The 115343-nt window shown below is 71.4% G+C and carries 90 protein-coding genes, 2 tRNA genes, 2 pseudogenes and 1 riboswitch (2 of these 95 running past the window's edge); of the genes and pseudogenes, 41 read left to right on the top strand and 53 right to left on the bottom strand.

What is annotated here, in order from left to right:
* The 18 genes from C3V41_RS10460 to C3V41_RS14275 all read right to left on the bottom strand — a co-directional run.
* Window positions 1–604, bottom strand: partial view of a type I 3-dehydroquinate dehydratase gene (locus C3V41_RS10460; RefSeq protein WP_254423573.1) — the start only. 710 nt of this gene lie to the left of the window's left edge; 604 of the gene's 1314 nt are visible here — the first part of the coding sequence; its start codon is at window positions 602–604; its stop codon lies off the left edge, out of view.
* 16 nt (window positions 605–620) lie between these two features.
* A complete protein-coding gene (locus tag C3V41_RS10455) occupies window positions 621–1574 on the bottom strand; it encodes a Ppx/GppA phosphatase family protein (protein ID WP_106110203.1) in 954 nt (317 codons plus the stop codon).
* A gap of 79 nt (window positions 1575–1653) precedes the next feature.
* Window positions 1654–2190, bottom strand: coding sequence for a DUF501 domain-containing protein (locus C3V41_RS10450; RefSeq protein ID WP_106110202.1), 537 nt, complete (start codon window positions 2188–2190; stop codon window positions 1654–1656).
* Window positions 2187–3023 (bottom strand): FtsB family cell division protein, encoded by an 837-nt coding sequence (locus tag C3V41_RS10445; RefSeq protein ID WP_129591572.1) that lies wholly within the window; start codon window positions 3021–3023, stop codon window positions 2187–2189. Before C3V41_RS10445 ends, C3V41_RS10450 begins: the two co-directional genes overlap by 4 nt.
* Window positions 3024–3131: 108 nt before the next feature.
* Window positions 3132–4622, bottom strand: a complete 1491-nt coding sequence (locus C3V41_RS10440) for a hypothetical protein (protein WP_106110201.1) — start codon at window positions 4620–4622, stop codon at window positions 3132–3134.
* A gap of 3 nt (window positions 4623–4625) precedes the next feature.
* Entirely contained in the window at window positions 4626–5273 is a 648-nt protein-coding gene (locus tag C3V41_RS10435; RefSeq protein WP_106110200.1) for a WbqC family protein, read from the bottom strand.
* The gene (locus C3V41_RS10430) at window positions 5270–5890 is read right to left on the bottom strand and encodes a PIG-L deacetylase family protein (protein ID WP_106110199.1); all 621 of its coding nucleotides are present in this window, start codon (window positions 5888–5890) and stop codon (window positions 5270–5272) included. The genes C3V41_RS10435 and C3V41_RS10430 overlap by 4 nt, the downstream gene beginning before the upstream one ends.
* Before the next feature lie 39 nt (window positions 5891–5929).
* Window positions 5930–6895 carry a glycosyltransferase family 2 protein gene (locus C3V41_RS10425; protein ID WP_106110198.1) on the bottom strand — a complete coding sequence of 322 codons (966 nt, stop codon included), beginning with the start codon at window positions 6893–6895 and terminating at the stop codon, window positions 5930–5932.
* 458 nt (window positions 6896–7353) lie between these two features.
* The gene (eno, locus tag C3V41_RS10420) at window positions 7354–8640 is read right to left on the bottom strand and encodes a phosphopyruvate hydratase (RefSeq protein ID WP_106110197.1); all 1287 of its coding nucleotides are present in this window, start codon (window positions 8638–8640) and stop codon (window positions 7354–7356) included.
* 317 nt (window positions 8641–8957) lie between these two features.
* On the bottom strand, window positions 8958–9695 hold the full coding sequence (locus C3V41_RS10415) for a phosphoglyceromutase (protein ID WP_106110196.1): 738 nt from the start codon (window positions 9693–9695) through the stop codon (window positions 8958–8960).
* Window positions 9696–9782: 87 nt separating this feature from the next.
* Window positions 9783–9855: transfer RNA gene (locus tag C3V41_RS10410), tRNA-Arg, on the bottom strand.
* Between the two features lie 45 nt (window positions 9856–9900).
* Window positions 9901–10836, bottom strand: a complete 936-nt coding sequence (locus C3V41_RS10405) for a universal stress protein (RefSeq protein ID WP_106110195.1) — start codon at window positions 10834–10836, stop codon at window positions 9901–9903.
* A 173-nt stretch (window positions 10837–11009) separates the two neighbouring features.
* Window positions 11010–11804, bottom strand: coding sequence for a C40 family peptidase (locus C3V41_RS10400; protein WP_106110194.1), 795 nt, complete (start codon window positions 11802–11804; stop codon window positions 11010–11012).
* A riboswitch (cyclic di-AMP (ydaO/yuaA leader) is annotated at window positions 11804–11968 on the bottom strand. It overlaps the preceding gene by 1 nt.
* A gap of 192 nt (window positions 11969–12160) precedes the next feature.
* The gene (locus tag C3V41_RS10395; RefSeq protein WP_106110193.1) at window positions 12161–12838 is read right to left on the bottom strand and encodes a metal-dependent transcriptional regulator; all 678 of its coding nucleotides are present in this window, start codon (window positions 12836–12838) and stop codon (window positions 12161–12163) included.
* Window positions 12835–14142, bottom strand: coding sequence for an MFS transporter (locus C3V41_RS10390; RefSeq protein ID WP_106110192.1), 1308 nt, complete (start codon window positions 14140–14142; stop codon window positions 12835–12837). Before C3V41_RS10390 ends, C3V41_RS10395 begins: the two co-directional genes overlap by 4 nt.
* Window positions 14143–14592: 450 nt before the next feature.
* Window positions 14593–16065: an NCS2 family permease gene (locus C3V41_RS10385; RefSeq protein ID WP_106110191.1), complete on the bottom strand. Its 1473-nt coding sequence runs from the start codon at window positions 16063–16065 to the stop codon at window positions 14593–14595.
* 286 nt (window positions 16066–16351) lie between these two features.
* Window positions 16352–18097 carry a DUF3027 domain-containing protein gene (locus tag C3V41_RS10380; RefSeq protein ID WP_106110190.1) on the bottom strand — a complete coding sequence of 582 codons (1746 nt, stop codon included), beginning with the start codon at window positions 18095–18097 and terminating at the stop codon, window positions 16352–16354.
* A gap of 248 nt (window positions 18098–18345) precedes the next feature.
* Window positions 18346–20640 carry a helicase-associated domain-containing protein gene (locus C3V41_RS14275; RefSeq protein WP_302475973.1) on the bottom strand — a complete coding sequence of 765 codons (2295 nt, stop codon included), beginning with the start codon at window positions 20638–20640 and terminating at the stop codon, window positions 18346–18348.
* Between the two features lie 631 nt (window positions 20641–21271).
* Between C3V41_RS14275 and C3V41_RS10370 the strand changes: the two genes are divergently transcribed.
* Window positions 21272–22978, top strand: coding sequence for a DNA repair helicase XPB (locus tag C3V41_RS10370; RefSeq protein ID WP_106110189.1), 1707 nt, complete (start codon window positions 21272–21274; stop codon window positions 22976–22978).
* A gap of 457 nt (window positions 22979–23435) precedes the next feature.
* Here the strand turns inward: C3V41_RS10370 and C3V41_RS10365 are convergent, their stop codons facing one another.
* The 7 genes from C3V41_RS10365 to C3V41_RS10340 form a co-directional block, all read right to left on the bottom strand.
* Window positions 23436–24197, bottom strand: a complete 762-nt coding sequence (locus C3V41_RS10365; RefSeq protein ID WP_106110188.1) for a hypothetical protein — start codon at window positions 24195–24197, stop codon at window positions 23436–23438.
* Complete coding sequence (locus C3V41_RS10360; RefSeq protein ID WP_106110187.1) at window positions 24194–24667, bottom strand: hypothetical protein; 474 nt, start codon at window positions 24665–24667, stop codon at window positions 24194–24196. The genes C3V41_RS10365 and C3V41_RS10360 overlap by 4 nt, the downstream gene beginning before the upstream one ends.
* A gap of 215 nt (window positions 24668–24882) precedes the next feature.
* Complete coding sequence (locus C3V41_RS12920) at window positions 24883–25143, bottom strand: hypothetical protein (protein WP_129591571.1); 261 nt, start codon at window positions 25141–25143, stop codon at window positions 24883–24885.
* 408 nt (window positions 25144–25551) lie between these two features.
* Window positions 25552–26505: a hypothetical protein gene (locus tag C3V41_RS12915; protein WP_129591570.1), complete on the bottom strand. Its 954-nt coding sequence runs from the start codon at window positions 26503–26505 to the stop codon at window positions 25552–25554.
* Between the two features lie 403 nt (window positions 26506–26908).
* Window positions 26909–27748 (bottom strand): PspA/IM30 family protein, encoded by an 840-nt coding sequence (locus C3V41_RS10350; RefSeq protein ID WP_106110185.1) that lies wholly within the window; start codon window positions 27746–27748, stop codon window positions 26909–26911.
* A 142-nt stretch (window positions 27749–27890) separates the two neighbouring features.
* On the bottom strand, window positions 27891–30167 hold the full coding sequence (locus C3V41_RS10345) for a TPM domain-containing protein (protein WP_254423572.1): 2277 nt from the start codon (window positions 30165–30167) through the stop codon (window positions 27891–27893).
* A gap of 153 nt (window positions 30168–30320) precedes the next feature.
* The gene (locus C3V41_RS10340) at window positions 30321–31727 is read right to left on the bottom strand and encodes a hypothetical protein (protein WP_106110184.1); all 1407 of its coding nucleotides are present in this window, start codon (window positions 31725–31727) and stop codon (window positions 30321–30323) included.
* Window positions 31728–32022: 295 nt separating this feature from the next.
* On the opposite strand from C3V41_RS10340, the gene C3V41_RS14270 reads away from it, so the two are divergent.
* From C3V41_RS14270 to C3V41_RS10310, 6 genes are all read left to right on the top strand, one after another.
* Window positions 32023–32991, top strand: coding sequence for a type 1 glutamine amidotransferase (locus C3V41_RS14270; RefSeq protein ID WP_106110183.1), 969 nt, complete (start codon window positions 32023–32025; stop codon window positions 32989–32991).
* 49 nt (window positions 32992–33040) lie between these two features.
* On the top strand, window positions 33041–33640 hold the full coding sequence (locus C3V41_RS10330) for an NYN domain-containing protein (RefSeq protein ID WP_106110182.1): 600 nt from the start codon (window positions 33041–33043) through the stop codon (window positions 33638–33640).
* Window positions 33641–33943: 303 nt separating this feature from the next.
* Window positions 33944–34684, top strand: a complete 741-nt coding sequence (locus tag C3V41_RS10325; RefSeq protein WP_106110806.1) for a response regulator transcription factor — start codon at window positions 33944–33946, stop codon at window positions 34682–34684.
* Window positions 34684–36507, top strand: a complete 1824-nt coding sequence (locus C3V41_RS10320; protein ID WP_106110181.1) for a sensor histidine kinase — start codon at window positions 34684–34686, stop codon at window positions 36505–36507. Before C3V41_RS10325 ends, C3V41_RS10320 begins: the two co-directional genes overlap by 1 nt.
* Window positions 36508–36777: 270 nt before the next feature.
* Window positions 36778–38031 (top strand): HD domain-containing protein, encoded by a 1254-nt coding sequence (locus tag C3V41_RS10315; protein ID WP_106110180.1) that lies wholly within the window; start codon window positions 36778–36780, stop codon window positions 38029–38031.
* Between the two features lie 179 nt (window positions 38032–38210).
* Window positions 38211–38504 (top strand): WXG100 family type VII secretion target, encoded by a 294-nt coding sequence (locus tag C3V41_RS10310; protein ID WP_106110179.1) that lies wholly within the window; start codon window positions 38211–38213, stop codon window positions 38502–38504.
* A 340-nt stretch (window positions 38505–38844) separates the two neighbouring features.
* Here C3V41_RS10310 and groL read toward each other — a convergent pair whose 3' ends face one another.
* The 3 genes from groL to C3V41_RS10295 form a co-directional block, all read right to left on the bottom strand.
* Window positions 38845–40467, bottom strand: a complete 1623-nt coding sequence (gene groL, locus C3V41_RS10305; RefSeq protein ID WP_106110178.1) for a chaperonin GroEL — start codon at window positions 40465–40467, stop codon at window positions 38845–38847.
* Window positions 40468–40892: 425 nt separating this feature from the next.
* Window positions 40893–42359, bottom strand: coding sequence for a glycoside hydrolase family 15 (locus C3V41_RS10300; protein ID WP_106110177.1), 1467 nt, complete (start codon window positions 42357–42359; stop codon window positions 40893–40895).
* 176 nt (window positions 42360–42535) lie between these two features.
* A complete protein-coding gene (locus tag C3V41_RS10295) occupies window positions 42536–43168 on the bottom strand; it encodes a LytR C-terminal domain-containing protein (protein ID WP_106110176.1) in 633 nt (210 codons plus the stop codon).
* Window positions 43169–43228: 60 nt separating this feature from the next.
* Here C3V41_RS10295 and C3V41_RS10290 point away from each other — a divergent pair, with 60 nt between their 5' ends.
* The 5 genes from C3V41_RS10290 to C3V41_RS10270 all read left to right on the top strand — a co-directional run bounded on the left by C3V41_RS10290 (window position 43229) and on the right by C3V41_RS10270 (window position 47658).
* Window positions 43229–43906: a uracil-DNA glycosylase gene (locus C3V41_RS10290; protein WP_106110175.1), complete on the top strand. Its 678-nt coding sequence runs from the start codon at window positions 43229–43231 to the stop codon at window positions 43904–43906.
* Window positions 43903–44241, top strand: a complete 339-nt coding sequence (locus tag C3V41_RS10285) for an imidazolonepropionase (protein WP_106110174.1) — start codon at window positions 43903–43905, stop codon at window positions 44239–44241. The genes C3V41_RS10290 and C3V41_RS10285 overlap by 4 nt, the downstream gene beginning before the upstream one ends.
* 50 nt (window positions 44242–44291) lie before the next feature.
* Window positions 44292–45029 carry a glutamine amidotransferase-related protein gene (locus C3V41_RS10280; RefSeq protein ID WP_106110173.1) on the top strand — a complete coding sequence of 246 codons (738 nt, stop codon included), beginning with the start codon at window positions 44292–44294 and terminating at the stop codon, window positions 45027–45029.
* Between the two features lie 44 nt (window positions 45030–45073).
* Window positions 45074–45808, top strand: a complete 735-nt coding sequence (locus C3V41_RS10275) for a response regulator transcription factor (RefSeq protein WP_106110805.1) — start codon at window positions 45074–45076, stop codon at window positions 45806–45808.
* Window positions 45809–46059: 251 nt separating this feature from the next.
* Window positions 46060–47658: a sensor histidine kinase gene (locus tag C3V41_RS10270; protein WP_106110804.1), complete on the top strand. Its 1599-nt coding sequence runs from the start codon at window positions 46060–46062 to the stop codon at window positions 47656–47658.
* Between the two features lie 360 nt (window positions 47659–48018).
* Here the strand turns inward: C3V41_RS10270 and C3V41_RS10265 are convergent.
* The 3 genes from C3V41_RS10265 to C3V41_RS10255 all read right to left on the bottom strand — a co-directional run bounded on the left by C3V41_RS10265 (window position 48019) and on the right by C3V41_RS10255 (window position 51333).
* Window positions 48019–48091, bottom strand: a tRNA-Ala gene (locus tag C3V41_RS10265).
* 172 nt (window positions 48092–48263) lie between these two features.
* On the bottom strand, window positions 48264–49859 hold the full coding sequence (locus C3V41_RS10260; RefSeq protein ID WP_106110172.1) for a hypothetical protein: 1596 nt from the start codon (window positions 49857–49859) through the stop codon (window positions 48264–48266).
* Between the two features lie 262 nt (window positions 49860–50121).
* Window positions 50122–51333: a molybdopterin molybdotransferase MoeA gene (locus C3V41_RS10255; protein WP_106110171.1), complete on the bottom strand. Its 1212-nt coding sequence runs from the start codon at window positions 51331–51333 to the stop codon at window positions 50122–50124.
* A 195-nt stretch (window positions 51334–51528) separates the two neighbouring features.
* On the opposite strand from C3V41_RS10255, the gene C3V41_RS10250 reads away from it, so the two are divergent.
* The 3 genes from C3V41_RS10250 to mscL all read left to right on the top strand — a co-directional run bounded on the left by C3V41_RS10250 (window position 51529) and on the right by mscL (window position 53850).
* Entirely contained in the window at window positions 51529–52176 is a 648-nt protein-coding gene (locus tag C3V41_RS10250) for a 5-formyltetrahydrofolate cyclo-ligase (protein WP_106110170.1), read from the top strand.
* 422 nt (window positions 52177–52598) lie between these two features.
* On the top strand, window positions 52599–53354 hold the full coding sequence (gene cpaB, locus C3V41_RS10245; protein ID WP_246741971.1) for a Flp pilus assembly protein CpaB: 756 nt from the start codon (window positions 52599–52601) through the stop codon (window positions 53352–53354).
* 106 nt (window positions 53355–53460) lie between these two features.
* A complete protein-coding gene (gene mscL, locus C3V41_RS10240; RefSeq protein ID WP_106110168.1) occupies window positions 53461–53850 on the top strand; it encodes a large conductance mechanosensitive channel protein MscL in 390 nt (129 codons plus the stop codon).
* Between the two features lie 795 nt (window positions 53851–54645).
* Here the strand turns inward: mscL and C3V41_RS13935 are convergent.
* Both C3V41_RS13935 and C3V41_RS10230 read right to left on the bottom strand, forming a co-directional pair.
* Window positions 54646–54957, bottom strand: a complete 312-nt coding sequence (locus C3V41_RS13935) for a hypothetical protein (protein ID WP_246741970.1) — start codon at window positions 54955–54957, stop codon at window positions 54646–54648.
* A gap of 241 nt (window positions 54958–55198) precedes the next feature.
* Complete coding sequence (locus C3V41_RS10230) at window positions 55199–59803, bottom strand: DNA helicase (RefSeq protein ID WP_129591568.1); 4605 nt, start codon at window positions 59801–59803, stop codon at window positions 55199–55201.
* A 534-nt stretch (window positions 59804–60337) separates the two neighbouring features.
* Between C3V41_RS10230 and C3V41_RS10225 the strand changes: the two genes are divergently transcribed.
* From C3V41_RS10225 to C3V41_RS10210, 4 genes are all read left to right on the top strand, one after another.
* The gene (locus C3V41_RS10225) at window positions 60338–60886 is read left to right on the top strand and encodes a hypothetical protein (protein ID WP_106110166.1); all 549 of its coding nucleotides are present in this window, start codon (window positions 60338–60340) and stop codon (window positions 60884–60886) included.
* The gene (locus tag C3V41_RS10220; protein ID WP_106110165.1) at window positions 60883–62208 is read left to right on the top strand and encodes a C2 family cysteine protease; all 1326 of its coding nucleotides are present in this window, start codon (window positions 60883–60885) and stop codon (window positions 62206–62208) included. Before C3V41_RS10225 ends, C3V41_RS10220 begins: the two co-directional genes overlap by 4 nt.
* A 757-nt stretch (window positions 62209–62965) precedes the next feature.
* Window positions 62966–63400, top strand: a complete 435-nt coding sequence (locus tag C3V41_RS10215; RefSeq protein ID WP_129591567.1) for a hypothetical protein — start codon at window positions 62966–62968, stop codon at window positions 63398–63400.
* 96 nt (window positions 63401–63496) lie between these two features.
* Window positions 63497–64033 carry a hypothetical protein gene (locus C3V41_RS10210; RefSeq protein WP_106110163.1) on the top strand — a complete coding sequence of 179 codons (537 nt, stop codon included), beginning with the start codon at window positions 63497–63499 and terminating at the stop codon, window positions 64031–64033.
* Between the two features lie 73 nt (window positions 64034–64106).
* Here the strand turns inward: C3V41_RS10210 and C3V41_RS10205 are convergent, their stop codons facing one another.
* The 6 genes and pseudogenes from C3V41_RS10205 to C3V41_RS14525 form a co-directional block, all read right to left on the bottom strand.
* Window positions 64107–64541 (bottom strand): hypothetical protein, encoded by a 435-nt coding sequence (locus C3V41_RS10205; RefSeq protein WP_129591566.1) that lies wholly within the window; start codon window positions 64539–64541, stop codon window positions 64107–64109.
* A gap of 213 nt (window positions 64542–64754) precedes the next feature.
* Window positions 64755–65189: a hypothetical protein gene (locus C3V41_RS10200; RefSeq protein ID WP_129591565.1), complete on the bottom strand. Its 435-nt coding sequence runs from the start codon at window positions 65187–65189 to the stop codon at window positions 64755–64757.
* Between the two features lie 45 nt (window positions 65190–65234).
* Window positions 65235–65447 carry a hypothetical protein gene (locus C3V41_RS13930; RefSeq protein WP_254423571.1) on the bottom strand — a complete coding sequence of 71 codons (213 nt, stop codon included), beginning with the start codon at window positions 65445–65447 and terminating at the stop codon, window positions 65235–65237.
* 6 nt (window positions 65448–65453) lie between these two features.
* Window positions 65454–65585, bottom strand: a pseudogene (locus C3V41_RS14430) (hypothetical protein); the annotation flags it as partial.
* A 346-nt stretch (window positions 65586–65931) separates the two neighbouring features.
* Window positions 65932–67461: a hypothetical protein gene (locus C3V41_RS10190; protein ID WP_106110159.1), complete on the bottom strand. Its 1530-nt coding sequence runs from the start codon at window positions 67459–67461 to the stop codon at window positions 65932–65934.
* 384 nt (window positions 67462–67845) lie between these two features.
* Window positions 67846–68025: pseudogene (locus C3V41_RS14525) on the bottom strand (variant leucine-rich repeat-containing protein); the annotation flags it as partial.
* A gap of 432 nt (window positions 68026–68457) precedes the next feature.
* Between C3V41_RS14525 and C3V41_RS10185 the strand changes: the two are divergent.
* A complete protein-coding gene (locus tag C3V41_RS10185) occupies window positions 68458–69228 on the top strand; it encodes a Rossmann-like domain-containing protein (protein WP_106110158.1) in 771 nt (256 codons plus the stop codon).
* A 306-nt stretch (window positions 69229–69534) separates the two neighbouring features.
* Here C3V41_RS10185 and topA read toward each other — a convergent pair whose 3' ends face one another.
* Window positions 69535–72609 (bottom strand): type I DNA topoisomerase, encoded by a 3075-nt coding sequence (gene topA, locus C3V41_RS10180; RefSeq protein ID WP_106110157.1) that lies wholly within the window; start codon window positions 72607–72609, stop codon window positions 69535–69537.
* Window positions 72610–72783: 174 nt separating this feature from the next.
* A complete protein-coding gene (locus C3V41_RS10175; RefSeq protein ID WP_106110156.1) occupies window positions 72784–73509 on the bottom strand; it encodes a glutamine amidotransferase in 726 nt (241 codons plus the stop codon).
* Between the two features lie 413 nt (window positions 73510–73922).
* On the opposite strand from C3V41_RS10175, the gene C3V41_RS12910 reads away from it, so the two are divergent.
* Window positions 73923–74522, top strand: coding sequence for a hypothetical protein (locus tag C3V41_RS12910; protein ID WP_129591564.1), 600 nt, complete (start codon window positions 73923–73925; stop codon window positions 74520–74522).
* A gap of 517 nt (window positions 74523–75039) precedes the next feature.
* Here C3V41_RS12910 and C3V41_RS10160 read toward each other — a convergent pair.
* Together C3V41_RS10160 and C3V41_RS10155 are read right to left on the bottom strand one after the other, a co-directional pair.
* Window positions 75040–76023, bottom strand: a complete 984-nt coding sequence (locus tag C3V41_RS10160; RefSeq protein WP_106110153.1) for a glycosyltransferase family 2 protein — start codon at window positions 76021–76023, stop codon at window positions 75040–75042.
* Between the two features lie 23 nt (window positions 76024–76046).
* Window positions 76047–78047, bottom strand: coding sequence for an ABC transporter ATP-binding protein (locus C3V41_RS10155; RefSeq protein WP_129591563.1), 2001 nt, complete (start codon window positions 78045–78047; stop codon window positions 76047–76049).
* A 316-nt stretch (window positions 78048–78363) separates the two neighbouring features.
* Between C3V41_RS10155 and C3V41_RS10150 the strand changes: the two genes are divergently transcribed.
* Window positions 78364–79227 carry an alpha-1,2-fucosyltransferase gene (locus C3V41_RS10150; RefSeq protein ID WP_165271634.1) on the top strand — a complete coding sequence of 288 codons (864 nt, stop codon included), beginning with the start codon at window positions 78364–78366 and terminating at the stop codon, window positions 79225–79227.
* A gap of 87 nt (window positions 79228–79314) precedes the next feature.
* Here C3V41_RS10150 and C3V41_RS10145 read toward each other — a convergent pair whose 3' ends face one another.
* Complete coding sequence (locus tag C3V41_RS10145; RefSeq protein WP_129591562.1) at window positions 79315–80283, bottom strand: glycosyltransferase family 2 protein; 969 nt, start codon at window positions 80281–80283, stop codon at window positions 79315–79317.
* A 105-nt stretch (window positions 80284–80388) separates the two neighbouring features.
* Here C3V41_RS10145 and C3V41_RS10140 point away from each other — a divergent pair, with 105 nt between their 5' ends.
* The 12 genes from C3V41_RS10140 to C3V41_RS10085 all read left to right on the top strand — a co-directional run bounded on the left by C3V41_RS10140 (window position 80389) and on the right by C3V41_RS10085 (window position 94900).
* Window positions 80389–81351 (top strand): glycosyltransferase family 2 protein, encoded by a 963-nt coding sequence (locus C3V41_RS10140; RefSeq protein WP_106110149.1) that lies wholly within the window; start codon window positions 80389–80391, stop codon window positions 81349–81351.
* 290 nt (window positions 81352–81641) lie between these two features.
* Window positions 81642–82652: a glycosyltransferase family protein gene (locus C3V41_RS10135; protein WP_106110148.1), complete on the top strand. Its 1011-nt coding sequence runs from the start codon at window positions 81642–81644 to the stop codon at window positions 82650–82652.
* Entirely contained in the window at window positions 82649–83878 is a 1230-nt protein-coding gene (locus C3V41_RS10130) for an RNA-binding protein (protein ID WP_129591561.1), read from the top strand. Before C3V41_RS10135 ends, C3V41_RS10130 begins: the two co-directional genes overlap by 4 nt.
* 25 nt (window positions 83879–83903) lie before the next feature.
* The gene (locus tag C3V41_RS10125; protein WP_106110146.1) at window positions 83904–84599 is read left to right on the top strand and encodes an acylneuraminate cytidylyltransferase family protein; all 696 of its coding nucleotides are present in this window, start codon (window positions 83904–83906) and stop codon (window positions 84597–84599) included.
* 6 nt (window positions 84600–84605) lie between these two features.
* Window positions 84606–86864, top strand: coding sequence for an N-acetylneuraminate synthase family protein (locus C3V41_RS14265; protein ID WP_106110145.1), 2259 nt, complete (start codon window positions 84606–84608; stop codon window positions 86862–86864).
* Between the two features lie 5 nt (window positions 86865–86869).
* Window positions 86870–87991, top strand: a complete 1122-nt coding sequence (locus C3V41_RS10115) for a glycosyltransferase family 4 protein (RefSeq protein ID WP_106110144.1) — start codon at window positions 86870–86872, stop codon at window positions 87989–87991.
* Window positions 87988–89211, top strand: coding sequence for an O-antigen ligase family protein (locus C3V41_RS10110; RefSeq protein ID WP_129591559.1), 1224 nt, complete (start codon window positions 87988–87990; stop codon window positions 89209–89211). Before C3V41_RS10115 ends, C3V41_RS10110 begins: the two co-directional genes overlap by 4 nt.
* On the top strand, window positions 89208–90257 hold the full coding sequence (locus C3V41_RS10105; RefSeq protein WP_106110142.1) for a glycosyltransferase family 4 protein: 1050 nt from the start codon (window positions 89208–89210) through the stop codon (window positions 90255–90257). The genes C3V41_RS10110 and C3V41_RS10105 overlap by 4 nt, the downstream gene beginning before the upstream one ends.
* On the top strand, window positions 90254–91387 hold the full coding sequence (locus C3V41_RS10100) for a glycosyltransferase (protein WP_106110141.1): 1134 nt from the start codon (window positions 90254–90256) through the stop codon (window positions 91385–91387). The genes C3V41_RS10105 and C3V41_RS10100 overlap by 4 nt, the downstream gene beginning before the upstream one ends.
* Window positions 91388–92800, top strand: a complete 1413-nt coding sequence (locus C3V41_RS10095; RefSeq protein ID WP_106110140.1) for a sugar transferase — start codon at window positions 91388–91390, stop codon at window positions 92798–92800.
* A 131-nt stretch (window positions 92801–92931) separates the two neighbouring features.
* Entirely contained in the window at window positions 92932–94176 is a 1245-nt protein-coding gene (locus C3V41_RS10090) for a phosphatase PAP2 family protein (protein ID WP_129591558.1), read from the top strand.
* A gap of 355 nt (window positions 94177–94531) precedes the next feature.
* A complete protein-coding gene (locus C3V41_RS10085; RefSeq protein WP_106110138.1) occupies window positions 94532–94900 on the top strand; it encodes a hypothetical protein in 369 nt (122 codons plus the stop codon).
* Between the two features lie 139 nt (window positions 94901–95039).
* Here C3V41_RS10085 and C3V41_RS10080 read toward each other — a convergent pair whose 3' ends face one another.
* Both C3V41_RS10080 and C3V41_RS10075 read right to left on the bottom strand, forming a co-directional pair.
* Window positions 95040–95912: a hypothetical protein gene (locus tag C3V41_RS10080; protein WP_106110137.1), complete on the bottom strand. Its 873-nt coding sequence runs from the start codon at window positions 95910–95912 to the stop codon at window positions 95040–95042.
* Between the two features lie 92 nt (window positions 95913–96004).
* Entirely contained in the window at window positions 96005–96826 is an 822-nt protein-coding gene (locus tag C3V41_RS10075) for a shikimate 5-dehydrogenase (protein ID WP_106110136.1), read from the bottom strand.
* A 1001-nt stretch (window positions 96827–97827) separates the two neighbouring features.
* Between C3V41_RS10075 and C3V41_RS12905 the strand changes: the two genes are divergently transcribed.
* A complete protein-coding gene (locus C3V41_RS12905; RefSeq protein WP_129591557.1) occupies window positions 97828–98517 on the top strand; it encodes a hypothetical protein in 690 nt (229 codons plus the stop codon).
* A 113-nt stretch (window positions 98518–98630) separates the two neighbouring features.
* Here C3V41_RS12905 and C3V41_RS10070 read toward each other — a convergent pair whose 3' ends face one another.
* The 7 genes from C3V41_RS10070 to C3V41_RS10040 all read right to left on the bottom strand — a co-directional run bounded on the left by C3V41_RS10070 (window position 98631) and on the right by C3V41_RS10040 (window position 105299).
* The gene (locus C3V41_RS10070; protein ID WP_254423570.1) at window positions 98631–100073 is read right to left on the bottom strand and encodes a GuaB1 family IMP dehydrogenase-related protein; all 1443 of its coding nucleotides are present in this window, start codon (window positions 100071–100073) and stop codon (window positions 98631–98633) included.
* Between the two features lie 688 nt (window positions 100074–100761).
* Window positions 100762–101148 (bottom strand): superoxide dismutase, encoded by a 387-nt coding sequence (locus C3V41_RS10065; RefSeq protein ID WP_106110135.1) that lies wholly within the window; start codon window positions 101146–101148, stop codon window positions 100762–100764.
* Window positions 101145–102017 carry an ATP-binding cassette domain-containing protein gene (locus C3V41_RS10060; protein WP_106110134.1) on the bottom strand — a complete coding sequence of 291 codons (873 nt, stop codon included), beginning with the start codon at window positions 102015–102017 and terminating at the stop codon, window positions 101145–101147. The genes C3V41_RS10065 and C3V41_RS10060 overlap by 4 nt, the downstream gene beginning before the upstream one ends.
* 206 nt (window positions 102018–102223) lie before the next feature.
* Window positions 102224–103003 (bottom strand): murein hydrolase transporter LrgB, encoded by a 780-nt coding sequence (locus C3V41_RS10055; protein WP_129591556.1) that lies wholly within the window; start codon window positions 103001–103003, stop codon window positions 102224–102226.
* Window positions 103000–103623 carry a hypothetical protein gene (locus C3V41_RS10050; RefSeq protein ID WP_129591555.1) on the bottom strand — a complete coding sequence of 208 codons (624 nt, stop codon included), beginning with the start codon at window positions 103621–103623 and terminating at the stop codon, window positions 103000–103002. The genes C3V41_RS10055 and C3V41_RS10050 overlap by 4 nt, the downstream gene beginning before the upstream one ends.
* Window positions 103624–103942: 319 nt before the next feature.
* Complete coding sequence (locus tag C3V41_RS10045) at window positions 103943–104746, bottom strand: hypothetical protein (protein ID WP_106110131.1); 804 nt, start codon at window positions 104744–104746, stop codon at window positions 103943–103945.
* Entirely contained in the window at window positions 104739–105299 is a 561-nt protein-coding gene (locus C3V41_RS10040; RefSeq protein ID WP_217350934.1) for an RNA polymerase sigma factor, read from the bottom strand. Before C3V41_RS10040 ends, C3V41_RS10045 begins: the two co-directional genes overlap by 8 nt.
* A 450-nt stretch (window positions 105300–105749) precedes the next feature.
* Between C3V41_RS10040 and C3V41_RS10035 the strand changes: the two genes are divergently transcribed.
* The 6 genes from C3V41_RS10035 to C3V41_RS10010 all read left to right on the top strand — a co-directional run.
* The gene (locus C3V41_RS10035) at window positions 105750–107336 is read left to right on the top strand and encodes an aspartate:alanine exchanger family transporter (RefSeq protein ID WP_106110800.1); all 1587 of its coding nucleotides are present in this window, start codon (window positions 105750–105752) and stop codon (window positions 107334–107336) included.
* Between the two features lie 1569 nt (window positions 107337–108905).
* Window positions 108906–109586: a DUF3800 domain-containing protein gene (locus C3V41_RS10030; RefSeq protein WP_106110130.1), complete on the top strand. Its 681-nt coding sequence runs from the start codon at window positions 108906–108908 to the stop codon at window positions 109584–109586.
* A gap of 206 nt (window positions 109587–109792) precedes the next feature.
* Window positions 109793–110371 (top strand): phosphoribosyltransferase, encoded by a 579-nt coding sequence (locus tag C3V41_RS10025; protein WP_106110129.1) that lies wholly within the window; start codon window positions 109793–109795, stop codon window positions 110369–110371.
* 67 nt (window positions 110372–110438) lie between these two features.
* Entirely contained in the window at window positions 110439–110912 is a 474-nt protein-coding gene (locus tag C3V41_RS10020) for a VanZ family protein (protein WP_106110128.1), read from the top strand.
* Between the two features lie 371 nt (window positions 110913–111283).
* On the top strand, window positions 111284–114811 hold the full coding sequence (locus C3V41_RS12900; protein ID WP_129591554.1) for a DEAD/DEAH box helicase: 3528 nt from the start codon (window positions 111284–111286) through the stop codon (window positions 114809–114811).
* A 282-nt stretch (window positions 114812–115093) separates the two neighbouring features.
* A protein-coding gene (locus tag C3V41_RS10010; RefSeq protein WP_106110127.1) for a DUF4921 family protein crosses the window boundary here: on the top strand, window positions 115094–115343 show its beginning. It continues 1187 nt past the right edge of the window; only the first 250 of its 1437 coding nucleotides appear in the window; it begins with the start codon at window positions 115094–115096; its stop codon lies off the right edge, out of view.

Below are 115343 nucleotides of genomic sequence, written 5' to 3'. Positions count from 1 at the left end.
GCGCGGCACCTGGCACCGAACCAACCACGGCACCTGGCACCGGGCTCGCCGCGGCACCAGCGTCGGCGTCCTCCAGCGCCCGCACGACGGCGTCGGCGGCCCGGGCCAGGAGCCGGGCCAGGAGCCGGGGATCGCCGCCGCCAGCCTCCTGGACCTCCTGGAGCAGGTCCCCCCGCAGCTCGACGACATCGGCCCCGGCCCGCCGGGCGGCCAGCACCTGGTCCAGGCAGCCGGCGAGGGTGGGTGCGGTGGTGGAGACGGCGAGGAGGGGGACCTCACCGCCGACGAGCGCCCCGCCCCACCGGCGGACGCGCACCATCGGTCGGCCCTCGTCAGGGTCGCAGTCCTCCAGCGGGCTCACGGCGGAGCCGGAGGCACCACCCAGCGAGCCCCCGGCGGGGGAGGAGACACCACCCGGTGAGCCCCCGGCAGACTCCGACGTGCGGTCCGGCGGGCTCACGGTGTTGACGGAGGCACTGTCCAACGGGCTCGCAACGGGCTCGGACGTATAACCCAGCAGGCTCACGGCGCCACCCAGCGGGCTCGCGGCGCCCCGGTCGGGCTCGTCGTTCCCGCGCGCGGCGGGCAGGGGCTCACGGCTCATGGTCTTCCTGGACTCCTTAGATCTGTGACAGGGCGATACCGTCAAGGATGTCGTGGACGGAGGTGGAGACCACCGTCACCGGGTGGTCGGTGCGGGCGGTGTCGGCCACCACCCGTGCCACGACCTCGCTCCACACCAGGGCCCCGGCGGCAATGACGTCACGGCGCCCGGGGGCGAGGAAGCCCATGGCCTCACGCTGGGCGGGCGTGGAGTGCACCAGGGCGTCGCAGGAGGCCAGGACCGCCTCCACGTCCAGGCGGGCGGCGGCGATGGCGCTCGCGTCAAAGGCGTCCAGGCCCAGGGCGTGGGCGGTGACCGTGGTAATGGTGCCGGCCAGGCCCACCAGGGCCCCGGTGGCCCCCAGGTCGACGTCCCCGCCCGCCTCCTGGATGCGGGCGCGCACGTCGGCTCGGGCGGCCGCCTCCGCCTGGGGGGTGACGCCCCCGGCCAGGTAGCGCTCCGTGATCCTCACCGAGCCGGTCTGCATGGAGTGGAGGGCCTCGGGGCGTCGGCGGCCCAGGACGAGCTCGGTGGAGCCGCCCCCCAGGTCCACCACGAGGCGCGCGGAGCCGGCGGGGGCGGGGGCGGCACCCACCAGGGAGCCGAGGTAGGCGAGCTCGGCCTCCTCCTGACCGCTGACGACCTCGGGCTCCACCCCCAGGACCCGGCGCACCCCGGCGGTGAAGTCCTCCCGGTTGCGCGCGTCGCGGGTGGCGGACGTGGCGATAAAGCGCACGCGCTCCGCCCCCAGCTCCCCCACCACCCGGGCGAAGTCCGCCGTGGCCTCCAGGGTGCGCTCCAGGGCGGCCTGGTCCAGGTACCCGGTGCGGTCCACGCCCACCCCGAGCCGGACGATCCGCCCGCTGCGGGTGACGTCGCTCAGGGTCACGGCCTGCCCGGTGTGGACGAGGTCGGCGACCAGCAGCCGGATCGTGTTGGTACCGCAGTCAATGGCAGCGACGCGGGTCATGGTGTCCTCCGGTGGTTCCGCGGTGCGGGTGTACGGCAGGCCGCGGCGTCCCTCGTACCCGCCAGACAGTCCGACAGTATCAGCAGTAGCAGCGGGTGGCCTCCCACAGGCCCCGGGCGGCCAGCGCCGCCAGGGTGAGGTCACCGACAGGGTTGACGCCGGGCCCCACCGCCAGGGAGTGGCCCAGCAGCGCGTGGAGGCACTTGACGCGGGTGGGCATGCCGCCCGCGCTGACCCCCTCGATCTCCTCGGGCCTGCCCAGGACGGCCCTGCGGGCCAGGTAGTCCTCGTGGGCCGCGGCGTAGGCGGCGGCCAGGGACGGGTCGGCACCCAGGCGGGCGTTGTACTCCTCCATGAGGTGCTCGGCCTCCAGGGTGGAGCAGCCCCGCACGGCCGCCGGGTGGGTGAGGTAGTAGGTCGTGGGGAAGGGGGAGCCGTCAGGCAGGCGGGGGGCGGTGCGCGCCACCACCGGGCGGCCGCACACGCAGCGGGCGGCGACGCCCACCACGCCGCGCGGGACGCGCCCGAGCTGCTCCTCCAGGGCCGCCAGGTCCTGGAGGGTGACCTCCTGGGAGTCCGGGTCGGGGACCGGGGGCCCCACGGTGCCGGGGGTCACGGGACGTCGTCCTGCCCCTGGGGGGCCCCGGTGGCGGGGGCACGCCCTGCCCCGTCGTCCGACCGGTCCTCGTCCTGGGGGTCGGGGGCGGCCGGCTCGGAGCCGTCCTGGTCGGGCGTCCCCGGCTGGGGGGTGCTGGGGGCCGGTGAGCTGCTGGGGTCGGCGGTGGGGACCACCGGGACCTGCGTGGTCCACCCCTGGCGGGCCGGCTCGGAGGGCTGGGCAGGCTTCTGGGGCGTGACCTCCCCGGCGACCACGGCCGACTGGCGCAGGACCTCGTACCAGGGCACGGCGGTCTCCTGGGGGTCCGCGCCGCCCTGGCCCGGGGGCCTGGTCACGCTGTCGGCGCCCACGACGACGTAGCTCGTCTCCCCCGGCATGACGTAGGACAGGCGCTCACGGGCCTGGGCCTTGACATAGGCGTCGTCCTGCCACTGGGCGAGCTCGGACTCCAGGGCGGTGGCGGTGGCCTGGGCGGAGGCGACCTGGGAGACCACCAGGTCGTACTGGGCGCGCTGGTAGAGGTAGGCGGTGACGGTGCGGAACATGACGACGCCGGCGAAGACGAGGGTAATGCCCATGATCACCGTCTTGGTCGTACGCGACAGCCCCCCGTCACCGGCCAGGCGCACGTTCCGGGCGGCGGACGATGCTCCGGGGCGCTCACCCGGCTCCTGCTCCGGGGACGCCGTCGCCCGCTCGCCAGGGGCGGGGCGGGCCGCCGGCCGGGGCGTACCGGCCCGGGGGGCGTCGGGTGCGGGGTCGGCGGCGTCCTCCCTCCCCCGGGGTGCGACTGACCGAGGTCGGGCAGGGGCGGGTCGGCGCTGTCTCATGGCCCCGATCCTGCCTGAGAGCCGGGTACGAGGGCGTCCACCGGGGACGGCGGGTCGCTCACGTCGTGGCCCTGGGCCCGCCCAGGGCACCAGGACCTATGGCGTAGGTCACGGGTGCGTCGGGTACTGGCCGGGGTCCGGCGCCGCCGACCCCGCGGCGTCCTGGTGCCCCTGGACCCACTGGCACGTGAGGACAGCCGTCCAGGGCGTGGGCACCCCCTGGGGGGTCAGCGGGACGGTCACGGTCGTCACGCCCTCCTCCTGGCAGGTCCGGCGGGCCTGGGTGAGCGTGTCCGGCCAGGAGGGCCCGTGGGTGGCCCACTCGTCCCCCCGGGAGTCCGCCACGCACCCCAGGGCCATGACCAGCACCAGGCCGCCCGAGACCGCACGCGCCAGGCGCCCCGGCCCCGCCCGATCGGCCAGGAGGACCAGGGCGGGTCCTATGGTCAGGGAGGGGATGAGGGCGTACCGGGAGGCGTTGGCCAGGCCCTGGGACGGCAGGATGGTGGAGAGGTCGGCGAAGTTGACCGTCGCGGCCAGGAACGCGGTACCGGCCGCCAGGAGGAGGGCCACCAGCCACCGGGTCTGCGCCGGGGCGCCGGGCAGGAGCACCAGGAGCACCAGGGCGTAGCCGACGAGCACGAGCACCGAGAACACCCCCGTCCCCAGGAGGTTGGTGAGGGCCTGGCTGACGGACTCGCCCAGGGCCGCCTCGGCGGGCCCCCGGACCACGACCGTCCCGGCCAGCCCCGTGGGGTCGTCCCGCAGGGAGTCCAGGAGCGAGGAGGAGCGGGCCGTGGTGTCAATGAGGGCGCCGTGGAGCATCAGAGCCAGCAGCATGGCGGCGGGCACCAGGCGCTGGCGGCCGCTCAGGGCCGCCAGCCGCCACAGGGCGACCGGGGCCAGGGCGAAGGCCAGCGGGTCGGTCAGGGCCGCCCCGGTGACGAAGAGGACCCCCAGCAGGACGTGCCCCGGCCGCCTGAGGGCCCCCAGCAGCGCGAAGGTGGCGCCGACCACGAGGAACCACCGCAGGTTGGTGAGGTTGCCCAGCACCTCCTGCTGGCCGACCCCGCCGAACAGGGCCAGGGCGCCGCACGCCAGCGGGGCCCACCACGCTCGGGTGCAGGGCGTGACGACCACGATCACCAGCAGGGCCAGCAGGAGCCTGAGTGACGCGCTCGCGGAGGCCACGCACACCGGGTAGGCCTCAGCGGGTCCCTGCGCGCAGGCGTTGCTGATCAGCCGGGGGACCACGTGGAGGTAGCCGGTGTAGCGCTCCAGCAGGCTGGCGCCGGTGAGCGAGCCGTGGAGGAAGATCTCCCCGTCCTCCTTGTGGACGTGAGCGGTGAACGCACCGTAGAGCCGCGGCACCATGAGCCAGATAGTCCCGGCCAGGAGGACCGCCAGGTAGGTCAGCCGCTGCCGCCCGGTCAGGGACGGCCAGGCCGCCGGGGCGAGCGGCCCCCTCCAGACGCCACCGGTACGGGGCGCGGGACGGCGGTGGGGCGCGTCAGGACGCCGACGGGGCACGGGACGCTGGTCCCGCCTCCCGGGGACGGCGTTGCCCGACCGCCCGGAGGCCGTGGACGTGGTCCGCACCCACTACCCCTCGTGCTCGTGGAGGATGGCGGGCATGGGGTCCTCCTCGTCCAGCAGGAGGGTGACCACCGAGTCGCCGGTAAGGTGCTCGTGGCGGGACCAGGTCAGCTCGATACCGTGCTCACGGAACACCTGGGGGGCGTCCGGGCCCATGTAGGCCAGGCCGCCGGAGCCGGAGAGGTAGACGTCGCCGTCGACCATGGAGACCTGCTCAATGAGGCGGGCCACGTTGTGGCCCTGGGGCGGGGGCGTGGTGACCAGGGGGGTGGTGATCCCCAGCATGTCACGCACGATCTCGATCATGGCGGTGTTGACCTCGTCCAGGCTCCTGCCCTGGGCGGCCTCAATGCGCTCGCACAGCTCGCGCCCGCGGGTCTTAAAGTAGCGCGCGGCCGAGTACCGCCCCCGGATGACGTTGGTGAGGTGGCGCTGCCAGCCCTCGCGGACCACCACGTCCTCGATCGGGATGAGGGCGGGCTTGCCCTCCAGGATGTGGGAGGCCCAGCGCCCGCGCATGGTCACCCGGCGCTGGTAGCCGTGCTTCTGGAACTGGTCGTGCACGGCCAGGATGAAGACGTCGCTGTGGATCATCTTGTACCAGAAGCCGGAGTAGGGCAGGAGGTCTGGCTGGTGGATGGCGACGGTGGTCATCGGCGGATCTCCCTGACGAGGGCGTACTGCTCGGCGTAGTCCATCTGGTGGGTGCGGCCCACCGCGGCGGCGATCTGCTTAATGGAGGTCAGGGGGTGGGGGCCCTCCGGGGTCTCGGAGACGTAGCACTGGCAGGCCCGCTCCTTGGCCTCGGCCTGGGCGGCGGTGAGCTCCTCGAACACGTTCCAGCGCAGGTCGGTGGGGTAGAGGGAGAGGTCGTAGACGGCGACGTCGTAGACGTAGACCATGGGCGGGTACCAGTGCAGGTGGCTCATGGACATGCGGCAGGAGCGCATCCCGGCCTCGTAGGCGGCGATGTGGTCCTGGTGCAGGGAGGGGTAGGGAAGGTAGACCTCCTCGGGGTGGTGCTCGGCCATGACGGCGTCGACGTCGGCCACCAGCCGCGCCATGTGGTCGTGGACGTAGCCGTCGGGGTAGTCCAGGTTACGCACGTTGGTCACGCCCAGGATCTCCATGGCGGCGGCGTGCTCACGTTCACGCACCTGGCCCGAGCCCGCCACATTGAGGACCAGGCACTCCGGGCCGTACTTGGCCAGGAGGCCGCCGCAGCCCATGGACTCGTCATCCATGTGCGGGGATATCACAAGACGCTTCATCGGTTTCCTTAACACTCGGTGGTGGGGGTGGAAGGCGGGCTAGAAGCTGGCGGTGACGTCCTGGGCGTGCCGGTAGCCGGCCAGGGAGGCGGACTCCACGCACAGGGCCACGAGCTTCTCGGCCACGTACCGGGGCACGTAGGGCAGGAGGCGGTCCACGGCACGGGTGGCCCGCTCGTAGCGGGGCTCGTCCCCGGCCCGGGAGAGCCCGTCCACCAGGCGCCCCCAGGGGCCCGTGCCCGCCGACGGGAGTGACAGGGCCGAGCCGTGCCGGGCCTCGAAGGTGCGCCGGGAGGCCCCGGAGTGGAAGGCGCGCATGACCCGGTCGTGGGTGGACGTCGGGGCGCCCAGGTGGGCCACCTGCAGCTCGGGGGCGATGACCAGCGGGATCCCGGCCTGGTGGAGCCGGTAGCCGTAGTCGGTGTCCTCCATGCCGTAGTGGGCGTACTCCTGGGAGTACTCCCCCACCTGCTCCCAGGTGCCCCGGGTCAGGGAGCAGTTGGCCGACCACAGGCGCCAGGGCTCAATGTCCCCCGCGTAGGCCGAGGCGATGAGGTGGTCCATGGACCGCACCCCGTAGGCGCGCGCGTAGGGGGAGTCGGGCATGACGTCGTTGGCCAGGGCGACCACGCCGCGCGGCCCGTGGTGGGCGTGGCGGGCCACGTGCCCGCTGACGAAGTCGGGCGCGGGCAGCAGGTCGTCGTCGCAGCGTATGAGGACCTCCCCGCGGGCGGCGGCGTGCCCCGCGTTGAGGGCGGCCACGCGCCCCCGGTTGCGGGGGAAGACGATGACGTCCAGGTCCAGTCCGGTGGACTCCCCCAGGCCGGCCAGGACGGCGGCCGAGGCGTCGACCTCGCCGTCGATGACGACGACGACCTCGAAGTCCGTGGTGTCCTGCTGCGCGAGCCCGCCCAGCAGGACCGGTAGCCTGGCCTCGCCCCGGTAGCTGGGGACGATGACGGACGCGCTCGGTGTCAAGGCGGGGACCTCCTGGGGCTCGGGCATGCGGCGCACGGTACCTGACCAGGCCTGCCAGGGGTAAGTCTACATGGGGGCCGGTGGCGTGCCGTGGGCGGGCCCGGTGGTGACCGACACCAGGCCCCGGCACCGCCGGTGGGGCCGCTACCGGCGTGGGCCGCCCGCGGAGAGTGCGGTTCGCACGGTCGAGCCTCAAGCCCGCCCGTGCGTCTGCGGGGCCGGTGGGGCCGCTGGCTCCCTCCCTGCGCCAACCCTGCGCCCGGTTCCTCGCACCGGCTCCGCTCCCGGCGCCCGGAGCTGACGCCGGTGGGGCCGGGGCACGTGCCCCGGCCCCACCGGTGGAGGGCCAGCCTAAGGCGCAGGCCCCGGCTGGTGGCCCTACCCGCGCCCAGGGGCGCATTCCGGGAGGGCAACGGCCGCACCACCAAGGTGGGCGGCCCTACCCGCGTCCTCCAGGGGCGCAGGCCCCTGGAGGACGGACCGCCTCAGGCCTTGAAGCGGGGGAAGGCCTTGGCGCCGGCGTAGACGGCGTCGTCGCCCAGGGCCTCCTCGATGCGCAGGAGCTGGTTGTACTTGTTGACGCGCTCGCCGCGGGCGGGGGCGCCGGTCTTGATCTGGCCGGAGTTGGTGGCCACGGCCAGGTCGGCGATGGTGACGTCCTCGGTCTCGCCGGAGCGGTGGGAGGTCATGGTCTTGTAGCCGGCGCGGTGGGCCATCTCCACGGCCTCCAGGGTCTCGGTCAGGGAGCCGATCTGGTTGACCTTGACCAGCAGGGCGTTGGCGGCGCTCATGGCGATGCCCTTGGCGAGGCGCTCGGGGTTGGTCACGAAGAAGTCGTCACCGACGATCTGGACCCTGTCGCCGATCTCCTCGGTCAGGCGCTTCCAGTGCTCCCACTCGTCCTCGGAGAGCGGGTCCTCGATGGAGACGATCGGGAAGTCCCTGATGAGCTGCTCGTAGTAGGCGACCATGTAGTCGTTGTCGCGGGCCTCGCCCTCGAACAGGTAGGTCTTGGTCTCGTTGTCGAAGAACTCGCTGGAGGCCACGTCCATGGCCAGGGCGACGTCGTGGCCGGGCTTGTAGCCGGCCTTCTCGATCGCCTCGACAATGAGCTCCAGGGCCTCGCGGTTGGAGTCGAGGTTGGGGGCGAAGCCGCCCTCGTCGCCCAGGCCGGTGGACAGGCCCCGCTCCTTGACGACCTTCTTGAGGGAGTGGTAGACCTCGGCGCCCCAGCGCAGGGCCTCACGGAAGGTGGGGGCGCCGATGGGGGCGATCATGAACTCCTGGATGTCCACGTCGGAGTCGGCGTGGGCACCGCCGTTCATGATGTTCATCATGGGCACGGGCAGGACGTGGGCGTTAGGGCCGCCGATGTACTGGAAGAGCTCCAGGCCGGCGGACTCGGCGGAGGCCTTGGCGGCGGCCAGGGAGACGCCCAGGATGGCGTTGGCGCCCAGCTTGCCCTTGTTGGGGGTGCCGTCGAGGTCGATCATGAGGCGGTCGAGGCCGCGCTGGTCGGAGGCGTCGAAGCCGATGACCTCGGGGGCGATAATGTCGTTGACGTTGTCAACGGCCTTCTCCACGCCCTTGCCGTCGTAACGGCCCTTGTCGCCGTCGCGCAGCTCGACGGCCTCGAAGGCACCGGTGGAGGCACCGGAGGGGACGGCGGCACGGGCACTGGTGCCGTCCTCCAGGAGGATCTCGACCTCAAGGGTCGGGTTGCCACGGGAGTCCAGGATCTCGCGGGCGTGAACTGTCTCGATGAGGGCCACTTGGTGCTCCTAGGTGAGATTGACCAATTGCAGGGTCAGCCTACCGTTGACGTGGCCTACCTCGCAGGGGGCTGAGGTCCCGCCGTCAAGAGTTCACCGGGGGCGATCTTGGCGCCCGCCCCAAACGCGCCCCGTGCCCGCGCCGGGGACGCTCTGGTCCCCAGGGACGCACCAGCCCCCGGGCGCCCCGCCGCGGCCTGCGCGCCGCGGCCTGAGGGTGCAACGGCGCCGCCTGCTGCCCCACCGGAACGGTGGGGGCGTGGACGGCGCCCGGGGCTGCCCGCGCAGGCCCCGGACGCCGTCGCGCGGTCAGGAGGTCACTTGCCCTGGTTGGCCACCGCGGCGATCTTGGCCTCGGCCTCAGGGTCCAGGTAGCGCCCGCCCTTCTCGAGCGGCTTGAGGGTCTCCTCGTCGAGCTCGTAGACCAGCGGGATGCCGGTGGGGATGTTGACGCCGGCGATGTCGGCGTCGGAGATGTCGTCCAGGTGCTTGACGATGGCGCGCAGGGAGTTGCCGTGCGCGGCGATCATAATGACCTGGCCGGTCCTGATGGCCGGGACGATGGTGCCCTCCCAGTAGGGCAGGAGGCGCTCCAGGACGTCCTTGAGGCACTCGGTGACGGGGATGGGCTCCCCGGCGTAGCGGGGGTCGGTGTCCTGGGAGAACTCGCTGCCCAGCTCGATGGCCGGCGGCGGTACGTCGTAGGAGCGGCGCCAGAGCATGAACTGCTTCTCCCCGTACTCCTCACGGATCTCCTTCTTGTTCTTGCCCTGGAGCGCCCCGTAGTGGCGCTCGTTGAGGCGCCAGCTGCGCTCGACCGGGATCCAGTGCCGGTCGGCGGCGTCCAGGGAGAGGTTGGCGGTCATAATGGCCCGGCGCAGCATCGAGGTGAAGAGCTTCTCGGGCAGGACTCCTGCCTCCTTGAGCAGCTCGCCGCCGTGGACGGCCTCTGCGCAGCCCTTGTCGGACAGGGGGACGTCGACCCAGCCGGTAAAGAGGTTCTTTGCGTTCCAGTCGCTCTCGCCGTGGCGGAGCAGCACGAGGGTGTATGCCATGGGCCTCATTGTGCCAGGTGGATCACTTCTACGCGAGGCCTATGGGGCCCGAGATCCTTGCGGACCCCGGGAGCCCCGCTGGCGTCGTGCCCCCGAGACGATTCGAACGTCCGACACCCGCTTTAGGAGAGCGGTGCTCTATCCCCTGAGCTACGAGGGCTGTGCTGTGGGGCCCAGCCTAGCAGGGCCTGGGCCCCGTTCCCACTCAGGCGCGCCCCCACGGCGTGGACGTGCGCCGTGCCCGCTCCTCACCCTTGGAACGGTCGGGAACGACCAGCACCGGGCAGGAGGCGTGAGACAGGACACCCTGGCTGGTGGAGCCCAGCAGGAGGCCGGAGAACCCGCCCCGCCCGCGTGAGCCCACCACCACCAGGTCCACGGCGGTGGAGAACTCCGCCAGGAGCTCGGCGGCGTTGCCGTCCAGGGCGTGGCGCCGCACGGTGACCCCGGGGTGGCCGTCCAGGGCCTCGGCGATCGCCCGGTCCAGGCCGCTGCGCACGTCGGCCAGGACCTGCTCGCGGTCCACGGTGGCTGGCAGCCAGGCCAGCACCCCCGCCCCGGTGGCCATGGGGACGGCGGCGATGGCGGTGGCCTCGGCGTCCCAGGCCTCTGCCTCCTCCACGGCCCAGGCCAGGGCCTTGCGGGCGGAGGAGGAGCCGTCCACGCCCACCACAATGCGTCGTACCGGGGTGAACTCAGCCCCCTCGGTGTGCCGGGGCACCACCACGGTGGGGCAGTGGGAGTGGGCGGGCAGGGCGGAGGAGACGGTGCCCAGCAGCCGGTCGGCGAAGCCCCCGCCGCCTCGGGTGCCCACGACGGTCAGGACGGACTGCTTGGACAGGTCCACCAGGACCCCGGCCGGGTCCCCGGTCTCCAGGGAGCTGGTCACCCGCACGTCCTTGTCCCGGGCCCGGGCCACGGCCTCGTCGAGCACCGCCTGGGCGCCGGAGCGGATGGCGGTGTCGTCCAGGACGGCGTAGCCGCCGTCCAGGGAGGCCGTGGTGAACGAGGGCAGGGAGTAGGCGCATAGGAGGTGGACCCGCCACCCCTTGAGTGCGGCCCGGGCCACGGCCCAGTCCACGGCCCCGAAGGACTCCGGTGACCCGTCAACCCCGACGAGGACCACCTTGTCGTCTGTCATAGTTTCGTGCCCCTTTCTGTGAGCGTGGGGCGGTGCGGGCCAGGACCCCGCGTTCGCCTGTGGTGCAAAACACTATACAGACACGGAGGAGGGCACCCACCGCCTGGACGAGTGCCCTCCCTCTCAGCGAAAGCAGTTGTCGAGCTGGAGCCCGCAGGATCTAAAGCCGCAGGTCAGACCATCCGCAGGAAGGTCGCGCCACCGCGGACGGGCATGTAGCGCACGCCCACGCCCTCGCTCTCGGCGGAGACCATCATGCCGTCACCCACGTAGATGGCCACGTGACCGGGCCACCACATGACGTCGCCGGGCTGGGCGGAGGCTGCCGAGACCGGGGTCCCCATGCCGCGGATCGCCGAGGAGGAGTGGGGCAGGCTGACGCCGATCTGGGAGTACACGTACTGGACCAGGCCGGAGCAGTCGAAGGCACCCGGGCCGCCAGCACCGTAGACGTAGGCGGCGCCCACGTACTGCATGGCGATGGCGGCCACGGAGGAGTTCCCGGCAGCCAGGGCGGGGGCGGGGGCAGGGGTCGTGTCCTCCTCGGCCGCCGCCGGGGTGGTCGTGGGGGCAGAGGCCTCGGTCGTGGTGGTGGCAGCGGTAGTCGTCGTCTCGGCCGCCGGGGCGGCCTCCTCGACCGCGGGGGCGGGGGCAGGGGCAGGGGCCTCGGCGGTGGCCTGGGCGGCCCCCTCCGCGGTCCAGGTCGCGTCAGAGGCGACGGAGATCTCAGGGTTGTTGGTGACCGCCGCACGGGCGTCCGTGGTCAGCGCCCCCGCACCGAGGGAGCCGGCTGACTCACCGACCTCGGTGCTGCCAGCGGCCACGGCCGCGCCCTGGGCGAGGACGGTCAGGGCCAGGCCGGAGGCGGCGGCGACGCTCAGACCGCGGCGTGCGGTCGGAGCAACCCCGGAAAGCGCCGCCATCGGTCGCTTTGCCTTGCGGTGGCGGGCCACAGGTCGAGTCGTCATAGTTTCTCCTTGGTAGCCGCCGAGGTGAGCTGTCGGGTTCGAGCTGGAGACGCTCGGCCCGCTGTCGCGGGCTTCACCCCAAGACCAAGCAGCCTTGTGGGCCACCTGGCCGGAAGTTGGGTCCCCCGGACCTGCCGGATTGAAGAGTCAGGGTGACGAGAACACGTGCCGACAGGACTAGGCATCACGTCCCTCGTCGCAGCCTGGAAACCGACTGCGTTCGCTACTCTAACCAGCAGACCCCGGTCGGTGCACCTCAATACCCCCTCCATCCTCCTGTGGTATTACACACAGGACTCACGGCGCGCCGGGCGGTACGAGGTCGCCAGGGACGAGGGTCACGAGGACTTGTGTGATTATCGCCTCAAAAACAGGTGTCGTGCCAGGTCACGGGGCAGGACGACGGCGTCGCCCCCGGGCCCCTCCACGCGCACCCCCCGGTAGACCGCCATCACCTGCACCTGCGCCTTCGGCACGATGCCGGCGTCCTCCATGTCCACCAGGAGCTGGTGGCTGGCCTGGACCGGCTCCCCCACCCGGGCCACGACGGCGTCAATGACCTCGTCGATATCGCCGGCCAGGCTCTCGGCGCAGATCTCGTCGGGCGCCGGGGACGGGTAGACGATCCCGGACGGGGGCACGGGGTTGCCGAAGGGGTCGGACTCGATCTCCCCCAGGAGGGCGAACAGGTGGTCCTCGACCTTCTCGCTCATGACGTGCTCCCAGCGACAGGCCTCGTCGTGGATGAGCCGGCGGTCCAGTCCGATAATGTCCAGGAGCACCCTTTCCGCAAGCCGGTGCTTGCGAATCACCTCCGTGGCGTGGCGCCGCCCCTCGTAGGTCAGCTTCAGGGAGCGGTCCTCGGCGACGTGGATGAGGCCGTCGCGCTCCATACGGGACACCGTCTGGGAGACCGTGGGACCGGAGTGGTCCAGGCGCTCGACTATGCGGGCGCGCAACGGCGTAATCCCGTCCTCCTCCAGCTCGTAGACGGCCTTCAGGTACATTTCGGTGGTGTCAATGAGTTCACTCACGGCCGGTTCTCCTTCGGATCGAGGTCGTCTCCCTCGGCGTGGGCGGCACGCTCGCGGGGTCCGCTGGCGGTCGGGAACGGGTCTGGGGCATAACGAGCCGGGGAGGCGCTCCCGCGGCGTCGGGCCCACGTGCCCGCGACCACCGCAATGGTAACGGCTGCCACACCGCCGAGGAGGAGGGCGGCGCGCGGACCCCAGGTGTCCGAGACCCACCCGATGAGCGGGGAGCCCACCGGCGTGGACCCCAGGAGGCACATCATGTAGATGCTCATCACCCGTCCGCGCACCTGCGGCGCCGCGGTGAGCTGGATGGTCTGGTTGGCAGCCGTGAGCAGCGTCAGGGTGCACAGCCCCACCGGCACGGTGGCGAGGGTGAACAGCAGGTAGCCCGGGGCCAGGGCCATGAGGAGGGTGGAGGCCCCCAGGAAGAGGGCCGCCCACACCACCGTGCGCACCTGCGGCTGGCTGCGCCGGGCCGCCCACAGGGCCCCGCCCAGGCTCCCGACGGCGAACACCGAGGAGACCGTGCCGTAGGCGTCGGACTCCAGGGCGAAGACGCTGCGCACCATGGCCGCCATGGTCACCTGGTAGTTGAGGGTGAACATTGAGACCACCGTAATGACCCCGATCATGACCAGCAGGTCCGTGCGGTGGCGTACGTAGCTCAGGCCCTCGCGCACCTGCCCGTGGGCCCGCGGGGCGCGGGCCACCTCGTAGAGCTCCCCCACGCGCATGAGCGCCAGGGCCGCCGTCGGGGCCAGGAAGGTGGCGGCGTTGACGGCGAAGACCAGGCCGGGGCCGACGGCGGCGGTCACCATCCCGGCGGCCGCGGGCCCCAGGAGCCGGGCGGCGTTGAAGGAGGCGGAGTTCAGCCCCACCGCGTTGGCCAGGTGGTCGGTCGGGACCATGCGGACCACGAAGATCTGGCGGGCGGGGGCGTCGTAGGCGCTGCCCACCCCGGTGAGGAAGGCCGCCAGGTAGACGTGCCACAGGGCGGCCCGTCCCATGAGGACGTCGGCGGCCAGGACCGCCGAGACCACCCCCATGAAGGCCTGGGTCACCATGAGCAGCCTGCGCTGGTCCAGGCGGTCGGCGACCAGGCCGGCGTGGGCGGACAGCAGCAGGGCGGGCAGGAACTGCAGCGCCGTGGTCATGCCGGTGGCGCTGGCGGAGTCGTCGGTGAGGATGCGCAGGACCAGCCAGTCCTGGGCCACGCGCTGCATCCACGTGCCGGTGTTGGTCACCAGGGCGGCGAAGAACCAGATGCGGTAGTTGCGGATTCTCAGGGAGTCAAAGGTGCGCATGGCGGGCTCGGCGTGTCGGTCGGTAACCGCACCAGCGTACGCCTGCCGCAAGCCACGCGGGGCGCCCTCACGCCCCTCTCCCGCCCCGTCCTCCCCGCGAGAACGGTACTTATTGCTCGCGAGAACGGTACTTGTTCGTCGCGAGAACGGTACTTGTTTGCCGTGAGAACGGCGGCGTCGCCCCTGGCCGTCGCTCCTGGGGCCTCAGGCACGTCGCCCCTGCGCGGGGCGGCTCCCTCAGCCTGAGGCTGGGCGACGCCGGGGCCGCTGGCACGCCCGCCTGCCGGGGCGGCCGCCGGCAGCGCTCCGGTGCGGCCGGGCACGCCATGGCGAGGCCGCTCCTGCGCAAGGTGGCCGCCGGATCCGTCCGGTACAGGCACCCCTCGCGCAGCCCGCCTCCTCCCTCCCGCTCACTCTCGCAGGAGGGGACGCAGGCGGGGCGGCCCCGGCTCAGCTCACGCCCAGGATCTCCTTAATGGGAGTCAGGGTGAAGTAGACCACGAAGAGCGCGGCGGTGAACCACATAAGCGGGTGGACGCTGCGGGCCTTGCCTCGCGACACCTGCACCACGACGTAGGTCACGAACCCTGCCCCAATACCGTTGGTAATGGAGTAGGAGAAGGGCATCATTATAATGGTCATAAAGGCCGGGACACCCAGTTCGGGACGCTTCCAGTCAATCTCGGCGACCTGGGTCATCATGAGGAAGCCCACAATGACCAGGGCAGGGGTGGCGGCCTCGTAGGGCACCATGGCCACCACCGGGGACAGGAAGACCGACAGCAGGAACAGCACGCCGGTGACCACGTTGGCCAGGCCCGTACGCGCGCCCTCGCCCACTCCCGCCGCGGACTCCACGTAGGAGGTGTTGGAGGAGACCCCGCCCAGGCCGCCGGCGATGGCGCCCACGGAGTCCACCACGAGGATCTCACGGGTACGCGGCGGGTTGCCGTCCTCGTCGAGCAGGTCGCCCTCGGCGCCAATGGCCACCATGGTGCCCATGGTGTCGAAGAAGTCGGCCAGCATGAGGGAGAAGACCAGGAGGACCACGGAGACCGTCCCCATCCTCTCAAAGGATCCCAGCAGGGAGAAGTGCCCCAGGCTGGACAGGTCGGGCACGGCCACGGGGTTGTCGGACAGCGCGGGCACGCTCAGCGCCCAGCCGGTGGGGTTGAGCGTGCCGCGACTGGCGTCGTCGTTGAAGGCACCCAGGTGGAGGACCGCCTCAATGACCACCGCCAGGACGGTGGAGGTGACGATGCCAATGAGGATCGAGCCGCGCACCCTGCGGATGTACAGGACGATCGTGAAGAACAGGCCGAACAGGAAGACCAGCACCGGCCAGCCCTGCAGCGAGCCGCCCAGGCCCAGCTCCAGGGGCGTGCCCCCGGCGCGCACCACCTTGGCGTCCACCAGCCCGATCAGGGCGATGAACAGGCCGATGCCCACGCTGATGGCGGTGCGCAGGTGCACCGGGACGGCGCGGAAGACGGCCTCACGGAACCCCGTGAGGACCAGGACCAGGATAATGACGCCCTCAATGACGATCAGGCCCATGGCGTCGGCGAAGGTCATGCCGTTGGTACCCACAATGGTGTAGGCCACCATGGCGTTAATGCCCAGTCCCGCGGCCATGGCCAGCGGGTAGTTGGCCACCACGCCCATGAGGAGCGTCATGACCCCGGCAATGAGGGCGGTCGCGGCCGCGATCTGGGCCTTGGCGGCGTCCAGGTCGCCGGCACCGGCGTCGGGGCCCGCGAAGGCGGAGCCGAGGATAATGGGGTTGAGGACCAGGATGTAGGACATCGTGAAGAAGGTGACGAGTCCGCCACGCACCTCACGGTCAATGCTCGAGCCGCGCTCAGTGACGTGGAAGAAACGGTCCAGGGGATGGAGGGGAGGGGTGCGCGAGCCCTGGGGCACCGTCTCCTGCGTGCTCTGGGAGGAGGAAGTTCTCACGTGTCCCTATTGTGGCAGAGACCGGGGTAAGCGGCATCTCATCCTTTCCTCTCAGCCATCTCACCGGGGTGCGGGCGCTCCCCGCGCCGTCCAGGCGCTGTCCACGACCCCTGTGAGGCGCGGGGGCGGCCTGCCCGTGGGCGCCCCTGGGCGAAGCGCTCGGTGGTGAGCTCGGGGCTGACGGGGCGCCCTGCCCGTGGGCGCCTTGTGGCAGGGCCGCCGGGTCCCGCGGCACCCGGCGCCGCCTACATCAGGTGCGGGCGGCCAGAGCGGCCTCCAGGTCCGCCAGGGCGGTGGCCGCGTGCTCAGGAGCCAGGTCCAGGTGCAGGTCGGCAGTCAGATCCGGGCCCAGGTCCGCCGTGAGGTCGGCGACGGCGTCGCGGGCGGAGGCGGCCCGGCGCTCCGGGTCCGTGTCCGGCCCCTCCCGGCCGGGCGCCTGTCCCAGGACCTCCACCAGCTGCTCGACGGCGGGGCCCGCCTTACGAGAGCGTCGCGGGCGGGCGGGGCGCGACCGGGACCCGTCATCCCCGTCGGGCTGGCCAGCGGGGGCCTGGTGTGCCTCCGCCTGGGGTGCCGCCTGGGAAGTCGTCACCCGACGCGCCTCCGCCTGGGGTGTCGCCGCCGGTCCCTCAGCCACGTCCTGGGACCCCTCGGCCCCCTGCGGGGCCGGGCCGCCCTGCAAGGCCTTAGCGTCCGGGGCCTGACCCCCCAGGGCCCCGGCCTGCGGGGCCCCAGTAGTCCCGTCCGGTTCAGTGGCCTGTTCCGGCTCAGGAGTCTGGTCTGGCTCAGTGGGCGTCTCAGACCCACCGGCCTCGAGGTCCGGCCCGGCGTCCTGGGGCGCGGGAGCCTCAGCCGGGGCGTCCGGGGCGTCCTGGTCCTGAGGGGCACGGGAGGAGGCGCGAGTACGCGGGGCACGGGCCCTACGCGACGCCCTGGCCCTGCCCCTCCTGGCGGACCCGTCCTGCTGCGTACTCCCGTCCCGGGCCTCCCGGGCTTCCTGGACGTCGCCCTGCGAGGCCGGGTCCTCACCGTCCTGGGCGTCCTGCGAGGCCGAGCCCCCGGCGTCGGACGCCTGGGCCTCCTGGGCCTCCTGCGGGGCCGGGTCCTCACCGTCCTGGGAGGCGCCCTCGCGCAGGAGGCGCCCGTCAGTACCCAGGACCTCCAGGTCGGCCTCGTCCACCCGGGCGGGGGTGACGGGCCACTCGGGCCCCTGGTCGGGCAGGTCGGTCTCGGAGTGGGCGCCGCAGCCGTGGTCCAGGGAGACCACCCGACCGTCGTCGGGGGCCCACTCATTGGCGCAGACCCCGAACAGCCCCCGCATGGAGCCGGGCATACGCATGAGGAAACCGCAGGTGCCGCAGGTGGCGTCAGCCTGGCGGACGCCGTCGGCGCCCGGGCCGGCCTCGCCGTCGTACCAGCGCTGGGCGGCGCGGCTCCTGCCAGCGGGGCTGAGCACGCGGGCCCGGCCGAGGTCGAGCTCGTCCAGGGCCGCCGCGTCCCCCTCCTCACCGGTGGCCTCCCAGCCCGGCTCCAGGCGCTCGTCGGTCTCGCGGCGCGGCAGACGGTCGGAGCGCCCCACGTCCCCGGGCCGCAGGCGGTCTGCCCAGGGCACCCAGGCGGGGGCGAGCAGCGCCTCCTCACCGGGCAGGAGGCCGACCTCGCAGACCGTGGCGGTGCGTGAGCGGGGCGGGCGGCTCACGGTGACCGCCCAGCGCCACCCGCGGTAGCCGGCCATGGTGGTCTCGAAGAGGTGTGTGACCAGGCGCTCGCCTTCGCTGCGCGCAGCGGTGTATGGGCCCACGGCCTCCGGAATGGTCAGGTCGGCCAGGACGGAACGGGCCATCTCGATAGCGGTGGGGGAGGTCAGGGTACGGTCCCGGGCCGCGGCAGTGCGCTGGGCCTTGGTGGGCAGGGAGCCGGGCCGCGCGACACCTGCGGTAGCAGGGTCGTTGACCGTACCCATGGCCTGAGCCACCTCGGAGTGAGCCGTCTTCATAGTCACGCCCCCAGTGTAGGGGCACAGGCAGACCTGCCCGGGTAACCCGGAGGACACCGCGGTCAGACACGCCCGCGGCAAGGGGTCTGCGTGCTCCGGGGCCCGGGTACCGGTGGCGCGTCATCGGGGCGTACCCTCCTGCGGATGGCAGGGCCCGGGTGGCTCGGCCTCGCGCCCGCGGCAAGAAGTGCGGGGCACTGGTCCGCCGGCAGGCCAGGACACGGCCGGCACCGGGACGCGGGCGCCGGTCAGGAGGCGGGGGTGACGGAGACAATACGGTGGACCCCGACCGTCAGCTCGGTCTGACGCCGCAGGTCCGCCAGGCGCACCCGCCCCGGCTCGACCTCCAGGACCCGCACACGCCGCTCCTGGACGACGCCGTCAGTCCCCGCCAGGCGCAGGAGCACGGGGGTGCGGGTGGCCCGCGCCTGGCGCATGACGGCCAGGGCGTGCACCGGGTCGGTGGCGGTGTGCGCCCCGCCGCCCGCCGCCCGCCAGGCCTCCTCCCCCTTCCTCATGCGCCCCACCAGGACCATGAGGTCACGGGCAGCCGGACGACGGCGTCTCACGGGCACCGCCTCCAGGCGCTCCGGCTCGGGACGGGGACCATGTGCCTCCACCTGCTGCCCCAGGACCAGCTCGCCGTCGGCGTCCTCCAGGACCGGGGCCAGGCCAGCGGCCCGCAGCGCGCGCAGGACCTGCCCGACCGGGGCGCTGGCAGCGAGCACCCCGGGAGCGAGCTCACTCAGCCCCAGGTCGGACAGGCGCCTGTCCGCCAGGAGCCCGGCGGTCACGGCCGGGTCAGGCGCCCGCAGGACCGAGACCACGGCCCGGACCCGTACCGCCCCGTGGTGCCGGGCGGCGTCGTGGACGAGGGAGGTCAGCGTACTGGGCAGGGGGCCGGGGCTGAAGCGGGCCAGGCGCTCCAGGAGCCGGTCGGGCAGCTCACCAGCGTCCAGGGCGGCGCGGACCGACTCCGCCGTAAAGCGCACGGTCAGGGCCCCGCCGCGTGACTCCACCCGGGTGCAGCGCTCCAGGAGGTCGGCGAGCTCGGGCGTGGGGCGACCGGGCACGACGGCGGTGAGGTCGGACTGGACCAGCAGCACCCCCACCGGCGTGGGCAGGTCGGCCGCCAGGGTGCGGGCCAGGGAGCCCAGCAGCTCCTCCTCGTCCTCCACCTGCCCGGCCAGGGCGCGGGCCAGGACCCGTCCGCCCGCGCTCAGGGCCCCCGAGCCGGTGAGGCCCAGCAGCTCGGCCTGGGCCAGGAGCGCTTCCACCGCCGTACGCTCGGGACGACGCCGGGGCCGGGAGGTGGACAGGGTGGCGTAGGCGAAGTCGGCGGTCAGGGCCGTCCCCTCGGGCAGGCTGAGCAGCAGGCGCAGGAGCCGGCGGCGCAATGTGCTCACCCACGGGGCGGCGGTCTCAGGGTGCAGGACGGCGCGTAGGGTGTTGTCCGGTCCGCGCCGCCCCACGAGCCAGGGCGCACGGTCGCTACCGGCCCAGGCCACCACCAGGGCCGCCCAGCGCTCAGGCAGGGGGTCCCCGCTCCAGGCCGGGTCCTCACGCGAGGGGATCCAGGCGCTCCCCTCCTGGTCCAGGCCCAGCAGCCCGGCCCCGGCGGTGAGCTCGATGACGGTGGCCGTCTGGGCCAGGGAGACGTGCAGGGCCTCGGCGCTACGGTTCAGGCCACGTACCCCCACTCCCCCGGTGCGCAGGATCGGCGCGCCCTGACGACCCCACTCCTCCAGCAGCACGGACACGAGGCGGACCACCTCCTCCGCGTGGCGGCAGGCCTCGGCGGACACCGTGGCGGCGTCCAGGACGTCGAGCCCGGCAGCCTTGGGGGCACGTAGGGACACGTCCGCGGGCAGGAGGTCACCGTCGCCGGCAGCCTCCACCAGGCCGGTCACGGGGCGTCCGGCCACGGTCAGGGCCAGACGCTCAAGAAAGGCCAGACGCTCGGTGACGACGTCCGCGTCCAGCTCCCCGGCCAGACGACGCACGAGGTGGTCCGCGCCCACCCCGGGCCCGCCGTCCTGGGGGGCGCCCGCCTCGTGCCCATCGCCCTGCGCGCTCTCACCAGGCCCGGCAGCGCCGTCGGCCCCGGTGCGGGCTCCGGCGTCAGGTACGACGGCGTCAGTGCCCGCGTCCCTGCCGGATCCGTCCGCACCAGCAGCAGGCGCCGCTGCCCCAGGACCACCGCCCTGGGAGGCGCCGGGCTCGGGCCCGCCGTCCTGGGGGGCGCCGGGCTCGGGCCCATCGCCCTGCGCGCTCTCACCAGGCCCGGTAAGTGCGTCGCGCACCAGGCACTGGGCGACGGCAAGGGCGGGGGCGTCGCACTGGGTGAGCGCCGCCTCGACGCTGGACCGCCCGACCGCGCGGGCAGCCAGGGCCGTGAAGGAGGGTGAGGGAGGGGAGACGAGGTCGGGGCGCGCAGCCAGGAAGGCCGCGACCTCGCGGTCAGAGCGCGCCATGAGGGCCGCCGCGACGCTCTCCACGTCGGCGGCGGTAGGTGGGATGCGAACGTCCTGCTGACGACTCACCTTCGTCACTGTACGCCCACTCACCGCAGATCCCTAGGGGCGGCTGGGAAAACCTCCCTTGGCGCACCCGGGCCCCACCCGCTGCCGCCCGCCCTGTCCGCACGCTTGGCCACCTACCCCTGGCGCACCCTGGCCCCACTCATTTCAGCCTGGAGGTGCCCCAGGCAATCGAACCTGCCCTATCGAACCTGCCCCTGGTGCACCCGGGCCCCGCATCAGGGCCGCCCCAGGGCCGCCAGGGCTCCCACCGGTAATACCCAGCCATACCCCGTACCAGGCGCCCCCGGCCTCGAGCCCGCCAGGACTCGAGCAGGTCACCCTGACCGTGACCGCCATCAAAAGGCCCCAGCCCCGAGCCCGCCCGGCCCCGAGCCCGCCCGGCCCGACGGACACAAAGGTTTCCGAGGGCCTCATTAGCCCCAGGCCGGGCGCCGTACAAGACCCTCACCCACCTCTGAGCGCAGACCAACCCTCATTATCGCAGACAAAACATCTTTAAACAAGAAAGAATTATTCACCCACAATAGACAGTCATCCATATGGCGACCCACTCCTTCCACGACACGACGGACCCTCCCGAGGCAGGGACTGACCCCTGCCCCTGCGCTCCACCCGGTGCCATACTCCGGCCATGCCCGGTCCTGACCCCGCATCCACCCCGTCCGCCCAGACACCCCCTGACGGCCCGCTCATTGTCCAGAGCGACAAGACGGTCCTGCTGGAGGTCGCCCACCCCGCCGCCGCCGACGCCCGCCGCGCCATCGCCCCCTTCGCCGAGCTGGAGCGGGCACCCGAGCACGTGCACACCTACCGGATCACCCCCCTGGCCCTGTGGAACGCGCGCGCCGCGGGACTGGACGCCGAGACGGTGGTCCACACCCTTATCACCTACTCGCGCTTCCCGGTGCCGCACACCCTGCTCACCGAGATCGCCGAGACCATGGACCGCTACGGGCGCCTGACCCTGGTCACGGACCCGGCGCACGGGCTGGTCCTGCATGCCAGCGACGTGGCGGTCCTCAAGGAGGTCATGCGCTCGCGGCGCACCACGGGCCTGCTGGGGGCGTCCCTGGGTGAGGCCGACGTCGTGGTGCACCCCTCTGAGCGCGGCCACCTCAAGCAGGTGCTCATTAAGCTGGGCTGGCCAGCGGAGGACCTGGCCGGCTACGTGGACGGCGAGGCCCACCCCATCGCCCTGAGGGACTCGCCGGACGGCGTGGCGGCGGGTGAGCCGGGGGCCTTCACGCTGCGCCCCTACCAGAGGCAGGCGGTGGAGAGCTTCTGGTCGGGGGGCTCCGGCGTCGTGGTCCTGCCCTGTGGGGCCGGGAAGACCCTGGTGGGGGCGGCGGTCATGGCGCGCTCCTCGACGACGACCCTCGTCCTGGTGACCAACGCGGTCTCGGCCCGGCAGTGGAAGGAGGAGCTGACCCGCTTCACCACCCTCACCGGGGACGAGATCGGGGAGTACTCGGGGGCCCGCAAGGAGGTCCGACCTGTGACGATCGCCACCTACCAGGTGCTGACCACCAGGCGCAAGGGCGTCTACCCGCACCTGGACCTGCTGGAGTCCCACGACTGGGGGCTGATTGTCTACGACGAGGTCCACCTGCTCCCGGCCCCGGTCTTCCGTATGACCGCCGACCTCCAGGCGCGCCGCCGTCTGGGCCTGACGGCGACCCTGGTGCGTGAGGACGGGCGCGAGGACGAGGTCTTCTCTCTGATCGGCCCCAAGCGCTACGACGCCCCCTGGAAGGACCTGGAGAACCAGGGGTGGATCGCCCCGGCGGTGTGCACGGAGGTGCGCCTGACCCTGGGCGCCGGTGAGCGTATGGCCTACGCGACGGCGGACAATGACGAGCGCTATCGCCTGGCGGCCTCGGCACCCGGGAAGGTCGCAGTGGTGGACCGGATCCTGGCGCGCCACGCGGGTGAGTCCACGCTGGTGATCGGCTCCTACGTGGACCAGCTGGAGGAGCTGGCGGAGCACCTGGGTGCCCCGGTTATCACGGGGACGACGCCGGTGCGTGAGCGTCAGCGCCTTTATGACGCCTTCCGCTCCGGTGAGGTCATGGTCCTCGTGGTCTCCAAGGTGGCAAACTTCAGTATCGACCTGCCGGGGGCGAGCGTGGCGGTGCAGGTGTCGGGCGCTTTTGGATCCCGTCAGGAGGAGGCGCAACGTCTGGGGAGAATCGTGCGCCCTAAGGAGGACGGGCGTCAGGCGCACTTCTACACGGTGGTGGCCAGGGACACGGTGGACCAGGAGTTCGCGGCGCACCGCCAGCGTTTCCTGGCCGAGCAGGGCTACTCCTACCAGATCGTGGACGCGGAGGACCTGTGAGCGGGCAGGAATCCCCACCCGGGCAGCCGGTTGTCATGGCGCGAGCAGGACTTGCCCGCGGGGAACGAGGCGCCTATCGCGGTCACCTGACACGAATCCGGGCTGGTTATGCAACGTTCCTGGTAGTTTCTTGACTGTCTGCGACCCCGGATTTCTGTGCGTGTCGCAATCTGAGGATCAGAGCGGTGGGCACTCCTGGCCGCGTCGGGACCCAAGCCCCTGACCTGCGTGGACATTGAGTGTACAAAGGTGAGGCTGGGGTGGGACCGGCTCTGATCCTCAGATTGCGACAAAATCAGGTGCCCGCGCCGTCGGGGGTGTGCATAACCGCTTCATCCGCGACCAGGGTTCCGGCCGTCAAGGGCCCGGCGGCGGACTGTGGGTCCCGGACTCACCCAGGGTGCGCCCGGAGTGCGCCCAGGTGGCGTCTCAGTACACCCGGAGACGGCCGGGCCGTCTACCTCCCGGTCCAGATCCACTGACTGACCGCGGCCCAGACCTGGATACCGAGGACGGGTACCAGGCTGATCTTGCTGGCGGGGCCGCGGGGGTTTACGGTGGGGCCCCCGTCGTCCTCGATCGCGTAGAGCATGTTGGACGTCCCCAGGGTCATCTGCCCGGTCGGGGCGTCAAATCCCTCGGGGCCGCGTTCCTCGCGCATGCGCATGACAATGCTCCAGCGGTCCTCCAGGGCGTCACGGACGAATCCGGACTCCTTGGGTCCCTGGGACCCGATGAGGTGCATAATGTCGACGGCGGCCTCGGCGTCAGCGAGCTTCATGGCGGAGGCGAGGGTGTCGAAGACGGAGTCCGGCCCGTCGTCGAGCATAGGGCGAGGGTGGAGGTGGTCGTTGGCCAGGACAATGTGGGGTACCTCGACGGCGTCACAGGAGTAGATGTGGATGCCGTCGGTGTCGTAGCGTTCCACGGTGCAACGGTGCTCAAGCCAGAAGGTAATGTCACGGACCGGCATCTCGTCACGCGGATCGAGACGGCGGCTGGAGTAGCGGGCGCGCGCGTTGACGAATCCTGAGAGGATCTCGCGGACGGCTGTCACGGGGCCCTTGGGGCCAGTTATCCCGAGGTCAGCGAGTCCGGCGTCGGCGGCGTCCTGCGGGGTGGGGCGCTGCGCAATATGGTTTGACACCATGCGCCCCAGGACGTCCCACTGCTCGGGGGTGAGTATCATGACACCGCGGTCGATGTCGAAGGAGCTCATTCGGTGACCTCCAGGCTCTGGGCCATCTCATAGTACTGGGCAAGGAACGTGCTGAAGTCCCGGGTCCGGCAGGTGAAGGTGGCCGTCCACAAGCTGGTGCCCTGGGTCTCCATGTCCAGCCAGGCGACCTGGAGCACCGTCAGGGCGTCCTCGTCCAGAATGTATACTCCGGCGCGGACCCGGGACATGTACAGGTCAAAGTCCGTGGGGACGTCCTCGATGAGACGCATACCGGGAATGCTCTCCACCATGGCCCGGGCGGACTCCATGAGCTCCTGCTCAGGATCCTGGTCGGGGCCTACGGGGACCCTGACCACGACGAGATTGGCGGCGTAGCCGACCCGTTCCGGGGGGATGGCGGCAATATAGCGGACGGCGTCCCCCGCTACGTCGGCGAAGGCCGGGGCGAAATCGGCGGCGCTGAGCTCCTGCCAGCCCGGCGCCAGGTGGACGGTAATACTATCCCGCATGGGTGTGGCCTCCTCAGCCGATGATAACGGTGATATTACCACAGGGTGCGGGGACGCGAGCCCCTCATTACGACGGCACCTCTTTGTGTCGCCCTTCACGGGACGGACGCGGGGGAGTCATCGTGCCGCCCGAGCGTCCTGCGGGCTCCGGGAGTCGCCGTCGGGTGTCATGCGTGGGCTGCCGCTGGGTGGTCGCATCCTGCGGGCTCCGGGAGTCACCGGGTGCCCGCAGGTGGGGCGTGGTCCTCGTCCACCGGCGCGGGGGCGACGTCGGGGTAGCGGCCAGGGGTGTAGGCGTGCCTGCCCCGGTAGGCCTGGGAGGGGGAGCTCTCCACGTCGTACTGCACCCCGCGGATGTGCCGCCCCTGACGGAGCCCCCACCTCGAGCGCCTGCCGGCAGGAGCCGCCCAGGCCTCCCGCTCCTCACGCCCCTCAGCCAGAAGACGCCGCCTCTTCTTCTGCCACTCCGGGTACATAGGCGCTGGCAGAGGGATGGGGATAAGGGCAAAGCCGCAGGCCATTAGAGACAGAAGCATTAAGCAGCCCAACAGCATTACGGGCAAGGACTCATAATCCCACCCCATATTTTCAAGAAAGATCATGTCACCACAAGTCAGGACCGCCACACCTACCGCTGGCTCAAAAAGCGCAACCGTGTTCTTCCCTCCCCCATCCGCCATACCTCGGCACAGATCCGCGACCCACGAGTCAGAGAACATCTCCATCCACCAGATCCACAACAGGATAATACCGCCCACAATGAGGTAGATCCCGTCCCAGAGATGATCCGACATACCAAACTCCTGCTCCGCCTCATGGAAGTTAATTCGAGACGACCAAACCTACCGGCACACTTCGGTCATTAAACGCTCGACACATTGCCATCACCCAAACAGCTTTCCCAAGCTTTTCCCCAGGCCGCTAACAAATTTGGCTGCCGCCTTACCGACAGATGCCGCCACCCCTGACGCAAGGACTCCGCCAACAACACCGCCAACAATACCGCCGACTGCCGCGCCCAGCGGTCCACCCATGCAAGCACCAATAGCTGCTCCAGTTTTAGCGCCACCAGTAGCCGCGAGGTATGAAACAGCAAAGTTGGCAGCTCCGCTCGCAGTTGCACGTGCAATTTTTTCATTTTCACCTATGGCCGGGTTATGAGAATCTTTCTCCCATTGATCGTAGGCGTTGACAACGAACGAGAGGGCATTGCCCGAACGCCCGGCCCACTTAAGTGTGGTAGTAACCCTAGAGGACTGCAGTGTTGTCGCGACCTTACCCGCCTTCGTACCCACTGCCTCGGCGGGATGCGGCGACCAGTGCTTGAGTGCACCGGCAAAGAGCTTCCCAGACCAGCGACTTGTGTCTGCACGATAGGGCAACCACTTCTGGGCGTATCCAGTGACACGTCCCAGGCCCGCACCACTGGACCTCAGGGCGGCGCCGGTCACCAAGTTCGACACGTTCTTCAGACGGCTAATACCCCAGCCTGCGGTGCGCATGAGGCTCTTGGGATCAAGCCCGAGAGACGGAGCGAGGAAGTCGCCGATTGTCTTCGTAATCGGATTCTCCTTCCTGATCCCTGCACAGGCGTCCGTAAACTCCTGACGTGCGGCGGCCTCCCGATCCCTCGCCTCCCTGGCCTCAACCACCAGGCCATTGTACGCATCGACCCGAGTCTGGGCACGCTCAGCCTCTGTCATAGTGTTCCGACTCAGGATGAACGGGAAAGGAACAGTCGGATCCTTTAGCTTGCCCATAGCCGGACCGAGCTCAATAACCGTAGGAGGTTTTGGCTCCATAATCTTCTCGTCCTCGATATCCAGTCTCGCGGCCACTGCCTTCTCACGGATACCATCCAGGCGGGACTTGACACTCCTCAGGTCACCGGCGAGGTTGCCCAGGGCGGTCTTGTACTTCTTCAGGTCCGCGATCAGATCCTGGCAGTCGTGAACAATGTTATTGAGCTCCTTCAGGGCCTCATCGGCTGCCTCAGACGTAAGCGGCGGCAGTCACCGACCAGCTGCAGCCCGTGGGGCTGCCAATGCTCTTGCCGCTGATCTGGCTCTTCGCCCCGTCAAGATACGACAGCACCGCGGAGACGCCGCTTGTGGGGCTGCCGGTGAACTCTCACCGGCAGCCCCACAAGCCATCCCACCAGCTAAGGCGCCGTCGGGACCGCGGGCAGGAGCCGCCCGGGGACGCTCAGCGCCCAGTAGGAGAGTGCTCAGTAAGGAGCGCTCAGTAGGAGGAGGTGTCCTCCGCCGGGGCGGCCTGCTTGCGCTTGAGGGCGGCGAAGGCCGCCTCGACGGCGTCGTCCCCGTCCGTGATCTGCGCCGTCGGGGAGGGGCTGGAGGGCAGCTCGGCGGGCCCGGCCTTGAGGGCGGCCAGACGGGCCTCCGCCTCCATCTGGGTGGAGGAGGCCTCCAGCTCGGCGAACTGGGACTCCAGGGAGGAGCCCGCCAGCTCCATCTGGCCCATGGCCTGGGCCTCGACCCGCCGCACCTGGTCCTCGTAGCGGGACAGCTCGCTGGTGGGGTCCAGGACGTTGATGGAGCGGATCGCCCCCTGGACCTTGACCTGGGCCTGGGCGGTCTTCTGGCGGGCGATCAGCTGGTCGCGCTTGGACTTCAGCTCGCCGAGCTTGACCTCCATCTGCTGGAGGCCCGTCTTGAGCTGCTCGACGACCTGGCGCTGGGAGGTGATCATGGGCTCGGCGGCCTTGGCCTGGTTCTCCGCCGTGATCTGCTTGGTCAGGGCGATCTTGGCCAGCGCGTCCCACTTGTCCGCGCCCGCGGTGTCCCCGCGCATACGCATCTCGTCACCCTTGCGCGAGGCCGCCAGGGCCTTGTTGCCCCAGTCCCGGGCCTCGGCCACGTCGGCGGCGTGGTCCTTCTCCGCCAGGCGCAGGTTGCCAATGGTCTGGGCGACGGCGTCGCGCGCCTCGGCGATCGAGGCGGTGTAGTCGCGGACCAGCTGGTTGAGCATCTTCTCAGGATCCTCCGCCCGGTCCAGGAGCGCGTTAATGTTGGCGCGGGTGAGCTGGGAGATACGTCCCAGGATCGACTGCTTCTCAGCCATGGTCTGCCTTTCGGTGTGGATCGGTGCGGGGTCGGCCCGAGGACGTCACCCCTGGTAGGTAGGTTCTCACGAGTACGGTCAGGCGCCTGGCACCGCGGGCCGGAGAGGGGTACCAGGAGCGAGCCGGTCGGTGCCCGGCGGGTCAGAAGTCGTCACCACCGCCGCCGAAGTCCCCGCCCCCGAAGTCAAAATCTCCTCCGCCGCCACCGAAGTCGTCACCACCGCCGCCGAAGTCCCCGCCCCCGAAGTCAAAACCTCCTCCGCCGCCACCGAAGTCGTCACCACCGCCGCCGAAGCCACCGAAGCCGCCACCGCCGAAGCCACCGAAGCCGGGGCCGTCGTCGTCCCAGTGGTGATGGTGGTGCTCGTGGTGTCCACCGCCCAGGCCGCCCAGCAGGAGCCCTCCCAGGACCAGGGAGCCCAGGTCGAGGCCACCGCCACCGCCGCCCAGGAACCTGCCGCCTGAGCGGTAGCCGCCGGACCCGTAGCTGCTGTTGCGCACGTCGGACTCGGCCAGGGTCTGGGCCTGGGCCGCCAGGGGCTCACCGGTCTCGACCTCGGCCAGGGCCGCGGCGGGGTCGTCGGCCTGCACCTGCGTGGCGGCCGCCGCGTGCCGGGACGCCTCGGACAGGGCCGTGCGGGCCGCGGGCCCCACCACCCCCCGGTTGGTGGTGATGTAGGAGGTGACGGCGTCGACCTGGGAGTTCAGGCGGGACAGGCGCGAGCCCAGGGCCGTGCGGGCCCGGGAGTCGTTCTCCTCGCGCTCGCGCGCCGGGGCGAGGGCCGCGTCAATGGCCGCCTCGGCCCGGGTCAGGTGGTCCAGGGCCGCCAGGGGGTCCCCCGTCGCGTTCATACCGGAGGCCGCACGACCTGCGGCGATAGCGGCCTCGGCGTCGGCCACCAGCGGGTCGAGGGTCGCGGCCGGGATAATGCTGGACAGGCGCCGGGCGTCCACGAGGTCAGAGGACAGGGAGCCGATCGCGGCCGTCAGGTCGGAGGCGGCACGCTCCAGGCGCTCACGGGCACCGGTGACCTGCGTGGACAGGGTACCGGCCTGGGCGATCGCGCCCTGGGCAATGCGCACCTGCTCCACGGCGGTGCCCTGCTGCCCGGCGTCCACGGAGGCCTGCGCCTGGTCCAGGGCGGTCCGCCCGGCCTCCAGGAGGCGCTGCGCCTGCCTGGGGGCGGCCGCCACCGAGGTCAGGGCGCTGTCGGGGTAGGTGGCGCGCAGGGTGGTCAGGAGGATGTCGGCCTGGAGGATGGCCTGCTCGGTCTCGTCAGCGCGCTGGGTGGTCTCGGCAATGGAGGCCGGGAGGTTGGCCTCCAGGCCCCGTCGCTCGTTGAAGGCCTTCTCCTGCTCGCGGATAGCGGCCACGGCCGCCTGGGAGCGGGAGAGGATCTCGGAGTACATCTCCCACTGCTGCCGGGGGGTCTCGGGGACGTCGTCCTCCAGGACCTTGCGGATCTCGAAGGAGGCGGTCACGTGCTCACGCGCCGTCCCCAGGGCGGCGGAGAAGGCGTCCGTGGCGGCCAGGCCGAACTGGGCCTGCGCGTAGGACAGCTCCTCGTCGGCAGCCCGCACGGCGTCGTCGGCGGCCACCAGGGCGTCCACGGCCTGGGTCTGGAGCTGCTCAATGCTCTTCGGCGTGGGGGCGCCGGTGACGGCGGCGGGGTCTTCCTTCTGACGACGCCGCCTCAGGATCCACCAGCCCCCTGCTCCTGCCACAGCCCCTCCTGCAAGTAGTGCGGTGCCCACGCCCGGGCCCGAGTCCGTCGAACTGGTGCTGAGGGCGCCCGAGCCCGCGGACGTGCTCCTCGTGGCGCCCCGGTCCCCGGTGGTCCCCGCGCCCGCCACCCGCGTCTTGATCAGGGAGGGGAGGGCGGCGACGGCCTTGTTGAAGTCCTTCTTCTTCAGGTAGGGCTTCAGGGAGTCGGCAATGGAGACCTGGTCGCCCTGGCTCAGCACGCCGGAGGGATCCGCCCGGAACAGGAAGGAGTTCGAGCCACTGTCAGGCACGTTAATGACCAGGATCACGTCCGAGGCGCCCAGTCCGGTCGCCTTCCAGGCGGACTCGGCAAACTCCGCCGCCTTGCGGGAGGAGTCGGCAATGGTGACCACCCACAGGTGCAGGCCGGTCTCCTCCTTCACCTTGGCCACCGCGGCCTCGGCGTCGGAGTTGTCCAGGAGCTTGGCGTCGTCGGTGACGGACTTGCTCAGGGTGGTGGAGGTCAGCCCCTGGGGACCCAGGGGGAGCGTGCCCGGGGCCCTGCCGGGGGCGGCAAGGGCCTGGCCGGGGTCCGCGGCGGGAGGGGCCGACGCCGCGAGTGCGGCGGAGGGCGCGACCAGGGCAGTCAGGAGGAGGCCGGAGGCAGCGAGGCGGGCGGCATGGGGAAGTGCGGTGGGCCGAATGATGTCCACGGGTACATCCTCGGAGTCGGGACCGCTGGTGGCAAGCCATTTCGCCACCGGCGCGCCGCCTGCGCCCCGCAACGGGCGCCCTGGCCCCGGCTGACGGCCTTGGGTGAGGCCCGCCGCCTGGGCCCGGCGCGGGTCCGGACTGGTGCCGACGGGCTAGCCGGCTCTCCAGTAGCTGGGGCGCGAGGCCCTCAGGTCGTGGTCTACGCACGCCCGGACGTGGGGCACCTGCTCGGAGGCGTACCGGACGATCTCCAGCGCACCGACCGGGTCCCAGCACGCGGCCTGCCTGACCTGCTCCCGCAGGTCCCGCAGCTCGGCGGCGCCCTTGCGCGCCCTGGCGCTCATGAACCGGCCGCTGTGGGACATCCGGGAGAAGACGGCGTCCAGCTCCCGGTCCAGCCTGGCCGTCTCCTGGTGCAGGCGGCCGCGGGCCCGCGCCATTCGCCTCTCGCTCTCACGGGCGGGGCCCAGGACGGCCGACAACCGCCTCTGGGCTCCCTGCAGGTCCTCAAGCACGTCCTGGGGCTCCTCCTGAGGACCCGTGCTCGCGGCCCGGTCGATCGCCTCCCTGGCGGCCGCGAGCGCCTGGCCCAGGTCCGCGGGGTCGAGGTTGGCCGTGACGCTCGGGCGCTCGGCGTAGGCGATGTCGGAGCGCAGGGAGGTCACCCTCCTGTCCACCAGGGCGCGGGTCTGTACCACCTGCTGCCTGGCCTGCGTGACGCCGTCGACCAGCTGGCGGGCCCGGACCAGGGTCCTGCGGGCCTGGGTCAGGCGGCACCCCGCCTCCACCTGGTCGCGGGCGCGGGCGGCCTGCTGCCCCTTGTCCGCGTCCTGACCGGCCTGGTCCAGGAGGCTACCGGCCTGGGCCAGGTCCTCCTGGGCGGCGGCGACGACGGACACCGGGAGGTCGCTGGACCCCTCGAGCTCCGCGAGCCTGGCCTGGACCTCCCGGCGCAGCTGGAGGACGTCCTGGCAGACCTCGTCCAGGTCACCGGCCGTGCGCCCCTGGGCCTGGGGCACGTGCGCCGCGGGCCCCTGGTAGGACAGGATCTTCTTGGCGACGGCGACCGCGTCCTCCATGCGGCGGATCCTCTCCTGACGGTAGGCGACCCGGCCGCCAGCGCCCTGGAGGTCGCGGTAGGCCTGGAGCCCCTCGCTGACCGCCTGCGCGGCGCGCCCCAGCTCCGCGGCGCGCTCCCGGGATCCCTGGTCGGGCCAGGGGTCCCGGCCCAGTTTCCCGAGCTGGAGCTGCACGGCCCTGTCGGTCTGGGCCAGGACGGTGGTGGCATAGGCCTGGCGGGCGGCGAGCTGGGCCAGGAAGCGACGTCGGGCCAGGTACCTGGAGACCAGGAGGACCAGCACGACGACGAGGGCCACGGCTCCCGCCCACAGGAGGACCGTGCTGACGGAGTAGCGTGCGGCGCCGGCCTCACCCACGGCGTGGGCGGGGGCGGCGGGCAGGAGGGCCAGGGCCGTCAGGACACTGGCGGTGGTGAGAGGAGGGCCGGGGGACATGGTGTCGGGGTGTCGGGGAGGCGTGGGGAGGCGTTTGCTGTCCACAGCACCATCCTGAGCGCGAGAGCGGTGGTTGGCAACCCTTTTTCGTGCGCGTCGCCACATGGTCCGGGCTGGGACCCGTGGGGACCGGGCGCGACACCACCCACCGCGTCGCCTGGCCCGGGCCCGGCCTGCCGCCGTGGGCTCACGGCACCGAGGCAGGGCGCGGCACCGGCTGGCCCGACAGCACGGCAGGGCCACGCCCCCGGGCCCGTCCTGCTGGTGCCACGCCCTCGGGCCCGGCCTGCTGGCACCTACAACTTGCGCACCCTGCGCACCTGCCTCTCCAATTGGCCCCATGACCTACCCCGACACACCCCCGCAGGACGCCGTACCGGCCCCCGGCGCCGGACAGCCCGCGGATGGCGCGCCCACGCCGGGTGCCGTCCCCGGCGCACCGGTCATTACCGTCATTGAGCCCGAGGCCCTGGCGCCGCTCGGGCGCCTGAGGCAGTGGCTGCTCGCCGAGGGCGCCACCATCCGCATGGTCCGCCCCGGTGCGGGCGACCCCGTCCCCGCCCTGGAGGAGATCGACGGCGCCCTGGTGGTGCTGGGGGGCGCCATGAGCGCCCACAGCGAGGACGACCACCCCTGGATCGTGCCGCTGCGTGAGCTCCTGGCCCAGGTCGTCACCGAGCGCGTCCCCGCCGTGGCCATCTGCCTGGGGGCCCAGATCGCCGCCGAGGCCCTGGGCGGCACCACCGCCGTGCCCGCACCCGACCACGCGGAGACCGGCGTCGTGGACCTGCAGGTCACCCGGGCCGGGAGGCAGGACCCGCTGTTCGCCGAGATGGTCACCGAGGGCCTGCGCGCCGCGGGCCCGAGCAGCCGCAACGGCACACTGCCCGTTATCGTCTCCCACGGCGACGCCGTCACCCGCCTGCCCGAGCAGGCCGTCCTCCTGGCCTCCTCCGAGCGCTCCCCGGTGCACACCTGGCGGGCGGGCCGCCTCCTGGCCTTCCAGCACCACCCCGAGTCCGACCCCGTCCGGGTGGGGTACTGGCGCACCCGTGACGCCCTGACCGAGCGCGGCCTGCCCCCGCACCTGGCCCGTGAGCAGGCCGCGGACCTGACCGGTGTCGCCCCCGCCTGGCCGGACGCCCCCGCCCAGGCCCCGGACCCCGAGTCGCTCCGGGAGGCCGTCGCCACCGGCCGCCTGGCCCGTGAGCAGGCCGAGGCGGTGGATCCCGCCGTCCAGGCCTTCGGCCGGGCCCTGGCACGGGTCCTGGTGCGTAGCGCCCGCTCCCGGCGGACACCGCACGCCTGAGCCTGACACCGCGTCAGAGGCACATGTGATCCTCCCGTAACATGGTCCTATGAATACCGCCACCTACCTTCTCGTCGACGGCGAGAACATTGATGCGACCCTGGGCATGAGCGTCCTGGGCCGCCGACCTGAGCCCGAGGAGCGCCCCCGCTGGGACCGCGTGCTCAGCTTCTGCGACAACCTGTCGGACTCCGCCGCTGGTGGCGAGGGTGACGACACGCGCGCACTTTTCTTCCTTAACGCCACGAGCGGACACATGCCCATGGGGTTCGTCCAGGCCCTCCTGGCCATGGACTACCGGCCGATCCCCCTGGCGGGCAGCGGCAGCCACGACGAGAAGGTCGTCGACATCGGTATCCAGCGCACGCTGGACGCCCTGGCCCAGCGGGCGGAGGAGGGCGAGCAGGCCCTCGTGCTCCTGGGCAGCCACGACGGGGACTACATCCCCCAGGTGGAGCGCCTCCTTGCCGCCGGCTCCAGCGTGGGGGTCCTGGCCTTCCGCGAGTTCCTCAACGCCCAGCTGGCCGCCCTGGAGTCCAAGGGCCTGACCATCTACGACCTGGAGACCAAGGTCCACGCCTTTACCATCCCGCTGCCGCGGGTGCGCATTATCCCGCTGGAGGAGTACGACCCCCTGGCCTTTATCTGAAGGGTCCTGGTGCGTCGGCCCCACGTCGACGCACCAGACCTGTGGGCCACGCGGGCCGTCAACGCGCACAGCCCGGCACGGCCCCTGGGCGGCCTCGGGTGGCCCACCTGGGCAGCCCCGGGTGGCACCGGTGGCACCAGGGTGCCCGCGCACGGACGCCCGAGACCAGGGCTCGTCCTGCTCACGCCCCCTCCGCCAGACCACCGGGCGACGTCGCCCAGCTTCCCCCGAGGGCGAACACCGCCGTCGCCACTCCAGCGTACATTCAGGTAACACACAGCATAACTCGGGAAGATGCCGGGCATGGACGCTGCCACCCCTGCTCCCGAGGCCCGGCTCCTCGTCGTGGACGACGAGCCGAACATCCGTGACCTCCTCGCCTCCTCCCTGCGCTTCGCCGGATTCGAGGTGGTCACCGCCGCTGACGGCAACGGCGCCCTCAAGGCCGCGCAGGCCGAGGGCGCCGAGCCGGACCTCATTGTCCTGGACGTCATGCTCCCGGACATGGACGGCTTCACGGTGGCCCGTCGCCTGCGCGAGCGCGACGTCACCACCCCCATCCTCTTCCTGACCGCCCGCGACGACATGGCGGACAAGGTCCAGGGCCTGACCGTGGGCGGGGACGACTACGTCACCAAGCCCTTCGGCCTGGAGGAGGTCGTCGCCCGGATCCGCGCCATCCTGCGCCGCACCCGCGCCGTGGAGGGGGAGGACGACGGCATCCTGAAGGTGGCGGACCTCATCCTGGACGAGGACGCCCACGAGGTGCACCGGGCGGGCGTGGAGGTGGACCTGTCCCCCACCGAGTTCAAGCTCCTGCGCTACCTCATGCTCAACGCCGGGCGCGTGGTCTCCAAGGCCCAGATCCTGGACCACGTCTGGGAGTACGACTGGAACGGCGACGCCGCTATCGTGGAGTCCTACATCTCCTACCTGCGTCGCAAGGTGGACCAGATCGAGGGGCGCGACGGCAAGCCCGTCACCCCCCTCATCCAGACCAGACGCGGCGTGGGCTACATGCTCCGTGAGCCCAAGGGCTCGTGATGGTCAGCCCGCGGACCCAGGCCCGGCGCGGCGGCCCCGCCCGCCCGGCCCGGGTCCGGACGGCCGCCCCCGGCGCCAACGGGGAGCCCGGCTCCCGCCGCCCCTCGACACGCTCAGTGAACCACCGGCCACGCCGTCGGGGGCGTTTTCACCCGGTCACGGCCGCACGACGTGTCTGGCACGCCCAGCCCCTGCGGGCGCGCCTGACCCTCATGACCACGGGCCTGCTGACGGTGGCCCTGCTGGTGTCCTCCCTGGCCGTCACCTCCCTGCTCCACTCCCACCTGCTGAACCAGGTCGACGAGCAGCTCCAGGCCACCGCCAAGACCATCGGCACCCAGGGCCTGGCCCAGATCCGCGCCGGCTCCTCCAACTCCATGCCCACCACCTACTACGTGGAGGCTCTCTACCTCAACGGCGAGAGCGGGCAGACCATTAACCCCGAGACCGCGGAGACCTTCGGCGTCCCCCGGGTGACGGGCCTGTCCCTGGAGAACGCCACCACCGCCGACGGCGAGGCCATTATCCGCACGGTGGACTCCAACCTGCCCAAACGCACCTGGCGGGTCATCACCATGCTCATTACCAGCAGCGACAACCAGGTGGTGGGCGTCATCGCCATCGGCCTGCCCCTGAGCAACATGATGGAGACGGTGGAGCAGGTCCGGGCGATCGTGCTGCTGACCGACGTCGCCGTCATCCTCACCGGCGCCCTGGCCGCGGCCTACCTGGTCAACCGCTCCCTGCGGTCCCTGCGTCAGATCGAGGGCGTGGCCGGGCGCATCGCTAGCGGCGACCTGTCCGCCCGCGTGCCCGCCACCGAGCCCACCACCACCGAGGTCGGCAGCCTCCAGCGGGCCCTGAACACCATGCTGGCCCAGAACGAGCGCGCCTTCTCCGTGCAGGTCGTGGCCCAGGAGCGCATGACCCGCTTCGTCTCGGACGCCTCCCACGAGCTGCGCACCCCCCTGGCGGCCATCCGCGGCTACGGCGAGCTCTACCGCATGGGCGGGGTGCCCGCCGAGCGGACCAGGGAGGTCATGGGACGCATTGAGTCCGAGGCCAACCGCATGGGGCGCCTGGTGGACGACCTCCTCCAGCTCGCCCGTATGGACGAGGGCCGCGAGATGACCATGGCACCGGTGGACCTGACCACGGTGTGCGCCGGGGCCCTGACCGACATGATGGTCCTGGCCCCCGACCGGGACTGCTCCCTGGTCTCCCTGACCGACCCCGACGCCGACCCCGTCCCCGTGGTGGTCACCGGGGACCGGGACCGCCTGGCCCAGGTCGTCACCAACCTCCTGGGCAACGTGGTGCGTCATACCCCGGCCGGGTCGTCGGTGGAGATCGCCGTGGGGACCGTCACCCACGCCCCCGCCGGCCAGGATCTCACCCCCGGCGTCCAGACGCCCGAGGCGGGGGCGCGCCGGGGTAACGGCCGGGCCGGTCGCACCGGCGGGGCCCGGGACGTCGGGGCACCCGGCAACGGGACCGGCGGCGTGAGGACCCCCGGTAACGGCGTCGCCACCGGGGCCGCCCGGGCCGCAGGCGCCTCCGCGGCGACCGCGGCGCTCATGAAGGGCTACGCCGTCGTCGAGGTCCGCGACCACGGTCCCGGTGTGCCCCCGGCGGAGGCCGCGAAGATATTCCAGCGCTTCTACCGTGCGGACACCTCCCGCAACCGTGAGACCGGGGGGTCGGGGCTGGGCCTGGCCATTGTGGCGGCGATCGTCGAGCGGCACGGAGGGTTCGTGCGGATGGACCAGACCCCCGGGGGCGGGGCGACGGTCCACCTGGAGCTGCCCCTGGCCGAGGGCTAGGGCGGTCCGGGGCCCGGACCGCTGGTGCCGACCAGGGCCCTAACGAGGCGGCCGGGCGCCGCGGGCACCCCCCGGAGCAGCACGCGCGGGGCGGGCCGTCGCGACCTCAACGTGACACGCGGCGACTCGCCGTGACCTAGCCGATATTTATGTTGTGACCAGGGGCTTTCCTCACACCGTGGGCTGAGGCTCCCCAGGTGTGATCGACTTTGCCCCCGCCGCGGCCTACGATGACATTCGTTTCATCCCTTCTGACGCGGAGGCTTTGTCATGGGCGTCATCGACGCACCGCAGTGGCTGCTGCCCGCCTACATCCGCAGCGTCAAGGCCCTGGGCGCCACCGCGCCCCAGGATGACGTTCGCGCTGCTGGTGAGCGCCTCATCGAGGAGTGGAGCACTCCCGACCGTCACTTCCACAACCTCAAGCACGTCATCGACATGCTGGCCCGGGTGGACGAGCTCGCTGACGCGACCCACAACCCGGACGTCATGCGTGTGGCCGCCTGGTACCACGGCTACGTCTTCTCCTCCACCCGGGAGGAGACCTACAAGCGCAACGGCGGGGAGGACGAGGTAGCCTCCGCCGCCTACGCCGCCCGTGACCTCCAGGAGCTCGGCCTGCCCCCCGCCACGGTCGACCGGGTCTGCGCCCTCATCCTCAACCTCAAGCGGCACAACCTGCCCGCCAACGACATTGACGCGATGGCGCTCAACGACGCCGACCTGGGCACCCTGGCCGTGGAGCCCCAGCTGTACAAGAAGTACCGGATCGCGGTGCGCGAGGAGTACCGGCACGTCCCCATCCAGGACTACCTGGAGGCCCGCCTGGAGATCGTCAGCCGCCTGCTCAGCCGCGACCGGCTCTTCTCCTCCCCCCTGGGAGCGCGCTGGGAGGAGGCCGCCCGCGAGAACCTCGCGGGCGAGCGACGTATGCTCGCGGCCAAGCTGGAGGCGCTGCGCTCAGGCGCCTCCATCGAGGAGGCCTCCAAGGTGGCCACCCGGGTGTGGAACCAGGTCCCCGGCACCACTGAGGTCGCCTCGCCCGTGAGCACGACGCCGTCAACCTCCTACGCCCCCGCAACCACCTTCTCAGCCTTCTCCCCCGTCTCCCCCCTCTCCCCCGTCTCCGCAGCCAGCGCCACGACCCTGAGCGGCGGCATCCCCGTCGTCCCGCCCCCGGGCGGGCGGGCCCCCTCAGCCGTCGCGGAGGCCCCGCGACGCCGCCCCGAGGCCAGGAGGGCGTACAACCGGCTCCAGCACGACGACCACGCCACCACCATGGAGTCCTGCGCGGCAGACATCGACCGGCTGCTGGGCGGGCGGCGCACCGCCTCCGCGTCCTCTCCCGCCCAGGCGGCGGAGGCGGGCCAGGACCGCCGCTCCATGGCCGAGGCGGCACGGGCCCGCCTGGCCCAGCAGGTCGAGGAGCGCCGACAGCGGGCCAGGGTGGAGCGCGAGGCACGGACCGGGGAGATGTCCCCCGTTACCGCGCCTGTCGTCCAGGACGGCGCCAGCCGCCTGTAGGACTTAAGAGCGCCCAGGGGTCGCTCAGCACACAGACACGGACGTCTGACGAGTTCTCCACAGGTCCAGAGGGTGCAGGCGCACCCGGGTCAGCCTCCTGCCTACGGTGGTTGGAGCCGCCGACCACGGCGGTCCCAGCCAGTGGGGCGTCCGCCCCCCGCACGGAAAGGCTCCCGCCCATGCCTGTCTTCGCAGTCGACACCCAGGCCGTCACGGACACCGCGACCCGCACCAGGACCCGTATCTCCACCATCCAGACGGAGGTGGACGCCATGAACGCCGACATCGCCACCCTCCAGGCCTCCTGGACCGGCGGCGCCTCCGCCTCCATGGCCTCCTGCGCCGCCAACTGGCACCTGACCCAGATCCAGGTCCAGTCCTCCCTCGACGCCATCTCCCAGGCCCTGGACAAGGCCGCCCTGTCCTATGACGACGCCGAGACCTCCAACACCTCGCGCTTCGGCCTGGCGTAGCCCGGGGCAAGGAGCAGGCCCCGGGCGGTAGGCCCCCTGAGCCCGGCCAGGGCCCGGCCGCCCGGGCCCAGCGCGGCCTTCCCAGGCGGTGCCCAGCGGCCAGGCGGCCCGACTCCCGGGCGAGTCCGGCTCCCAGGCGGCCACTGCGCCCAGGCAGCCCCCAGCCCCCAGCGCCCAGGTAGCCGCGCCCGGGAGGCCCGCAGAGCGACGGCGGGCCGCCCGCCCCCCCGTGGGGAGGGCGAGGGCCCGCCGCTCTACCTGACTCCAGTGGCCCGGCTCACGCCCACGGCCCCGGAGAGGCTACCCGGGCTCGCCGGAGCCGCCCGGGCGACTGGTCGGCTCAGTACATGCCGCCCATGTCGTCGCCGCCGCCACCGGCCGGGGCGGCCGGGGGCTCGGGCTTGTCGGCCACGACGGCCTCGGTGGTCAGGAACAGGCCGGCGATGGAGGCCGCGTTCTGCAGGGCGGAGCGGGTGACCTTGACCGGGTCGGCGATGCCGGCGGCCAGGAGGTTGCCGTACTCACCGGTGGCGGCGTTCAGGCCCTCACCGGCAGGCAGGTTGCGGACGCGCTCGACCACGACGCCGCCCTCCAGGCCGGCGTTGACGGCGATCTGCTTGAGCGGGGACTCCAGGGCGACCCGCACGATGGCGGCGCCGGTGGCCTCGTCGCCCTCCAGCTCCAGGGCGTCCAGGGCCTCGGCGGCCTGGAGCAGGGAGACGCCGCCACCGGCGACAATGCCCTCCTCGACGGCGGCCTTGGCGTTGCGCACGGCGTCCTCAATGCGGTGCTTGCGCTCCTTGAGCTCCACCTCGGTGGCGGCACCGGACTTCAGGACGGCCACGCCGCCAGCCAGCTTGGCCAGGCGCTCGGAGAGCTTCTCCTTGTCGTAGTCGGAGTCGGACTTCTCGATCTCGGCGCGGATCTGGCTCACGCGGGCCTCAATGGCGTCCTTGTCCCCGGCGCCCTCGACAATGGTGGTCTCGTCCTTGGTGACGACGACCTTGCGGGCCTGGCCCAGGTCCTCCAGGGTGGCGTTCTCCAGCTTCAGGCCCACGGTCTCGGAGATGACGGTGCCACCGGTGAGGATGGCCATGTCCTGGAGCATCGCCTTGCGACGGTCACCGAAGCCGGGGGCCTTGACGGCCACGGACTTGAAGGTGCCGCGGATGCGGTTGACCACCAGGGTGGCCAGGGCCTCGGCCTCGACGTCCTCGGCGATGATCGCCAGGGGCTTGCCGGTCTGCATGACCTTCTCCAGCAGGGGCAGCAGGTCCTTAACGTTGGAGATCTTGGACTCCACCAGCAGGATGTAGACGTCCTCCAGGACGGCCTCCTGGCGGTCGGCGTCGGTGACGAAGTAGGGGGAGATGAAGCCCTTGTCGAAGCGCATGCCCTCGGTGACCTCGAGCTCCAGGCCGAAGGTGTTGGACTCCTCGACGGTGATGACGCCCTCGTGGCCGACCTTCTCCAGGGCCTCGGCGATCTTGGCGCCGATCTCCTCGTCCGCGGCGGAGATGGAGGCGGTGGCCGCGATCTCGTCCTTGGTCTCGACCTCCTTGGCGTCAGCCAGCAGGCGCGCGACGACGGCGGTCACGGCCTTGTCGATGCCGCGACGCAGGGCGATGGGGTTGGCGCCGGCGGCCACGTTGCGCAGGCCCTCACGGACCAGGGCCTGGGCCAGCACGGTGGCGGTGGTGGTGCCGTCACCGGCGACGTCGTCGGTCTTCTTGGCGACCTCCTTGACCAGCTCGGCGCCGATCTTCTCGAAGGGCTCCTCGAGCTCGATCTCCTTGGCGATGGTCACGCCGTCGTTGGTGATAGTGGGGGCGCCCCACTTCTTGTCAAGGACGACGTTACGGCCCTTGGGGCCCAGGGTGACCTTGACGGTGTCGGCGAGGGTGTTCAGGCCGCGCTCCATGCCACGGCGGGCCTCCTCGTCGAAGGCGATGATCTTGGACATTGAGTTTCCTCCACGATGTGGTGGCGACCGGTTGGTGCCCGCGACGGACGGGGCGGGTCGGCCCGTTCAGGTCACGTGCCGACGTCGTCCCTCACCTCCCGGCCAGGGTGTGATCACCCGGGGCTGTCACTCGACGGCCCTGAGTGCTAACCGCAATGCTGGCACTCTCGACCTGCGAGTGCAAGACGCGCAGGTCCCCGTCACACGTGTGTTTGCCGACGGCCGATTTCTCTGCCGCACGGCTCCCGGGCCCGGTGGCCGACGTCACCACCGGGCGGGCCAGGGCCGGTCGTGGACCTGCGCACCCCAGGGGGAGATCTCACGGGGCGTCCGTCCAGGGCGGCGCGCCTCCGGCCCGGGGCCAGCCTATCCAGGGCGGCACGCCCCTGGTCCGGGACCAGGCCCGGGCGGGGTGCCGCAGGGGCTCAGCAGGTGGCCAGGAGGACCAGGGCGTCGGTCCAGGCCAGGGGTGCGGGCCCGGCCGGGGCGCCGTCGGGACCCACCTTCTCAGGCAGGGCCCCGCTGGCGGTGCGGTGGGCCTCCAGCCAGGCCAGGAGCGCCTCGGTCTCCCCCTGCCAGCCCCAGCCGCGCGCGGACAGGGCCATTAGGGCGGTCTCGGGGGTCCAGGAGACGCCGTCGTCACGCCAGGAGGATCCCGGGGCCAGGCCGCCGGACCTTCGGCCCAGACGCGCCCTGGCTGTGGCCCGCACCGCCCCCACCCCCGGAAGGGCCTCCATAAAAGGCGGGCCGACCAGCGCGATCGCGGCGTCGACGGCGTCGGTACGCGGGTAGCGCCCCCAGGTCGGCCCGTAGTTGCGCACCACCGCCTGGCGTACCCGGGAGCACCGCTCCCCCAGTGCCGACGCCTCCAGGCCCAGGTCCAGGCCCGCCCGGGCCAGGGCGTGGGCGGCCTCCAGGCCCATGAGGACCGGCGCGGCCGTGCCCAGGGTGAGGGTGCGCTCACGCACCTCCCAGTAGTCCGGGCTGGCGGCGGGCAGGTGGCTGGGCGTGGCGGTACGGGTCATGAGGCAGGCCGCGGCCCGCCCCAGGGCAGCCACCAGGCGCCCGCCCCAGCCCGGGGTGGCAGGCCCGCTCTGGGCGCCGGCCCCGGACTGGGTACTGGCTCCGGACTGGGTACTGGCCCCGGACCTGGCGGCGGACCCGGGCTGGCTGGTAGGCCCGGGCTGGGCGCCGACAGCAGAGGCACCCTGGGACGCGCCGGTGGGTGCACCCTGGGGCGCGAGGGCGCCGCCCGCCAGGCACCCGGCGGCCCAGAGGAACCAGCCGACGCCGTCGGTCTGGGCGGGGCGGGCGTCGGGGACCTGGCCGCTGTGGGTGTAGCGGGCGGCGAAGGAGCCGTCGGGCAGCTGGAGGGCGGCCAGGTGGTCCAGGACCGCCAGCGCCTCGTCCCCCAGCCCGACGGTGCCCAGGGCCACGGCCCCGAAGGAGGCGTCGCGGGGCCAGGTGTAGCGCCAGTAGCCCACCGGGGCGGCCACGACGGCGCCCGCGGGGAAGACGGTGGCCGGGCGGGACGCGTCCGGCCAGGCCAGGGTGGGGCCGGTCAGCGCCAGCAGGTCGCACAGGGCGCCGTCGGCCAGCTCGGCCCAGCGCCCGGCGGCCAGGCGGGCTCCCGCGCGGCGGGCCAGGGCGGCGTGGGCCAGGGCCTCGTGCCCGGCCGGCGTCCCGGCGCCGGCGGCCGTCCCCAGCGCCTGGGCGGGCAGGCGGGTGCCGGGGACGTAGACCGCCCCGGCGCCGGCAGGGAGCACCTCCACGGTCCCGTCCGCCCCCAGCGCGACGCCGTCGGACAGGAGCGTGGGCGCCGCCCGGTAGGTGGCCCGCCGGCCGAGGGCGCCCCCGCCGACCAGCAGGGCCGCGCCGACACCCCAGCGCACCAGGCGCCGACGGCTGGGTAGCCCGCCGACAGGCCCTTGGTTCGCTGTTCGCGAACTACCTGTCCCGCTGCCCCTCAGGCGGGCCGCCCGGCCCGGGTCGGGCGGCTGGCCCTCAGGTCCCCGCCCGGGAGCCTGGGGACCGGCTGGCCGCGACCCCGGATCCGTCGGCAGGCGCCTCACTCCGAGAAGTCGGAGCGCAGGATGACCACAATGGGGTTGGACTGGGCCTCCTCGGGGGACTCCACCAGGTTGCTAATGCCCAGCAGGCTGGCCACGGCGCGGGCGGTCGCGGCGCTCTCCGGGCGGTAGTAGACGGTCGTGGCCTCCGGGCTGTCCTTCTGGTAGGAGCCGTCGGGGACGGACACGCCCGTGTACCCGGCGTTCTCCAGGCGGGAGCCGGTGCGGCCCGCGAGCCCGTTGGTGGTGGTGCCGTTGTAGACGGTGATGCCTGTGGTCAGGTCCGCGTTGGACGCCCGGGTGGGGGTCGGCGTCGACCCCGGCGTGGCCTGCGTGGGCGCGGCGGTCTGCTCGGCAGAGCCCGTGCTCCCCGCCGTGCCCCCACCGCCCTGGGCGGCCGGTGTCCCACCGGCTTCCGTCTTCGCGCTGGCGGTGGAGGCGGACGTGCTCTTGCTGTCCGCGGTGCCCAGGAGCTTGACCGCCCCCCACGCCAGGGCAGGCACCACGACGAGGATAATGAGAAGTGGTAGCCAGCTGCGCCACGCGGGGACGGAGGCCCGGTGGACACCGACAGGGACCCGCTCGTCCTCGGCGACGTCGAACTCGTCCTGGGGGTAGCTGTAGTTGCTCACGAGGAGGACGATACCGGGCGGCAGCCCTCCTCGTGGCGACAGACGCACTAGGCTCGTGCCGTGAACCCCGCTCAGCCTCTTACCCAGCTCATCGACCCCTCATGGGCCGCCGCCCTGGCCAGCGTGGAACCCACGATCCACGAGATCGGGGACCGCCTGCGCGACGAGGTAGCCAACGGCGACGGCTACCTGCCCGCTGGGACCGACGTCCTACGCGCCTTCACCTACCCCATGGACCAGGTCAAGGTCCTCATCGTGGGGCAGGACCCCTACCCCACCCCGGGCCACGCCATGGGGCTGAGCTTCTCGGTCGCCCCCGGCGTACGCCCGCCGCGCAGCCTGGAGAACATCTTCACCGAGCTCGTCTCCGACCTGGGGGTGGAGCGCCCCACCTCGGGGGACCTGACCCCCTGGTCGCGTCAGGGCGTCATGCTGCTCAACCGGGTCCTCACCGTGCGGCCCGGGGCACCGGCCTCCCACAAGGGCTGGGGCTGGGAGAAGGTGACGCAGCGGGCCATTGAGGCGCTCGTGGAGCGCGGCGGGCCGCTGGTGGCGATCCTGTGGGGCCGCCCCGCCCAGTCCCTGACCCCGATGCTGGGCTCGACGCCGGTCATCGCCTCCCCCCACCCCTCGCCGCTGAGCGCCTCACGGGGCTTCTTCGGCTCCCGGCCCTTCTCCCGGGCCAACGAGATCCTGGTGAGCCAGGGGGCGACGCCGGTGGACTGGCGGCTGCCGTGAGCGCCCCGGGGGCCGCCCCGCCGACCCGGCCGGTCCCTGAGCGCATCGTGTTCCCCGGGACCGAGGTGCTCGACCCCTACGAGATCTTCTCCGCCCCCGGCTACCAGGCGCCCAGGCAGAGACTGGACCCGCTGGCCCTGGCGGCCCTGGCGACGACCCTGCTGTGCTGGATCCCGGGGGCCGGCGCGCTCGGCGCGGGCCTGGGCCTGGCGGCGCTGAGACGCCTGCGCTCCTCCTACGCCACCGGGACCACCCAGGCGTGGGCTGGCGTCGTCGTGGGCGGGGTGTCCACGGTGGCCTGGATCTGGGTGATGCTCCTCATCTCGCTGCCCTAGGGGAGAGTCAGCCTCGTCACCTGGCGGCCATCTCTCGTAGGGTACGCACTGTGCTTCCCTTCATTATGGTGTCCACCCGCCCCGAGGTCGAGGCCGCGCAGGCCGAGTGCGAGTCCTTCCGGCTCCAGGGCGGCCTGACCGGCGGGGACCTCCACCACGTGCACCTGGACGAGATCGACTTCCTGGACTCCTTCCACGCCGAGGACGTCTCGGGGGTCTTCATCGGCGGCAGCCCCTACGACGTGTCCACCCCCCGGGGCTCCAAGACGCGCACCCAGCTGCGGGTGGAGGAGCAGGTCCGCGACCTGCTGGCGGTCGCCCTCAAGGAGGGGGTGCCGGTACTCGCCACCGGCTTCGGGCTGGAGGTGCTCTCGGACTACCTGGGGACACCCACCTCCCCCGAGTTCGCCGAGGACCTGGGGGTGGCGGAGGTGTACCTGACCGCCGACGGGCGGCAGGACCCGCTGCTGGCCGGCCTGCCGGAGACCTTCACGGTCCTGGTAGGCCACCACGAGGGGGCCCCCGAGGTCCCGGCGCACGCCACGCTGCTGGCTGGCTCCCCGGACTGCCCGGTCCAGATGATCCGGGTGGGCCGGGCCGTCTACGGCACGCAGTTCAACCCCGAGCTCGACGCCGAGCGCTTCGCCCAGCGGGTAGGGGTCTACGCCGACGCCGGCTACGGGGACCCCGGCACGGTGGACGACGTCATTGCCGAGGCCCGCTCCGGGGCCTGCCACCAGGCCGGACGCATTATCCGCAACTTCGTGGAACACTTTACTCGTGACTGAGGTCACACAGAATCCACACAGTTCTCACGTGTTTGATGAAGGGCATGACTACTCCCTCTGACACCCTCACCCGCCCCGACGGCTCACCACTGCGCGTCCTGGTGGTGGATGACGAGCAGATGCTCGCCGACCTCCTCGCCTCGGCACTGCGTTACGAGGGCTGGGAGGTCACCACCGCGGGCACCGGCATCGGCGCCGTCAAGGCCGCCCAGGAGACCCGGCCCGACGTCGTCGTCCTGGACATGATGCTGCCCGACTTCGACGGCCTGGAGGTCATGCGGCGCATTCACGGGCGCGACCCGAACGTGCCGGTGCTCTTCCTGACGGCCAAGGACGCCGTCGAGGACCGGGTGGCCGGGCTGACGGCGGGCGGGGACGACTACGTCACCAAGCCCTTCTCCCTGGAGGAGGTCGTGGCCCGTCTACGCGCCCTCCTGCGCCGTGCCGGCGCCACCAGCGACCAGCGCGCGAGCCTGCTGGAGGTCGGCGACCTGCGCATGGACGAGGACTCCCACGAGGTGTGGCGGGGCCGGGACGAGATCCACCTGACCGCCACGGAGTTCGAGCTGCTGCGCTTCCTCATGCGCAACCCGCGCCGGGTCCTGTCCAAGGCGCAGATCCTGGACCGGGTGTGGAACTACGACTTCGGCGGGCAGGCCAATATCGTCGAGCTCTACATCTCCTACCTGCGCCGCAAGATCGACCGGGGGCGCGAGCCCATGATCCACACCATGCGCGGGGTGGGCTACGTCCTCAAGCCCGTCCAGAAGCCCGCCTGAGCCGCCCCGCCGTGACCTCGCCGACTCACCGTGGCGACGCCGCCGCGGACGCCTCGCAGGCCAGGGGCACCACGGGCGCCGCGCACGTCTCAGGCGCGCCGCCTGCCGCGGGCACCCAGGCCGCCCGGACGCCGCCCACCGCCCCCTCCCCTGAACCGGCCGAGACCCCTGGGCCGGAGCGCGGGGCCCCCGGGCCCGGACGCTGGCGACCCAGCCGGTGGCGGCTGCGTACCCGCCTGGCCGCCGCGGTCATGGCGGTCGTCCTGCTCATGGCCGCCGCCATCAGCACCTTCTCCACCCTCACCCTGCGCCACGCGCTCCTGGAGCGCCTGGACGAGCAGGTGGTCCAGGCCTCCCAGCGCGCCGCCTCCAAGAGGCACCTGACGCTGGACCAGTCCGACGGCGGTACCGACCGCAAGGCCGCCAGGAAGTCCGCCGCCAAGTCGGACCCGCAGGCCGGGTCCCCGAGCTCCTCAGGGGATCCCCAGGGCGCCACCGCCCCGCCCTCGGCACCCGCAGACACCACCGCCCCACGGGTACCACCCGGCCTGGACGCCCCGGGCCAGTCCGCCGGGACCCTGACCCTGGTGCGCACCGCGGACGGACGGTCACGGTTCGGGGGGTACATTGACCCCTCCGGCAACTACTGCACGCTCCCGGAGGAGACTCAGGCCATACTGCTGGGCCTGGCCCCGGCCGCCGCCCCGGTCACCGTCAGCGTCGGCTCCCTGGGGGAGTACCGGGTCCTGGTGAGCACCGACGAGGTCACCGGCGACACCGTCGTCACCGGCCTGTCCATGGCCGCAGACAACGCGCTCATCGGCCACCAGCTCGCCATCGAGGCGGTCATGGCCCTGGTGGGCGCGGTCATCGCCGTCGTCCTGGGCTCCGCCATGGTGCACCGCTCGCTGGTCCCCCTGGGACGGGTGGCCTCTACGGCCCGCAGGGTCGCCCGCCTCCAGCTGCGCTCGGGCGACGTGCGTATCGCCGAGCGGGTGACCCCCTGCGACCTGGCCTCCTCCCCGGAGGTGGGGCAGGTGGGGGGAGCCCTCAACACCCTGCTGGACCACGTGGAGGAGGCCCTGGCCGCCCGGCAGCGCTCCGAGACGCAGGTACGCCAGTTCGTCGCCGACGCCTCCCACGAGCTGCGCACCCCCCTGGCCTCGATCCGCGGCTACACCGAGCTCATCGCGCGCCAGGGGGCCGACGCCGACCTGCCCCAGGAGGCGATGCGCGCCCTGGCGCGGGTGCACTCCGAGTCCGTGCGCATGACCGCCCTGGTGGAGGACCTCCTCCTGCTGGCGCGGCTCGACGCCGGGCGGGAGCTGGCCCACGACGAGGTGGACCTGGTGGGCGTCGTCCTGGACACGGTGGAGGACGCGCGGGCAGCCGGACCGGAGCACCTGTGGGAGATCGACCTGGCCGTGCTGGATCCTGAGGGTGAGGACGGCTCCGAGCCGGACTTTGACACCGACCCGCCCCTGGTGGCCGGTGACGAGGCGAGGCTGCGTCAGGTGCTGGTCAACCTGCTGGCCAACGCCCGCGTCCACACCTCCGCCGGGACGCGCGTGGTCACCCGCCTGGAGCGGCGTGGTGGCTCCCTGGTCCTCACGGTGGCCGACGACGGGCCCGGGATCGACCCAGCGGTGCGTGAGCGGCTCTTTGAGCGCTTCGCCCGGGGCGACTCCTCCCGGGAGCGGCGCACGGGGTCGACGGGCCTGGGCATGTCCATCGCCCTGGCGATCGTCGCCTCCCACGGGGGGAGCCTGACCGTGGACTCCGTGCGCGAGCCGGAAGAGGGGCACGGCACCACCTTCACGGTCACCCTGCCCACAGCGCCGGGCTCCTGAGGTCCGGCACCACGGCACCCCGGAGCGCGGGCCGCCAGATCGTCGCCGAGCGCGCCGACCGGCAAGGACCCGCCCGACGCGCGGGCCACTGGCAAGGCGGCAGGACAGTTCACACCCCCATCGGCTGACAGAGGTCCTGGGCCCTGGATAGTGCCAGTGAGCCCATTGAAATGGGTAAGTCGCGAATTTGTCCAAGGACGCCAGGGAGAGGATCGAGGAGTACTTCCGTGCCGAGGGTGCGGGGGAACCGGAGGAACTCTTCCGCTTCCGGCTCTCAGGAAGGACGCGGCTGTGGGGCGTCAGGGACGTAGGAGAGAAGCTCAGGGCACAGGTGCCGCGACAGTACGCGAACCTACTGGGTGGAGCTAGGGGGACTCGAACCCCCGACCTTCTCATTGCGAACGAGACGCGCTACCAGCTGCGCCATAGCCCCGGGTACGCAGAGATGGTAGCACCTGCCCTCCCGCCTCCGGCAAGTCGCCGCCCCGTGACCCGCCCCACCCCGGATCCTGGGCTCACGGCTGCGCGCCCCAGCCGTGCCGGGCCAGCAGCCGTGCCAGGGGCTAGCAGGAGCGCGTGCCGTGCCGGACAGCAGGAACGCTGCCCTACTCCCCGGCGGCGCGACGACGCCTGAGGACGGCCTCCAGGTCGATGGGGTGGAACTCGCGCTCCTCCATCTCCTCCTCGGGCGGGACGGGCACCTGGGCGTTGACCGGCCGGACCGGGGAGGCGACGACCTCGTGCTCGCCGGTGTCGAGGTCCTCGATCATGCGACGCGGGGCGCGCGCGGCGAGCGTGTAGGTGGGGGCCGGGACGTGCACCGGACGCCAGCCCTGGGGCGGCGTGGCCGGGGCGGGCATCCGCCTGGCCCGGGCGGCCAGTGCGGCACCGGGGTCCTCCCCGGTCAGCGCCGCGTCGGGGTCGTCACCGGTCAGCGGCGGCATGGAGGGCAGGAACGGCCCGTCGTACCCGACGGGCTCGGGCGCGGGCCTGCTGGCGCTGAACCGGCCCACAGCCGGCCTGGCCGTGACCGGCCTGCCCGACGTCGGGCTGACGACGCCCGGGAGCCGGGTCAGGTCCGGGCCCGTCGTCTCGGGGCGAACCGTCTCGGGCCCGCCAGCAGGCGGCGCGGGGGGCTGGGCGGGGCCAGCGGCGGGGCCCCCCTCCTCCTGGGCGTCCGGCTCGTCCTGGGCGGCCGGCTCCACGGAGGCGGGCGACGTCGGGGAGAGCGGGAGGTCCACGGCGTCCCCGCCAGGCCGGGACCCGGCCAGGGACTCCGCCACCGGCCTGGCCTCGGGGCCTGACGGCCCCGGCACGGGGTCCGCCTCCAGGCCTGCCGCCACGGGCCCCTCCGTCTCCTCGACGGAGTCCACGGGGACGAACACCGGCCGACCAGTCGGGCCCGCGACCGGATCCGGCCTGCCGACCGGCCCGGGAGCAGGCACCGGACGCAGGACGGGACCTCCTGCGGGGCCCGCCGACGGCGCGGTCCTCTGGTCCTGGACGGGCCGCTCGGGACGGGAGCCGCCCTGGTCGCGGTGAGGGGCGGTCCTGCGGGGGGCGCCGGGCACGCCAGTCGGACGTACCCGGTCGGCCGCGGTCAGGCCGCCCTCGTCGTCGGCCGCCTCGTCACCCTCCGGGTGCCTGCCGGTGAGCAGGAGGAGCTCACGCTCCAGGGCGGCGATACGACGCCGCTCACGGCCCTCGGCAGCGGCCGCGGCAATGGCCGCCCGACGTCCCGCCATGAGGGAGACGCCCAGCAGCGCGGTCGGGATGAGGGCGGGCCACCAGGGCACCGGGGTCGCCAGGCCCACGATCCACAGGCTCGCGGAGACCGCCACCAGGACCGCGAAGACGGCGGCGCGGCGACCGGCGGCCGCGCGACGGGCCTCGCGGGCCTCGTTGCGGGCGCGCCTGGCCTGTGCCAGCTCACGTTCGGTCCTCACGGAGCGGACGTTCCTCACGGTGGGTCTGTTCATGGCTCTGACCTCCGGTGGGCGGCGAAAGATCGTGGCATGACCGCTGCGAGTACAGGCCTCGTCAGCGGCGGAGGGCTCGTCGCTGGTCTCCAGGACCCGCAGCTCCGCGGAGTAGCGGTCCTCGGAATTGGACTGCCCCATCACCTCACGGCGTCCGACCAGGTACGGCAGGAGGTACACGGCAAGGATGACAACGAGTGCGACCAGCGCCCAGATCTCCATCCCCACACCTCAACGGTATTCGCCCGACAGGCGGCGGGGACGTAGGCGACCTGGCGTGTTGAACAGCTCGCGGTCCCACCCGACCAGGATATTGGACACGTCGCGGACCACAGATTCCTCAGCAGTCACACGGTTCCTGGGGTCCTCGGCAGTCACAGGAGCCCCACCTCGTGCTCCCCCTGCCCGACCTGGGCGGACCGCAGAAAACAGGTCCAAGGTCCTACAAGAGCGTCGCGGCGCCACGCACCCCACACCGCGCACCTCACGACTCCAGGAGGAGGCAGTGCAGGGAGCTCCCGGCCGCGACCAGCCCCGTGTCCTCGGGCACCACGGCGATCGCGTTCGCCCAGGCCAGGCCCAGCAGACTGGTGCGCCCCGGCTCGCTGGTCGGCTCGGCCCGGTAGCCCTGGGCGGGTGAGCCCGTCAGGTGGACCGGGACGAACTCGCGCCTGCCCACCGGGGAGTCCCAGCCGTGGGTGACCGTGGCCGGCAGGCTCAGGCGGTGGAGCGTGGACCAGCCCCCGATCTGCCGCAGGACAGGACGCACAAAGGTCTCGAAGGCGATCTGGGCGCTCACCGGGTCGCCCGGCAGGCAGAAGATCGGGGTGTCACGCACCGTGCCCAGGCCGAACTGGTGGCCGGGGCTCATGGCGACGGCGTCGAACCGCACCGAGCCCAGCGGGGCCAGGACGTCCTTGACCGTGTCCCCCTGCCCCAGGGACATCCCCCCGGTGGTGATCAGGACGTCAGCGCGCACGAGCTGGTCCTCAATGGTCTCCGTCAGGGGACGCACCTCGTCGGGGACCGCCGCCACCCGGAAGGCCTGCCCCCCGGCCTCGGTCACCGCCGACGCCAGGGCGTGGCCGTTGGCGTCGTAGACCTCACCGAGCCCGCACCGGTTACCCGGCTCCACCAGCTCGTCGCCAATGGAGACAATCACCACACGGGGTGCGGGGTGGACCTTGACCCGGTGGCGGCCCAGGCCGGCCAGCAGCCCGACCTGCCGGGCGGAGACGCGGCTCCCCTCGGTGAGGACCTTGACCCCGGCCTCGACCTCCTCGGCCCGGCGGCGCACGTTCTGCCCGGCCACCACGGCGCGGCGCACCACCACCTGCGAGGTGCCCCGGTCGGTGTCCCTCCAGGACACGACGGCGTCGGCCCCCCGGGGCATGGGCGCACCGGAGTCGATCAGGACGCAGGCACCACGCACCAGCCGCATGGCGCGGGCGTCCCCCGCACGCACGGCGTCCATGACGTCCAGGCGGACGGAACCGCCTGAGCCGGCCCCGGCCACCTCGGCGGCGGTGACGGCGTAGCCGTCGCACCCTGCGAGATCCGCCACCGGCAGGTCCATGTCGGCCACCACGTCCTCAGCCAGGACGCAGCCGACGGCGTCGGGAAGGACCACGTCCAGCGGTGCGGCGGCGTGGGCGATCTCAAGGCAGGCGGCCAGGTGCTTGGCGACGGTTATCATCAGGTGTCCTCACGTTCCGGCGTGTGTCCGGTTACCAGCGCGAGCCTACCGTCCCCACCGGCCCGGAAGGTCTCGCAGCGGTCTCAGCCCGGGGGCGCTACCGCGTCAGGACGCCCGCGACCAGGGGGCTTCGCCGCAAGCGCAGAACCTCTGTGCCTGCCGGCGCCCCGCTCGGGGCCTGGGAGGATTGCCCCCATGAGCACCCCTGCCCCCGTCCTTCCCGACGTCGCCTTCCTGGAGGTCAGCGACGCGAAGGACGCGCTCCGGGTCACCCTGCGTGAGCAGCGGCGTCACCGTCACCGCCACCCTGTCGGCCACCACGACCCCACCTGCGAGGCCCTGACCGAGCACGCCCTCCAGGCGGTCGCGGGCATGGGCGCGGTGGCCGCCTACGTGTCGGTGGGCTACGAGCCCTGCACCCGCCTGCTCCTGGAGGAGCTGCGATCACAGGGGGTGCGTGTGCTCCTGCCGGTGCTGGGACCGCGCCTGTCGCGCTCGTGGAGGTACTTCGCCGGCAGCGACGACCTGGCCGAGCGCGCTCCGGGGCGTCCGCCGGAGCCGAGCGGGCAGCCGCTGCCGCCCGAGGAGATCGGGCAGGTCGAGGCCGTGCTCGTCCCGGCGCTGGCGGTGGACCGGGCGGGTCGGCGCCTGGGGCAGGGCGGTGGGTGGTACGACCGCGTGCTGCCGCTGCGCCGCCCCCAGGCACCGGTGTTCGCCCTGGTCTACGGCGACGAGCTCGTCACCAGGCCCCTGCCGACAGAGCCTCACGACGTGCCCGTGGACGCCGTCATCACCCCCACCGAGTGGTTCCTCCTCCAGGGATCCGCCTTCTCCGGCCGGTAGCCGCCGGGGCCACGGGGCGAGGCCTGGCGGCGCGGCCGAGGGCGGGTGACGCGGTCGGCGGGCCACGCGGCTGCCGCCAGTAGGCCGGTAAGGAGGCCCTGGCGGCGCGGCTGGAGCGGGCGTCACGAGGGCACCGCGACGCCGCGGGTGACGCGGTCGGGGCGGACGCGCTCGCGCAGCGCTCGGGCATCCCGAAGGGCGGGCCACGCGGCTGCCGTCAGCAGGAGGCTCCCAGGCGCCTGAGGTACTTTCCGTGACCTGCCCCGCACCCCCCGGAAATAAGGAGGCTCCCAGGCGCCTGAGGTACTTTCCGCGGAATCTCGCGGCGTCATCCGGTGGTCCGGGCCTGTGGAAAACTCTTTGTCCACAGGGCCCGGCGCCCCCGCTGGCCTGAGGGGGCCGTCTCAACCCACGCTGGAGGCATGTTCCTGCGACGACGCTCCTCCCGCCCACGGCCCCCCTCCCGGGGCCGGCCCGACGCCCCGCAGCCCGTCTCCCGACGTCACCAGCTCCCTGACGTCCCGCAACCGGCTACCCGACGCCGTCGGCCCCGGCCCTCCACCGTGCTCTGGCGCTGGAGGCACCTGGTGGTCGCCACCTGCGTGGCCGGGGCCGTCCTGGTGACCCTGTCCGTGCTGCGCCCGCAGCCGGTGCAGGGGCGTATCGTCTGGGTCCTGGAGCACGACGTCGTGGCCGGGACGCTCATTACCGAACAGGATCTGGAGGAGCGTTCGCTACCAGAGGAGGCGCTGCCCTCCGGGGAGCTGGCCGGGCCGGAGGTCGCGGGGTCGCGGGCGGCCGTGGCCCTCCCGGCAGGCACGATCCTGACGCCCTCGCTGGTGAGCGGTCAGCTCGCTGCAGGGCTGGCCCCCAGTGAACGGGTGGTCCAGATTCCGGTGGATATCGGCGCGGCCCTGGCCCAGCCCGGGAGCCGGGTAGACGTCATCGGGGAGAACACAACGAGCTCCTCCCGGCAGGCCGACGAGGCTGACACGCAGTCGTCGGCAGTACTCTGCACAGGCGCCAGGGTGCTCCAGGTCGAGGTCCCGGAGGAGCCGGGCCTGTGGTCAGGTAATAAGAATGTTACATATGTAACACTTGCTGTTTCCGGGAATAGCGCTAGCGTGGTCGTTAGCGCGGCTACACATGGAGCGCTCGGCATCGTGCTGAGCCCGTGACGCCGTCAGGCAGTGCAGCGCCTCACGCACTGCTGTCTTCACACGTCAATGGTGTCCCGGAGCACGTACGTGCCCGGCAGCGCCCCGTCGAAAGGTACCTCCCTCCATGCTCAAGGGCTTCAAGGAGTTCATCTCCCAGGGCAACGTGATCGAGCTCGCCGTCGCCGTTATTATCGGTAACGCCTTCAAGCCGATCGTCGACAGCGTCACCAAGTTCATCCTGAACATTATCGGCGCCCTCGTGGGCTCCCCGAACTTTGACTCCGTGGCACAGTTCAAGATCGGGGAGAAGTCGGACTACATCCAGCCCGGTACCATCCTCACCGCCGTTATCAACTTCCTGATCGTGGCGGCCGCCGTGTACTTCTTCGTGGTGGTTCCCATGAACAAGCTCGCCGCCACCCGCAAGAAGGAGGAGGAGGCCGCTCCCGCCAAGCCCACCGAGGCCGAGCTCCTCACCGAGATCCGCGACCTGCTCGCCACCCGGCGGGGCTGAGGACGCCAAGGGCCGCCCGCAGCGGCACTGGACTACGCGAGGGTTTGGCGCGACCTCGCCGCCAGCCCGGTCAACGGCCTCGGTACTGGCCTACGACGCACGAGGGGTCGGCTCAGTAGAGCCGACCCCTCGTCATATAACGGGGCAGCAGGGCCACGAGCACCCGCCCACCCCTAGGCCAACCACACCCCTCCCTCCGTGAGAACGGTACTTATTCGTCGCGAGAACGGTACTTGTTGCTCGCGAGAACGGTACTTGTTCGTCGTGAGAACGGGTGGGTCCGGGAGGCCCGTCGCGTCCTCTGATAGGGGCACGTGTCTCCTGGCGTAAACCTAGGCAGGTTACGCAATACTCTGGATGTCCTACCAGCCGTCCGCCGCTCTGTGCTCCTGTGCGTGTCGCAATCTGAGGATCAGGGCGGAGGGCACTCCTGGCCGTACCAGAGCCCAGGCCCCTGACCTGCGTGGACATTGAGCGCATAAAGACGGGGGCGGGGTGGGGTCGGCTCTGATCCTCAGATTGCGACAGAACAGTCGCCCCACACTACGCAGGCCGCGCATAGATCCCTGCTCTCGGCACGAACCAGCCCAGGAATGGTGCGGTTAAGCGGCCTGCAAGGCAGGAGCCGAGCCGCCCGTCCTCCCCGGCCGATGACGTCGGTCGAGCAGCACGCCCAAGGCAGGAGCGGAGCCGAGGTGGGAGCGGAGCCGAGGTGGGAGGAGAAGGGGCCGAGGTGGAGTGAGGCAGGAGCGGGGGCGTGGCCGTCGTGACCTGTTTTTGGCTCCGTCCCCCGGGTTACTGCCAGTGGGGTGGGACCTCGGCCAGGAGCCGGGCGTCATTAGCGTCCCCCGTCGTGCCGGTACGGCCCAGGGGACCGCTCCGCCCGCACGCATCCGTCAGGGCGTCCACACTCCGGCGGCGCTCCTCCTCAGCCTGCTGGGCCGGCAGCTCACCGCGTGCGATCCGCGCCAGGTCGGCAGCGCAGAGCGCCACCACGCGACGCCGCGCACGCCCACCAGCAGTACCACCAGTACCACTGGCACCGCCTGCGGGCACCGGGCCCGGTGCCAGGCCACCGGCCACACCAGGCCGGTCTGCCCCCGCCACGCCAGCCACCTCACCCGTCCAGCCAGGGGCGGACTCGGAGTCGGCGGACCGGGCAGCAACGGGCCCTCCCACCTCAGGAGCAGCCGCCCCGGTCCAGCGGCCGAGCCCACCTGGCCCCGCCCCAGGGGCAGGACTCGGTCCTGTCGCGGGTGCACCGACCACCAACCCCGGGACCCCCGCCCCAGGGGAAGGGCGGGCGCACCCCCGGTCACCACCTGCCGCGTCCGCCTCTCCCCCGGGCTCAGCGGCCACGCCGCACCACGCCTTTCAGGATGTTGTCGACCGCGGAGCCGCGGCGTTGCAGCCCCAGGGTGACCCGCAGCTCCTCAACCTCCTCAAAGTCCTCACGCTGGACGCCGTCGGAACGGATCCAGGCCATGAGCTCGTCAAGCGCGTCGTCGGAGTAGTGCTGCAGGGGGAGCCCCTGGGCGAAGCGCGGCCGCGGTCCGCGCTCACGCACGGTCTCCAGGTCCGACGCCGCCGACGCCGCCGAGACCGCGGACACGGCTGAGGCCCCCGAGACGGCCGAGGTCGCGGACACCCCCGAGACGGCCGAGACCGCCGACCTGCCAAAGATCGTTGACGTCGCGGACGCACCCGACGCCCCTGTCCCACGCCACTGGATCCCCGCGGCCTCGGCACTCGACGCGCTACCAGCAGCGCTGCCTGCAGGCTCACCTCCACCACCCGGCACGCCTTCCGCACCCCGGCCCCTCAGGTCTGACGCGCTACCAGGGCCTGGTGTGCTGCCCGCACCCCAGCCCCCCGGGCTCGACGCGCTACCAGCACCCAGGGAGCTCCCCGCGATAAGGACCCCCTCGGCACCGTGCAGGGCGCCGTCAGGCTCGGTCACCGACTGCCCCTGGGGCACCCCCTCCAGGACCTCGGGCACGTCCTCCACGCGCACGGGCACGACCTGGTGGACCCGCCCCTCCCGGACGGCCTGCCGCTGGGTGAGGATGTCCAGCACAATGCTCTCCACCGCCTGGGCCTCACGCTCAGGATCCACGAACACCCCCGCGGAGTAGGCCATGTAGACGTGCCAGCCACGCCTCTCCAGGCGCTCCACCCAGTGGCGGTCACGACGGCGCAGGCTCGGCTCGGCCACGTAGGCGGCGTCGTCAGTGAGGACCGCCACCAGCAGCTCGCCGGGGCAGTCAGGGTGCCCGATCGCCAGGGGGATGCGCACCCCCCCGCGCACCCCGTAGCGCGGCACCACCGTCAGGCCCTTGCGCCACAGGTGCTCGGCCAGGTCCACCAGGAGGCGGTCGGGGGCCGTGGACTCGGCCACGCTCTGGGCCGGCTCCCCGCCCGCACGCGCCAGGACCTGGCGCAGCAGGCGCGGCCCGGCCGCCTGGAGGCGGTTGGGGTCAATGTCCTCGGCGGCCAGGCAGGAGACCACCTGGGTGGTGCCCCGGGAGACGGCCAGGGCCTCCACCAGCCCCACCATGCCCCCGTGCGTGGAGACCGCGCCGAAGGAGTGGATGGTGCGCCCGTGGGGCGTCTTGGCGTAGCCCACCGAGAGGATGACGTTGTCCCGGCGCAGGGAGCGCACCTGGGTCAGGTCCACCACCGCGAAGGGCTCACCGACGTCCTCCGAGAAGAACGCCTCCAGGGAGGGCGATCCGGTGGTGGCCGCGTTAATGGCCCGCTGGACCTCCTCGGCGTGCCGGGCGTTGAGGGCGATGACCGCCAGGCTGCGCTCAGGGGTGGTCAGGGCGTGCTCAATGACCAGGTCCACCACCCGCTCCACCTCGGCGGGGACGGACTCCACGGCGGCCTGGCCCGGGGCGGGCATGCCGCGTCCCTCGACCAGGTCCAGGCTGAGCTGCCAGGCGCCCGGCGGGGCGGGGACGGCGTCAATGACGTTGTCGTAGCCGTTGGCGGCCAGGAAGACGGCGATCTCCGCGTCCAGCGCGTGACGTCCCAGGGGCAGGGTCACCCGTGGCAGGAGGGAGCCGAGCTCGGCGGCCAGGCCGAAGGTGTCCCGGCGCGGGTCGCCGACCACCAGCACCTGCTCGGCGCGGACGAAGGCCGGCAGGACCTGGGCCACGGGCATCTGCGCGGAGGCGTCCAGGACCGCCAGGTCCACCACGGCGTCGGGGGTGAAGACCTGCGGCACGAGGGTGGGCGGCACGATCCACACCGGGGTGGCGGTCAGGGCCAGGGGGAAGACCCGCAGGATGTCACGCAGGGGCAGCTTGTCCTCCCGGCACAGGGCCAGGTAGAGGGCGCGGGCGGTGTCCTTGTCGGCGTCGACGCTGGCACGCACCCGGGAGGCGTAGGCGGCCAGGACCGGCCCGGCCAGTGAGGCGGACTGGGCGGTGTCGAGCCGACGCAGGGAGGCGGCCAGGGCGGTCAGCGCGTCGGCGTCCAGGCCCCCCATGTCCGGGTCCTGGCGCAGGGCGTAGGACAGGATGGAGATCCACCAGCAGTAGGTGAGCTCGTCCTCGATACGGCTGTCGGGCACCTCCCGGGCGGCCAGGTCCTTGACCAGGGGCCCCAGCCCCAGCTCGGTGAGCTCGTCCAGGACCTGGTTGGCCTCGGGCATCCTCTCGGCGCTGGCGGCGTCGTCCAGGAGGGTGCGTACACGCTCGGTCAGCTGGTCCAGGGGCATGTCGACCAGGACCGGGGCGTCCTCGGCGCGCCCCAGGACGGGCTGGAGGGCGGCCACGACCTCGTTGGTGGCCACGGCGGTGCGCTGCATGTCGTCCAGCCCCCGGGGCAGGCGCGGCCAGCCGTTGTCGGGGTCGTAGCGGCGCCAGGTCTCCCGCCGCCGCTGCACCTTGACCAGCTCACCGTGCAGGTCGCTGACGTTGCGGCCCGGGCGCACCAGGTCCTTGGCCTGCTTAATGAAGCGGCGCCGGGTGGAGCGCTTCATCTCGATGGAGCGCTCCTCACGCCACCGGCGGGTGGCGGTGGCGATGACCAGGTCCGCGGCCGAGCGCTCGAAGACCTCGGGCAGGAAGACGTCCAGGGACTCACGCACGCCGTCGAGCACCTCCATCTGCTCGTCCCACTGGCTCAGGGTGGCGGCGGGCTTCAGGCCGGTGAAGTCGCTGACGGACCGCACCTGCTCAGTGAGGGTGGGCAGAAGCTCCTCGGCCAGGCGGGCCAGGCGGGCCAGGGTGTCGGTGACCTCGTCAATGTCCGTGACGTCCAGGCTCCGCCAGGCCGAGGCGGAGAGCCGGGGACTGAGGATCCCCAGGGTGTGGGCACGGTGCAGCAGCCAGATGGCCCGGTCCAGGTCCTCGGCGCCTATGCGGCCCATGTGCTCGGGGGCGATCCGGGCGGTGGTGCGGGCCCGGGCGCGGCCGCTGGTGAGCTCGGCGAGCTCCTGGAGGGCGTCGTAGGCGGACACGCCCCACGGGTCACGCTCACGGTGGAGGGCCTCGATGTAGCGGCCCAGGCGTCTGCGCACGGCCACCAGGCGCTGGCGCTGGAGGCTAATGGACTCGGTGTCCAGGTCGGGGACCTGCACCCCCAGGGCGGTGCGGACCGTCTCGGCGGCGTGACGGCGCCAGTCGGGGTCCTCGGTGAGGTCGGCGACCATGCTTCCCAGCCCGGCCTCGCGCAGGACCTGGGCCACGGCGTGCCCGTCGGCGTTGGAGGCGGGCACGTGCAGCACGGTGCGCCCGGAGGCGGCGGCGTCGGCCAGGATGGCGGCCAGGGTGTCGGCGACGTCGGAGCCGGGGGGCGCGTCGAGCAGGAGGGAGGCGCCCGAGCTGACGGCCTCGACGGCGTCGAGCTGGGCGGGGTCGAGGTCGCCGATACCCCGCTCGGCGCTGGGGGCGCGGTCGGTGCGCACCGGCTCGGGCAGCGTCACGTCCAGGGCGGCACGGGCCTGCTCGTCACCGGCCAGGGCAGCTACCAGGGCGGAGGCGCGGGCGCGCTCCTCCACGGCGTCGAAGTCCTCTACCAGGGCCTGCCCGGGGTGGACGAAGGCCCCCATGACCAGGCGCTCGTGGACGTCGAAGGCAGGCAGGTACTCACGTCCCAGCGCACCGATACGGGCCAGGGCCGAGCGGGGGGTGAAGCCCTCCCGGGACAGGGAGGCCCGGGCGATGGCCTCCACGTTCTCCGCGGCGCCGTAGCGGCGCAGGGCGCGCACGAGGACGGGGTTGACCTCAATGGTGGGCTCCAGGGTGATGGCGGCCTCCGCGTTGGGGCCGGTCAGGCGCACGGGCCGCAGCAGGACGGGGGCGTTGACGGTCCTGGTGGAGCGTACGGGGGTGGTGCGTTCCAGAGGGGTCAGTCCGGGCTTCTTGTCCTCGGGGTCCTGGTCACCGTTCTCGGCGTCGTCCTCGTCCTTGGGGCGGGTGACGGTCTCGTTCCAGGTGGCCACGCCAATGGCCAGATAGACGGGGGCGACGCCGAACTGCCGGGCCAGGCTCTCGGTGCGGGAGGCGACCTCGCGCAGGCACTGGCGGGCCACGCTCAGGGCGGAGTGCTCACGGATGAGGTTGGTCAGGTGGGTGGGTCGGCCCGCGTAGAGCTGGGCCAGGCCGGAGGGGTGGGCCGCGGTGAGGTCCACGACGCCGTCGATGACGGTAATGTCGTCCAGGCTGGCGACGCCCCCCAGGTCCACCAGCTCGCTGCGCCACGAGGTCAGGGCCGCGTCCACGCGGGCCAGACGCACGGGATCCCCCAGGGGGGGCATGACGGGCGGCGGAGGGGCCGGGACGCCGTGGGCCGGCGTGACCTCGGCGGGGGACGGCTCACGCGGCTCGACGGGGACGTCCGGGCTCTCCGGGTCGGCGGCCCAGGAGACGGCTGGCTCGTGGACGGGTGCGCGATCCGCCGAGCGGCGCCGAAAGCGGCCGAAGAAGGAGAGCAAGGGCGTCATGCCACATAACGTACCGGCCGCCCTCGCCCAAACCGGACAGGCGCGGCCGGTTTCCGCCCCGGGGAGACACGACGGCGGGGGCTCCGCCTGGCGGGGGCACTGAGGAGCACACCAGGCTCGCCCTGGCGCTGTTCGGGGCTCCGCCTAGTGGGGGCTAGTGGGAGGCGGGGGCAGTGGCCCAGGTGCCGCTGGCCCGCGCCCGGCACCTTGGGAACGTATCGACCGCCAGGCGCAGACCGCCAGGCACCGCTGGCCCGCGCCCGGCACACCATGGCACCCGGTGGGGACAGGAACAATACGGGGGACGACCGGTCCACCTGGCCGCCGCCTCGTGGCACCCGGTGGGGACAGGGGCGGTACAGACGTAGGCTAGTAGGCCGTTAGTCCTTGGTTAATACGGGTTATGGCTCTGGGACGGGGCGAAGGCGTCCGGATACTGGGACGGGGGCTGTTGCCTGTACATGACCCGGACTAGGGTAGTGGCAGTTCTCACAATGAGGATCCTAAAGACAGGCGTGTGCGTGGAGGTGTGCGGTGTCCCTGGAGGTCGTGCTCGGCGAGCTGACGAGGGCGCGGTCCCTGGCGTTCGAGGCCGCCGACTCCCTGGAAGGCGTGGCGTACGTGCCGAGCACCGGCAGTGAGGCCACGTTCGGCAGTCCGGTCCTGGCCAGTGCGGCGCAGGCCTTCTGCCTGGAGCTCGAGGACGTGGTGCGTGGGCACGCGGCCCGGGCCGAGCAGACCGCCGAGGCGCTGGGGGCCGCGGCGGCCGACTACGCGCGGGCCGACCAGGAGGTAGAGACGCAGGTCGGCGCCCTGGCCGGGGGTCTGGGGACCGTGGCCCCCGGGATCGGCTGGGGTGCGGACTCGCCTTACCGTCAGCAGGGGCCCAGCCCCCAGACCCGGGAGGAGATATACCAGCGCCTGGCCAAGCGCCTGCGTGGTGACCAGCCGGCCGAGGGCGCGGACTTGCCCCACCGTCAGCAGGCGCCCAGCCCTCAGACCCGGGAGGAGATATACCAGCGCCTGGCCAAACGCCTACGCGGCGACCAGCCGGCCGAGCCTGACGTGGAGGGGTTGCGATGAGCACGAGTGCGTGGGATCTGGCGGGAGGCCTGGTTCCTGAGATCCTGGGTAGTCCAGGCGGGGTGCTGGAGGTGGCCGACTCCTGGCGGCAAGCCGGGGGGCGTGTGGGTGGTGCGGCAGGCCTGGTGGGCCAGGCCGCGGCCGGTACGCCCTCCTGGCAGGGCGAGGCCGCCTCCGCCTTCCAGGAGAGCACCGGCGGTCTCGAGACCGACCTGGGATCCCTCCAGACCACCTACCAGGGGAGCGCCGGGGTGCTGGAGTCCTACGCTGGCGTCCTCCGGGCGGCCCAGGACGCCGCTGCCACCTTGCGCGCCCAGGCCTCCAGCCTCCTCCTGGACGCCCTGGGCGACCCCGTCAAGGCCCTGGCCGCCATGGCCGCCCTGACCACCATCGCCAAGGCGGCCGCCACCATCCAGACAGAGGTCACCCACGCCGCCAGCACCGCCGCCGCAGCACTCAGCACCAGTGGCATAAGTAGTGCGAGCAGGTCGAGCTCAAGTGATGATACTGAGTGCGACGAAGATGATCACACCTGCGCGCGAGCTCCGCTGAAGAAATCAGATATAGCGAGGATCCGGGCGCAGATAAATGGTACTCAGGAACTACCAGGAGTTGATCAGGGCCGGATCGGTGACTGCTACTTCCTGGCCTCCCTGGCGGCCTACGCCTGGACCGACGCGGGCCGCAAGATGCTGCGCGACAACGTCAGGTGGGACGAGAGCAAAAAGGCCTTCATTGTGACTTTCTACAAGGACGGGGAGAAGAAGGAGATCGAGGTCAACGACTACTACACCGAGGGGAACGGCAGTGGCACCCCTGATCTTTTCAACGTGTACGAGCGCGCCTACGGGAAGCTCATAGGGAACGACGACCTTCCTGACGGACACTCAGAGGACGCGATGCAGGACCTGTCAGGGAAAAAGGCAAAGAATCTCAACACCTTCGGGGGCTCAGGGTTCCTGGGATGGCCGTGGTGGGACGACGACAAGTACACCGACGGCCAGTGGAAGCAGATCGAGGAGGCGGTTGATAGTCATCAGCCGGTCACCGCCTCGAGCGATGGCGGCAAGACCATCACTGCGAGGGTCGACACAAATGGTGACGGGAATGTAGACGACACCGACGCCGAGGGGAGGTACCAGATCGTAGATGGGCATACGTATGCCGTCATCGACATTGATGACCAGTACGTCACTTTATACAATCCATGGGGCGAAAACAAAGACTCGTCCGGAGACCGTATTCACGGAGGTAAAATCCGGATCACACGAAACGACTACCAGACATACTTTAATGAGACCCATATTGGTCAGATCTCATAGGCGCCGTCAATCCTGTGAGGCCGTGTTGTAAGCGAGAGGAGATGGAGCCGTGTCTGGTGGGCGTCGTGGGTTGTCGCGTCTGGTGGTGGCGCTTCTTGTCGTGGTGGGCCTGGTGGGTGCGGGGGCGGGTTACCTGTGGTGGGTGCGCCCACCGGTGCGCCGCGCCCCCCTGCCCCCAGGGATAGAGAAGGGTGAGGACCTGCTCCTCAGCCCCCGATACCACCCGCGGGCACTTCCACCGGTACCCTCAGCTTCTTTTCCCTTGGCACCCAGCGGCACGAGTGGGTCGCCTTCGTCACCTGGGCCACCAAGGACCCCACCACCAGCAGCAGGAACATAGAGCTGCGTCTGGGCCAGCCCGTCCACGTCCAGGACCTGGGAACCCTCACCCTGACCTGGGTCAGACCCGCCCCACCACCATGGGACCTGTCCGACGGCTCAGGCCCACGCCTAGGAGTAAACCTCAACCCCGACCCAGGCGTCACCATGTGCATGTACGCCAACGACTGCAACGAGTCGACTCAGCAGCCTACCGCCACCCCCACACCTTAACTCAGGCAGGCGTTATCCTGTGCTGTCACAACTATCAGGATGCGCTACCAGGCTCCGAGAGAGTTAGGCCCCCGCAAGCGCTCAAGGACAGGACCATCCCCAAGAAGACGACATGAACAGGACTGGTACCCCACACGACCCCGCACTAAGACAAGGAGGACCAGGACCCGTGCCTGGTGGGCGTCGTGGGTTGTCGCGTCTGGTGGTGGTGCTTCTTGTCGTGGTGGGCCTGGTGGGTGCGGGGGCGGGTTACCTGTGGTGGGTACGCCCACCGGTGCGCCGCGCCCCCCTGCCCCCAGAGATAGAGAAGGGTGAGGACCTGGTACTAGGACCGTCGATCCGGCTTGAGTTCATGTCGACCGGCGATCTCGACTTCTCCTCTCTTGGCACCCAGCGGCACGAGTGGGTCGCCTTCGTCACCTGGGCCACCAAGGACCCCACCACCAGCAGCAGGAACATAGAACTGCGTCTGGGCCAGCCCGTCCACGTCCAGGACCTGGGAACCCTCACCCTGACCTGGGTCAGACCCGCCCCACCACCATGGGACCTGTCCGACGGCTCAGGCCCACGCCTAGGAGTAAACCTCAACCCCGACCCAGGCGTCACCCGGTGCGCGCGCACCGACGACTGCAACGAGTAGATACACTATTAGAAAACGCCAATCCACATGATCAAGTTGTCGCGAAGGAAGATGTCTCACGGACCCAGGCGTCACAGGTACGGGGCATCCCGTGGCGTGCTGGTCCTGGTCGCCCTGATAGCCCTGGGCTGCTCGGTGGTGGGTTGGAGGATGTGGCAGGCGCAGCGGCAGCGCGAGGCTCACGCAATTCAGTGGCCCACCGTCAACAGCGTCGCCCTGCCCCCGGACGTGGAGGCAGGACAGACAATAAGCCTCGGCGGGACCGCCAACAACCTCACCAACACAAAGGCCGGAGAACTCTACGTGGGAAGCTGCCGGATAGAGAACCGCCAGTGGGTCGTGACCCTGGACTGGGAGCTCCACGACGCCGACGACGAGCATCCCACACTCCACCTGGGCGAGAGCGCGCACCTCACCGGACTGGGCACCATCACCCTCCTCAGCGTCACCCTACCATCACCAGCCCCACCAGACGACTTCCGATTCCCATGGGAACCCCCCAAAATAATAGACGGTGGCTACGACTATATCATGCTCAACCTCACCCTCGACCCCGGAGTCGTCCTGTGCACAGTGGGCGACAACCTCTGCAACGAGTCGACCCAGCAGCCTACCACAACCCCCACACCCTAACTCAGACAGGCACCTATTAAACATGGATCGGATACCGACATGAGCAAAAAGACTGCTTTTTGGTCTACGTAGGCTACAGCAGTATGATTCCGGGTTCGAGTTCGAGGTTGAAGATAGCTTTCATGTAGTCGTTCCAGGGGGTCTCCTCCCACGGGAAGGTGAATACTGGTCTTGGTCTTACTGCCGTAAGCGTGATCGTTCCGAGCCCCTCAAGGTAGACGCTTTCCCCCAGTCGCAGCTCCTTCTCCTCGTCGGCACCGCCGTCAGTACGCAGCCACTTAACATCCACCACCCACTCACGATTCTCAATGCGCGCCGCCCGGTACTTCAGGTAACCATAGTTAGTCCGCTCCGGAGGTATGCCCGGGCCCAGGGTCAGCGTCTCACCCTCCTCAATACCTGGGGGCAGGGGAACCCATTCAGTGGAAGGACGCTGCCACCATACATACAGCAGACGCCCACCCACCACCGAGCAGCCCAGGGCTACCAGGACGACCAGGACCAGCACGCCACGGGACGCCCTGTGCCTGTGAGGCCTGGGTTCGTGAGGCATCTTCCTTCGCGACAACTTGATCATGACCACCAGTGCCTGTACCTTAGATGTTTCGGAGGTTTCTCGCCTATAGTGGTTCGAGTGAAGTACTTCCCGCGGTCAGAACGCTTAGTCCTTATGGGCCCGTCTTCTGGTGCGGGCGTGTCCGCATGGATTGACATTCTGCGCCTACTCGTTGCAGTCGTCGGTGCGCGCGCACCGGGTGACGCCTGGGTCGGGGTTGAGGTTTACTCCTAGGCGTGGGCCTGAGCCGTCGGACAGGTCCCATGGTGGTGGGGCGGGTCTGACCCAGGTCAGGGTGAGGGTTCCCAGGTCCTGGACGTGGACGGGCTGGCCCAGACGCAGCTCTATGTTCCTGCTGCTGGTGGTGGGGTCCTTGGTGGCCCAGGTGACGAAGGCGACCCACTCGTGCCGCTGGGTGCCAAGAGAGGAGAAGTCGAGATCGCCGGTCGACATGAACTCAAGCCGGATCGACGGTCCTAGTACCAGGTCCTCACCCTTCTCTATCCCTGGGGGCAGGGGGGCGCGGCGCACCGGCGGGCGCACCCACCACAGGTAACCCGCCCCCGCACCCACCAGGCCCACCACGACAAGAAGCGCCACCACCAGACGCGACAACCCACGACGCCCACCAGACACGCGAATCACCTACCGTCTCAGGCGAATAATGCCGTCAGGGTCAATCATTCCAAGACGCTCACGTCGCGGGCTCCTCCTGTAATTCTCCCGCTCCCGGGCGGCGTCGGCCGGGCGGACGGACACTGCCCGGACTATCTGGCGGGTCAGCTGAGAGTCCTCTCCCCAGGTCCGGGACGCTATCTGCGAGACCTCCTCCGCCACCTCGTCCTGGGCCTGGCTCACGCACCTGAGAATAACGTCAGCCAGAGCAGGCGGATCCATGAGGTACGCCCGGGACCCCAGCTCCAGACCGGTCAGCCGACCAGCCACGTCCACCGTCACGACCACAGCGCGGTCAGGCGTCCAGCCACTCCCACTCACCTCCTTCAGGCGTGTGGTCAGGCCAGGGACCCGAGCCGCCTCGTCCTCGGCCTGCCCGGATGCGCTGCGTAACCGCTCAGCTCCACGCTCCAGGCGCTCCTGTGCGGCCCACGCCCTGGGCCATCCGTCCTGCGTCACCCGTACCACCTCCAACAAGTCGTTAATGACACGTGGAATATACTAACATTATGTGCCCGCCCTCACCTGCCTGCTGCTCGTGGGCGTCGTCCGCTCCCCGAGGCGGCCTTCCGCCCTCACCTGCCGGACTCGACGTTCGCGGCCAAGCCTGACGACGGCACCTAAGCGACCGGGGAACGCCGAGTCCGGCAGAAGGACGGTGGTGGGCTCAGTAGTGCTTTCCGTATAGCGCCTCGCACTGCCCGCCGTATTTCAGGGAGTAGTTCCTTCCCCCGCAGGACCGACCGTAGGACCTCTCATCGCTAGAGGCCGTAGCATAGAGGAGGTCGCAGGCCACCATATCCCCCCGGGAGCACTGTCCGTAGTAGTAGCTACCGCCCGTGGAACCGGAATCACGATCCGAGTAGCTGTGACCACGCCACTCCACGTCCTTGAGCTGCCCAATAATATCGGCAGCCACGAGGACCGGGGTGGCAACGGCGCTGGACCTGGTGACCGCGTCAGCGAGGTCGCTGGCGTCCTTGGGACTCATCCCCGCGTCCTCCAGGATTCTGGAGAGGTCGTCGAGAGCACGCTCCGAGGGCTGCAGGCTGAAGACGTTGACAATTGTCCCGGAGGTGGACACGTGCCAGCCTCCGTGCCTGTTCTCCACCACCACCCCGAGCCGTTCGGGATTAGCGAGCTGTCGTGAAATATTGACCGACGCCGTGTTGTCCCTGGAGGCGGAGGTCTTCACGTTCATGGTGTCGCCGTCGAATGACAGGGTGAACTCCTTGTTCTCCTCACCGGGGAACACGGTGATCCTTGACTTCCCGGGGCGGACCACGGCCCGGCCGTCTCCGATATCAGTTGAGCTCAGGTCCCAGTCAATCTGCGCGTGCTCCGAGAGACGCGACGAGTACTTACGGTCGTCACCGACCGTGACAGGCCCGTACACCCTGGCCAGGCGACGTTCCGGCAAAGAGAGCAGACCGGTCACGTCCTTATCGAACAGATCACTGGGACGACGGGCGTCGAGGACCGACTGGGTCAGGTTCCTGACCGCCTCCTCAGGTGAATGCGCCCCCTCGGCCTCAAAATCGGCCCGGTAGTCGGGGGTCTTGACGTCGTCATCCCTGGACGCCGCCTTCTGGTACTCCCACTGGGCCCAGGTCATCATAGGGGAGACGTACCAGCGCCCGTCCTCCCGGACCAGGACCAGCTCAAGCGGGATATCACCCGAGAAGAAGTCCCTCGAGACGTCGTCGTTGTAGGTGGCGTCCGAGAAGTCAAGGTCGTCAAAGAAGTCCTTCTCCTTCCGGTTCAGGCTGGAGCCCTTTGCCGACTCGTAGCGCGTGCGCAGCGTGCCCGCCAGGCTCTGGTCAACCCTGGCGTTAAGACGCCAGGAGGATATGGTGGCGATAGCCAGGTCATCCGACTTCTGGTCAACGGAGTACCGAATCTCCGAGGAGCTGACGGTAACCGACTCCAGGTAGCTGTCGACCGCGTCCTCAGAGAAGAGGCTCCCAGGATCCCCCTTGGAGCTCCTCTCACCCGACCCGGAACCGCCGTCCTTAATCACGTCAGCGGACTTCGTGACGGTATCGATCTCCTCCGGCGAGATCATCTTGCCCAAGGAGAGGATGTCCTTGCCCGGGATCGCCTCCGCAATGGAGTCCATGACCCCATCCGGGGAGGAGGCCCCACGCTGGAAGAAGTAGGAGTAGATGGCGAACGCGCTGCCTGAGACCGCGAGCACAAGAACGAGTACGGCAGCGATAACCCACCCACGCCGACGTCGCCTTCCACCGGTTGGGGCCGGGGCAGGCCCCGCCGCGACGGACGGCTGCGGCGAGACCACAGCGGTGGGCGCCATCGCCGCAGCCGACGGAGACGGCGCAGGAGCCACCGTGCCAGCCAGCTCCGGTCCCAGCGGCGCACCCGTAGCGGGTGACGGGGTCGCTGGCGCAGGCGTGAGGGCGTGGACCGCGTCAGCTGCGACAGGAGCGGAGGCCGAACCGGGTGCCGACGCCGGAGGCGGTGGGGGCGGTGCCGACGCCGGGGGCGGCGGGGGTGGTGGGGGCGCGTCCACGGCGGCAGGAGCCGGGACGGGCGAGGCCTGCTGCTCCGAGGCCCTGAGGGCCTCCTTGACCGCCGGGTCGTCAACCTTCCCCAGCCACTCCCTCAGATCCGGGTAGAGAGACGGGTTTGCCGCGAGAGACACCCACAGGTCAGGTCGCTCAGCAGCAATCCGTGCCATGTCCTGCATGGACGTCTGAGGGTCAGCGGCCTGCTGGGGAGAAAAATTGGAGATGTCAGTCATAACCTATTCTCAGTTCTGCAAGGGAGGTACATGGGGTGCACTACAGCATACGGCTCCGTCTCCTGACGCCGCCTATGCCACGCCGGTCTCCTGCCGGGGAGCGAGCTGGCCAGGCTCCCACCTCCCTGCCCTCACCTGCCTGCTCCGGCGTGACGGTCCGGTACCCGTCCTGCGAGATTCCCACCCCCTGCCCACACCTGCCTGCTCAGGCTCGCCGAGGCCGCCAGCAGCCTTGAGCGCTCCCGTCCCTGCCCTCATGCCTGCTGCTCAGGGTGTCCCCGCCTGCTGCTCGTGGGCGTCGGGCGAGCCCCTTAAGGACCCGCTGCCGTAGGCGGGGACCAGCGTGTCCGCGCCCCACTGCCACGCGAATACAGTAAGGTCCGCCTTACCCAACGAAGGCCAGAAGCTGCCGACCACACAAGGAGCCCGCTCATGTCCAGCCCCTGGGACGTCTACGACGCCCTCATTGACGACCTGCCCCAGGACGTGACCGTCGTCCTCTCCGACCGCGGCACCCGGTGGACCCGGGTCGTCAACTCCGCCGACGGCGTCGGCTCAGCCTGGTCCATGAAGGACACCAGCCGCCCGGCAATCTCCGTCGGCACCCCGGACGCGGGCCGTCCTATCCGCGACGTCGCCGCCCTGGTACGCAGCTGGAACCTGGCCGAGGCGAGCGTCGGGCAGGCCGCGATCAACTCCTGGTACTCCCGGGCCGAGGTCGCCGCCCGGAACGGCTTCGTCCCCACCGGCGCGGGACTGACCTGGCGTCAGGTCTTCGACCCTTACGCCGACGCCGTCACCGGGCGGGTCGTCGCGATTATCGGGCACTTCCCCTTTGCCCGTGCCGCCCTGCACAAGGCCGCCGACCTGCAGATCCTGGAGCGCTACCCCGAGCCGGGCGACTACCCGGACACGGCCTGCGAGTACCTGCTGCCCCAGGCCGACTACGTGTTCATCTCATCGTCGAGCTTTGTCAACAAGACAGCTCCCCGCCTGATCGACCTGGCGGTGGGCGGTGGGGCGCACACGGTACTCGTGGGCCCGTCCACGCCCATGCACCCGCTCCTGCTGGAGCTGGGGGTGGACACCGTGACCGGGTACGTCCCGGACCCCGAGGTGGGCCGGGCCGAGGTCATTGCCTCCCTGTCCCCCACCGGCCAGATAGGCCCGGGCACGCGCATGCACCAGCACCGCACCGCGTAGGACCACCACGGCGCCCCGTCGGGCGCCCACACCCAACCGTCCACGCGAGTGCCTGGTCGCCCCTCATCCCCGCCGGGACGGGCCTGGCCCGCTACCAACCGTCCACGCGAGTTCCTGGTCGCCCACGTCCAGCACGCGATCGACCGACGCCAGCCGCGCGGACACCCAGTCACACAGGACGCTTAACCATCCACTCCACTACCCGACCGCACGAGTACCTTCTCCCAGCGCAGCAAACAAGTACCGTTCTCACGGGAAACAAGTACCGTTCTCGCGAGGAATAAGTACCGTTCTCGCGGGAGGGGGCTATGAGGAGGCCTTCTTAGTGGACGCCTTCTTGGTGGACGTCCCCGACGAAGCAGTCTTCTTAGTAGTCTTCTTAGCCGACGTCCTACGGGTCGTGCGCTTCTTGACAGGCCCCTTGGCGCGCTTCTCCGCGAGCAGCTCGTAGGCCCGCTCAGGGGTGACGGTGGCGGGGTCGTCGCCCCGGCGCAAGGTCACGTTCGTCTCCCCGTCAGTGAAGTAGGGGCCGAACCGCCCGTCCTTAATGACCACGGGCCTGCCGGTAGCCGGGTCCTCCCCCAGCTCACGCAGCGGTCCGCGCGGCGCCGCCTGGCCCCGGCGACGCTTGGGCTGGGCGAAGAGCTCCAGGGCCTGCTCCAGGGTGACCGTGAAGATCTCCTCCTCGCTCTCCAGGGAACGTGAGTCCGTGCCCTTCTTGAGGTAGGGGCCGTAACGGCCGTTCTGGGCGGTAATGTCCACGCCCTCGGCGTCCTGGCCCACCACCCGCGGCAGGCTGAGCAGGTCCAGGGCCTGCTCCAGGGTGACGGTACCCAGGTCCATGGACTTCAGCAGGCTCGCCGTGCGCGGCTTGGGCTTCTTGGTCCTGGCCCGCGTCGTCCTCGCCCTGGTCGTCCTGCCGCCCGACGTCGCCCCGGCGGTCTCAGCCCCGCCAGCGCCCTCGGCCGTCTCGGGCGCCGCCCCGGAGGCCTCCGGGGCCTCCTCCTCGGGCAGGACCTCGGTGACGTAGGGGCCGTAGCGCCCGTCCTTGGCGATAATCATGTGCCCGGTGGCCGGGTCCACACCGAGCTCGCGCCCGTCGTCAGCAGCGCGGGCAAAGAGCTCACGCGCCCTGTCCACGGTCAGCTCGTCGGGGGCGACGTCGGCGGGCACGTTGGCGCGCCTGCCCTCGGCGTCCTCCAGGTAGGGACCGTAGCGGCCCACGCGCAGGGTCATGCCCTCACCGATCTCAATGGAGTTCACAGCCCGCGCATCGATCTCACCGAGGTTGTCCACCATGGACCTCAGCCCCTGCTCCGCACCGTGGACAGGACCCGTGCCGGGGCCCTTCCCGGACCCGGCCGGGGCGGCGTCAGCGCCCGCAGCGGCATTACCCCCGGCGCCCGCAGCCCCGGCCGGGCTGGCGCCCGCAGCGGCGTCGCCGGCGCCCTCCCCGTAGTAGAAACGGGTGAGCCACCCCACCCGGTCCTCCTGGCCAGCGGCAATACGGTCCAGGTCGGCCTCCATGGAGGCGGTGAAGTCGTAGTCGACCAGCTCGGCGAAGTTCTCCTCCAGCAGGCGGGTCACCGCGAAGGCCAGCCAGGTGGGTACCAGGGCCTGGCCGCGGTGGTCCACGTAACCGCGGTCGGAGATGGTGGACATGGTGGCCGCGTAGGTCGAGGGCCGACCGATCTCCCGCTCCTCCAGGGCCTTGACCAGGGAGGCCTCGGTGTAGCGCGGCGGCGGAGTGGTCTCGTGACCGGCCGCCTGGCTGCCCAGGGCGGTCAGCTCCTGGCCCACGCTCATTGCCGGCAGGCGCACGTCCCTGCCGCCCTTGGTGCCGGTCCTGCCGCCCGACTCCGACTCGTAGCGCTCGGCGTCGCGCCCCTCCTCGTAGGCGGCCAGGAAGCCACGGAAGGTAATGACCGTGCCCGACGCCGTGAAGGAGGCGGTGGTGAAGGTCAGTCCGCCGTCGCTCCTGGTGCCCTTGGCACCGGCCAGGGGCACCTCCACACGCACGGTGGCGGTGGAGCCGACGGCGTCGGCCATCTGGGAGGCCACGGTGCGCTTCCAGATGAGCTCGTAGAGGCGGAACTGGGCGCCGCTGAGCTCGTTGGCGACCTGGGCGGGGGTGCGGAAGTGGTCCCCGGCAGGGCGGATGGCCTCGTGCGCCTCCTGGGCGCCCTTGGCCCGGGTGGCGTAGACGCGGGGGCGGGCGGGCACGTACTCGGCCCCGTAGAGCTCGGCCACCTGGGCGCGGGCCGCCGCCACCGCCTGGGAGGACAGGACCGTGGAGTCGGTGCGCATGTAGGTGATAAAGCCGTTCTCGTACAGGCCCTGCGCCACACGCATGGTCTCGCGCGGGTTCATACGCAGCTTGCGGGACGCCTCCTGCTGGAGGGTGGAGGTGGTGAAGGGGGCGGCCGGACGACGCTTGTAGGGCTTGTCCTCCACCTCGGCCACGCGGGGGGTGGAGCGGCGCACGGCCTCGGCGACGGCGACGGCGGCGTCCTGGTGCAGGTGGACCGTCCCGGCCCTGCGGGCCGCGGGACGCAGCTGGCCGGTGTCGTCAAAGTCGCGTCCGGTGGCCACCCGGTGACCGTCCAGGGCGCTCAGGCGGGCGGTGAAGGCGGAGTCCTCCGTCTCGGGGGCGCCCGGCACAGCCCCGGGCGCGGGCGCGGCCCCAGACGCAGTCCCGGGTCCGACGTCGGCCCCGGGCGCGGCGCCCGTGGTCCCGGCACCCTGGTGGGCGGACAGGCGGGCCTCCACGCCCCAGTAGCCCGCGGAGGTGAAGGCCATGCGCTCGCGCTCGCGCTCGACCACCAGGCGGGTGGCCACGGACTGGACGCGCCCGGCGGACAGCCCGGCACGGATCTTGCGCCACAGGACCGGGGAGACCTCGTAGCCCACGAGCCGGTCCAGGATGCGGCGGGTCTCCTGGGCGTCCACGCGGTGGGTGTCCAGGTCGCGGGTGTTGGCTAGGGCCCGGGTGACGGCCTCGCGGGTGATCTCCGTGAAGGTCATGCGCTTGACGGGGACCTTGGGCTTGAGGACCTGGAGAAGGTGCCAGGCAATGGCCTCTCCCTCACGGTCGTCGTCGGTGGCCAGGTAGAGCTCGTCGGCACCCTTGAGAGCCTTACGCAGGGCGGCGACGGTCTTGCGCTTGTCGGGGTTGACCACGTAGTAGGGGACGAACCCGTCCTCCACGTCCACGGCGAACCTGCCGTAGGGACCCTTCTTCATGTCCGCAGGCAGCTCGGAGGGCTGGGCGAGGTCGCGGATGTGCCCCACGGAGGCGGCGACCTCGTAGTCGTCCCCCAGGTAGCCGGCGATCGAGCGGACCTTGTTGGGGGACTCGACGATGACAAGCTTGTGGGACACGGTAACCCTCCTGGGAACGTCCTGGGTGCGCCCCCGCTCCGCCGTCGGGGCCGTCGGGCGGGGCACGGACGGCTTGACTGTAACGCACGCCCGGACACGACACCCAGAGCCCGTGCCCGAGACCGAGGGGCGCGTGGCGGCGGATCCCGGGCACGGCCGGCGGGGTGACGGGGCCTAACGGGCGTAGCGCTCCACGAAGTTGCGCAGCACGTGCCAGGAGCCGGAGACGTCCTGGGCCCGGGTCCAGGCCTGGATCTCGGGCAGCGCATCGGGGTCGAAGTAGCCGTGGTCGGCGTAGAACCCCTGACGGTGGGCGAAGAACTCGCCGTCGAGCTCAGGGTGGAACTGGGTGGCGTAGAGGTTGTCCTTGACGCGCATCATCTGCACCGGGCAGCTGGGGCTGGTGGCCAGGACCACCATGTGGGGTGGCGCCACGGTAATGGCGTCATTGTGGGCCACGAAGGCGCGGAAGGCGGGGGCCATCCCGGCACAGAGCGGGTCGGCCAGACCCTGGGGGGTGAGCGTGATCTCAGGCGCGCCGACCTCCTCGGCGTAGGTTGAGTCAATGTGGGCGCCCTGGTGGCGGGCCAGGGTACCGATCCCGTAGCAGGCGCCCAGGAAGGGGAAGTCCTCAGCCACCACACGATCCAGGAGGGCGTCGAACTCGGCCTCCACACGCTGCTGGGTCGCCGACTTGTGCACCGTGGTGGTGTTGAACGGCGAGCCGCCCACCAGGATCCCCGAGTAGTCCTCCAGGTCAATGCGGGGCATGGGCCCGGCCTCCAGCCGACAGCGGACGAGCTCGGAGGCGTCCAGGCCGGTACGCAACAGGAAGGCCTCGTACTCGGCGTCTGCGGGTTCGTCGTCGGCGCGGGTCGCCAGGAGGAGGAAGGGTCTCACGCACCCAGGCTACCGGTGGCCCCGAGCGGGTGGGCGCGGCACCCGCACGCCCTTCCGGGGCAGGGCTCCTCCCGTTGCCCCGAGCGGGTGGGCGCGGCCAATACCTCCCTTTCTGCGCCCTGTGGGACAGCCACCGACTGCTCTGGCGCGAGGCCCGTCGTTACCTCATCCGCCCGAGCCCGTGGCTGCCAGTGCTGGTAGCGGGACCGCGCTCTGACGCCTCGGGCCCTCACCCGACCGCCCCTCGGGCCCCCCTCAGCGACCACCAGCGCACGCAGCCTGGCCACCCCTCGCCCGACCGCCCTTAGGCCCTCACCCGACCAAGAGTGCGGTATACATCCCACTAGAGCGCACGAATCGCCCAGGCACTACGCATCCCCACATCATCAGTCGCCTCCTATATACTTATGCACATGCGTACTCCTAAGTTCACTACTTTTCTCGCCGTCTCAGCCCTGGCTCTGCCCCTGGCCGCCTGCGGTTCCTCAGGCGAGACCACCGCCAGCCCTTCCCCCTCCTCTCCAGACTCCTCCTCGGCCTCTACGGTCGCAACAAGCGCCGCTCCCGCTGCCAGCCCGACGCCGTCGCACCCTGCCTCCTCGGCGCCGTCCGCCTCCACCAGCTCCAAGCCGGCGGCCTCCACGGCCACTCCCGCTGCCGAGGGCACCGTCATCGCGGCTATGAACGGTCGCGACTTCCCCCAGGAGGTCAACGGCTGGACCCTCGACAAGCAGAGCGACAGCAGTATCCACACCTACAGCAGCGCGGGACGCAAGATGGGGGTGGAGTTCCGTACCTCCTCCGTCTACGACCAGCGCGTGGCGGATCTGAGCGACGCCGTCCCCGCGGGTACCGGCAAGTGCGGCACCCCCTCCGCCTCCAAGAACTCGATCGTCTGCTTCCTCAAGACCGAGGACGGCCTGGTCCAGGCGACTGCGGACAGCACCAAGGTGACTCAGGAGGAGATCGTCTCCTTCGCCAACGAGCTCACCACGCTCCTGGGAACCGCGTGACGGAGGCGAATCAGGACCAGGCACCTGCCCGGACCGCGCACAGGCCCCGGCCGCAGGAGCAGGACGCGGCCGCAGGAGCAGGACGCGGACGTCTCAGGGTGGGCGTCGGCAGATTGCCGCAGGCCCCGGCCGCGGGGATGATCCGGCGTACCTCTTGACGTCGGGCTTGCGCCGCTGGTTAACCTCGCGAGCGACGCGCCACGGTCGAGTTGCACATTCTTTCTACAATCACCGATCAAAAACCGGCGGAATCACGCGGATCCGCCAACCGAGCAGGGGCCAAAAACAGGGATGAATGTGCAACGAGGACGCCGTTGCACATTCATCCTTGTCCCGGCCGCCTCCCAGACCGGGAAACCGTTGGAATACCGCCAGCACCCCGACAGCGCCCCCAAGATGAATGTGCAACTTTGCGCCACAAACCATTCCGTACGACCAATCCGTGCGGACCCAGGGGTCAGTGTCCCGGGAACTGAACGCGCCTGTCCTCAGCAGGGTCCGAGCCCGGCACCCGGCCTCAGCGCCGACGCAGGAGCCGACGAGGTGGGACGCGTCCCAGGACCCGGTACTTCAGGTGCCCCTCCACGCTCCCCAGGTGTCCGCCCAGGTCGTGAAGGATCTTTATGCGCCGCCCCGGGTCCGCCACCGGGTAGGCCAGTGCGGCGGCACCGCTGCGCGCCAGCGCCTTGAGGGACCACTTGAAGGAGACATTGAACTTGCGGGGCACGTCGTGGGCGAAGGGGCCCTTCTCGCGGTCGGTGCGGGCGACGAACAGGATCTTGTTGACGGCGTAGCCCCGCTGCTGCCAGAAGGCGCGTGAGGCCACCGAGCGCAGGCGCACCTCAATGCGCGCGTCCTGGCAGAAGACGACGGGGATCCCCTGCTGACGGGCGCGGTGGCAGAAGTCCGTCTCCTCCAGGCCGCCGCGGTAGGAGTTGTCCAGACCCCCCACACGCAGGTAGTCCTCCCGCCACACCCCGAAGTTCCCCCCGGAGACCGAGCGGGCGTCCTTGAACTCGTCCTCCCCCATGAGCGCCTCCGGGCCGTCGGGGGAGGCGGGGTCGAACCCGTAGGCCCGGCACGCGCCGGGGGTGTTAAAGCGCCTGTAGCCGAAGAACCCTCCCACGATCCCGTGACGCCTCTCGACGGCGGAGGACAGGGCCTCCACCCAGGTGGGGGTGGCGGCGTCGTCGGCGTCGCAGAAGAGCACGACGTGGGAGCGGGCAGCCAGCGCACCGGCGTTGCGTGAGCTGGAGTAGCCGGGCTCGGAGTGGATGACGCGCAGGTTCAGGCGCCCGGAGAAGGAGCGGGCCTCCTCCTCGGTGCGGTCCGTACAGCCGTTGACCACCACAATGACCTCAAAGGGCCGGTCGGTCTGCTGGAGCGTAAGCGCCTCCAGCTGGTCCTTGATCATCCCCTGGGCGTTACGGGCCGGGATGACCACGCTGACCTCGGGCGCCTTCTGGTCGTCTGCGCGCCCCGTGTCCTGCCCTGACCCCATCCGTTTCTCCCTCTTCCTCAAGCTCAGGCCTGCGTCGTGGCAGGAACCGTGTCGGAGTCTACCGGTGCCGCCCCGCTAGGGGCGTCCGCCTGGACGGGCGCCGGGCTCACGGCAACCGGGCTCACGGCCTGACCGGCGGCAGCCGGACTCTTGGTAACCCCCTGTGCGGCCGGGCCCTGCGCAACCTGACCGGCGGCCTGCCGGGCGGCGGACACCGTCTGGCCCAGGTCGCCCAGCTCGGCCAGGGTCCTGAACCCCTCGGAGATATCCAGGAGCTCGGCAAAGGTGCCGACGGCGTCCACCCGCCCGTCGGCCAGGAAGGCGATCATGTCGGCGTCCTTCACGGTGGACAGGCGGTGGGCCACGATAATGACGGTAATGTCATCACCCAGCTCAGCAATAGTGCTGGCAATGCGGGCCTCGGTCTCATTGTCCAGGGCGCTGGTGGCCTCGTCCAGGACCAGGATCCTGGGCTCGCGGTACAGTGCCCGAGCGATCCCCACCCGCTGGCGCTGGCCGCCGGACAGGCGCCGCCCCCCCTCACCGAAACGGGACCAGATACCCTCGGGCTGGTCCTGGACGAAGTCCAGGATATCGGCCCGCTTCAGGGCCCGCAGCACCCGCTGCTCGTCAATATCCTCCATCTCCTCGTCAAAGGCCACGTTCTCCGCGATGGTACGACCGGTGAGGAACACCTCCTGGGGGACCACGCCGATATTGCGCTGCCACCCCAGCATATTCGTGGACACGTCGACGCCGTCGGCCAGCAGACGACCCTGGGTGGGGGTCTGGAGCCCCATAATGACGTCCAGGAGCGTGGACTTTCCCGCGCCCGAGGAGCCGACGAACGCCACCGTGCTGCCGACGGGAACACGCAGGTTGATACCGGTGAGGATCTCGGGGCCCTGGGGGGAGTAGGAGAAGTGGACGCCGTCGACCACCAGCTCGCTGGTCAGCGCCATGGGGACCACGCCCTCGTTGGACACGGGCGCGGGCACCGCCCCCGGGCGCAGGGAGGCGAGCCTGGACTCCACGTACTCCCTGGTACCGGCCTCGGCGTGGCGGATATTGGCGACGGAGCCCATGAGCCCGGCCACCGTGGGCAGCAGGCGGAAGGCCGCCGCCACCAGGAGGGCAATGGTGGCGAGCATGTCCGAGGACACCCCGTCGCCCGCGGAGACCGCGAAGACGACCCCCAGCCCCAGCATGAACAGGATCTCCATGGTCTGCTTGGGCAGGGCGGAGACGAACCCCGACACCCGCTCGATCTGCGCGCCCCGACGGATGGGCCCGGTCATGCTGCGCATAAAGTACTCGTAGGAGTTGCGCAGCTGGGTCTCCTTAATGGCACCGAAGGCGTCGATCGCCAGGCCGTAGCTCTTCTCACTGAGCTCGACCTGCTCACGCCCCAGCCGCTGGTTGACCGGCTTAATAATCCGCAGGAAGACGACCCCGGCGACCCCCAGGAACGCCAGGAGGGTCAGGGTGATCAGCGGGGAGGAGACCAGCAGCGCCGTCACCATGAGTGCCACCGAGAATATCTGGACGAATATCCCGATGACCGAGTTGGCAAAGGCGCCGTAGGCCTGGGCCACCGTCACCATGGTCTTGCGCAGGATCACCGCCAGGCCCAGGTGGGCGTGGTGGTAGTAGGGCAGACGCATGTAGTACTCGGTCATCTCCACCTGGGCCCTGGTGCGCACGCTCGCGGTGAACCCCAGGGACCACCAGTTGAAGGCGACGGCCGCCAGGTCCTTGAGGACGAAGCCGCCGATGACCATGGCCAGCAGGGAGGCGACCAGGCTCGTCTGGGTGGTCAGCCCCAGCATCCGGGCCACGGTCCCGGCGGTGCCCTGCCGCCAGCTGTCGCCCATGGCCTGGATCAGGGGCGAGACGAGCAGGACCGACAGCGTGTCAAGCAGGGCGATCCCGATACTGCCCGCCACCGAGACGGCCAGGCGCCAGCGCTCACCGCGCCTGAAGAGCACCCCCATGTAGTGGCGGTACGCCCCGAGTGTCCTCACGACGCTCCTTTCCCGGCCGCCGTCGCGGCCCTGTGTGGTCCGGGGTGAAGAGTATCGGCTGGGTTACCGACGCCGCGACAGGAATAGGTCACAGCGGGCGCGGGGGCAAGGGCCAGGGCGCGCCAGGTCCGACGCCCCAGGTCTGAGGCGCCAGGTCCGACGCCGTCCGGGCGGTCCCACTGTGGGACGCATCTCCGGTGACCAGACAGCTGAGGCCGGGCACCTCCGGGGACCCGGCCGCTGTGAAAGGATGCCACCGTCAGACCCACGAGCGCCCCGGGCGCGCCGGGAGCGGCACACGGCAGGGAGGGACCACATGAGCGATCTGCGGGGGCGGCTGCGCCGCCTGGTGCGCCGGGGTCCGCGCGACGTCCTCTACGCCCACGCGGCCACCAACGGCGGCAACCACCTGTACCTGTGGATGCTGGCCCACACGCTGCGGCGGGGCAACCCCCAGACCTACGTCCAGGTGGTTCCCAGCCAGGCGCCGTGGGTCGCCGAGTTCCCGGCCCTGGCCGAGCTGTGTCTGCCCGGGCGCATGCACGTCACCGACCGCCGGATAGCCCGCCTGGGGGCGGGCTTCGACTCCGACTTCACCCGCTCCGACCTGACCGACTTCACCCGCGCCCGGCTGCTGTCCTCCCCGTCCTTCACCGACCGCCTGGCCGCGGCGCGCGAGGTGGTCACGCCGGGGACGCTGACGGTCAACGTCCGCCGCGGGGACTACTACGGCACGGTGCACGAGGCGGAGTTCGGGATACGGATCGTGCCCTACGTGGCCGCCGCGCTCGCCCTCCAGGCCGCCCGGGCCCCCCTGGGCCACGTCCAGGTGGTCTCCGACGACCTGCCCTGGTGCCAGGCCAACCTCGCACCCACCCTGGACGAGGCCGGGGTCACCTCGGCCTCCTTCACCCGTCCCGGCACGAACATGTTCGACGACATCGCCGCCCTGGCCGTCTCACGGCGCCTGGTCCTGGCCAACTCCACCTTCTCCTACTGGGGCGGCTACCTGGCCACGGTCCTGGGCACCGACCCCGCCGACGTCGTCGCCCCCTACTTCCACCAGCGTGCCTTCGGGCAGCGGGAGCCCTGGTTCCACGACCCCGCCTGGAGCTACGTACGCGACGTCCCGGGAGGCTGGCAGCCCCCGGCGCCCGCGCCCGAGGCCGACGCGAGGTAGGTACTCAGGGGCGCTAAAGGCCCGGGCACGCGCACGTGGGGCCGGGGCGCGTGACGCCAGGAGCGCCTGCCTGGGTAGACGCGCCGGTCAGGACCGGGGCGCGGCCGCCTCCAGCTCCCAGCAGGACCAGGACACCGGCCGGACACGCACCATGGGCCCGGTGGCGAACCAGTGGACGCGCGGCTCGGGCTCACCACGGCGCATCCCCTCCCACATGCGCGCCAGCTCCTCGTCGGAGGCCTGCGCCCCCTGGCGCCAGTGCCCCCCGTAGTGCGAGTCCAGGCCAGTGGCGGCCAGGGCCTGCGCCCCCTGGCGGAACTTACGGGCCACCTGCTCCTGGGAGCGGTAGCGGGCGTGGGCCACGGCCAGGCCGTCCTGGGCCCAGGTGCCCACGCGGGCCACGCCGTGGTTGCCGATCTCCAGCAGGGCCAGGGGGTGGGAGCGGAAGGCGACCTTGCCCAGGGGGTTGGGGGTGGTGTCCAGGAGGAAGGAGGAGGTGGGACCGACCGGCCCATCGTCCAGGAGGACCATGTCGTACCAGTCCGCGCCCACGACGTCGGCGTCCAGACCCCTCAGGTAGTGAGTCAGCGACCCCTCACGGGCGAACCACAGCTCGTCGGCGTCAAAGGGGACCACCCAGTCGGCACCCGCGCGCCAGGCGGCCCGGGCCAGGTAGGACATCTTGGCGCTCTGGTAGTAGGCGACCGTGGTGTCGCGCCCCACGTGCACCCGGGGGTCCCGGCGGGCCAGGTCGCGCAGGTACTCGTAGGTCCCGTCCTGGGAGAGGTTGTCGGCGACCAGGACGTGGTCCACCCCCTGGTCCAGCAGGTGGGTGATCACGCTCGGCAGGATGTCCTTCTCATCACGCACCATAGTGACCGCCCACACGGATCCGGTGACGCGACGGCGTAGGCGCAGGCGGGGCAGGCGCATGCCGCGCGCCACCTGGCGCATCTCCGGGCGCATCCGCGTCTCGGCCACCTGCCTGCGGTACCAGTTGAACTGGCCGACCTGGGCCCTGGCACCCAGCCGACGTCTCACGGGTCGGGGCTCCATCACTCGTCCTCCTGCTCCATCCTGCTCTTTCGGCCGCCGCGGGGCCGGTCAGCCCGTGCCGGGCGCTGCCGCGGCGGGAGGCCGCCTCCACGATACGATGCGGCAATGCCTGAGCACCGCACGAGGACCGCACCGACCGTCAGCGTCGTCATCCCCTTCTACGGGGATCCCGGCCCCGCGCAGGACCTGGTCACCTCGCTGCGCGCCAGCGCCTCCCCCCACCTGCACGAGGTCATTGTCTCCGACGACCACTCCCCCACCCCCTTCCCCGCCACCGAGGGCGTGCGGGTGGTGCGCCGCGAGCGCAACGGGGGCTTCGCGGCCGCCGTGAACTCCGGCGCGGCCGCCGCCACCGGGGAGCTGCTGCTGGTGCTCAACTCCGACCTGGAGGTCGCCCCGGACCTGCTGGACCGCCTGGTGGCGGCCGCGGCCCCCTGGATGCCGGCGCTGGTGTCCTGTGACGTGCTGGCCCCGGGAGGACGGACCTCCTGGCCGGGCCGCCACTTCCCCACCACCGCCCACCAGGTCACCGAGTGGCTGGTCCCCCTGGCCCGGTGGCGCCACCTGCCGGCCCTGCACGAGGCGGTGGGGCACGACACGCGCACGGCCTCGGGGCGGGACACCGCGGTGGACTGGGTCATCGGGGCCCTCATGCTGGTGCCTGCCGCCGTCTGGCGCGCGGTGGGCGGCCTGGACGAGTCCTTCTACATGAACTGCGAGGAGGTGGACCTCCAGCGGCGCCTGAGGGAGCTGTGCGTCCCCTCGGTGCTGCTCGGCGGCCTGTCGGTGGGGCACGAGGGGGGTGCCTCCTCGGCCCCGGAACGGCGTCGGGGCTGGCTGGTGGACGGCAGGCTGCGGTACGCGCGCAAGTGGGAGGGGCAGGCCGGTGTGTGGCGGCTCCAGGCCGGGCTGGCGGCCGCCACCGCGGTCAACCTGGTGTGGAACACGGCCCGCCGCCTGGCGGGCTCACCGGTGCGTCCGGTGGAGGTGGCCCGTGAGGAGTACCACCTCCTGACCCACCCCGAGCGGTGGGTCCCGGCGGCCAACCGCGCCCCGGCCCGCCGGTAGGGCCCACAGGCACGACCTTGTGCGTGAATATCCCCGCTTCGCACGGAACACGTCTCTGCGCGCAGAATGTCACGATACGAACAGGATATCGCCTTTATCCCGCGAGAGATCTACACCATATTCATGTGTTATAATACGCATAGCGGTCTTGCCCTGCCTCCTCCTGGTCCGGCCGGGGGTCTCACTCGCTCCCCAACCTGGTCAGCGCCGGGCCCTCCACCAGCGCGGAAGGGGTCGCCGGGGTCCACAGCCTGTTCATAGGAGGCCCGGGGACCCGTTACGATGATGTGATGCTGTCAAGCCCGCGCCTCCTCATTATCTCCCCGTCCTTCCACGGGTACTGGCAGGCCTACGAGGGCGCGTTCCGGCGTCTGGGGCACCCCACCCGCACCCTGCGCTACGACGAGCTGGGCGGCGTCCTGGCCCGCCTGGGCCACAAGGCCCGGGTGGAGCTGGTGGACCGGCTGGGCGGGGACGGACAGGCGCGCTGGGCCCGTCAGGTCAGCGCCCGGGCGGCCCGGGCGGTGCGCTCCAGCCGCCCCGAGCGGGTGCTGGTCATCCGCGGCGACGTCCTGCAGGAGGACTTCTGGGAGGCGGTGGCCGACGTCGGGGCCCGCCCCGTCACCCTCGTCTACGACGAGATCGAGCGGATGAGCACCAGCTACGAGGCGGTCATGGCCCACGGGCCGGTGGCCTCCTACTCCGCCCATGACACGGCCGCCCTGGCCGCGCGCGGCGCCCACGTCGTCCACGTACGCGACGGCTACGACTCCCACCTGCCCTACCGTCCCCGGTCCAGCGACGAGGTGGTGTTCATCGGCGCCAACTACGGCCAGCGCGGCGCCCTGCTGGCCCACCTGGACCGCTCCGGGGTGGCGGTGCGGGCCTACGGACGCTCCTTCTCCCACCACCCGGTGGACCTGGCGCGCACCTGGCTGGCCCGGCGCCCGCCGGTCCCCTCCCACCGGGACGTACCCCGCCAGGTGGCCTACGGGATCCAGGCGGGCGCGGTGGCCAGCCTCAATATCCACGACCGCCAGGACGGCTTCACCATGCGCACCTACGAGATCCCCGGCGTCGGCGGGCTGGAGCTCATTGACCGCGACGACGTCGCCGACCTCTACGAGCCGGGCAGGGAGGTCCTGGTCTTCCACTCCCCCGAGGAGCTGGTGGACCTGTGCCGCCGGGCCGCCACGGACACCGCCTGGGCCCAGGGCGTGCGCGAGGCGGGCCGACGCCGCACCCTGGCCGAGCACACCATCGACCACCGGGCCGCCGAGCTGGAGGCGCTGTGGGCATGACACTGACCGACCTGGCCGTCCCCCTCCTGGTGGGCCACGCCCCGGCCCCGCAGGCCCCCGCCGACCACCTGCTCTTCCCCCAGCGCCTGGCGCCCTGGCGCGCCTGGGAGGGCTCCCACCACCGCCTGCGCCGGGCCCGGGCCGCCGTGGCCCTGGCCTCGGGCCGTGTGCTGCACGGCGGGGCCGGGGGGCCGGAGGCGGTCATTGCCAGCCGGGGCGGGGCGCCGCGCGTGGCCGTGGTGGTGGACGCCCCCACCTCCTCCCAGCAGGCGGCCCTTATCGCCCCCCTGGCCCACCTGCGCGACGTCGTGGTGGTCTGCCCGCCCGAGGTGCTGGCGCTCCTGGACGGGCCCGACGGCGCCCGGGGGGGCACCGGACCCGCCACCGGTACCCCGGGGGGCGGCACCCCGGAGGCGAGCGGGGCGGCAGCCGCCCCGGAGACAGACGGCGCCCCCGGGACCGCCTCCACCGCCCCGGGCTGGGACGTGGTGCCCCTGAGCGCGGCCGGTGTGGCCGAGCGCCTCGACAGCGTGACCGACGTCCTGGCCGTGGGCCACTACCTGCCCCTGGGCGCGGGCGCCTACCGGTGGGCCCAGTCCCACGGGGCCCGGTTCGTGGTGGTCCAGCACGGGATCCTCACCCCCTTTATGGCCCCGCTGCCGGTGGGCGCGCACCTGCTGGCCTGGAGCGAGGCCGACGCCGCCTTCTGGGCCTCGGGCCGCCGTGACGTCAGCCACGAGGTGGTGGCCTCCCAGCTGCTGTGGCGCGCCGCCCAGGAGCCCCCTGCTGACGCCGGGTCCGACGCCGCGCCGACCTTCCTGGGCCAGCTCCACGGCGTCGAGCTGGGCCGGGCCTACATGACCGCTACCAGCCACGACTTCTGCCGGGCCACGGGCGCCCTCTACCGGCCCCACCCCGCAGAGAGGGACCGCCTGTCGCGCTGGACGCACGCGGCCTGGGAGCGGGAGGGCATGACCATCGACCGCTCCGGGACCCCCCTGGTGGAGACCCGCTCTCCCGTGGTGTCGGTCTTCTCCACCGGCGTGCTGGAGGCGGCGGCACGGGGCCTGGCGGCGTGGGTCCACGCCCCGGGGGCGCCGGACTGGCTCAGCGCCCTCCACGCCCGCTATAGCATGTCCCCCTGGGGCGCGTCCCCCACCCCCCCGCCACCCGCCACCGGGCAGGAACCCGCCCGGACCGTCGCCCTGGCTCTCACACGCCACTGAACGCACCGGCAGATTGAAGGATCCCATGAGCACGCTCATCGTCATCCCCGTCCGTGGAGGCTCCAAAGGCGTCCCTCGCAAGAACCTCCGCGACGTCGGCGGCAAGCCCCTGGTGGTGTGGACCATCGAGCAGGCCCTGGCCGTGGACGGCGCCCGGGTGGTCGTCTCCACCGAGGACCCCGAGCTCGCCCGGGTCGCGGCCGGGGCCGGGGCCGAGGTCATCGACCGCCCCGTCGAGCTGGCCCAGGACACCACGCCCACCGAGCCGGTCATCCTCCACGCCATGGACGTCCTGGCCGCCCAGGGCTACGAGCCCGAGCACGTGGTCCTGCTCCAGGCCACCAGCCCGGTACGCCGCCCGGGCACCATCGCCCGGGCCGTGGCCCAGGCCCGGGACACCGGCGTGGACTCCCTGGTCGGCGTCGTCCCCCAGACGCCCTTCCTGTGGTGGACGGCCCGTGACGGGCACGGCCCGACGGCGGACTTCGACGTCGACCACCGCCCCCGCCGCCAGGAGCTGACCGCCGACCAGATGCGCTACCGGGAGACCGGATCCCTCTACGTCACCCGGCCCTGGGTGTACCGGCAGCGGAACAACCGTATTGGCGGGCGCATCGGGCTGTTCGTCATGGACGAGGTCGAGGGCGTGGACATTGACGGACCCCTGGACCTGGCCCTGGCGGGCAGGACCCTGGCCCAGATGCAGCAGGAAGGCATGTGAGAGCCGATGAGCATTGAGCGCTCCTTCACCCCCTACATCGTCTTCGCCGAGGACCCGCTCCTGACGGCCCTGGCCAAGATCACCGCCAACAAGTCGCGCACCATCTTCCTGGTGGACGAGCACGGCACCCTGACCGGCTCCCTGACCGACGGCGACGTACGCCGCTACCTGGCCGCCGGCCACACCGACCTGGAGGTCCCCGCCTCGACGGTGGCCAACCACTCCCCCCGGTCCGTGACCGAGGGCACCCTCATTGACGAGATCGACTGGCTCTTCCGCGACGGCGTCACCCTGGTCCCGGTCCTGGACGAGCGCGGGCGCGTGGTGGCGGTGGCCTGGCCCGGCAACGACTCCTTCACCATCGGCACCCACCGGGTGGGCCCGGACGAGCCGGTCATGGTCATCGCCGAGATCGGCAACAACCACCAGGGGCAGGTGGACCTGGCCCTGCGCCTGGTGGACCTGGCCGTGGAGGCCGGGGCGGACTGCGTGAAGTTCCAGCTGCGGGACCTGGACGCCCTCTACCGCGGCGCGGCCGGGACCATTACCGCCGGGGAGGACCTGGGCGCCCAGTACACCCTGGACCTGCTCACCCGCTTCTCCCTGCCGGCCGACTCCATGGTCAGGGTCTTCGACCACTGCCGCGAGCGCGGCATCGACGTCATGTGCACCCCCTGGGACCTGCCCAGCCTGGACGTGCTCCTGGAGTACGGGGTGGACGGGATCAAGATCGCCTCGGCGGACCTGACCAACCACGACCTGCTGCGCGCCGCCGCCCGCGAGGGCCTGCCCCTGGTGGTGTCCACGGGCATGAGCACCGAGGCGGAGATCCAGGAGTCGGTCTCCCTCATCCACCGCTACGGCGCCCCCTACGCGCTGCTCCAGTGCCAGTCCGCCTACCCGGCGCCCTTCAAGGACCTCAACCTGCGCTACATGCGGCGCCTGGCGGAGATCGGGGACTGCCCGGTGGGATACTCGGGCCACGAGCGGGGCTACCACGTGCCCCTGGCCGCCGTCGCCCTGGGCGCCAGCATTATCGAGAAGCACTTCACGGTCGACCGCTCCCTGGAGGGCAACGACCACAAGGTCTCGCTCCTGCCCGGGGAGATGGCCACCATGGTCCGCCAGATCCGTGAGGTGGAGGCCGCCCTGGGATCCACCAGGCCGCGCACCGTCCAGCCCGGGGAGTTCATGAACCGCGCCAACCTGGCCAAGTCCCTGGTGGCCGCCCGCCCCCTGGTCAAGGGCCAGCGCATTACCGAGCAGGACGTGGAGGTCAAGTCCCCGGGCCGCGGGCTGCAGCCCAACGCCCGCCCCCAGCTCGTGGGCCGGGTCGCCAGCCGCGACATCGCCGCGGGGGACTTCTTCTACCCCGGTGACGTCTCCGACCACCCGGCCCGCCCCCGCCCCTACTCCTTCCGCCGCCCCTGGGGGGTGCCGGTGCGCTACCACGACTTCCAGGCCATCCTGGACGCGGGCGCCCAGCCGGACTTCCTGGAGTTCCACTACTCCTACAAGGACCTGGAGGAGGACGTGGAGGAGGTCTTCGCGGACTACCGGCAGACCCCCCTGCCCATGGGCTACACCTGCCACCTGCCGGACCTGTTCAGCGGTGACTTCATCCTGGACCTGGCCTCCTTCGACGACGCCGTCTGGGAGCGCTCCATCCGCGAGCTCCAACGCACCATTGACATCGCCCGCTCCCTGCGGCCCTACTTCCGCCAGGAGCAGGACCCGGTCTTTATCGCCACCCTGGGCGGCTTCACCAAGGAGGGCCCGGCCCCGGCCGAGAGGATCCCGGCCATGTACGACCGCATTATCGAGGGCCTGGAGCGGGTGGACCACTCCGGGGTGCGTCTGGCCCCCCAGACGCTGCCGCCCTTCCCCTGGCTGCTGGGCGGGCAGCAGTACCACAACCTGTTCATGGCCCCCGAGGCGCTGCGCGACTTCTCCCGGCGCAGCGGCCTGCAGATCACCTACGACATCTCCCACTCCATGCTCTCGGCCAACTACGCCCACCGCCCCCTGCGCGAGTACACCGAGATCCTCGCGCCCCTGGCCGCCCACCTGCACGTGGTGGACGGCAAGGGCGTGGACGGCGAGGGCGTCCAGATCGGGGAGGGGGACGTGGACTGGCCCGAGCTGGCCGGCCAGCTGGACCGCCTGGCCCCCGGGGTCTCCTTCATCCCGGAGATCTGGATGGGACACGTGAACAACGGTGAGGGCTTCTGGGTGGCGCTGGACCGTCTGGAGGCGTACCTGTGAGGGGGATGTCCTACCGGGGCGTGCCCGGGGGGGCGCCTACGGCCCTGTGGGTGGTGCCCGTGGCGGACCTGGGCGGGGTGGCCCGCCACGTGCTGGACGTGGCCGCCGTCGGGCTGCCCCGCACCCGCCTGGTGGTGCTCTGCCCCCCCGGGCCGCTGGCCGAGCGCCTGCGCCGGGCGGGGGCGGCGGTCCTGGTGGAGGACCTCGGCCCGGAGCACGGTCTGGCGGCCTCCGTGGCCGCCCTGCGCCACGCGGTGGCGACCCTGCGCCCGGCGGTGGTCCACACCCACCTGGCCTACGCCGACCTGGTGGCGGCCCTGGCGGTGCCGCCCACCTGGCCGGTGCGCCTGGTGTCCACCGAGCACGGTATCGCCGCCCCGGGCCACGACGCCGTCTACCACGGCACGGGAGCGCGGGGGCGGGCGGTCAGCCGTCTCATGGCGGCCGCGCACGCCGCGCGATGTCGACGCTACGACGCCCTCATCGCGGTCTCCCGGGCCACCGCCCAGGCCGTGCGGGACACCTGGCACCCCCGCCGTCCCGTGGTGGTGGTCCCCAACGGGGTGGACGCCCCGGGACCCGACGCACGCGTGCCGGGGCGCGTACCGGGCCTGCGCGTCCTGTCCCTGGCCCGCCTGGCCCCCGAGAAGCGGGTCACCGAGCTGCTGGCCGGCTTCTCCGTGCTGCACCGTGACCACCCGCGGGCCACGCTCACCGTGGCCGGCACCGGCCCCCAGGAGGCGGCCCTGCACCGGGCGGCGCGCTCCCTGGGCCTGGAGGAGGCCGTGACCTTCCCCGGCTACCTGGACGCCGCCACCGCCCTGGCCGGCCACGACGTCCTGGCCCAGCTCTCGGTGTGGGAGAACTGCTCCTACGCCCTGCTGGACGCCCTGGCCGCCGGGCTGGGGGTGGTGGCCACCCCGGTGGGCGGCAACCCCGAGATCCTGCCCGCGCGCTGCCTGGTGGAGGCCGACGACGTCCGGCGGGTCGCCGCCGCCCTGCACACCCAGGGCACGAGCCTGGACGAGCGCCCCCACCTGCCCGCGGACTGGCCGGGCCGGGCCGAGACGGCCGCCGCCGTGGTGGGCGTCTACCGGGACGCCTGGAGCGGGAGGTGGCAGGCGTGAGGGGGGCCACGAGCGCCGCCTGGGCCGACCTGACCGAGCCGGTGGTCGGCCTGCCCGCGCGCCTGAGCCGCTCGGGGCGGATCCCCGACTTCCTGCTGTTCGTCTGTATCACCAACAACGACTTCGAGTTCCCGGGGCTGGGGACCACCATCGGGGAGGTCGCGGCGATCCCGCTGGTGCTGCTGTCCCTGGCCCGCCGGGCCGAGCGCGGCTGGTCGCGCATTGGCGCACCGGCGCTGCTGGTGACGGCCCTGGGCGGGTGGTTCCTGCTGTCGGGCGTCATCAACCACCAGATCCCCCCGTTCCGTATCGGCCACATGGCCCTGTACTGCGCGGTCATCCTGTTCATGGCCTGCGGGCGCATTGACGTCGTGGCCGCGGCCTCGGGCATTGGCGTGGGCCTGGTGATCGGCACCGTCTACGGCTACGCCACCTTCGGCTCGGACTACCCCGGGCGCATGACGGGCAGCCTGGGGGACCCCAACGGGGCGGGGTACGTGCTCATCACCCTGGGCCTGGTCTACCTGGGCCTGGAGACCCGCCGGGGCAGGCGCCTGGTGGTGGGCCTGGCCACCGCCGTGGGGATCGTCGGCACCTTCTCGCGCACGACCTTCCTGGCCGCCGGGATGGCCGCCCTGTGGATCCTCATGCCCCCGCGCGTGCCCGTGGCCGTCAAGGGCTCCATCACGGCGGTCCTGTTCACCCAGGTCACCACGGTCGCGGAGTCCATGAAGAACCAGGGCGTCTTCGCCGACCGGCAGGGCTCGGACAACCTGCGGGAGCTCATCTACCCCCTGGAGCAGCAGATCGTGTCCTCCAACCCCCTCACCGGCCACGGCCCGGGCACGCTGACCATCCAGCTGGAGCAGCAGAGCTTCTTCTTCCACTCCAGCTACCTGCTGCTGCGGGCCGAGGGGGGCTGGATCCTGTTCACCCTCATGCTGGCCACCATGCTCGTCGTCGCCCTCAGGCTCGCCCGGCCGGCCTCGGGGATACGCAACAAGGTGCTGGAGGCCGCCCTGCTGGTGCCTCTCATCTGCGCCCTCAACCTGGGCAACGTGTTCCTGGACTTCCCGGTGGCCGTGGCCCTGGGGGCGGCCCTGTGGTGGGCCGGGGCGCCCCGGGACGGGCAGGCAGACGACCCACCGGGCCGCATGCGCCAGATCCCCGCACCGACCAGCCTGGTCCCCGTCTCCCAGGGAAGGAGGGCAGCCGTATGACCCACTTCACCATGGCCGCCAACAACGCCCAGACCGGCGGGGGTGAGGTCATGCTCCTGGCTATTGGCCACGCCCTACGTGACCTGGGGCATACGGTCAGCGTGGTGGCCCCGGCCGCGGAGGACGGCGTGGGCGCCGAGGCCGCCCGCCAGGGCTTCCCCACCACCGCCATCCTGGCCTCGGGGCGACGGGAGTACATGCGCGGGCTGCGGCGCTGGGACGCCAGCCGGCGCCAGGGCGTCCTGTGGTGCAACGGGCACGTCCCCGCCCTGGCCACCGCCGGGCACCGTGACCGGGTGGTCCACCTCCACCAGGCGCCCTCGGTGGCGCACGTGGTGGCCGGGCGCCTGGCCGGCTACGGGGCCCTGGTGACGCTGGTGCCCTCGCGCTCCACCCAGACCCGTTTCCCCGACGCCCAGATCCTGCCCAACTGGACCGACGACATCCGGGTGGAGCCCCACGTCCTGGACCCGGAGCACGTGGTCCTGGGCTTCCTGGGACGGCCCAGCCCGGACAAGGGCGTCGTGGTCCTGGCCCGGGCCCTGGCCGAGCTCGACGCCGCGGCCCCCGGGCGCTTCCGCCTGCTGCTGGCCGGTGAGCCCCGCTTCGTGGGCGACCACGAGCAGCAGGTCGTCGAGGCGGCCCTGGCCCCGGTGTCCCACCTGGTGGACCGGGTGGGCTGGGCCAGGCGGGAGGACTTCTTCTCCGCCGTCGACCTGGCGGTCCTGCCCTCGGTGTGGGCCGAGCCCTTCGGGCTGACGGCCGCCGAGGCCATGAGCGCGGGCGTGCCCTTCGTGGTCTCCGACGCCGGGGCCCTGCCCGAGGTCGCCGGGGAGCGCTACCCGTGGACCGCCCGGTCGGGCTCGGCCTCCCACCTGGCCCAGGTGGTCTCCGCGGCCCTGGCCGCCCCCGAGCAGACCCGCCGCGCCGTCGCGGCCGAGTCCCGCCGACGCTGGGAGCAGCACTTCTCCGCGCAGGCCGGACGGCGCCACCTGCGCTTCCTCCTGACCGACATCCTCCCTGTGGCCCTCAAGGAGCAGGCATGAGCACGCCGTCACGGGTCCCCCTGGCGATCGCCCACGACTACCTCACAGTGCGCGGCGGGGCCGAGCGCGTCGTCCTGGCCATGCACCGGGCCTTCCCACAGGCCCCGATCTACACCACCCTCTACCACCCTGAGGGGACCTTCCCGGAGTTCGTCGACGCCGACGTGCGCGTCAGCCCCCTCAACCACGTGGGCCCCCTGCGTCGCAACCACCGGGCGGCCCTGCCCCTGCTGGCGCCCGCCGCCAGCGCCATGCGCGTGGACGCCGAGGTCACCCTGGTGTCCTCCACGGGGTGGGCGCACGGCTTCCGCACCACGGGACGGACCCTGGTGTACTGCCACTCCCCGGCCCGGTTCCTCTACCTGCGCCGCCAGTACCTGGGACAGGGCTCACGCCTGAGCCCCCAGGCCCTGGTCCTGGGCGCCCTGCGTCCGGGGCTGCTGCGCTGGGACCGCCGGGCGGCCCGGAGGGCTGACCGCTACCTGGCCAACTCCACCATCGTGGCCGAGCGGATCGCCCGGGCCTACGGCATCGAGGCGCGCATCCTCTTCCCGCCCGGGGGGATGGACCCCCTGGCCGGGCAGCAGGCGGTACCCCAGGTCGAGGACTGGGCCGCGTCCGGCTACCACCTCCTGGTCTCCCGGCTCATGCCCTACAAGAACATTGACGCCGCCCTGGGGGCCTTCGCGGCCCTGGAGGACGAGCGGCTCGTGGTCATCGGGCGCGGCCCCCTCAAGGACCACCTGGTGGGCACGGCCCCGCCCAACGTCCGGTTCCTGGAGGGGCTGGAGGACTCCCAGATGCGGTGGGCCTACGCCCACGCCACGGCCCTGCTGGCGCCCTCCTTCGAGGACTTCGGGCTGACCCCCCTGGAGGCCTACTCCTTCGGCAAGCCGGTCCTGGCCCTGCGCGGGGGCGGCTACCTGGACACGGTGCGCGACGGGGACACCGGCCTGTTCTTCTCCGAGCCCACGCCGTCGGCCATTGCCGACGCCGTCCACCGCGGCCAGCGCGTGTCCTGGGACCGGGAGGCGATTACCACCCACGGGGCCGCCTTCAGCGAGTCCCGCTTCGCCCAGGCGCTCCGTGACGAGATCTCCCTGCTGCGTCCTGCCTCCCCGGAGGCCTAGATGAGCAGGAGGCGCTTCGACCGCTTGCTGCGGCTGGCCGTCTTCGTGCTGGACAGCTGCGTCATTATGCAGACCTTCCTGCTGGCCTACCACCTGCGGGCGTCCCTGGGGCGCCTGAACGACCCGGCCACCCTCAACCAGCTGCTGCTCCAGATCATGCCCCTGGCCACGGCGCTGTGGGTGGCGGCGATCGCGGCCCGGGGCGGCTACGACAGCCGGGAGTACGGCGCGGGCACGGTGCCCTACCGTCGGGTCCTCAACGCCTCGCTCATGGTGCTGGCGGGGATGGCGGCCACCCTGTTCCTGACCCGCACGCCCCTGTCGCGGGCCTTCTTCATCCTGCTGTTCGTCATAGGCGTCCCCCTGCTGCTGGCGGAGCGCCTGGTGGTACGCCGCCTGCTGCACCTGTTCTACCGCCACGGGCACGGCCTCTACCGGGTCCTGCTGGTGGGCTCCCCCGAGCAGGTGGCCGAGCTGCGGGTCCTGCTGGGACGGGTGACGTGGCTGGGGCTGCACCCGGTGGCCACGGTCATGCTGCCCCAGCCCAGCCCGGGCCAGGCCCACACCGGGCCCCTGGACCACACCGACAGGCTCTTCTCCGTGGCCCGCGACAACCGGGTGGACCTGGTCCTGTTCGCCGCCGGGGCGGTGCCCTCCTCCACGGACTTCCGCCGCTACGTGTGGCAGTTCGAGGGGCACCACACCCAGCTCGCCGTCGTGCCCTCCCTGGCCGACGTCGCGGCCGACCGGATACGCACCCGCCCGGTGGCCGGCCTGCCCATTGTCTACGTGGAGGAGCCGCACACCGGGCGGGCCCTGTCCAGCAGCAAGCGGGTGTTCGACGTCCTGGCCTCCGTCATAGGGCTGGTGGCCACCTCACCCGTGCTGCTGATCACCGCGGTGGCGGTGTACCTGACCGACCGCGGCCCGGTCCTGTTCCGCCAGACCCGGGTGGGACGCGACGGCAGGACGTTCACCATGCTGAAGTTCCGCTCCATGGTGCTCGACGCCGAGAGCCGCCTCAAGGAGCTCCAGGGCGGTAACACCACCAACACCGTCATGTTCAAGCTCAAGAAGGATCCCCGGGTCACGCGGGTAGGCGGCCTCATCCGCCGCTACTCCATTGACGAGCTCCCCCAGCTGATCAACATTATCAAGGGGGACATGAGCCTGATCGGGCCGCGCCCGCCCCTGCCCCGGGAGGTGGAGCGCTACTCCGAGGAGGAGATGCGCCGGCTGCGGGTCCGACCCGGGCTCACGGGCCTGTGGCAGGTCTCGGGGCGCTCCAACCTGTCCTGGGAGGAGACGGTGCGCCTGGACCTGTACTACATCGACAACTGGTCCCCGCTCCAGGACCTGGCCATCCTGGCCCGCACCATCCACGCCGTCGTGGCCTCCCGGGGGGCGTACTGAGCGTGGTCCCGCAGGACACGGACGGGGCGCACGGGGCAGTCGGGGCGACTGGGGCGGCTGAGGCTGTCGGGGCGGCTGGAGCGGGCGCGCCGGACCTGCCCGGACGCCCCGGCTTGCCCGGCCGGTCTGGCTTGGCCGGCCAACCTGGCTCCCACGGCCAGCTCGGCCCCGGGCAGGCCGAGCGGGACGGGACGGGCAGGGCCCACGATGCGGCAGGGACGCCCGGCCCGGCCTTTAACGGGGTACCCGCTGCGGGTCGGAGCGACGAGCAGGTCGCCGGGGGCTGGCGCGTCGGGCGGACGACGTGGGCGGGACGCGCCCGGGGGTGGGGGCTCGCCCTGCTGGCGACCTGGGTGGTGTTCGTCCTGACCCGCCCCGGGCAGCTGGCCGGCGGCCTGGTCATGGGGGCCACGCTGAGCTCCCCCGACTGGCTGGGCACGGCGGCCGCGCGGGTCATGGAGGTCCTGGTCCCGGCACCGGTGGCGGCCTGCGCGGCAGGCTGCCTGCTGGTCGGGGTGGTGGTAGCGGCCGTGCGAAGGCGGTGGTCGGTGCTGCCGGGCGTGGTCGTGCTCCTGTGCGTACCCATTGCCGTCACCGAGGTCCTGGTCCACCTCCTGCCCCGACCTGCCTACGGGGTCTACCCGTCGAGCAACTCCATGCCCTCGGGCCACGCCACGGTGGCGGCGTCGCTGGTACTGGCCTGGGCGCTGGTGCTGCCCCGCTGGAGGTGGCTGCGCGTGGCGGAGACGGCGGTCCTGGCGGGTGCGGCGGGCGCGGTGGTGGTCTCGCGCGCCCACGTCCTGCCCGACGTCGTGGCCGCCCTGTGCGTGTGCGGCCTGGTCGAGGCGCTCCTGGGCCGGGCAGTGCGGCCGGACGGGGCGGGGCTGGGCCAGCCAGGCCAGCCGGGTCAAGCGGGGGCCCTGGCATCCCAGGCCGCTGCAGGGCCCCGGACCAGGGCTGCTGCCAGCACGGGGTTCCAGGCATCTCAGGCTGCTGCCAGCACGGGGTCCCAGGCATCTCAGGCTGCTGCCAGCACGGGGTCCCAGGAGACCCGGCAGCCCCGCAACCAGGCGGCCCCGCCCCGACCCGGACTCCCTCGGCTCTCCGGCAACCAGACCCCGCCCCGACCCGTAAGGCTCCCCTGGCGTCCCGCCGCCCTGGGGAGGCTGCGGGCCTGGGCGTACGCGGTGGCCGTCCTGGCCCTGGGGGCGCCGCTGCTGTCCACCAGCCTGCTGTCCGTGCCAGCGCCCGGCCCCCTGGTGAGCCTGGGGTGCGCGGGGGCGGGTCTGGTGGTGGTCAGTGCCCTGCTGGTCCTGGATCTGCCTGGCCTGGGGGTGCCCGCCCCGAGGCCGCCCAACCCGCGCGACGCCTCCTGAGCGTCCTGAGCGGGCTCCTCAGAAGACCCAGCAGGAAAGTGGTTCCTGCACGTCGGAGCCCATATGGATAGCCTGTGCCTGCACCCGAGATACGAACAGTTCGTTTACGGCGAACGAGCTACATTCAGAGCTTTCGTCTCAGCGGGCCTGGCAGGTGTTGGTATCGGTGGCGTGACTGCAGGGCTTATGCGCCTTCGTCAACGATAAACAGGCTGTTCAGGGAAAGTAGAGCTAAATTGGACGGAGCAGGACCCGCCTACTACGCAGAAGAAGGAGAGCGGCCTGACCTACTGAATCAAGTAATGGACGGAACAAGAATCTGGAAACCGTAACCACAAGTTAAGGAGTACGGCCGATGATGCCGATCGACAACCCCATGGCCTTGGCGGTGGTAGAATGGATTTCTTCTCCGGCTGGGGGACGGCCTAACGGCCCTCCCTCGTGGCCCTACGCCACGATCTGCGAATTCCTTGAGGAGAACATGACCCGCCATCCCGGCCACAAGGAGTTTCCTGAGTTCACGGTGTCCATATTGATCGAGCCGATCGAGCTCATCTCAATCACCGTCTGGAAGGTCAAGGTGGACTACATCGCACGGGAGGCCGTCCTGCCCTGTCTGTGGAAGGGACGGCAGCTGGTCCTCCGAGAAGGTTACCATATCGTCGCTGTCGCGATGATCACCGACGTCCTCGTCACCAAGGTCAGGGATCCCAGACGAGAATAGTGCAGACACAAGGGGCGCCAGATGGTTCTCCGGGAAGACGACCAGGTCGTCGCGGTAGCGATAGTAACAGGCGTTCTCATTGATTACGACAAGGAAATCAAGTGGTGGTAAGACCACGATAACGGTACCGGCTCAGCAGCTAGGCGTTCGCCCGCAGCCAGGCCCGTACCGGCTTGATCGGGCGCATTGGGCGCTTCGCCCCGGACACCTGGGCCTTGGCCCGGTCAAAGGTGATCCCGTTCTGCTCCTCGACCGTCCTCAGGATCCGGGGCAGGTCACGGATATCAGCCGGGGCCGGGTCAATGGCACCGGTCAGGGTGCGGTTGACACCCTCATCGCTGAGGGGGAGCTGGTACGAAAGCGGCCCGGCAACCGGGACCCGCGGCCCGTAGAGCCGGACCTCGTCACCTCCTGACCAGAACTCCTTCGCCATCCGCGCCTCGTGGAACTCAGAGACCAGGTCCGGCGACCAGCGCACCCTGACGTCGACGTCCACGGTCGGGGCCTCACGCGAGGTGACGACGACCTGAAGGTACCAGCGACAGTCGGTAGGCGCCGCCAGCCCGATCTCGGCGGCCCACTGAGCGGCCGGGGTAGGGGGCAGGCCCTGGTAGACCGCGTCAAGAGTCTCAAAGGCGTCGTCTCCGGCAGGAATATCCCGGAACATGCCGAATAGCTCCCAGAAGGCCGAGCGATGCTCGAGCAGCACTGGTTCATTGCGTAGCCGCTTCGCCACCTGGAGCAGGGTCGCAGCGGCCTCCTCGTCGCCGTCACCGGCCGCGTACACCAGCATTACCAGGGCGTTCGCCAGGGGGTTTCCCAGGTACCACCCCCGCCAGGATATCTCCTCATTCCGCGCCGCCTGCACCGCGTCACGGACCAGGTCCGTGTTCGCCGCCGTGACCAGTGGCAGCAGCCGGTCCGCCTTGGCGCGGCTGTCGGGCCAGCTCGTCGACGCCAGCCGTTTGGCCAGCTTGTTGTCACTGCCGAGTACGTCCTCAAACGATGCCACGGCCCCTCCTGGTTCTGGTTGAGCAAAGACTATCCGTCTTATCTTCCCACACAGAATATGGGGAACGGCGTCGGCAGGACGACAGCGACATCCTAGGCGCGTGAGACGCGGGAGGCCTCCTCCACCTGCTCAGGGGTGGGACGGATACCGGTGTAGAGGGCGAACTGCTCGGCGGCCTGGAGGGCAATGACCTCCGAACCGCGCACCACCGGCTTCCCGGCCGCCTGGGCAGCCCTGATCAGGGGCGTGCACGCCGGGAAGGCCACGACGTCGAACACCGTCCCGGCAGCCTCCACCAGCTCCTCCCCCACAGGCAGGTCGTGCTCAGCCGGACCCCCGGCCATGCCCACCGGGGTGGCGTTGAGCACAAGCCCCACCTCGTCGTCAGACAGATCCGCAGGTGAGGCCGTCCAGGACCATCCGTACCGCTCAGCCAGGGCCGGGCCGGTGACCGGGTTGCGGGCCACCACCGTCCCCGGGCCGAACCCGGCGTCGGTCAGGGCCGCCACGCAGGCCTTGGCCATACCGCCCGCACCGAGCACCGCGCAGGAGGTGCGTGCCACCTGGTGGGTGTCCAGCAGGGTGCGGATGGCAATAAAGTCGGTGTTGTAGGCCACGAGGCGCCCGTCGTCATTGACGATCGTATTCACCGAGCTAATGGCGCTGGCCGACGGCGTCATCTCGTCCACGAGCGCAATAACGTCCTCCTTCCAGGGCATGGACACGCCGCAGCCACGAATACCCAGGGCACGCACGCCCCCGATGGCCGCGACAATGTCAGTCGTGGTGAACGCCTTGTAGACGAAGTCGAGCCCCAGGACCTCATAGAGGTGGTTGTGGAAACGGGTACCGATATTGGTGGGGCGGGCCGAGAGGGAGATACACAGGCGAGTGTCCTTGGAGATATCACGCATGACACTATTCTCTCACAGGCACGCTGCCCGGGTGGGCCAGAGATCCCGGGCGGGCCAGCGCTACAGGTTCCGGGCAGGCGGCGCCCACGGCCTCGGACGACGGCGGGTCGGCAGGGACGGACGAGGCCTTGGGCAGGGCCCGGGACCGGCCCGAAGGACCCCAGGACACCGGCCGTCGCCGTACCGGAACGACCGGGGGCAGCCGGGACCGGAGTCGCAACACCCCGACCAGGTAGGGGCGTGCGGGGGACGTCCGCCACGAACTCAACAGCGCACATTAGCCAGCGTGCGGGGCCCTGCCGGGACCGGAGAGCGCCCGGCTAGCCGGGCAGGCGTCGGCCGGGTGCCCGCGGGCTTGAAGCCAGCCGAGTTCATGACTTCGTCACCACCGCCGTGGTGCGGGACACCCCGTCTGACCGCCACTTTCCCGCATGGTCTCGTCCAAAGCCGGCACCGGAAAGGTATCTAGGGAAACATTTTGTGCACAGGGTAACCGATTGCACAGAAAGCGACCTGGATTGGTTACCTTCTGCGCAAAACGTCACCCTGTGCACAAAATGTTCCGCCCTGCACAAAACGTTCCCGTACACCCCCTCGCCCGCACGGCCAGGAGTCCTGGGCCCCGGGCAGGGAGAGGGCCACACAACGCTCCCACGGTAGCCGCCGCCCTGTCAGCCTGGACCCCGGGCAGGGAGAGAGTCACTCCGCCACAAACACCAGCAACGCGGTCGCGGCGACTGGGCCCCGGGCAGGGAGAGGGTCACTCTGCCTGGCTCTCGTCCACGCGACCAGCCCCCCAGCAGCACCGCGCGGCGCCAGCCCCAGCAGCACCGCAAGACACCAGTCAGGAAGGCCCCGGGCAAACCATGGATAGCGACCCCGCCATTCGCTAGGATGTGAGGTGCACCCTAGAACCATGAGCCACATCAACCAATCCTGACCTGCGCAGACACCGTGTTCCACAGGTCCTTGGACAACCCACCCACCAGAAAGGTCCCCTTATGAATACCCGTCGTCTCATTGCCACTGCCGGCTCGGCACTACTGCTTGCCACCTCCCTTCTCGCCTGCTCCTCGGACACGACCACGAGCACGCCCTCAGGCGCGACCACGGCCTCCGAGACCACAGCCTCCGAGACCACGACCTCCGAGACCACGGGCCCCGGCGCCACCACGACGAGCGCGCCCCCGACCACCCCCGCAGCTCCCCCTACCGCGGCCTACGACGCCCCGGCGGACAACCAGGTCGCCCAGCTCCTCACAGTCACCCACATCCCCGCAGGCTGCTCCTACGCATCGAACACAAAGACCGACCGCCTGTCATTTGCGACCGTTACCGACCGTGAGGCCTTCGATTCCGTCGAGTCCGTCACCGGGTACACCATCCTCCTGGAGAGCACGATCACCACCGCCGCGGAAGCCATCGCGCAGGAGGCGGCCAGGTACGAGCTGAGCACCGACGTCTTCACCACCACGGGAGAGGCGACCATTGACGGTGAGACCGCGCAGACCTACGCGGGCGCATCTGCCCTACCTGACGGCAGCGGGTACATTGCCGAGCGGGGCGCCGTCGTCACCCACAACGGGCAGACCTTCCTCGTGGCCGCCCTGGCCATGGGCAAGACCGCCCAGCCGACCCTGAGCGAGGACGAGTTCAAGGACTTCCTCAAGGGCATTGTCTGGGCCGCCTGAGGCCGGCCCCAGGCAACCCCGGCTCCGGCCAGCCCCAAGCCGCCCGCCCCGGCCTCAGGGGCTCCCACCAGCTCACCGACCCTACCAGCTGGCCCCACCAGCCCCAGGGGCTCCTACCAGCTCACCGGCACCGGCGCGCCCTCGCGGTAGCCCGAGGCCGACTGCACCCCCACCACCGCCCGCTGGCGGAAGACCGGGATGGAGTCGGCCCCCGCGTAGGTGAAGGAGGAGCGCACCCCCGCGACAATCTGGTCAATGAGGTCCTCCACGCCCGGACGCCGCGGGTCCAGGTACATGCGTCCCCCGCTGATCCCCTCCTCGAACAGGGCCTTGCGGGCGCGGTCAAAGGCCTGCTCACCCTCCGTGCGCCCCATGACCGCCCGGGTGGAGGCCATTCCGAAGGACTCCTTGTAGGGGCGGCCGTCGGCGTCGGTCTGCAGGTCCCCGGGGGACTCGTGGGTGCCAGCGAACCAGGAGCCGATCATGACGTTGGAGGCCCCCGCGGCCAGGGCCAGGGCGACGTCGCGCGGGTGGCGCACCCCGCCGTCGGCCCACACGTGCGCCCCCAGCCTGGCCGCCTCGGTGGCGCACTCCAGGACGGCTGAGAACTGGGGCCGCCCCACGCCGGTGGCCATGCGGGTGGTGCACATGGCGCCCGGCCCCACCCCCACCTTCACGATCGAGGCGCCCGCCTCGACCAGGTCGCGCACCCCCGCGGCCGTGACCACGTTCCCGGCGACCACCGGCACGTCCGGCCCCAGGGCGGCGCGCACGGCCGAGACCGCGCGCATCATGCGGTCCTGGTGACCGTGGGCGGTGTCCACCACAATGACGTCCACGCCCGCGGCCACGAGGTCGGCAGCCCGCGCGGCGGGCTCACCGTTCATGCCGACGGCGGCCCCCACGCGCAGGCGGCCCGAGGCGTCCAGAGCGGGGTGGTAGATCGTGGCGCGCACCGCCCCGGCACGGGTCAGCAGGCCCACGAGCCGGCCCTCGGCGTCCACGACAGGGGCCAGGCGACGACGGGCGGCCCTGAGCCGGTTGAAGGCCTCACGGGCGTCAACGCCCTCGGGGAGGGTCAGGAGCTCGGTGGACATGACTGAGCGGACCTGGGTGAAGCGATCGACGCCGGAGACGTCACCCAGGTCCACCACGCCCACCGGCCGCCCGGAGTCGGGGTCCACCACGATGGCGGCGCCGTGGGACCGCTTGGGGATCAGCCCCATGGCGTAGCCGCAGGTGTGGTGGGGCTTGACGGTCACAGGGGTGTCGTAGACCAGGTGGGAGGCCTTGACCTGGGCCACGGTGTCAATGACGACGTCGACCGGGATGTCCTGGGGGATGACGGCCAGGCCGCCGCGGCGCGCCACGGTCTCGGCCATGCGCTTGCCGGCCACGGCGGTCATATTGGCCACGACCACGGGGATGGTGGTGCCGGTGGCGTCGTCCGTAGTCAGGTCCACGTCCATGCGTGAGCCCACGCAGGAGCGGGAGGGCACCATGAACACGTCGTCGTAGGTGAGGTCAAAGGTGGGCTCGTTGAGAAACTGCACCATGGCAGGGTACCCGCGGCAGCGCCCGCCAGGGGGCACACTCACCGACCACCTGGGCCCTGCTGCCCCGTGCGGCCCCGTGGCACGCCCGCCAGGGGGCACGGGCGGGTGCTACGACGACCCCGCCCCAGGGTCACACAAGGTGTCCTGCATCACAATTCAGTGTGTCCGCGCACCGCTGCCAGCTGCTTTCGCATTTCCCAGCAAGTTCACAGATGATTACGGGGTCTCCTTTCAGGAGAGGGGAGTTACATATGAATCACCACCGGACGGAACTGGTCGTGAGGGTTGGGGAACCCGCTGACCGGCCAGGACCGAGACGTGCGAGGGTCCCAGGGAGCCCAAGCAGTCGCTCTGGCGAAGGAGGACCCCTCCCCTGACATGGGAACCAGGGTCGAGGACCTCATGGACGCAGAGCCCGTGGCTCGGTGCAGACCGAGCCACGGGCTCCGTCATACCCGCCTCACGCTCACGCCTGCCCCATGCCGGCCCGCACCAACTCACGCCGGCTCACCGGCGCCCCAAACCAGCTCACACCGACTTACACCCGCCTCACACCGGCGCCCAGGCGCTGGCCGCCGCGGCGTTCCGGACGCCGACCGTCCGGGACGCCGCGGCCCCAGCCCGTCCACCACTCGCAGGCGTCCCGTCACAGGACACCCATTACGAGACGCCTGTTACGGGACACCCGTCACGGGACGTCGCAGACGCCGAAGGCGAAGGAGCGCAGCGGCCCCACGGAGCCGTTGGCAATGTCCTCAATGTCCGGGCGGTCCTTGTTCCCGGTGACGCCGTTGAGCGCGTACTCGGTCCCGTCCGGGGCGGTAAAGAACAGGGTGGGGTCACCGTCGGCGTCCTTGGTGCAGCCAATAGTGCCGTGGTCCACGTTCAGGGTCCAGGTGTGGCCGAAGTCGGCGGCCGTGACCGAGGCGGGGTTGGAGGTCGGGGTGACGCTGAAGGTGGGTCCGCTGGCGGGGTACTGCTGGGAGCGCATGTGCATGCACCCCAGTACGCCGCTGACAATGACGATCCCCCCGACGCCGAGGGCGATCCGGGTTCGTGCTGGTCTGCTGATCATGATCTCTCCTTGTTGACTGTCAGGGCCATGTAGCCGTCCTCGAGGCTGGGCTCGACCGGCTGCGCGCCGTCGGGCGGGACGTCGGAGACGAGCCGGTAGCGGGTGCCCTCGGGGGTGGATGTCGCGTTGACCACCACCAGGTCGCCCGACGGCATGGTGCCCAGCGGGCCGGTCAGCCAGGTCCGTCCCCGGGCGACGTCAATGAGGCCGCTGGTCGGCCCGTCGTACCGGGTGCGCCCGTGCCCCAGCACGAAGACGTAGGGGCAGGTCTGGGCCACGTCGTCGAGGATGTGCGTGGACAGGACCACGGTGCGGTCCGCGCCCAGCCCCGCCAGAAGGGAGCGGAATCGCATGCGCTCCTCCGGGTCGAGGCCGGCCGTGGGCTCATCGACGACCACCAGCCGGGGATCGCCCATGAGGGCCTGGGCTATCCCCACCCGACGGCGCATCCCGCCCGAGAACCCGCCAATGCGCCGGTCCCTGACCTCGGCCAGGCCCACCCGGGCCACCAGCTCGCCGGCCTGCCGACGGCGCTCGGCCCGGCTGTCCAGCCCCTTGAGGACGCCCACGTAGTCGAGGAACTCCAGGGGCGTGAGGCTGGGGTAGGGCTCAATATGCTGCGGGAGGTAGCCGAGCACCCGCTTGACCGCCCGGCGACCCGCGGGGTCGGCCAGGTCCTGGCCGTCAATGTGCACTGAGCCGCGGGTGGGCTGGATAATGCCGCACAGAATGCGCATGAGCGTGGTCTTGCCGGCGCCGTTGGATCCGAGCAGCCCGATCATCCCGGTGGGCAGGTCAATGGTGACGTCGTCCAGGGCTGCCGGCCTCCCCCGGAAGTCCTTGGTGACGTGGCTGATGGAGATGTACACGAAAGGCTTCCTCTCAGTTGCTCGTGTGGTCTGGTGGGCGGGTCCGGAGCCCCAGCCGGGCCTGGGCCCTCACCCGGGTCGCTCTCAGACAAGATGGTGGTAGTGGACCGGGCCGGGCCCCTGGCTCCGGGGCCCTCCGGCCGCGTCTGGTGGAGGAGGTCAGGGCCGTCCGGGCCCTGGCCCTCGGACCCCTGGCCCCGGGTCCCTCAGCGGCGTGAGCGCCCGGCCAGCCGCGAGCCGACCACCAGGCAGGTAAGGACCAGGGCGAGCTGCCACAGCAGGGACACGGCGGCCACGACCGGCCCCGGGGCGGTGGCCAGCGGCCCGTTAACCCAGAAGAAGCGGGGTGAGACCAGGGAGGCGAAGCCCTCTCCGACGACCCCCAGGACGGTGCCCGTGACGCCGGGAACCGGTATGGTCGGGGTCGTCATGGTCAGGTAGAGCCAGGTCAGGACGGCGACCACCCGGGCGAGCGCCTGCGGCAGCACGGAGCCAGCCAGGGCGGAGACCGCCAGGGCGCACAGCACCGTCGGCACCTCCATGGCCACCGCCACCAGGAGGGCGGCCGGCAGGCCCGTCCAGCTGCCGCCGACCGTCTGCACCAGCCCCACGCCCACCAGGACCACCAGGGGCGGGACCATGACCACGGCAAAGGTCCCCAGCACCCGCGCCGCCCCCAGCGTCGTGGTCCCCACCGGGGTGGAGAGCTCCAGCTCGTCCACCCCCAGGCGGGCGGGTGCCACCAGGAGCCCGGTGAAGGCCGCCGCGTAGGCAATACCGATGAGGGTTCCCATGACTCGCGCCACAAAGACCAGGTCATCTATGCCCCCGGTGCCCGGCGCGGCGGGCGCGTCCACGCTCAGCAGGACGGCGAGCAGGGTCAGGGGCACGGTGGCGTACCACAGCGACCTCTGCCGACGGGCGGTCCGGGCGTGGACGCGCACGAGCTCCCCGAACCGCACGGCCCCTGAGTACCTCACGCTCATGACGCCCCCGCCTCGGCGGCCCCGATGCTGTGCCCGGCGTCGCCGAGCCGTCGCCAGGCGACCACCGCGAGCGCCACTGCGCCCACCAGCGGCAGCCCGCGTCGCATGGGCAGCGGCTGGACGTAGGAGTCCCACACCAGGACCAGGAGCCACGCGCTTATGACTGTAATCACAGTGGACGACGCCGTGCCGCCAGCCGCCGCGGCGAGGGCCACGGAAGCCAGGACGAGCACCGCACCGACCGGGACGACCAGGGTGACCCACCCCTCGTCATGGGGCCAGATCCCGGCCAGGTGCAGGGGCGCGAACATGACCAGGGCGCCAACCGCTCCGGAGGTGGTGACCAGGGCGGCACGGACCACCTGGACCAGGCGGAACGTCGTCGGCGTCGACTCGTGCAGCTCCACCAGCGGGTCGCCAGTGAGCGCGGCCGCCAGCGCGGCGCCCGAGCACAGCACGAGGACCTGCTCCAGGCCCATGACCAGGAGCACGGCCTGGCTGGGTGACCAGGCGGCCGCCGCCCACCTGCCTGAGGCCGCCCCGACGGCGCCCGCTGTGAGCGGGACGACCAGGGCTACGCCGGTCTGGCGCAGCTGCGCCATTATGAGCGGGAGCGTCACGGTGCCTCCTGATGGGTTGGTGTCACCCTGTAGGTAGCCGGTGGGCCCTCTCCGGTTCACACAGCTACTGTGGCGAAGGCCACTTCCAGCGTGCTCGGTAGCCGCGTCCACGGACCTGGGCGCGCCCGGAGTGCTCCTGGGGACGCCCGACGCAGGTCGTGCCTACGGCTGCTGGCAGGCACGCAGCACGGGTGCGCGGTTCGGTACGCGGCGCGGCGCGGCTCAGTGCGGTGCTGCACGGCGCGGCGTGTCACCGGGGTGCGGCCCAGTGCGGCGCGGCCCAGTGAGCGGCTCCCGGTGCGCGGTTTAGTGCGCGGGCTCACCGGGGCGCACGGGCGGTGAGCGCGTGGCGCGCTGAGAGGGAGACAGCCAGGACCAGGCCCAGGCCCAGGACCGGTGCCCCCGACAGGGTGAGGGCCTGGTGCAGGACCTCGGCGAGGGCCCCCAGCCGTACCACTGAGACCGCCGGCCCGGCGATGGGGGCCAGGACCAGCCCCACCACCACCCCCACCCAGGGAGCCGTCCAGATGGCCAGGAAGGCCACCACCCCGGCCACGCACGTCATGGGGACCAGCCAACCTGTGAGCAGCGCGCCCACCGGTCCGACCGGTGCCCACACGGACACCACCGCGCTGGCCACCACCCCGGTGGCCGCGTCGAGGGCGAGCACCGCCGCCACCCGGGCGAGCACCACGGCCTGCGGCCCCAGGGGGGTGGCCAGGCACACGGCGTCCTCACGCACCCGTGACAGCGCCGTCGTCACCGTCAGGGTGACCCCGTGGAGCATGAGGGTGGAGAACCCCGCCACCGCGACGTCGGCCCCCACGCCCACGGCGCACAGGCGCGCCAGGAGCGCTGCCGCCGACGCCGTCAGGAGCGCCAGCGGCACCACCAGCCAGGGGACGACCCTGAGCTGGGCCCGTGCCAGGGCCCAGGCCAGAGCGAGGCTGCGTCGAGCCGTCCAGCGGCGGGCGTCCAGGGTGGGTGCGGCGGTCAGCCGACGGCGCACCGTCTCAAGGTCCGGCCCCTGGCCGCCGAGCTCGTTCTCCCACCGGAGCAGGGCCTCCCGCAGGGCCTCGTTCCCGGGGCGCCCCACGCCCCGGTCCATACCGTTGTCAGGCACTGTCCCTCCTCAGTACGTCCTTGAGCAGCCGTCGTGCCCGCGACACCCGGCTCTTGACGGTCCCCACCGGGACCCCCAGGGCCTGGGCGATCTCGCTGTAGGGCAGCTCGTGCAGCCAGGCCAGGCTGACCACCTCGACCAGGTCCGGGGGCAGGGACCTGAGCGCCTCCAGGAGCTCCTCGACACCGGCCGTCTCCAGGACCTGGTCGTCCGGGCCGACGGTATCGTCCACGAGGCCCTCGACCTGGGTGTCCAGCGGCACGGCGGGCAGCACCCGGCGACGGCCCCGTGACCAGGCCTGACGCTTGGCGATCCCCAGCAGCCAGGTCAGGACCCGGCTGTCCCCCCGGAAGGCACGGGCCGACCTCCAGCAGCCGAGCCACACGTCGGCACTGACTTCCTCGGCCGTCCCCCGGTCCGTGACCCGGGTGGTCACGAAGGCGAACACGGTCGCCGCGTAGCGCCGGTGCAGCTCGGCCAGGGCGCGCTCGTCGCCCTGACCGACGGCCGCCAGGAGCGCGGCGTCAGGCATGGTCTCCACCTCGGGGCTCACCGAGACGCGGCTCCTTCCCTGTTTCCGGGCAACGGTGGTGGCCGTTCCTGGGCGACGGCGGTGGCCGCCGGCCGCAGGCACGTCCTGCTACCCGGTTCGTAGCCGCCCAGGGCCCAGCGGTTCACGGGCGGGCCGCTCCAGGGTGTGAGCGCGCCCACGGTCCGGCAGGCGCCGGGGACCAGGGCGCCCAGGCCGGGATCGTACGGGGCCAGCAGGTCACGGCGGTGCGGGGCCGCCACAGGGGCCGCCCAGGCCGGGATCGTACACGTCCACCTGGCGCCGCAGAGCTGGCACCACCTGCGCCCTGGAGCAGGTGACTACGTCCAGGGCCCGCCGGTAGACGCCCCGGGCCAGCGCACCCCGGGGCGGGAGGCGGCTACGCGCATGGCGGCCAGGTGGCGCAGCACGAGCTGTCTGCGCCCCGGGGCGGTAGGCGGCTACCCTGGTGACGTGCCCGAGCTCCTGACACCTGTCGTCGACGTCCTGGTCCAGGCGCCCGTCCTGACCGTCTTCCTGGTCATCGGGCTGGGCACCGCGCTGGGCCAGATCCCCTTCGGCCCCATCCGCTTCGGTGCGGCCGGGGCGCTGTTCGTGGGCCTGGCCGTCGGCGCCCTGGACCCCCGGCTCGGCGCGGACCTGGGGCTCCTGCGCAGTCTGGGGCTGGGGCTGTTCTGCTACACGGTGGGCGTCGGGGCAGGCAATACCTTCTTCCGCGACCTGCGCCGCCAGCTGCCCCTCATGAGCCTGTGCGTGGTGGCGCTGGTGGCCGCGGGCCTGGCCGGAGCCGGCTTCTCCCGCCTGACCGGCCTGACCCCGGCCACCGATGCGGGCGCCTACGCCGGGGCCCTGACCTCCCCGGTCCTGGACGCGGCCATTGAGGCGGCCGGCAACCAGGAGCCCGCCGTCGGCTACGCCCTGGCCTACCCGGTGGGGGTGGCGGTGGCGATCCTGGTGGTGGCCGTGGTGGTGGGGCGCTCCTGGCCGGCGCGCCGCGACCCGCGCCCGGCCAGCGCCGACGGCATCACGGCCACGAGCGTGCTGCTGCTGACCCGGGTCAGGCTCGACCAGATGGAGGCCTTCCAGCGGGCGCGTATCCGCATCTCCTACCTGGAGCGCGACGGCGTCACCCGGGTGGCCCACCCCGGTGAGGAGCTGCTGCCCGGGGACAAGGTCGTGGTGGTGGGGGCGCCGCAGGCGGTGGCCGACGCCGTCCAGGAGCTGGGCTCGGGGCTGGACTCCTGCCTGGCCAAGGACCGCACGCAGGTGGACTACCGTCGCCTGACCGTCTCCAGCCTGCGTGTGGCGGGGCGGACCGTGGGCGAGGTGGACATGCCCGGACGCTTCCAGGGGGTCGCCACGCGCGTGCGCCGTGGTGACCTGGACCTGCTGGCCCGTGAGGACCTGGTCCTGGAGCTGGGCGACCGGGTCCTGGCGGTGGTCCCCTCGGACAGGCTGGAGGAGGCCGCCGACTACTTCGGGGACTCGGAGCGCTCCATCGCCCAGATCGACGCCTTCAGCGTGGGCGTGGGGATGGCCCTGGGGGTCCTGGCGGGGCTGGTGCCCGTCCCCCTGCCCGGCGGGATCACGCTACGGCTGGGGGTGGCCGCCGGCCCCCTGGTGGTGGGCATGGTCCTGGGACGGGTGGGGCGCACCGGGCCCTTCGTGTGGGGTCTGCCCCACGCGGCCAACACCACCATCCGGCAGCTGGGGCTGCTGTTCTTCCTGGCCGCCATCGGCCTGGCCAGCGGGCCGGACTTCGCGGCGTCGGCCTTCTCCCTCACCGGGGTGGCGGTGGGTGCGCTGGCGGCCCTCATCGTGGGGGTCAACGCGGTGGTCCTGCTGGCGGGGGCGCGCTGGGCCGGGGTGAGCGCGCCCCGGGCAGCCGGGGGCCTGGCCGGGCTCGTGGGGCAGCCCGCCATCCTGGCCTTCGCCCTGTCCAGGTGCGACGACGAGCGGGTGGAGGCCGGGTACGCCACCCTCTTCGCCCTGGCGATCGTGGTCAAGATCATTATGGTGCAGGTGCTCGTGGCAGTGTAGGCCGGTAACCGCCCCACCCCACACGCCCCCCTGCCCGCGAGAACGGTACTTATTCGCCGCGAGAACGGTACTTATTGCTCGTGAGAACGGACAGCGCCCAGGGCGTCCATCGTACCCGCTGGCACCGGGAGGATCCCTGGCGAGGAAGAGCAGGACGCTGAGCGGGTCGGCCTCGCAAAGGTGCCGGGAGGGCCTCAGGGCCAGCCTACCCGTACCAGCCCCAAACAGGCCCCGCCCCAAGGTGCCGGGAGAACCCCCCGGGGGCCGCCCCGCCGATCCGGCTGGTCACTTTGACCGAAGGTGCCGGGAGAATCCATGCGGTCTATGCGGTTCGTCGCATGAACTCTCGCCCACTACGCACTGCTCGCCACCCCCGGCACCTGGTTCTGTCGCAATCCGAGGATCAGAACGGAGGGCACTTTCAGCCCCATCGGGCTCCAGGCCCCCGACCTGCGCATACACCGGGCCATCCGAGCCCGAGACGGCGTGGGACCGGCCCTGATCCTCAGATTGCGACACGAACCCGGGCACCCGCCGTGAATAAACTCGCCCGGCACCACCACCGCGTCCAGCTAGAGCCCGCACTCCCACCTAAGCGGGCCCGGGGGCACGCTGACGTGGGAGAGCTCCTGAGCCTCCAAAGGCAAGGACGGTAGCCCCTGCATGTCCATGTCGCGCACCCGAGCGCAGCTCGCAACGGTGGCCTTGGACGACGGGACCCGTCAACCCGGGTGCGGTACCGGACCACGCCACTCCCGTCCTAGACGACTGCAGGCCCGTAACACGGACAAGTACCACCTCACTCGACGCTGCCCCTCAACTCTAGGCGCGCCGGGTAGACTGCGATCCAGCTCGCTGGCAGAACGACAACCTTTCCGAGCCCATAGAACTCAATCAGCATAGAACTCAATCGGCAAGGAAACATAGTTCTGCGAGGGGCTCCTTCCACGACCCGTCCATCTCAGGGTCCTGCATCAGGGTTTCACCGACTTTTCCTGATCGCACTTTCCTCTCGATCAGGTCCAGACCTTGCAAGACGCTCATACGCACTGACTACCCAATGCCGCCTACTGTCCTCTTCTCTTAATCCAAGAGCTTTCGCCGCAACACGGGCAGAGAACTTCACCGTACACGGTGAAGCCGTGGCGCGCAGGCACAGCAGAAGATACACCTTGAGCAGGGCCTCGACATCTCTCCCAGTAGTCAGCACCCTGACAACGCGAGGACAAGCTCCCCTAGCTATGCCCTGACGCACAAGCGCACGCGGCGCCTGCACCGCCTCCTTTCGTCTCGACCTACGGGATTGGACCCGTAAGGCCTCAAGTGCATCGGACCTAAGTCCCATATTCCCCACGCCGTCACCTAATCCTTCTCGAAACTTGCCAACGAGTCGAGATGAGGAAGCAGGCGCACTCGTCATGAAGCTATACTGAGTCTTACTCATGATACTTCCAGAACAACCCACCAAGCAGGCCGAGCACACTCACCCCTACTCACACGGGACGGAGGTTAACCGCTTCAGCCCGCACCACCGCAGTGTAGCGCACCCCGTATAGAAAGGTGGACACCATGACCACGACCGAACTTATCTACATCGACGATTCGGGCGCAAAGAGCACAGGTCTTGTCGTATACGGTTGGACCACCGTACCAACCTATCATTGGAACGAGGCCCTCGGCGACCTCCTGGCCCTACGTCAACACCTTGAAGAGGCATATGCGATTCCAAAACGATACGAGCTCCACGCAACTAAGTTTGTCGGCGGCCGAGGCAATCCATCACTCGACGTCTCTTGGAATCGCGTAAAACGCAATCGGCGCCTTGTTGTCGACGAGATGATCGAAGTTATTTCTGGGTCGCCCTGGATGACTATTGGGTCAATAGCCTCAAGCGTGTACGGCACCCGTCGTCACTACCAGCACGAAAAGCTCCGTGCATACGGTGAGCTCATTAACATGCTAGACTCCTGGCTAGACGCTCGAGGCGCAGTAGGCATAATCATTATGGACGGAGACGGCAGCGACCGTAGATACACCACGGCACATCGATCACTGAATCTCAAAACTCGTAACATCATCGAAGATCCATTTTTTATCAATTCGCATACCAGCCAATGGATACAGGTAGCCGACCTCATTGCCTACTCTGCCTACCAATGCGTTCTTCACAGTCCCGCGAAAGAGTTTACCTGGGACTGGTACCCACGACTTAAAGCCCGCGACGCCTACGGCGGAACCGTAATGATCTAAAAAGCTGGACCCGCTTCCCGGCGTGCGCCGGACGGGTCCGCCTCTACATCATAGCAACCTGAAGCCATAAGCACAACCCCCGGACGCACCGGGCCGGGGACGGGGCGCCTCATCCGTCCCACCTGCCCCACCCGCCCCATGTGCCACCAGGTCATCAGGAGCACTACGATGGGAGCACGTACCAGCAAGCCATGTGAGGACGCGCAGTGAGCCAGACCAGCACCGTCACCGCCAGCACGCCGACCAGCACCGACGCCACCACATCCCCGGACCGCGAGGAGCTGACCTGGGAGCTCTTCGGTACCGCCAGCCGGGAGCTCTCCGCCCAGGTCGTGGCCTCGGGCTGGGTCCCGGACCTCATTATCGCCGTCGCCCGCGGAGGCCTCATCCCCGCCGGGGCCATCTCCTACGCCATTGGCGTCAAGGCCATGGGCTCGATGAACGTGGAGTTCTACACGGGGATCGGCGAGACCCTGGCCGAGCCCGTCGTCCTGCCCCCGCTCATGGACGCCTCGGAGCTGCCCGGCAAGAAGGTCCTCGTGGTGGACGACGTGGCCGACTCCGGCAAGACCCTCAGGATGGTCATGGAGCTCCTGCGCCACGAGGGCCTCCAGCTCGGCGGCGCCTCCGTGCCCGTGGAGGCCCGCAGCGCCTGCATCTACCTCAAGCCCCGCTCCGTCCACCGCCCCGACTACGTGTGGCGCGAGACGGACAAGTGGATCAACTTCCCCTGGTCGGTCGCCCCGGTCATTACGCAGGAGAACCTGGCGGTCCTGGGCCTGTGAGCCCGGGCGTACGACGCCCCCAGGGTCCTCACCGTATTCACACACCTGGGATCACTAGGGTGCGCCCATGAGCCCTGACCAGTCACCCACGCGGCCCGAGGCCCCGGAGCCGCTCTCCCGCCTGCGTCGGAGCGCGCGAGGGGCGGCCGTCTTCTTCCTGGCCCTGACCGCGCTGGCGGTGCTGTGGCCCTCGGGCTCCGACATTGCCGACGTCAAGGAGTCGATCGGCCCGTGGTTCCTGGGCGCCGTGGGCAAGGACGTGGCCCTCAACCTCGTCATGCTGGCGCCCTTCACGTTCTGCGCCGTGATCGGCTGGCCGCAAACACCCTGGTGGGTCTGGGCGGTCCTGGGCTGTGAGGTCAGCCTGGCCTCCGAGACCGCCCAGGCGCTCCTGCCCGTGCTGCACCGACGCGCCAAGGTCGCCAATATCCTCCAGAACAGCACCGGGGCCTGGGTCGGGGCAGCCTGCGGCTACGTGGCCGCCCGGTTCGCCCTGCGCCGTGCCGCGCGTCGGCAGGAGGCCCCGCGCGAGCAGGGGTAGTGCCGCGACGTCGGCTGCCCCAGGGCCTTCTGCCGAGGATCTCACGCGAGCGAGGGCAGTCCCGTCAGGCACCCGGGCCGCGGTCAGTGAGGATCTCACGCGAGTAACGGCCCTGGACTGCGCAGGCCGCCGCCGTAAAGGCCCGCAAGCAGGGACAAGAGGACCTCCCGCCGGAGGCCGGTTCGCCGGTGGGGGAGGGCCCGTACCACCCGGCGGACCCGCGGTTGCCGTTGCTCGCGCCACAATGCCAGTGCTTTATACCACCGTTACCCTGTCAGACGGCGCCGCCCGCGCAAGAATGAGTCCATGCCCCTCCCCGTCCGCCCTGCCTGCGCCCCCACCGAGCCGCCGACCCGGAACCGGCCGTCGTCGTGAGAGGAGTCCACGACCCCGACGCCGCCGACCGCCTGCTGAGGTTCTGGTGGACCGTCGAGCTGTTCAACCCGCAGCAGATACCAGCCCTGACGCCGGAGCCCGGCAGCGGGGAGAGGACCATCCTGTGGCGGCCGGGCGACCCCCTGCCATGGACGCAGACGCCCCAGGACCGGCTCCCGGGCGGGCCCCGGGACCACGACGCCCCTGCGCCCAGCGCCCCCTCCCCGGGCGGGCCGCCCCCCGGTGGGCCGGGCGCGCCGGACGCTCCGGTGATCTGGCGCCACGAGGTCTACCTGGGCGTCTACCAGCTGCGGCACACCTACGACTGGATCAGCCACGCCTTCGGTACCGACCCCCGGGCGTACTCCGAGGGCCCCCGCCGCTCCAGCGCCTGCGCCTTTGTGCGCGTTGACGGCTCCGGCCACCTCGAGGTGAACACGGCGGTCCTCTCCTCCGCCCTGTGGGGCGTGGGCCGCATACGCCACGACGGCCCCGACACCAGCCGCTGGGCGTCGGCGTTCCGTGAGGCGTGCAGCGAGTTCGTCGAGACCGTCGCCTCCCTCGCCCTGGGGCGCAGGGACCCGGCCAGCGCCCCCGCCCCCCTGCCGGTGGACGAGTACGCCCTAGCCGACCTCCTGCGGGCGGCGCACACCCACGTCGGGGTCACCGGCCTGCCCGCCCTGGCCACCAACGACGTCCTGATCCGGTCGGTCGCGACCCGGCCGGCCCCGGAGGCCCGACCGCTCCCGGCCGCCTACCCGCCGACGTCCGCCGCCTCTACGCCCTCGGCCTCCCCCGCGCTGGCGCCCCCGCCCCCACCCACCGCCACGGAGGTCGCTGGCTCGGACCGCCTCAACAGCCTGTTCCTGACCGGCCTGGAACGGGTCCGTCAGGGCACCGTGCGCGGCGACGTCGGCCCCGCCCTGGCCCTGTACCTCACGCCCGACGACGTCCTGGACACCACCCGCCGCTGCGACCTGGCCGCCCACCCCGAGGTCGTCACCTCCTGGGTGGCCCCGCACTACGTCCCACCGGGCCGGTGGCCCGCCGACCCGGAGCGCCCCCTGGCCCGCGGCCAGCAGCTCGCCGTCAACCGCGCCCTCGCCCAGCTCGCCGACGCCCCCGGGCTGCTGGCGGTCAACGCCCCGCCAGGGACGGGGCGGACCGCCGTGCTGCGCGACATCCTGGCGGCGAACGTGGTGGAGCGCGCCCGCCGACTGGCCACGCTGGCCAGCCCCCGGGACGCCTTTGACGGCTCGGTGCTCTCCTGGAGGACCACCGACGGCGTCAACGTGCGCCGGGTCCACCCGCTTATCCCCGAGGTCACCGGCTTCGAGATGCTCCTGGCCGCCGCCGACCTGGACACCGTCGACCGCCTGAGCGCCGGCATCCCGGACCGCCGGGGGCTGGCGGCCCGGTGGAGGGGGCGGGCGGGCTACTTCGCCCCGCTGGCCGGGGCGCTCAGTGCGGCCGCCCGCACCGCCAGCTCCCCCGCTCCCGGCACCCAGGTCTCCGCCCCCGGCGCCCAGGACCCCGCCGCGTCCCCGGGCGCGGCGAAGCCCCCCGGCCAGCAGGTGCCCCAGGGCGCCCAGGCGGGCACGCCCCCCCAGGGGGAGCCGTGGGTCCTGGCGGCGGCGCACCTGGGCAGCCGCCAGCACCGGCTCGCCTTCCGCTCGACCTTCTGGTCCGGCCGCCAGCCCCGGACGGACGGCCCGGACCAGCCCACCACTAACACCCCCGCCCAGGGTGAGCCCGCCGCCCAGGTGGCGGGGATGCAGGAGACCCTGAGGGCGTGGGCCAGCGGCGAGGCCAAGGTCGTCTCCTGGAGCCAGGCCACCGCCAGGTTCAACCAGGCCTACCAGCAGGTCGAGCGCCTCCTCCAGGCGCGGCGGGAGGCGGCCGAGCGCCTGGAGCGCACCGCGACACTGGCCGCTGAGGAGGAGCGGCTCCAGGAGCGGATCGTGCAGGCGGAGGCGGAGATCCGCCCGCTGCGCCTGAAGGAGGCGCAGGCCGAGCGCGTCGCCCAGGTGCGCGCCGACATCCTGGCCCAGGTCGCCGCGGAGCACCGTGAGTACCTGGAGAGGCGTCCCCGCTTCCTGGCGACCGCGCTCAAGGGGAGCGCCGCGCTGCGGGCGTGGCGTGAGGGCGAGTACGACCTGGAGCAGAGGCTCTCCCAGGCCACCGAGGCCAACGCCGAGGCCCAGGTCGCCCACACCCAGGCCGCCGCCGCCGCGACCTCCGCGCAGAACCGCCTCTCCCAGCTCACCTCGACCCTGCGCGCGGCCGGGGCGGAGCAGCACACGCTGCGCAGGCTGCGTGCCCGCGACGCCGGGGCCCTGGGCGAGAGCTACCCGCCCCCCGACGACGACCCCTCCCGGCGTGAGGCGCGCGAGAGACGCACCCCGTGGCTCACCCCCTCCCTGGACACGGCCCGCACCGAGCTCTTCCTGGCCGCCCTGCACCTGCACCGGGCCTTCCTGTCCAACACCGCCTCCATTATGCTCCGCAGTCTGCGGGGCACCATGGACGTCATGACCGGCAAGGCCCCCTCGGACCTGGAGCCTCGCACCGTGCAGGCCGCGTGGCAGACGCTGTTCCTGGTCGTGCCCCTGGTGTGCACCACCTTCGCCGCCGCCGACCGCATGCTCCGCGGACTGCCCCGGGAGGGGCTGGGCTGGCTGCTGGTGGACGACGCTGGGCGGGCCGCCCCCCAGCAGACGGTCCCGGTGCTGTGGCACGCGCGCAGCGCCGTCGTCCTGGGTGACCCCTTCCAGACCCGGCCCGCACCGGCCCTGCCGCCCGCCGCCGCGGAGGGGATCGCCGTCGGCTACGAGGTGTCCGCGACGTGGATCCCGCCCCGGGCCTCGGTCCAGACCCTCGCCGACCGTGTCTGCGAGCTGGGGACGAGCCTGGGGCGCAAGGACCAGCCCGTGTGGGTCGGCACGCCGCTGCGGGTGCGCTACCGCTGTGACGAGCCCATGCTCAGCCTCTCCAACGAGCTCGCCTACCACGGCCTCATGGTCCCGGGGGCGCGCCAGGACCCTCCCGACCCCCACGACGTGTTCTCACTCCCCGCCTCCGCCGAGACCAGGGTGGTGGAGAGCTTCTGGGCCGACTCCCCCGCCACCACCGCGGGGACCCACGTCCAGCCCGACGAGGTCGTGCGCGCCCGCAAGGTGCTGGACTACCTGGGTGCGCGCGGCGTGCCCATGACCCAGGTCATGGCGCTGTCCCCCTTCCAGGAGGTCGCCGAGGTGCTGGCGGACCTGGGGCGGGACTACCCGGGGCTGGGCGGCGGCACCATTGACGACGCCCCGGGCGGACGGGCCGACGTCGTCCTGCTGGTCCTGGGCGGGGACCCCCTGCGCCCAGGCGCCAAGACGTGGGCGTCGGGGGACGTCAAGGCGGCCAACACGGTGCTCAGCCGCGCCCGACGTCGGATCTACGTGTTCGGCGACTACGCGAGCTGGAGCACCTACCCCTACTTCCGGGACATTGCCGCGGCGCTCAGGCGGGTCCGGTAGGGCGGGTCCGGCAGGTCAGGGCGGATCCGGTAGGGCGGGTCCGGCGGGGTCCGGTAGGGCGGGTCCGGCAAGGTATGCGCGTCAAGGCACGTACGACGTCGGGGACGTACCTTGGTCATGGAAAACGTACCTTAGTCATGGGGGACGTATCTTTAAGGTACGTCCCCGGCACCTTCCAGGCAGCCGGTCGCCGGGCGCGGGGCGGGCAGGACGTCCCGGACGCACACCAACCGGGCAGCCAGTCGGCCCACCTGACGGCGCCGGTCGTGGGACAATGGGGTCATGCTCTTTCCCTACGCCCCCACCGCCGAGCCACTGACCCGACTGGCCGACGGCACCGTCAAACAGATCAGCCCCTTCACCGGCACGGAGGTGTGGACCGTGCCCGGCCGCGGCAACCGCCCCATCGCCCACGCCCCCACGCTGGTCAGCCCCATTACGGCCGAGGACCGCAGCCACGCCTGCGCCTTCTGCTCGGCACGCTACCTGGAGACGCCCCCGGAGAAGTCGCGCATTGTGCGCACGGCGCCCG

The sequence above is a fragment of the Actinomyces sp. oral taxon 897 genome (assembly GCF_002999235.1).
GTDB lineage: Bacteria > Actinomycetota > Actinomycetes > Actinomycetales > Actinomycetaceae > Actinomyces.
The sequence above is the reverse complement of the archived record's forward strand: the minus strand, read 5'-3'. Positions and strand labels throughout refer to the sequence as shown.

Bases quoted from the DNA above. Each gene is read 5' to 3' on its own strand.
- C3V41_RS10455 (WP_106110203.1), bottom strand. From the start codon at position 1,574: ATGACCCGCGTCGCTGCCATTGACTGCGGTACCAACACGATCCGGCTG.
- C3V41_RS10445 (WP_129591572.1), bottom strand. From the start codon at position 3,023: ATGAGACAGCGCCGACCCGCCCCTGCCCGACCTCGGTCAGTCGCACCC.
- C3V41_RS10435 (WP_106110200.1), bottom strand. From the start codon at position 5,273: ATGACCACCGTCGCCATCCACCAGCCAGACCTCCTGCCCTACTCCGGC.
- C3V41_RS10430 (WP_106110199.1), bottom strand. From the start codon at position 5,890: ATGAAGCGTCTTGTGATATCCCCGCACATGGATGACGAGTCCATGGGC.
- C3V41_RS10425 (WP_106110198.1), bottom strand. From the start codon at position 6,895: ATGCCCGAGCCCCAGGAGGTCCCCGCCTTGACACCGAGCGCGTCCGTC.
- C3V41_RS10415 (WP_106110196.1), bottom strand. From the start codon at position 9,695: ATGGCATACACCCTCGTGCTGCTCCGCCACGGCGAGAGCGACTGGAAC.
- C3V41_RS10405 (WP_106110195.1), bottom strand. From the start codon at position 10,836: ATGACAGACGACAAGGTGGTCCTCGTCGGGGTTGACGGGTCACCGGAG.
- C3V41_RS10400 (WP_106110194.1), bottom strand. From the start codon at position 11,804: ATGACGACTCGACCTGTGGCCCGCCACCGCAAGGCAAAGCGACCGATG.
- C3V41_RS10390 (WP_106110192.1), bottom strand. From the start codon at position 14,142: ATGCGCACCTTTGACTCCCTGAGAATCCGCAACTACCGCATCTGGTTC.
- C3V41_RS10380 (WP_106110190.1), bottom strand. From the start codon at position 18,097: ATGAAGACGGCTCACTCCGAGGTGGCTCAGGCCATGGGTACGGTCAAC.
- C3V41_RS10370 (WP_106110189.1), top strand. From the start codon at position 21,272: ATGCCCGGTCCTGACCCCGCATCCACCCCGTCCGCCCAGACACCCCCT.
- C3V41_RS10365 (WP_106110188.1), bottom strand. From the start codon at position 24,197: ATGAGCTCCTTCGACATCGACCGCGGTGTCATGATACTCACCCCCGAG.
- C3V41_RS10360 (WP_106110187.1), bottom strand. From the start codon at position 24,667: ATGCGGGATAGTATTACCGTCCACCTGGCGCCGGGCTGGCAGGAGCTC.
- C3V41_RS12920 (WP_129591571.1), bottom strand. From the start codon at position 25,143: ATGTACCCGGAGTGGCAGAAGAAGAGGCGGCGTCTTCTGGCTGAGGGG.
- C3V41_RS10350 (WP_106110185.1), bottom strand. From the start codon at position 27,748: ATGGCTGAGAAGCAGTCGATCCTGGGACGTATCTCCCAGCTCACCCGC.
- C3V41_RS14270 (WP_106110183.1), top strand. From the start codon at position 32,023: ATGACCTACCCCGACACACCCCCGCAGGACGCCGTACCGGCCCCCGGC.
- C3V41_RS10330 (WP_106110182.1), top strand. From the start codon at position 33,041: ATGAATACCGCCACCTACCTTCTCGTCGACGGCGAGAACATTGATGCG.
- C3V41_RS10325 (WP_106110806.1), top strand. From the start codon at position 33,944: ATGGACGCTGCCACCCCTGCTCCCGAGGCCCGGCTCCTCGTCGTGGAC.
- C3V41_RS10320 (WP_106110181.1), top strand. From the start codon at position 34,684: ATGGTCAGCCCGCGGACCCAGGCCCGGCGCGGCGGCCCCGCCCGCCCG.
- C3V41_RS10315 (WP_106110180.1), top strand. From the start codon at position 36,778: ATGGGCGTCATCGACGCACCGCAGTGGCTGCTGCCCGCCTACATCCGC.
- C3V41_RS10310 (WP_106110179.1), top strand. From the start codon at position 38,211: ATGCCTGTCTTCGCAGTCGACACCCAGGCCGTCACGGACACCGCGACC.
- groL (WP_106110178.1), bottom strand. From the start codon at position 40,467: ATGTCCAAGATCATCGCCTTCGACGAGGAGGCCCGCCGTGGCATGGAG.
- C3V41_RS10275 (WP_106110805.1), top strand. From the start codon at position 45,074: ATGACTACTCCCTCTGACACCCTCACCCGCCCCGACGGCTCACCACTG.
- C3V41_RS10270 (WP_106110804.1), top strand. From the start codon at position 46,060: ATGGCGGTCGTCCTGCTCATGGCCGCCGCCATCAGCACCTTCTCCACC.
- C3V41_RS10260 (WP_106110172.1), bottom strand. From the start codon at position 49,859: ATGGAGATCTGGGCGCTGGTCGCACTCGTTGTCATCCTTGCCGTGTAC.
- C3V41_RS10255 (WP_106110171.1), bottom strand. From the start codon at position 51,333: ATGATAACCGTCGCCAAGCACCTGGCCGCCTGCCTTGAGATCGCCCAC.
- C3V41_RS10250 (WP_106110170.1), top strand. From the start codon at position 51,529: ATGAGCACCCCTGCCCCCGTCCTTCCCGACGTCGCCTTCCTGGAGGTC.
- cpaB (WP_246741971.1), top strand. From the start codon at position 52,599: ATGTTCCTGCGACGACGCTCCTCCCGCCCACGGCCCCCCTCCCGGGGC.
- mscL (WP_106110168.1), top strand. From the start codon at position 53,461: ATGCTCAAGGGCTTCAAGGAGTTCATCTCCCAGGGCAACGTGATCGAG.
- C3V41_RS10230 (WP_129591568.1), bottom strand. From the start codon at position 59,803: ATGACGCCCTTGCTCTCCTTCTTCGGCCGCTTTCGGCGCCGCTCGGCG.
- C3V41_RS10220 (WP_106110165.1), top strand. From the start codon at position 60,883: ATGAGCACGAGTGCGTGGGATCTGGCGGGAGGCCTGGTTCCTGAGATC.
- C3V41_RS10185 (WP_106110158.1), top strand. From the start codon at position 68,458: ATGTCCAGCCCCTGGGACGTCTACGACGCCCTCATTGACGACCTGCCC.
- C3V41_RS12910 (WP_129591564.1), top strand. From the start codon at position 73,923: ATGCGTACTCCTAAGTTCACTACTTTTCTCGCCGTCTCAGCCCTGGCT.
- C3V41_RS10160 (WP_106110153.1), bottom strand. From the start codon at position 76,023: ATGGGGTCAGGGCAGGACACGGGGCGCGCAGACGACCAGAAGGCGCCC.
- C3V41_RS10150 (WP_165271634.1), top strand. From the start codon at position 78,364: ATGAGCGATCTGCGGGGGCGGCTGCGCCGCCTGGTGCGCCGGGGTCCG.
- C3V41_RS10145 (WP_129591562.1), bottom strand. From the start codon at position 80,283: ATGGAGCCCCGACCCGTGAGACGTCGGCTGGGTGCCAGGGCCCAGGTC.
- C3V41_RS10140 (WP_106110149.1), top strand. From the start codon at position 80,389: ATGCCTGAGCACCGCACGAGGACCGCACCGACCGTCAGCGTCGTCATC.
- C3V41_RS10135 (WP_106110148.1), top strand. From the start codon at position 81,642: ATGCTGTCAAGCCCGCGCCTCCTCATTATCTCCCCGTCCTTCCACGGG.
- C3V41_RS10130 (WP_129591561.1), top strand. From the start codon at position 82,649: ATGACACTGACCGACCTGGCCGTCCCCCTCCTGGTGGGCCACGCCCCG.
- C3V41_RS10125 (WP_106110146.1), top strand. From the start codon at position 83,904: ATGAGCACGCTCATCGTCATCCCCGTCCGTGGAGGCTCCAAAGGCGTC.
- C3V41_RS14265 (WP_106110145.1), top strand. From the start codon at position 84,606: ATGAGCATTGAGCGCTCCTTCACCCCCTACATCGTCTTCGCCGAGGAC.
- C3V41_RS10115 (WP_106110144.1), top strand. From the start codon at position 86,870: ATGTCCTACCGGGGCGTGCCCGGGGGGGCGCCTACGGCCCTGTGGGTG.
- C3V41_RS10105 (WP_106110142.1), top strand. From the start codon at position 89,208: ATGACCCACTTCACCATGGCCGCCAACAACGCCCAGACCGGCGGGGGT.
- C3V41_RS10100 (WP_106110141.1), top strand. From the start codon at position 90,254: ATGAGCACGCCGTCACGGGTCCCCCTGGCGATCGCCCACGACTACCTC.
- C3V41_RS10095 (WP_106110140.1), top strand. From the start codon at position 91,388: ATGAGCAGGAGGCGCTTCGACCGCTTGCTGCGGCTGGCCGTCTTCGTG.
- C3V41_RS10085 (WP_106110138.1), top strand. From the start codon at position 94,532: ATGATGCCGATCGACAACCCCATGGCCTTGGCGGTGGTAGAATGGATT.
- C3V41_RS10075 (WP_106110136.1), bottom strand. From the start codon at position 96,826: ATGCGTGATATCTCCAAGGACACTCGCCTGTGTATCTCCCTCTCGGCC.
- C3V41_RS12905 (WP_129591557.1), top strand. From the start codon at position 97,828: ATGAATACCCGTCGTCTCATTGCCACTGCCGGCTCGGCACTACTGCTT.
- C3V41_RS10070 (WP_254423570.1), bottom strand. From the start codon at position 100,073: ATGGTGCAGTTTCTCAACGAGCCCACCTTTGACCTCACCTACGACGAC.
- C3V41_RS10065 (WP_106110135.1), bottom strand. From the start codon at position 101,148: ATGATCAGCAGACCAGCACGAACCCGGATCGCCCTCGGCGTCGGGGGG.
- C3V41_RS10055 (WP_129591556.1), bottom strand. From the start codon at position 103,003: ATGAGCGTGAGGTACTCAGGGGCCGTGCGGTTCGGGGAGCTCGTGCGC.
- C3V41_RS10030 (WP_106110130.1), top strand. From the start codon at position 108,906: ATGACCACGACCGAACTTATCTACATCGACGATTCGGGCGCAAAGAGC.
- C3V41_RS10020 (WP_106110128.1), top strand. From the start codon at position 110,439: ATGAGCCCTGACCAGTCACCCACGCGGCCCGAGGCCCCGGAGCCGCTC.